The organism is Neptunicoccus sediminis (assembly GCF_001719615.1).
Lineage (GTDB): Bacteria > Pseudomonadota > Alphaproteobacteria > Rhodobacterales > Rhodobacteraceae > Amylibacter > Amylibacter sediminis.
Window position 1 is genome coordinate 287,779 of sequence record NZ_MDVX01000002.1, and the last position, 115,343, is coordinate 403,121.

Below are 115,343 nucleotides of genomic sequence, written 5' to 3' on the forward strand. Positions count from 1 at the left end.
GGGGCAGCCTGTCCGAACGCTGTGCGCCGCGCGGTGAAAACCCTGTGGTGTTGCTGCTCGATCGGGTGAGCGATCCCCACAATATCGGTGCGATCCTGCGCTCTGCCGAAGTGTTCGGCGCCCGCGCTGTCATCGCCCCCCACCGCCACTCTGCGCCGGAAACCGGTGCGCTTGCGAAAACCGCATCCGGTGCGCTGGAGCGGCAACCCTATCTGCGGGTGCAAAATCTGGCGACATCCATGAAAGCCCTGAAAGAAATGGGATATTTCATCATCGGGCTGGACGGTCTGGGGGAAAGCGATCTGGCTGAAGAGCTGACGAAATCGGCCCGGATGCCTGTTGCTCTGGCCCTTGGAGCCGAGGGTCCGGGATTGCGGCAACTGACCCGTGAAAGCTGTGACATCATCGCGAAAATCCGGTTTGCCGGCGGATTCGGCTCTCTCAACGTGTCCAATGCTGCGGCGGTTGGACTGTATGAGGCCGCGCGCCTGCGCTAGCGGCGGCTCTGCTCACGCCCGCTCACATCAACGTGTGCCCCGTAGAGCGGAGCGAAATCATCGGCTAGCGTTATCTCCAGAATACTGTCCGGAGACCGCCATGAACCTTAACCGCCGCGCCCTCCTCGCGCTTTACGCCGCTTCTGCTGTGACGCTGGTGGCACCGATGGCAGCCGCCAAAACCCCGCCAGTCTATACCGAAGGGGCTGTCGCAATTGATGGCAGCGATGCAGTTGCCTATTTCAGCGCAGGCAAGCCGGTCGCCGGTTCCCCCGATCACGCAGTAGAATGGAACGGCGCCACATGGCTGTTCTCCTCTGCACAGAACGCAGCGATCTTCGCAGATGCTCCGGAGCGTTACGCGCCGCAATACGGTGGTTATTGTGCCTTTGCTATGGCCAACGGCTATATCGCGCCCACCGTGCCTGAAGCGTGGAGCATTGTGGACGGGAAACTCTACCTCAACTACAGCCTGAGCGTGCGTGAGCGTTGGCAGTCCGACACCGCAGGCCATATCGAAAAGGGCGACCGCAACTGGCCGGATGTGCTTAATCAATAGAATTTTGGGGTCACACAGGCAGCAGCAGCCCTGAAAGATCACTGCGCGGCATTGAACGCAGCACCTTCAAACACGCCGTGATCACGTTTTTATTACAAAGCCTTAACTCTGCGACAGAGTGTCCTAAATATCATTGCACTGGACGGGTCGATTGGAACTCCCCGTCTCTGACTACTGTCCCTCGTTCCACACCTTGCGCCTGAAACCTAACCGTTTCGGGCGCTTTTTTGTTTACCCTCCCCCCTTCGTTCTGTCGCTTTTCGGCTAGAGCCATAGCCCGCCCCCCGCTACACTCCGGTTATGAGCGAGACTTATTCAGACGATCTGATGCGTGATGTCCTTAAACGCACAAAAACCATTGCCTGCATCGGGGTGTCTACCAATCCGGTGCGCCCCTCCCATTATGTTGCCCGTTATCTGGGACTGCGCGGGTATCGGGTGATTCCGGTCAACCCCGCCTATGCCGGACAGGAACTGCTGGGGGAAACCGTGCGGGGCGACCTGTCGGATCTCAAGGACGAGCCAATCGACATGGTGGATATTTTCCGCCGCTCCGAAGCGGTGCCCCCGATTGTCGAGGACAGTCTTGCGTTGTTCCTGCCCCAACTTCAAACCATCTGGATGCAAATTGGCGTGCGCCATGCACAAGCCGCGGCGCAGGCCGAAGCTGCGGGCGTGACCGTGATCCAGAACCGCTGCCCCAAAATAGAATATCAACGGCTTTTCGGTGAATTGCGCAAAGGCGGTTTTAACACGGGAATCATTTCTTCACGGTTGTGAAGGGGCGTGGATTGGGCATACTCTGCGCAAAACCGATCTACGAGGAGACAACCATGACAGACGAACCCAACTACGGCTTTGACACGTTGCAAGTGCACGCAGGCGCCCGCCCCGATCCCGCAACAGGGGCGCGGCAGACTCCGATTTATCAAAGCACCTCTTATGTGTTCCGCGATGCAGATCACGCAGCGGCGCTGTTTAACCTGCAAGAAGTGGGTTACATCTATTCCCGCCTGACCAACCCGACCGTAGCGGTGCTTCAGGAACGCATTGCGACCCTTGAAGGCGGTGCCGGGGCTGTCTGTTGTTCCTCTGGTCATGCGGCGCAGATCATGTCCCTGTTTCCCTTGATGGGACCGGGCTGTAACGTTGTCGTCTCCACACGTCTTTATGGCGGGTCGATCACCCAGTTCAGCCAGACCATCAAGCGTTTTGGCTGGTCCGCGAAATTCGTGGATCTGGATGACACGGATGCCGTTGCAGCGGCCATTGATGAAAACACCCGCGCGGTCTTTTGTGAAAGTGTGTCCAATCCGGGCGGTTACGTGACCGACATTCCAGCCATTGCTGCGATTGCGGATAAAGCGGGATTGCCCCTGATCGTCGATAACACCTCGGCCACGCCCTACCTGTGCCGTCCGATCGAAATGGGCGCGACACTGGTGGTCCATTCCACGACCAAATACCTGACCGGCTCTGGCACGGTAACAGGTGGTTGTGTTGTGGACAGCGGCAAGTTCGACTGGTCCAAAAGCGATAAATTTCCCTCGCTCAGCCAGCCGGAGCCTGCCTATCACGGCCTGAAATTCCACGAGACCTTTGGCGCACTGGCCTTTACCTTCCACGGCATCGCAATTGGCCTGCGTGATCTGGGCATGACGATGAACCCGCAAGGGGCGCATTACACTCTACTCGGGATCGAAACCCTGTCGCTGCGCATGGACCGTCACGTGGAAAACGCCAAAAAGGTTGCCGCTTGGCTGGAGAAGGACGATCGCGTCGAAACCGTCACCTATGCCGGACTGGACTCCTCCCCCTATGCAGAACGTGCAAGCAAGCTTTACCCCAAAGGCGCAGGTGCCCTGTTCACCTTCGCGGTGAAGGGCGGCTATGACGCCTGTATCAAGCTGGTGGACAGTCTGGAGATCTTCAGCCATGTGGCGAATCTCGGGGATACACGGTCGCTTATCATCCATCCGGCCTCTACCACCCACCGCCAGTTGACGCCTGAACAACAAGAAGCCGCCGGCGCTGCACCGGACACCGTGCGCCTGTCCATCGGGATTGAAACCGTCGAAGATCTGATCGCTGATCTGGATCAGGCGCTGAACAAGGCTACCGCAGCCTAAAAGATGCTCTGGCGTCCGCACCACGCGGGCGCCAGCCCTCCTTGCAGCAGATTTTAGCTGCTTTTGAGGCAAAACGCCGGACGAAATCTCTGCGCGACTTGAAATTTAATCCTTTTGATACGAAGTGCTTTTACACAGGACACCACCGCCGCTTGCGGGACCGTGATTCACACGACCAAACCGAAAACGGAAGACGACCAACACGGAAATCCTCCGCCTGATCCGGCGGAGCGTTCCAATTCCGGCAAAAATCTGCTACACTAAGGGCTTAGCCCAGCAAAACTGTAGCAATGAACGCCGGTGATGGTATATCCGCGCTGTGGATAGAGAGAATTTTATGATGATGGGTGAAACCAAACCGAATTTCGCACTCGATCTGTCGAACGAGGGCGTCGCTCTGTGGCATCGTGCTGGTGGAGGCGCTTGGACTGTGCTCGGTCATGTGCCGCTTGACGCGCCTGACCTGTCGGCACAGGTCAGCGCACTGCGGGATCAGGCGGTCAGCAACGGCGCAGGCAAGGTCCGCCAGTGCCGAACAGTGGTACGGGTGCCCCGCTCCGAGGTGCTGTTGTCCAAGGTCAGTCTGGGCGTATTCGAGGATGAAGCCGCGGAACGTCACGGGCTGCGCCAGATCGAAAAAATCTCGCCCCTGCCGATGGATGAAATCGTCTATGACATGGGCGAAAAGGGCTTTGGCAATATGGCCCCCATCGGGATTGTCGCCCGTCAAACCCTGCGGGAAGCGGAAGATTTCGCCAAGACCCACGGCTTTGACACGCTCTATTTCACCACTGAATACACCGAACGCGAATTCCACCGCGAACCACGTTTTTATCTTACAGAACAGTCTGTTGCGCCTAAGGCGTCCCGTTTTGTGCCGTGGCTGGCTGCCGCCTCTGTCGGTCTGGCGATCGGCTATTTCGGCTATTCGCAGTTTTCCTCGGATGCCAGCGACTATGACGCAGCCCCTGCTGTGGCCGCAGTTGAGCAAACGACCGGACAAACCGCCAACGACCAACAGACTGCGGCTTTGTCCGATCAGGCTGGCACGGCCAATCTGACAGGGTCCGTCGCAGCGCCTGAACCACAGGAAGACACCGCGCTGGCCGCGCCTGAAACCGACTCCGCCGCCAATGCGGAACCGGAACCAGCAGAGCCAACGCAGCGGGCCGTCTTGCAGGATATTGCACCGAACCTACCACTTGTCCGGATTGCGCTTAATGCACCAGCGCAAAGCTCATATCCCGAGCTTGCTACCAAGGCTGTCCCGCGCAATTCGGCCACGGACCGCCCCTTTATCATCCGCCTGCAACCCGAAGAATCAGTATCCCCCTTTGTGGCCGGAGAATCCGAACTGGTGAAAACCAGCAGCCTGCAAATTGCCGAAGCGCGTCGCGATCTGCCGGAAGTTGCGGTAAATGACGAAATTGTCGAGATCATCCAGAGCGATATGGCCCTTGCGGTCTATGCGCCCACAGAACCGGAAACGCCGGTTCGCCTTGCAGCGCTGACCCTGCCAAGCCAGTCTTTCGATCCGATCCTTCTGGGCAATTTGCCCGCAACGGATCGGGACGCAGCACCTGTGCCCCAAACCGCACAGGAACCTGCTGCCCGTCCGGTGCGCCCGCCGTCACCCATTACCGCCGAACCCGGTACTTTGACACCAACCAAAGAAGGCACCCCCGGGCCGGAATACATCATGATTTTCGCCGGCAAACCGCCGCAGCCGCCACGGGACCGTCCCGGCTCGGCCCTGCCAGCCGACCCGCTGGCCGGATTTAACCCCCGTCTGCGCCCCGACGATCTGGACGTTCCGGCAGATGCAATCGAAGACCCAGCCTCCGCAGCATTACTAGCTGGAAACACGACAGCAGTTGAAACCGGGGAAGAAACCGCGGCCCGAACAATTCTGGACTTGGCAGACCCCGCGCTCCGCCCCTATAGGGCACGGGTCCGCCCCGCCGATCTGGAGGTGCCAGCCCCGTCAGGTCCGGCGTTTGGACCGCCGACCATTGCGCAACTGGCTGATCCGGCCCTGCGGCCTTTACGTGCAAAGCTGCGCCCTGCCACATTGGATGTTCCCGAACAACTGGCAACACCTGTGTCAGAACCGGCCCCCGCCGCACACGAGGCGGCCACAACCGTTACGCAAGCTGACAGCGACGAACCAACACTGGAAACCACCGTTGCGGAAATCGCCAGCGAAGCGGATGTGGACGCCGAAACAGCCGCCATAGCCCAAACCGAAGCGCAAGAAGCCATCGAAAGCGCAACCTCACTGGCGCTGGCCAATCCCGCCCTGCGCCCGCAAGTCCGCCCGAGCGATCTGGCCGAAGACCTAGAGGTTGCAAGCCCTGATACGACCGGAACGCTGGCAGAAACCGAAGCGGCAACCGAGACCGCACAGGAACCCGAAGCCCCGACGTTGACTGCGCTGGCTGATCCGGCACTGGCAGGCCTTAAGGCCCGCAACCGCCCGACGAACCTGCGGGTTCTGACCCCGTTTGAAATGGAAGGGCTAGTCGCACTGGCCGATCCTGCGCTGGCGGGAAAGAAATCCCGTGCGCGCCCTGATGCGCTGCGGATTATTGCCCCCGAACCGGAACCTGAACCAGAGATCGTTGTTGCCTCTACCCAGCCGCAAAATACAATCGCCAGCGCCTCGCGGTTTGCCATCGACCAAAGCCCCCAGCCCAAGGCACGCCCTGCCCGTCTGGATCGTGTGGTCAAGCGTGTCGCAGCGACAGAACCCCGTGAAACCGGCGGACGCACGCGGGCCACAGCACAAACGCCCAAGGCCGCAGTTGGCACCGTAAAGGCACCCCCAACCCCCACCCGCACCAGTGTGGCCAATGCCGCCACGGAGCGGTCCAAATTCAGGCGCTCCCGTCTTAGTCTTGTGGGCGTCTTTGGCACCCCGAGCGCGCGTCGCGCCCTCGTGCGGACCTCGACAGGTCGCTATGTGAAGGTGAAAGCCGGTGACAGTCTGGGCGGCTGGCGCGTCTCTGCCATTGGCGAGGATAGCCTGCGGATCAAAAAAGGCAGCCGCGATCAGGTGTTGAAGATCCCGTAGGGCCACCCCTTCACCAAAAAAAGAAAAGCCGCCGGCAACACATGTTCCGGCGGCTTTTTCAATGGGCGAGCACCCGTTTACAGGTCAGGTCAGCATCACCGCAGCCAACCCGAGGAAGGCGAAAAAGCCGACCACATCCGTCACCGTTGTCACAAAAGCCCCCGATGCCAGCGCGGGGTCGATCTTCAGCTTGGTCAGGGTAATCGGGATCAGGATGCCCGCCATACCCGCAATCAACAGGTTGGCAATCATCGCCAGCCCCAGCACCACGCCCAGCATGGCAGAACCGAACCACGCCACGCCGACACCGCCGATGATCACAGCGAACATCAGACCGTTCAACAGGCCGACCATGACTTCGCGCCGGATCACTCGCATCGCGTTTGACGCCGTCAAATCCTTCGTCGCCAGCGCACGCACCGCAACCGTAAGGGTCTGCGTCCCCGCATTTCCCCCCATCGACGCCACAATCGGCATCAATACCGCCAAGGCGACGATGGCTTCAATCGTGTCGGAAAACTGCGAAATCACCACAGAGGCCAGAATTGCTGTGATCAAGTTGACGCCCAGCCACGGAAACCGCTGGCGGGTGGTGTCCAGAACACTGTCGGTCAGGCTTTCGTCACCGACACCGGCCAGCAAGCGAAGGTCTTCTTCGGTTTCCTCGTCCAGAACCAACATGGCATCGTCAATGGTGATCACGCCAACCAGACGGCCCATTTCGTCTACCACAGGAGCGGATACCATATGATACTGGTTAAAGGCATAAGCCACGTCTTCCTGACTTTGGGTGACAGGAATGACATGGAAATGTTCGTCCATGATCGTGGCGAGCATGGTGTCCCGCGGGCTCGACAACAGGTCGGACAGGGCCACCTTGCCGATGGGTTGCATCTTGGGATCGACGATTACCACCACATAGAAACGGTAGGGCAAATCGGTTTCGCCGCGCAGATGGTCAATGGCATCGCCCACAGTCCAATGGGCCGGTGCCATTACCAGCTCTCGCTGCATCAGACGGCCCGCACTCTCCTCGGGGTATTGCAAGGATTGCTCGACGACGACACGGTCCGCCTGCTCCAGCGCATCCAGGACGCGGGTTTGCTGGGGGTGTTCCAGATCTTCTACCAGATCCACCACATCATCGGATTCCAGATCCCTGAGCGCCGAGCTCATCACATCGGCCGGCAGGGTTTCGATCAGATCGGCCCGCAGGTTTTCATCCAGCTCCGACAGCACATCGCCGTCAAACTCTGTTCCCCAAAGCGCCAGCAAGCTTTCCCGCTCCGCGCCGGAAATCTGTTCCAGAACATCCGCAATATCGGCAGAATGCAGCGGCGCCAGAAGCTCTATCAGACGGGACTGGTCGCCCGCTTCCACTGCATCCAGAATGGCGTCAATCGCAACCGTATCAAGCGCATAGGCCCCGTCGCCGGTGTCAGGGTCCACATAGGCGTCGTCCGGTGTGATCTCTTCCTGCATATTTTTCCCCTGCTTTTGGTTTTCTTCTACCCGCTCGCCCCATTTGCAACAACACCAATTCCGGTAAAACCTGTGGTTTGCCTGATCAGAAAATCCCGTCTACTGTGAAGGTTGCTTGCAAACGATTTTATTGGCGTAACACAGAATTATGACAGACCAGAAACCCCAACAACTTCAGTTTAAAACCCTGTCCGACCTGCGCGAAGGTGCGGTGCTTCATCACCGAAAAGGTGATCTTGCTACGGCGCGGGATCTGTACCGCGCCTATCTTGCCCGCAGACCCAAGGACGGCCCGATCTGGTCCAATCTGGGCGCCCTGTTCCGCAGCGAGAAAAACTATCCGCTGGCGGTGGTCTGCCAGCAAAAGGCGCTCCAGATCGGCCCCGAGAGCGACACCGTGCTGAACAACGCGGCCAATGCGCTTTTTGATGCGGGTGAGCCGGAGAAGGCGCTCGCGTTACGGCGCAAGGCGCTGGCGCGGAACCCTTCAAACCCCGAGAACTGGTCTTCGCTTGGCAAATACCTGCGCGCCCTCGGCCGTTATGCAGAGGCCAAGGCGGAACTGGAAAAGGCGCTTAGGGTGCACCCTGACGAACCGGAATTGCATATCCAGCTGTCTTTTGCGCTGTTGGCGCTTGGGGATTATCCTGCGGGATTTGCCGAATTTGACTGGCGCTGGAAGGGGGATGAAATTTCGCTGCCTGAAATGCCGATGCCCAAATGGGCCGGAGAGGACCTGTCAGGAAAGACGCTTCTGGTCACACCGGAGCAAGGGTTTGGCGATACGATCCTGATGGCGCGATTCCTGAAGGGGGTTGCGGATATGGGTGCCGAAGTGCGTCTGTCGGTCAAACCACCGCTGCACCGCGTGTTTAAGGGGCTGGCGGGTGTGTCCAGCTTTGCGCTCAGCACCGCAGACCTTGAGGGGTGTGATTACTGGGTGCCGATGATGGACCTGCCCCGTTATCTGGGCACCACGCTTCAGACGCTGCCTGCCCCGACCACGTTAACCATACCGCAGGATTCACAGGATCGGGCCAGCGCCCTGCTTGCGCCGTTCAAGGACCAGTTCAAGGTTGGTGTGCTCTGGTCCGGTTCCGTAACCTATCGCGCCAACCATAAACGATCCTTCAGCCACCAGCAGTTCCTGCAACTGGCCGATGTTCCAAACCTGCAAATGTTCTCGCTTTATAAAGGTCCGCTGACACCAGCCTATCACGGGGATGGCACCTCTTGCGTGATCCTTGATGCTGCCGGAAACGACCGTGACTTTGCCGACAGTGCCGCGCTGATCCAGCAGCTTGACCTTGTGATCACGATGGACAGCGCCATCGCCCATGTCGCGGGTTCTTTGGGGGCGAAGGTCTGGAACCTGTTGCATTCAGAAGCCTACTGGCTTTATGAACCATTTCAGGATCACACCCCGTGGTATCCGTCTATGCGCCTGATCCGACAGGAAAAATCCGGTGACTGGGACCGCGTTTTTGTTAATCTCCGTAAGGAACTGGAAGAATTGGTAGACCGACATGGATGAAATTCTGACCCCCATTTCACCGGGTGAGCTGCTGGACAAGCTGACCATTCTGGCAATCAAGCTGGACCGGATCGAAGACCCCGAAAAGCTCGCCAATGTGAAAGTCGAACATGCAGCCTTGTTTGCGGTTGCCGACGAACATATTCCCAAGACCGAGGAAATCACCGTTCTCAACCACCGACTGCTGAACGTCAACCGCGAGCTGTGGGACATCGAAGACGCCATCCGCGACTGCGAGCGTGCGGGCGATTTCGGAGAGGAATTTATCCGGCTGGCCCGCGCGGTTTATGTCACCAATGACAAGCGAGCCGATTACAAAAAGCAGATAAATCAGGCGCTTGGCTCACATATTGTCGAAGAAAAATCCTATGCCGAATACTGAACTGATCCTCGGCCAAACCCTGTGTTTTGCCGGAGATCCCTTTCAGGACGGACCGGAAGCCGCCCGCCACACCGCCCGTGGAGCCGTGGCAATCCGTGAGGGTAAAATCCTTGCCACCGGAACCGCAGACAGCCTACGTGCCAGCTATCCGCAGGCGCGGGTGACGGATACGGGCGAAGCCCTGCTGATGGCAGGCTTTGTGGACAGTCATGTGCATTACCCGCAGACAGGTATCGTTGCCAGTTGGGGCAAGCGATTGATCGACTGGCTGAACACCTATACCTTTCCGGAAGAAATACGCTTTAATAATGCCGAATATGCCGATGAAATCGCATCTCTTTACTGCGATCTGGCGCTTAGCAACGGCACCACAACCGCTGCCAGTTACTGCACCATCCATCCTGAAAGCGTGGACGCCTATTTCACTGCGGCGCAGGAACGCGGGATGCGGATGCTCGGCGGGAAAACCTGCATGGACCGCAACGCGCCGGACGGTTTGCGCGACACGGTGCAATCCGCCTATGACGACAGCAAGGCGTTGCTGGAGCGCTGGCACGGGGTGGATCGCCTCGGCTATGTCATCACACCGCGGTTCGCGCCGACATCGACCGCTGACCAGCTTTCCGCATTAGGTACGCTCTGGGCGGAACACCCCGATTGCCTGATGCAAACCCATCTGTCTGAACAACACGAAGAAATCGCTTGGGTCAAAGACCTGTTTCCCGATGCGCGGGATTATCTTGATGTATACGAACAGCACGGGTTGGTGGGCAAAGGCGCGGTTATGGGTCATGCGATCCACCTCACCCCGCGGGAAATTGACCGGATGGCGGAACAGGGTGTCAGCATCGGCCATTGTCCCACCTCCAACACCTTTATCGGGTCCGGCCTGTGTGATGTAAGCGGCTTGCACCAGCGGGGGATTCCGGTGGGGCTGGCAACGGACACGGGGGGCGGTTCGTCCTTTTCCATGCTGCGCACCATGGCCTCTGCCTATGAGGTGGGCCAGTTGCGCGGTACGCCGTTGCATCCTGCACAATTGCTTTATCTCGCCACAGTCGGATCTAGCAAAGCCTTGGGGCTGCAGGATAAAATCGGCAACCTTGCTCAAGGTATGGAGGCTGATTTGATCGCGATTGATCTGGCCTCCACCCCTGCGATTGCGCAGCGCAGCAAACGGGCGGAGGACATCTGGGAAGCCGTTTTCCCCACCATTATGATGGGCGACGACCGCGCCATCGCCGGTGTTTGGGTCAATGGCAAGGAAGTTCGCTCAGGTTAACCCGCCAGACGTGCCGCAAGGCGGTTTTGGCGGGTGATCACCTCGCGCAGGTCCACGTTAACCATCTGCCCGCCCTGCACCACAGCGCGTCCCTCAACGTAAAGGTCGCGCACGTTATGGGGACCGGTCAGCACCAAAGCCGCCACCGGATCCCAGTTCCCCGCAGCCGCAAGGCCCGACATATCCCAAATGGCGAAATCTGCCCGTTTGCCCACTTCAAGCGATCCACAATCGGCGCGCCCCAGAACCTGCGCCCCGCCCAGCGTGGCAATCTCCAAAGCCTCCCGCGCGGCCATAGCGTCAGCGCCGTTCTGCACCCGCTGCAACAGCATCGCCTGCCGCGCCTCATCCAAAAGATGCCCCGCGTCATTAGAGGCCGATCCATCCACGCCAAGCCCGACACGTACCCCCGCATCCCGCATCTGGCGCACCGGCGCAATACCGGAGCCAAGACGGCAGTTTGAACAGGGACAATGGGCAACACCGGTTCCGGTTCTTGCAAACAAATCAATCTCTTGCGCGTCCAACCTCACGCAATGGGCGTGCCACACATCCGTTCCGGTCCACCCCATATCCTGCGCATATTGCCCCGGACGGCAGCCGAATTTTTCTTGGCTATAGGCAATATCCTCGTCGTTTTCCGCCAGATGGGTGTGCAGCATCACCCCCTTGTCCCGCGCCAGTGCCGCGCTGTCTTTCATCAGGCCGGTGCTGACCGAAAACGGTGAACACGGGGCCATGACAATGCGCAACATCGCACCCTCTTCGGCGTCGTGATAGCGGTCGGCCACGCGGATACAATCGTTCAGAATATCCGCCTCCCGTTCCACCAGATGATCGGGGGGTAGGCCGCCATCGCTCTCCCCGATGCTCATCGAACCACGGGCTGCGTGAAACCGCACACCAATGCTGCGGGCCGCCTCTATCGCGTCGTCGAGACTGGAGCCGTTGGGGAAAATATACTGGTGGTCGGAACTGAGCGTACAGCCCGAAAGTGCCAGTTCGGCCAGCCCCACCTGCGCCGACGTGAACATCTCTTCCGGCCCCATCCGTGCCCAGATCGGATAGAGCGTTTGCAACCAGCCGAACAACAGCGCGTCCTGTCCACCGGGCACCGCCCGTGTCAATGTCTGGAACAGATGGTGATGGGTGTTCACCAGACCGGGGGTGACAACGCAGCCCTGCGCGTTCACAGTTTGCGGGCCAGTCAGATCCTTGCCGATTTCGGCAACGACCCCGTTTTCCACCGCCATATCAACGCCCGAAAGTTCGGACCTTTCAGCATTCATCGTGACCAGATGGCCGATATTTTTGATAACAAGACGTGTCATGTCTAACTCTCCAATCCAAAGTAAAACCAGCGGCTGGTGCCGCTGGCATGATTGAAAAGTCGGGAAATTGGGGTTATCGACGCTTTGGCTCAGTTCGCGTAGAACGCATCCCCGAAACCGGCACCCCGTGCAGAGCGCAGCGCGGATTGCATCTGTGCTTCGCTGCTGAACGGCCCCAACAGAACAACTTTCAAATTCTTCCCATTGCGCGCGATGGTGCGGGTTCCGACCGGCAGACCGCCGGACTGAAACCGCGAAATCGTGCGGCGCGCATTGGTTGCATTCCCGAATGTCCCGACCTGAACATAGCGCTTGCCCGCACTACGCGCCTTTGGTTTCGGCTGCACATAGGACTTCGACGATTTGATCGCCTTGACGGTAGAACCGGCAACAGCCACCTGACGCACGCGGACGCGTTTCTGGATCAGACGGCGGGGGACTGTATTGGTCCAGACCATTTCCATCTGCGCATCGCCGCGGGCTGTGACATCAGGATCAATGATCGTCCCAACGGTTTGCAGACCGTGTATCGGGTCAACCACTTGGGCCTTTGTCACCTTACGCACAGGTTTTGCCGGCTTTTTGTAAACGCTGGCATTGGCCGCTGCCGCCGCTTGCAGGCGGCGTTGCTTTTGCTGGCGTACCAGATCACCCGGATGCACGGTCTGTGCTGCGGGCGGCGTATAAGCTGTTGCAACGCGCCGCGCCGGTACGGTCTTTACCACAGTCGTTTGCAGCGGACGGGCGGGGGTGCGGCTGTCTAGGCCGGCATTTTCCGCCTGATCGCGGCCAGAGCGCACCAGATCGCCGGGATGGACCGCTTGCGGCCCCCGTTGAACCAGATTGGTCCGCGTCATTGCAGGTGCAGCGGTCGCAACTGTCACCGGACGGGCCTTTACCGTCCGTTTAGGTGCGGTTTTAACCCGTACCTTTGGCGCAGGTTTGGCCACTGCAACCTTTTTCGGGGGGATTTTCACGACCTGACGCGCAGGTTCCGCAGCAGCAATTTCCGGCAATGAAAGGTCCACAACCTGATTGCTGGATTGCACGGGTTTCGCCTGCTTCAGCGCAGCAAGCTGGCTGCCGGACAGCGAAGGCCGATTGCTTGGCGAACAATACACCTTGCGCTTGCGGTTGACGCGGGGCACCCAAGTGACCCGTCCGCCAAATCCGGCGCGAATGAAGACGCAGCCGCGGCTGTCGACATATTGTTTGCCAGTGTAGGATTGGGGGGGATTTTCGGCCGGTGCCGTGATCTTGCGCAGGGACTGTGCCTCTGCGGGATCAGATAGTGTGAAGACAACCGCAAATCCTGTTGCCATGCCTGCCGCCATTTTGATTATATCACGCATCTCAAGCCCTTTTGGATACATTTTTTACCTGCCTTTTTTGCAGTAAACCTGCCTTTTTTAAGACACAATGTAAAGTAATTTAGGCCTATTGTCGCTATATTTCGTGGTGATTCCGCGCCCGACCCCATAGTTTGGGGGTGTCACCTATGGCTGCTTACTTGAACAAAAGCGCCCAACCCCCTCTGTCCCCAGCCTTTTACCAGCCCGTGGTCGCGTTTAAGGATCGCGGTGACTCTGACGGATTAGTCCTAGCCTTTGGCCCAGTTTTCCAGCTTGCGATAAAGCGTTGAGGGCGACACATCAAGGTGGACTGCGGCCCGCGGGATTGAGCCTTGATAGTGCCGGATGGTCAGTTCAACCACGGCCTTTTCAATCTCTGAAAGGGTCAGCCCGTCCCGGATCAGCGTGCGCAAGGCGGCCTCGTAAACGTCACTCTGGCTTTGCCCGCCACTACCTCCGTCCAACCTGTTGCGGGTGGTGGCGGTCTGGTCTTCGCGAAATGCCTTGATAAAGCTGCGGGGCAGATGGGCCGGTGTCACCACCCCTGCCGGAGCCGCGTCGGCCACGCTGCGCAACAGCTTCAGCAGCTCTGCCTGTTGACCGGGCCAGCTGTAATGCTCGAACATGTCACGGACCTCGGCGCCAAGCTCAAGATCTCCGCGCCCGATTGCACGGCTATAAGCGCCAAACAGCTCTTGTGCGATAACGCTTACCGAAAACCGCCCGCCATTCAGCCCCGGCACCGCGAGCGTTGCGACGGACAGGCGGTAATACAGGTCTTCGCGCAAACGCCCTGCCTCCATCGCGGCTTGGGGTCGTAAAGACGTGCCGCAAATGACGCGAATATCCGCTCTGTGCGTCTCGCCCTGCCCGTCTTTGATCAGTCCGGTTTGCAGATACCACAAAAGCTGGGTCTGGATTTTGAAGGGTAGATCACAAATATCGTTAAGAAAAACCGTGCCGCCTGTTTTCACCAGATCAATGGGCAACCGATCGTAAAATTCGCCAGCCCTGCCCTTTTTACAGTCCAGCGCAACAAAAATGCGGTCTCGCAGGGTGGATTTCACATGGATGAGACGAGCAACGGATTCTTTCATCACCCCCTTGGGTCCAGTAATCAGCACCGGCGCCAGAGACGGGGCAAACTGCGCCACCGTACGATGCACCGCTGCATCCAGTGCGAGATACCCGCGAAAGGACTCCTCGGGGGGATTACCCTTAGGATCGTCATCCAGCACCAAGGCGGCGTTGTTCACGATATGTAAAATTCGATGGCTGTCATACGGCTTTACGATGAAATCAAACGCGCCAATCTTCATCGCATCGGACGCCTGTTTCATTGAACCGCTGGCGGTGGTGACAATGATCCGCGTTCGGGGTTTTGCCCCCAACATACCGCCGATCACCGCTTTAACCTCTTGCTCTGCCATCAGCAGATCAATGATTACAATGGCATGGCCACTGGTTGTAAAAAGCTCCGCTGCTTTGGGCAAACTAGAGGCCAGATCGACTTCATAGCCGTGCTCCTCAAGTTGACGGGCGCAAGAGCTGAGAAGTTGCTCGCTCCCCTCAACAATGAGTATCCGGCCAACCACGGGTTACTCCGGCCCGGGTTGCGACAAATTAAAAGGAGGGCTTGGGCAAGTCTGTAACACGGCGCTTTTCTTGTTTGTCTAAGAAACCGCACCCTGATCCGGATGCGGAATGTTTATAAAACATATTAACCTGTTAAGACCAGCCCGCAAGCTACCTAGGGTAGCCCAAATTTTTAAATGACGCTGCGATCTCGTCAACGATAGCGGGATCGTCGATTGTGGCGGGGGTTTTGAATGTTTCCCCGTCGGCAATCTTGGCCATCGTCGCCCGCAGGATCTTACCGGATCGGGTTTTGGGCAGACGGTCCACCACACAGGCCAGTTTGAATGCAGCCACAGGACCGATCTTGTCGCGCACCATTTGCACGCATTCCGCCACGATGTCCCCGTGCGGACGGTCCACTCCGGCGGTCAGGCACAGGACTCCCAACGGCAACTGCCCTTTCAGCGGGTCAGCCACGCCGATCACCGCGCATTCGGCCACATCGGGATGACCGGCGAGGATTTCCTCCATCGCGCCAGTGGACAGCCGGTGGCCCGCCACGTTGATCACATCATCGGTCCGCGCCATGATGTAAAGATAGCCGTCCGCATCCTTCATCCCCGCATCGCCGGTTTCGTAATACCCCTCAAAAGTCTGGAGATAGGCAGAGCGGTAGCGGTCCTCGGCGTTCCATAGTGTCGGCAAAGTGCCCGGTGGCAGCGGCAGTTTCACCGCAATCGCGCCCAACTCCCCTGCGGGCATTTCCTCGCCCTCGTCGCTGAGGATGCGCACATCATAACCCGGCATCGGCACAGTCGGAGAACCGACCTTTACCGGCAGGGCCTCTATCCCCATCGGGTTGCCCACCATCGGGAATCCGGTTTCGGTCTGCCACCAGTGGTCGATTACCGGAATCCCCAGTTGATCCTGCGCCCACAGAATTGTGTCAGGATCGGCCCGTTCGCCTGCCAGAAACAGGGTTTCAAGGTTCGATAGGTCATATTTCTTCCGGTACTCCCCCTTGGGGTCTTCCCGTTTTATTGCACGGAATGCGGTTGGGGCGGTGAACATGGCGCGCACCTTATAATCCTGCATCACCCGCCAGAACGTGCCCGCATCCGGCGTGCCGACAGGCTTGCCCTCAAACACCACGGTCGTGTTGCCGTGGATCAGCGGCGCGTAACAAATATAGGAATGCCCCACGACCCAGCCCACATCCGATGCGGCCCAGAACACATCACCCGGATCGACGCCGTAGACGTTTTTCATGGTCCAGTTCAGCGCCACCAGATGCCCGCCTGTGTGACGCACAACGCCCTTGGGCTGGCCAGTGGTGCCAGAGGTATAAAGCACATAAACCGGATCATTGCCCTTTACCGGAACACAGGGCGCCGGCGTGACATCGGCCTGAATCTCTTCCCAGTCGTGATCACGCCCCGGTTCCAAAGTCGCCTCGGCCTGTTCGCGCTGGAAGATGATGCAGGTTTCCGGCTTGTGGCTGGCCATCGCTATCGCTTCGTCAAGCAGCGGCTTATAGGCGATGACGCGCCCCGGTTCGATGCCGCAACTGCTGGCGATGACGGCTTTGGGGGTGGCATCGTCAATCCGCGTGGCCAATTCGCTGGCGGCAAATCCGCCGAACACGACCGAGTGGATCGCACCGATCCGCGCACAGGCGAGCATGGCAATAATCGCCTCCGGGGTCATCGACATATAGATGATCACCCGATCGCCCTTGCTGATCCCCTGCTCCAGCAAGGCGCCGCCCAGACGGGCAACGCGTGTTTGTAGCTCGCCGTAGGTGATCCGACATTTCGCGCCGGTAATCGGGCTGTCGTAGATGATCGCATCCTGATCGCCGCGCCCGTTTTCCACATGCCGGTCCACAGCATTATAGCAGGTGTTCACCACACCGTCGGAGAACCATTCATAGAGGGGGGCATTATCGTCGTGCAGCGCCTTGGTCGGTTCTACAATCCAGTCGATGGCTTTGGCAGCCTCCATCCAGAATGCCTCTGGATCGGCCTGCCAGTCTGCGTAGACCTCTTTGTACCCCATGGTTTCTCCTCCAGTTCGTCATATTAATCGTAAGAATGCACCGACGTTCCGGCCAGTGCGGCAATATTCAACAATCCCCGCGGCGTGATCGACGGGGTGACAATATGGGCCTTGTTGCCCATTCCCATCAGGATGGGGCCAACCTCCAGCCCTCCAGCACGGGTCTTTAACACGTTACGCACCGCACTGGCCGCGTCGGTATTGGCAAAGACCAGCGTGTTGGCTGCCCCCTCCAGACGGCTGTCGGGCATGATCCGTGCACGGACCTCCGGATCGAGCGCGCTGTCCGCGTGCATTTCGCCTTCGTATTGGAAATCCAGATCCAGCCCGTCGAGAATTTCCAGCGCACCGCGCATCCGGCGGCCGCTTTCCGTGTCCAGATTGCCGAACTGGGAATGGGACAACAGCGCCACTTTGGGCGCGACGCCAAAGCGTTTTACATGGCGGGCAGCGGCAATCACCGTCTGAGCAATCTGGTCGGTAGTGGGTTCGGGATTAACTTGCGTATCGGCGACGAACAAAGCGCCGCTCTGCTGGATCATCACCGAAAGCGCACCAACAGGGTGCAAATTTCCCCGACCCAGAATTTCGCTGACGTATTTCAGGTGCCACAGGTACTGGCCGAAGGTGCCGCAGATCAGGCTGTCGGCCTCTCCACGGTGCACGGCCACGGCGCCAATAGCGGTGGTATTGGTGCGCATGATCGCCTTGGCAAGATCGGGCGTCACGCCGCGCCGCTTCATCAGATCATAATAGGTCTGCCAGTAATCACGGTAGCGGCTGTCGCTTTCCGGATTGATTACGTCAAAATCCATCTCCGGCTGGATGCGCAGCCCCGCGCGGGCAATCCGCGCCTTGATCACTTCGGGACGCCCGATCAGGATTGGACGGTCCACGCCCTCTTCCATCATGGCGCCAACGGTGCGCAACACCCGTTCACTTTCTCCTTCGGCAAAGATCAGGCGGCGGACAGTGTTGCGGGCCAGCTCGAACACGGGGCGCATGATGAAGGCAGACTTAAAGACCGACCGATCCAGATCGGCCTTATAATCCTCGATGCTTTCGACAGGACGTTTGGCAACGCCGCTTTCCATCGCGGCCTTGGCAACGGCACTGGCGACAATTCCCATCAGGCGCGGATCGAAAGGTTTCGGGATCAGGTAATCCGGCCCGAAGGCCATTTTCTCGCCCTGATAGGCGGCAGCGGCCTCAGCACTGCTGGTGGCACGGGCCAGTTCGGCAATACCGTTGACGCAGCCGATTTGCATGGCGTCGTTAATCTCGGTCGCGCCCACGTCCAGTGCGCCGCGAAAGATAAAGGGAAAGCACAGAACATTGTTCACCTGATTGGGATAGTCCGAACGCCCTGTCGCAATAATCGCATCCGGTGCCACCGCCTTGGCCGCATCCGGCATGATTTCAGGCGTGGGATTGGCCAGCGCAAAGATGATTGGCTGCGATGTCATCCGTTTGACCATCTCAGGCTTCAGCACACCCGGACCGGACAGACCGAGGAACAGATCCGCGCCGTCAATGACCTGATCCAGCGTCCGCAAGTCGCTGGCTTGGGCAAAGGCAGCTTTCTGCGGGTTCATATCCTTGGTGCGGCCCTCATAAACCAGCCCGTGAATATCGCAGAGCCATATATTCTCGCGCCTTACACCCAGTTTGACCAGCATGTTCAGACAGGCGATCCCCGCAGCACCGCCCCCTGTGGAGACGATTTTAATATCCTCGAACCGTTTGCCTGCGACCTCTATCGCGTTGGTGGCCGCGGCGCCTACAACAATGGCGGTGCCGTGCTGATCATCGTGGAACACCGGAATGCTCATCCGCTCGCGGCAGATTTTTTCCACGATAAAACAATCCGGTGCCTTAATGTCCTCAAGGTTGATCGCCCCGAAGGTCGGCTCCATCGCGCAGACAATTTCCGCCAGTTTTTCAGGATCGCTTTCGTCCAGTTCAATATCGAAACAGTCGATGTTGGCGAATTTCTTGAACAGGACGGCCTTGCCCTCCATAACCGGCTTTGAGGCCAGCGCCCCGATATTCCCGAGACCCAGCACAGCCGTGCCGTTACTGACCACACCGACCAGATTGCCCCGTGTGGTGTAACGTTCGGCTGCGCTGCGGTCCTCTTTGATTTCGAGACACGCCTCTGCCACGCCCGGACTATAGGCCAGCGACAGATCCCGCTGGTTGCCCATAGGCTTGGTGGCCCTGATCTCCAGCTTTCCGGGCTTGGGGTGCTGGTGGTAATTCAGGGCGCGGGATTTAGGCGTGTCGACCATGGTGTTTCCTTAACTGGATTTTATCAGTTCAAGGATGTTGCGTGCTGCGGAAGGAATGTTCGTTCCCGGCCCAAAGATCGCCTTCACCCCTGATTTGTAAAGGAAATCATAGTCCTGTTGCGGAATGACGCCGCCACAGATCACGATGATGTCCTCTGCTTTCTGGTCTTTTAGCGCCTGAACCAACTGGGGGGCCAGCGTTTTATGCCCCGCCGCCTGAGAAGAAATACCGATCACATGCACATCGTTGTCAATGGCATCCCGTGCGGCCTCTTCCGGTGTCTGGAACAGCGGCCCGACGTCCACATCAAAGCCGATGTCAGCAAAGGCGGTCGCGATGACTTTGGCGCCGCGGTCGTGACCGTCCTGCCCCATTTTCACCACCAGCATGCGCGGACGGCGGCCCTCTTCCTTGGCGAAGGCATCCACATCTGCCTGAATTTGTGCAAAGCCTTCGTCGCCTTCATAGGCGGCACCGTATACCCCTGCCAATGTCTTTACCTCTGCTCTATGACGCCCGAAGGCGGCTTCCATTGCGTCCGAAATCTCGCCCACCGTAGCGCGCGCGCGCGCCGCCTCAACCGCCAGCGCCAGCAGGTTGCCTTCACCCGTGCGTGCGCCCTGCTCCAGCAGCATTAACGCCTGTGCGCAGGCATCCGCATCCCGTGTGGCGCGGATTTTCTCAAGCCGTGCAATCTGGCTGTCGCGCACGGCGGAATTGTCGATGTCGCGGATGTTGATTTCGGGCTGTTTATCAAGGGTGAACTTGTTCAACCCGACCACAACCTCATCACCCCGATCCACTGCGGCCTGACGGCGGGCGGCGGCCTCTTCAATGCGGAGTTTGGGCATGCCAGAGGCCACGGCCTTGGTCATGCCGCCCATATCATCCACTTCCTGAATGATCTTGCGCGCCTCATTCGCCAACTCGTTGGTCAGGTTTTCGATGTAGTAAGAGCCTGCCAGCGGATCGACCACATTGGTCACGCCGGTTTCGTTTTGCAGGATCAACTGGGTGTTGCGGGCCAACCGCGAGGATTCTTCGGTTGGCAGGGCAATTGCCTCGTCAAAGGAGTTGGTATGCAGGCTTTGCGTGCCGCCCAGCACCGCGCTCATCGCTTCATAGGCAGTTCGTACCACATTGTTGTATGGGTCTTGTTCCTGCAAGGAGACGCCGGATGTCTGGCAGTGGGTGCGCAGCATAGAGGAACCCGGCTTCTTGGGATTGAACTCTGCCATTATTTCCGCCCAAAGCAGACGCGCCGCCCGCAGTTTGGCGATTTCCATGAAGAAATTCATGCCGATCGCAAAGAAGAATGACAGGCGCCCCGCAAAAGCATCTACATCCATGCCCTTGGCAATCGCCGTTTTGACGTATTCCTTACCGTCAGCCAGCGTAAAGGCCAGTTCCTGCACCAGATTGGCGCCTGCCTCCTGCATGTGATAGCCGGAAATCGAGATCGAGTTGAACTTCGGCATGTCAGTCGCGGTAAACTCGATAATATCCGCAACGATCCGCATGGAAGGCTCTGGCGGGTAGATATAGGTGTTGCGCACCATGAACTCTTTGAGGATGTCGTTCTGGATCGTGCCGGACAGAACCTTGCGGTCGTGGCCCTGCTCTTCGCCCGCAACGATAAAGGAGGCCAGCACAGGGATCACCGCGCCGTTCATGGTCATCGACACAGAAATCTGGTCCAGCGGGATGCCGTCGAACAGAATTTTCATATCCTCAACGGAATCAATGGCAACACCGGCCTTACCGACATCGCCGACAACCCGTTCGTGATCACTATCATAACCGCGATGGGTCGCCAGATCGAAGGCAACAGAGACCCCCTGCTGCCCGCCTTTCAGCGCCTGACGGTAAAACTCGTTGGATTCCTCAGCCGTCGAAAAGCCTGCATACTGGCGGATGGTCCAGGGACGGCCTGTGTACATGGTGGCCCTTGGACCGCGCGTGTAAGGGTTCACCCCCGGCACACCGCCCAGATGATCCAAACCTTCAAGGTCATCCTCGGTATAGACCGGCTTCACTGTAATACCCTCGGGGGTTTCCCAGTTCAGACTGTCCAGCGGTTTGCCGCGCAGTTCTTTTTCTGCCAGCGTTTCCCAGTTCTTTTTATCCTCTGCGCTCATGTTCTGCGCTCCCTTTCGTTGACTGTCGCGGTTTGCCCGCGGGGTGTTCGGTGTTCGTCCTGTATTACAGGAATTCGAGTGTGGCGGAGGCTGGCAGCGTCGGGGCAAAGGCCCGCAGCGCGTCTTCCAACGGTTTCAGGCTTTCGGGGCGGGTCGCGTAGATAGTGACGATATTGCCGCCCAATGTGCCGATTGGCACGGTCAGTTTCAGTCGCGCCACCGGCTCCCAGCTTGGCGGAATGTGATGAGCCAGCCAGTGACGATAGATCATCGCCGCGCCCACATCGTATTCCTGTGCCAGCTTGTCCGCCCAAAGTGGATCGGTGCGGCTGGTGCGGGCCTCTAGCGCGCGGGCCGAGGCCAGCCCCCAGAGGTCCAGCACGTAATGGGGGTTACGATAGGCCACATGCCCCAGATCGTTCACCGCTACGGGCGCCTGCCAGTAATCATCCACAAACCGCCCCATCTGGCGCTGCTGCGCATGGATCGCGGCACTTCCTGTGGGCAGTTTTTCAAGGGTCGTCACCGGATAATGCACCCCGCCAATCACCAGTGCCACCACGGGGAAGATAGCACGTAACTGCCGTCCTGTCGGTGTCAGAGGCTGCAGTTGCGCCAGCAGATAAACCGTGACCGCCGCACCATATGCCCAGATGTAGATTTCATAGCGATAGAACGGAAGGACGGACCCCAACAGCAAATGTGCCAGCGCCGCAAGCATCGCTGTCACACCAAGCGCAATTTGCAGGCGCGAAAAGGAATTACGCTGCGCGAGCACCAGAAAGAACAGGCACAGGATCAGCCCGACCAGCATTCGCCCCGAAGGAGAAATCAGCGAAAGCTTCAGGCTGTTTTTAAACGCGACCAAGCGGTCGCTTCCTGCACCGTCCACAACATCGGCACCGCCCCCGACCACCACCGCTTTGGCATTGACCGAGTTTGGCAGCATATCCAGCCCGAGCGCATTCATATTCACAAAATGCGCCGTCAGCGGCAAGGCTGTTGCCAGGATGGCCAGCAGGGCGATGCGGCCCCGCCCCCCGACCACAAGCACCGCACAAGCCAATAGCGCCAGCGCCATTCCTTCAAACCGCAGCAGGGGATTCAGCACAATCGCCGCCAACAGATACCAACGCACCCGCCCGTCCTGCGCAAAGCGGATCAGCCCCAGCGCCACCAACAAAGCTGTGCAAATATGCAGCATATGCTCCATCCCGATCAGGGACATCGCCGGAAAGTGTAAAAACACCGGACCCAGCAGCGCCAATGCCAGCAGCGCCTTGTCCCAGACCGGATCGGTCCAGATTTCTGACGCCGCCAGCACCCGCGACCAGAGCACCGCCGCGCCAAACAAAGCCAAAAGGCCGATCGCCAAGGGCACATAGGCGTGCCAGTGGAAACCCGCAAAAGGCGCAAGTACATAAGAGTAAAGAATAGACGAGGACGCAGAGGCGGATTCACCGGCGTTTACCCCATAAGCGCCCTTGGCCACCTGTTCGGACATGGCGAGGTGGATGTAAACATCATCCAGTGCATATTCCCAGACGCCGCCGGTTTTGATCAGGGTCAGAACCACCAACAAAACCACAGGCGCAACCGCGCCGAGCAGCGACAATAGGGTCAAACGGCGGACTTGCGTCATACTGCCCCCCTGAGAGGACGCGATTGGCCCTCGTAATTGGCGGGAAAACCCTTACATAATAGTCCGATAGGAGACCCCATGAACAAAACCCGTCTTGTGTTGGCCCTGTGCCTGAGCATTGCCGCTGCCGCCCTGCCCGCTTCGGCCAATCCACTGGAAGAATACCTCTGGGTCAAACGGCCACTGGTGATCTTTGCCGATACCCCCGAAGACCCCCGTTTCGTGCGCCAGATGGAATTGCTGGCGGAAAATCCCGAAGACCTCGAGGAACGGGATGTAGTCGTGTTGATTGACACGGATGCCGCCAATCCGTCAGACCTGCGCAAGCTGCTGCGACCACGCGGGTTCCAACTGACGATTGTGGGCAAGGACGGGCAGGTCAAACTGCGCAAGCCCCGTCCATGGACGATACGGGAACTCAACCGCTCCATCGACAAAATGCCGCTCCGCCAACAGGAAATCCGCCAGCGCTGGGAACGGTAGGCAGCGGTTAACAGGCTATCGTTATTGAATTCTTTACCGCCAATCCTTATATTAAGGCTACGGCACAGTTTCTGGATGAAAAGGACAGGCCATGACAGACGGACGTGAAAAACCAAAGCCGATTGCAGGTCAAACCGGACCCCGCCCCGGCTATTAACCACATTCAAGAGGCGCGTGTTCACAGGCGCCTCCCCAGTTGCGCTTCGATCGCAGCAACTGCATTTTGCCCCAACTTCAGGGCTTGAACCTTCATACTGATATAATCCGTATACATGGCCTCTCGCGCGTCGCCGTCCAGATTACGCACACCCTGCCCGCGCAGGTCTTCGATCAAAGCCTCAATCGCAAACAACTGGCTGTAGTACCGCACAACCGGCTTGATCACCGGCTCTGGCAGAACGTGGATTTCCGACAGCACAGCGCGGAAAACGGTGTCATTGCGTTCGGTGGGCACCAAGGGAAAATACTCCGGCTGGCGGCGCATCTTATCGACCACCTGCTCCAGATGGTCGGTCAGATCGAATAGCTGCAACGCTTCCAGATAGGGGAGGATTTCCGCAACCAGCGCCGTTTGCACATCACGCACCCGCTCCTGCCGGCGGCTCTGGTCTTGGGCTTTGTCCAGCCAAGCCTTGAACACCCACCCGGCAGAGGCGACCCCCGCCCCGATCAGGGCGGCGATCAATCTGGGGTCTATGCTCACAGGCTCGGCCAAAGCGTTTATTCGAACTCCATGATCACATCGTCCACCATCAGGCTTTCGCCCACGGCAGCATTGACCTTGCTCACGATGCCCTTCTTTTCAGCGCGCAGAACGTTTTCCATTTTCATGGCCTCAACAGTGCAGAGCGGTTGGCCTTCCTGAACCTCGTCGCCCTCTTTCACATCCAACGCCACGATCAGGCCCGGCATCGGGCAGAGCAGCATTTTGGAGGTATCAGGCGGCAGTTTTTCCGGCATCAGTTTGGCCAGTTCCGCATTGCGCGGGCTGCGCACACGCACCTTCAGTTCCGCCCCGCGAGAGCGGATACGATACCCCGCCGAGATCGGGTCCACCTTCAGCACAACGGTTTCGCCGTTGATTTTCATCTTGGCGAGGCTTTGCCCCGGCAACCAGTCGGAGGTCACGCGCAGTTTTTCGCCATCTTCAAACTTGACGGTCGATCCCTTGTCATCCGCCTTCACCTTTACCGCAAAGCTTTCGCCTTGCAGGGTTACGACCCATTTCTTACCAACCTTGCGTTTGTGGTTGCTGATCCGGCCCGACACCCGTGCGCGACGAATTTCGGCAACGCGGAACATGGCCGCACAGCCCGCCGCGATCTGGCGCAGGGCCGCCGCATCCAGCGTCGCGCCTTCAAACCCTTCGGGATATTCTTCTTCGATAAAGGCGGTGGTGATATTGCCGGAGATAAACCGCTCGTGATCCATAACCGCTGACAGGAACGGCAGGTTGTGACCGATGCCCTCCACCTCAAAGCTGTCGAGCGCAACGCGCATCCGGTCAATCGCCTCTTCGCGGGTCGGCGCCCAAGTACACAGTTTTGCGATCATCGGATCGTAATACATGCTGATCTCGCCGCCTTCATAAACGCCGGTATCGTTGCGCACCACGTAATCGGATTTCGCCTTTTCCGCAGGCGGACGGTAGCGGGTCAGACGGCCGATCGAGGGCAGGAAGTTGCGATACGGGTCTTCCGCATAGAGCCGGTTTTCGATGGCCCAGCCGTTGATGCCGATGTCTTCCTGCTTCATGGCCAGCTTTTCGCCCCACGCCACGCGGATCATCTGTTCCACCAGATCAATGCCGGTGATCAATTCGGTCACAGGGTGTTCCACCTGCAAACGTGTATTCATTTCAAGGAAGTAGAAATTCCGGTCGCCATCAACGATAAATTCCACAGTACCGGCAGAGCAGTAATCCACCGCCTTGGCCAGCGCGACCGATTGCTCACCCATTGCCTTGCGGGTGGCTTCATCCAGAAACGGGCTTGGGGCTTCTTCCACAACTTTCTGGTTGCGGCGCTGGATCGAACATTCCCGCTCGTTCAGGTAAATGCAGTTACCGTGTTTGTCGCCCAGCACCTGAATTTCGATGTGACGCGGCTGGGTGACGAATTTCTCAATGAAAATCCGGTCATCGCCAAAGGAACTGGCCGCCTCGTTCTTGGAGGATTGGAACCCGTCGCGGGCTTCCTGATCGTTCCATGCAATGCGCATCCCTTTACCGCCACCACCAGCAGAGGCCTTCAGCATCACCGGATAGCCGATTTCATTGGAAATCTTGACGGCTTCATCCGCGTCTTCGATCAAACCCATGTAACCCGGAACGGTCGAAACTCCTGCTTCCTGCGCCAGTTTCTTGGACGTGATCTTGTCGCCCATAGATTCAATCGCACCGGCTGGCGGCCCGATGAAGGCAACGCCTTCTGCTTCAAGAGCTTCTGCGAATAGCTTGTTTTCGCTAAGAAAACCATAGCCCGGATGCACAGCTTCCGCGCCGGTTTTGCGAATCGCATCCATCACTTTTTCAATGACGATATAAGACTGGTTTGCCGGCGACGGTCCGATATGCACCGCCTCATCCGCCATCTGCACATGTAACGCCTGCGCATCCGCATCAGAGTAAATCGCGACTGTTTGGATGCCCATCTTGCGGGCGGTCTTGATAACACGGCAGGCGATTTCGCCACGGTTGGCGATCAGGATTTTCTTAAACATATGCTGTACCTTCGATTGGGCAATTGCGGAATTTCGTGCGGGTTTCCATGCCGTTCAGACACGAAAAAAGGCCCCGTCCGAACAAACGGAGGGGGCCAAGTAGAGGGGAAATGAAAGAGTTTAACCGCTCGACAGAGCTGTTATTCCCAAACGTGCCGGTCTTTGCTGGTGATGCCACCAACAACGCCACCGACAATAGCGCCCTTGACCGGATCGCCGTCCAGCAAAGCCGTGCCAACCGCCCCGACAACTGCACCTGTACCGATGCGTTGCGCGGTGCGCTGGTCCAGCGTGCTGTTGCAGGCCGACAAACCGAATACCGCAGCGAGTGCTGCAAAAACTGTGAGGTTACGCATGTTATTACCCTTTTTATCTGCGTCCCGAGCCTGCTCGAAAGGTCTCGTGCAGAACTTTGGTAACGCGACAGAGGGGTAAAACAAACTGCTGTTTTATCGGCAGTCGCTTTATCGGCACAATGGTGCCAAATCACGGTTTTCATAGGCAAATTCATGCCGAATCCCCGTAATCTTCCTCAAAAATGTCAGGAAAATTGGCCATTGCCTTACCCTTGTTGATGCGCAGCAAGGCTTCGTAGCTTTCAGGATCAAAGGGATCTTCGGCGGCCACGACCTCGCGGCCGAACAGCCAGTTAAGACGACCTGCATCCAGATTGCCCCGCTCGAACGGCTCTTCGCCAAAGAACTCCCAAAGCGCTTCGAGGAAGGCTTCATCGGCGCGCCGGTCGGCAAAACGGCGGTCCGCATAGCGTTCGCGCGCCTTGATCGGCGTGGCGCCTTTTTTGTTGGGGCGGCGGATGGTGAACTGGAATTCGGACCCGGGCAAACGGCTGGGGAAGCCACGATGCTTAATCATTTTGTCCCCCGCTGGTCCGTGTTCAGGGGAATCAGTGCGCGGGCGGCGGCAGGCCGCCGCCCGGCGAGTGGTTTAGTATTTAGAAGAAACCGGCTCTGGCTGTACGTCCAGTACAACCACAGGCTCTTCTTGTTGTGCGCAGGCTGCAACGCCCATAGCAACGACAACCAATGCGATTTTAAGTTTTGTGGACATTGTGTCCTCCTGTGACAGTCATAGTCTATTCGAAACCGGCCACGACAGGCGACCGCGGCCACGTAAACGCAGCCTGTCAGCACGCTAGCAAAGATTCGCAGCGGCGCATACCAAATATGTGAATTTATGCAGAAAAACTGCAAATTTCTGCCATTTTGTGACGCAATAGCCGCGCTGTTCCCGCTTGGGACTGTCAAAACCATTCGCATGTTCCACCACTTATATCGTAAGCGTTCAAAAATTGGGCGGCGGTTTCGTCTACCGCGCCATAGTCGATGGGCCGTTCCATAAGGCGCACCACGATTTCGTCGATCCGGGTCCCGTCCCCGATCAGTTTCCCTGCCATCGGGATGCCGATTTCCTCGCAGACCTTGTCCATATCCAGACTGGCCCGATCAAATGTCACCCCGTATTCGCCTCCCAGTGCCTCAGCCAGAAAGCCGAGGTAGAGGATTTTATTCTCCGGCGCCACGATCCGGCTTTCATAAAGGGTCAGCGGCTGTCCCGAAGGCACAGAGATTTCGGTTACATCCTGTTGCGAGTTCGCAGCGCGCAGCAGCGTCGCCAGCAAAAGCCCCGTCCCCAGCACGCCTGCGCTGATTCGGGTTATGCGCGGATCAACCACCGGAACCGTCCCTTACAGCGGAATGTTGTCGTGTTTCTTCCACGGGTTCTCCAGCTTTTTACCCCGCAGGGAGGCAAAGGCCCGGCAAACCCGTTTGCGGGTGTTATGGGGTTTGATCACCTCGTCGATGAAGCCTTTTTCTGCCGCCACGAACGGGTTGGCAAATCTGTCTTCGTAATCCGCTACCCGCGCGGCGATCTTTTCGGGATCCCCCAACTCGGACCGGTAGAGGATTTCAACAGCCCCTTTCGCCCCCATCACAGCGATTTCCGCTGTCGGCCAGGCGTAGTTGTAATCGCCCCGCAGATGTTTGGAGGCCATCACGTCATAGGCCCCGCCATAGGCTTTGCGGGTGATAACAGTCACTTTGGGCACTGTGGCCTCGCCATAGGCGAACAGCAGTTTCGCACCGTGCTTGATCACACCGCCATATTCCTGACCCGTACCGGGCAGGAAGCCCGGCACATCCACCAGTGTCAGGATCGGAATTTCAAACGCATCGCAGAAGCGCACGAAACGGGCCGCCTTGCGGGAACTGTCAATATCAAGACAGCCCGCCAGAACCATCGGCTGGTTGGCCACAACCCCGACAGTCTGGCCTTCCATGCGGACAAAGCCGGTCAGAATGTTCTTGGCGAAATCTTCCTGAATTTCGTAGAAATCCCCCTCATCGGCAATCTTGGTAATCAGCTCTTTCATGTCGTAAGGCTTGTTCGGATTGTCAGGGATCAGCGTATCGAGCGAGACTTCATCGCGCGCCACATCATCAAAGAAGGGGCGCACAGGGGCTTTTTCGCGATTGTTTAGCGGCAGAAAATCAAACAGGCGGCGCACTTCCATCAGGGCCTCCATGTCGTCTTCAAAAGACCCGTCTGCCACAGAGGATTTAGAGGTATGGGTTTTTGCCCCGCCCAGTTCTTCGGCTGTTACCACCTCATTCGTGACGGTTTTCACCACGTCAGGGCCGGTGACAAACATATAAGAGCTGTCCCGCACCATAAAGATAAAGTCGGTCATCGCCGGGGAGTAAACCGCACCACCCGCGCAAGGCCCCATGATCACGCTGATCTGTGGCACCACACCAGAGGCCAGCACATTGTTCTGGAACACATCCGCATATCCTGCGAGCGAGGCCACGCCTTCCTGAATCCGCGCACCACCGGAATCGTTCAGACCAATGACCGGCGCACCGTTGCGCAGGGCCATTTCCTGTATCTTGCAGATTTTTTCAGCGTGGGTTTCAGACAGCGACCCGCCAAAGACGGTGAAATCCTGAGAGAACACATAGACCATCCGGCCATTGATCGTGCCCCATCCGGTGATCACACCATCGCCCGGAATGGTGGTTTCCTCCATACCAAATTCGGTGCAGCGGTGGGCCTTGAACATATCAAATTCTTCAAAGGACCCTTCGTCCAGCAGCACGTCGATCCGTTCCCGCGCGGTCAGCTTGCCCTTGGCGTGTTGTGCATCAATGCGGCGCTGGCCTCCGCCCATACGGGCTTCTTCGCGGCGGTCTTCTAGTTGTTGCAGGATCGTATTCACGGCGGTTCCTCCGAATGGTGCGCAATTTGCTTTGGAATACGCGAATAAGAACGGCGCGGGAAGGAAAACCTCGCATATTTGCAAACTATTCTGCAAGGCCATCTGTCAAATTGCAAATCAGCAAAGCCCAGTCCGCAGGCAAACCTACGCCGATACCGGCCCCGCTGAAATTTTTACTCCGGCAATCGGGAATTCTCCTATAGTAGAACCATTCCTAATTCCGCAGGCTCTTAATCAACAGGTAACACATGGTCACAAAAACCGAAATCATCGACGGGATGCAATTTTCCTTTCTGAATGACAAAAACCCAATCAACACCACAGGCGCAGCAGCCTATACGATGACATATCAATTTGCCGGCACGTCAGCCCCCGCCGATCTGCCAACCTCGGCCACCTATGACGGCTGGACCGATTTCACCGCCGCACAAGAAGCCTTCTTCCGCGCGGCACTTAATCATGTGGAAAGCCTGATCAACGTGGAATTTGTCGAGGTTTCAGGCAGTGCCGATCCGGACATAAACGTAGGTTCCGTGACGATTCCGGGCAGCACAGCCGGTGTTGGCGGATATTCCGCGTCAAGCTCGGGGGACGACATCACCCGATATGACAGCTACGTAGTCTACGACAACACCATAGACATCACTACATCAATGGATCTGGTGCTACATGAAATCGGCCATGCGATGGGGCTGAAACATTCGTTCTCAGCACCTACTGTCCCGAGCGGCTTTGACAGCAACAAATACACACTGATGTCCTACACCGAAAATCCAGACAACGGGTTGGACAGCGATGCGATGATGTTGTTCGACATTCTGGCCTTGCAGGATTTGTGGGGGGCCAATGACGCCACTGCCACAGGCAATTCCACCTACACGGGGTCGCGCACAGATACGATTGATGCGATCTGGGATGCGGGCGGCATTGACACATTCGACGCCTCCGCCCAGTCCGGCGGTGTGCGGCTTGACCTGCGCGAAGCGCGGTTTTCCAGCTTTGAGACCACCGACGATGTGGTGATTGCCTATGATACCGTGATCGAAAACGCCACTGGCGGGGCCGGTTCGGACAAGCTGATCGGCAATGGTGCGGATAATCTGCTTGCGGGTGGCGACAGCAGGGACAAGCTTAAGGGCGGCAACGGCAATGATACGCTGGATGGCAATGCAGGCCGCGATAACCTTTTGGGCGGGCGGGGCCGCGATGCGCTGAACGGCGGCGCAGGCAACGACAAACTGTCCGGCGACAAGGGCAAAGACCTTCTGACAGGAAACGGCGGCAAGGATACTTTCATCTTTGCGGATAAGGGCGGCAAAGACAGGGTTCTGGATTTTCAGGATGATGTGGATCGCCTGAAATTCGACCATGTTGAGGCATCAAGCGTTGAAGACGTGCTTGCCCTTGGCGCAGACAAGAACGGCAATGCGGTGTTCAGCTTCACCGACGGGCTGGTGGTGATTGTAAACGACATGACAGTTTCACAACTCAACGACGACATCCTCATCGCCTGACCACGCAACCAACCGAAATTCTCCCGTCCCTGCCGATTTGGTTGGGGGCGGCAGACCCATCGCGCCGGAAACACAATCTGACGCGCCGTAGCGGAACCTTGTAAAAGGTTTGGCATGGACAGTTCCAATTCAGAGACATACTCAGGAATCAACCGCCGGTTTCGGGCCTTTTTTGCTGCCCCTTCGCTCCGGTGTTTTCCCGTTTTCCAAAGGATACCCCCTTTGCATGTCCGTATTGCCCAAGTCCCGTTTTCTAGACCCCAAGACCCCGCCCACAATGGTTACTCTGGTTATTTTCGCCTCTCTGGGCGCGATTTCCATGAATATCTTCCTGCCCTCCATGCCCGCAATTGCCGCCCATTTCGACGCGAGCTATCTGGCCGTGCAGTTCATGCTGTCCGGCTTTTTGTTGATGAACGGCATTTTGCAACTGTTCATTGGTCCGATCTCTGACAGGTTCGGGCGTCGTCCGGTCGCGCTTTGGACGTTGGCGGCTTTTGTGCTGGCCTCGCTGGTTTGTGCCAATGCGCCGAACACGACAATCCTGCTGACCGCGCGTACCTTTCAGGCGCTGGTGGTGAGCAGCTTTGTCCTGTCCCGCGCGGCCGCCCGTGACATTGCAGGCAGCAAGGACGCGGTGTCCCTGCTTGGCTATATCGCAATGGGGATGTCGGTTGCGCCGATGATGGGACCGACCATTGGCGGATTCCTTCAGGAAGCCTTTGGCTGGCGTGCGCCCTTCTGGACGCTGACGTTTCTGGGCCTTGCGGTGCTGGGACTGGTCTGGCGGGATATGGGGGAAACCAACCTTACGCCGTCCACCAGCATGGCAGCACAGGTGCGTACCTATCCCGAACTGCTGACCTCGCGCCGGTTCTGGGGCTATTCCCTGTCTACCACATTTGCTTCGGGCTGCTTTTTCTCGCTGCTGGGTGGTGCACCTTTTGTGGGCACGGTGGTTTACGGCCTCAGCCCCGGAGAGCTTGGCCTTTATTTCATCTTTGCGCCTGCGGGTTATTTCACCGGCAGCCTGATTTCGGGCCGGTTTGCAAGCGTTGTGGGTCTGTATCGCATGATCACCATTGGCGCAGGCATCACTGTTTTGGGCATGCTGCTGGCGTTGGTTCTGGTGAACATCGGCTTTGATCATCCGGTGGCTTTCTTTGGCTGCACGATCTTCATCGGCCTTGGCAACGGCATGGTCCTGCCCAGTGCGTCTGCGGGGATGATGTCGGTCAACCCGCGTCTGGCAGGTACGGCGGCGGGGCTTGGCGGCGCGATGATGACGCTGGGGGGCGGTGCGCTTTCTGCCATCGTAGTCCCGTTCCTGAGCAAAGAAGCCGGTGCAACACCGTTGATCCTCTTTACCCTCGGGTCTGCGACGCTTGCACTTCTGGCGGCGCTTTATTCGATCCGTGTGGAGTATCAAGTGCGTAACGCCGGTTGATGCGGCTTGCACGCAAACTTTGCAAAGCATACCCTGCGCCCTAGCTAATTCGCAAAGCGAGGGGCCGAGATGCGCGCGCAAAAACTCTATGCAGGGGTGACCCTGCGCGAAACCCGTCAGAAACAGGGGCTGACGCAAAAGGATTTTGCCGCCAAGCTCGGGGTGTCCCTGCCCTATCTGAACCAGATGGAGAACAACCACCGCCCTGTCAGCACCACCGTTGTACTGGCACTGGCGCAAGAGTTCGGCTTTGACGTGACACAACTGTCTGTCGGGGAATCCGAACGGATCGTGGCCGACATGCGCGAGGCGCTGGCCGATCCGGTGTTCAGCACCGCGCAGCCACCACTGGCCGATATGCAACTGACAGCCTCCAACGCACCCGCCCTTGCGCGGGCCTTTCTGGACCTGCACCGCGCCTACCGTCAGGGACAAGAGCGGCTCGCCTCTCTGGATGAGGCTTTGGGCCGCGAGGACAGCGCCATTTCCCCTTCCCCGTGGGAGCAGGTGCGCGATTTCTTCCACTATTGCGATAACTACATCGACAGCATTGACCGCGTGGCCGAAAACTATGCGACACAGGCGAAACTCTCCGGTCCGAACGCCCTTGGCGCGGCCCATGACTGGCTGGCGGAAAAGCACAATATCCACCTGCGCACAAAAAGCACCGACGTGTTGCGCCAATACGATCCGGCCAGCCGCACCCTGACCCTGTCAGCGCAGGCGCCGACCTCTTCCAAGCTGTTCCAGATCGCCCATCAGACGGCCCTGCTGGAACATGATGACCTGCTGGAAGCCACGCTCGACTTTGCCAATTTCAGCACGCCCGAGGCCCGTGCCATCTGCAAAATCGGGCTGGCCAATTATTTTGCCGGCGCAGCAACCCTGCCCTACGGACGGTTTTTGCAGGTGGCGCAGGAAACGCGGCACGATCTGGAGCTGCTGGCGAATTATTTCGACGCCAGCATCGAACAGGTAGCCCACCGATTGTCCACCATGCAGCGGCCCGGCGTGAAGGGCATTCCCTTTTTCTTTGTGCGCGTCGATCAGGCAGGCACCATTACAAAGCGCCACTCTGCTACGCGGTTGCAGTTTGCCCGTTTCGGGGGCGCCTGCCCCTTGTGGAACGTCCACCGCGCCTTTGAAACGCCCGGACAGTTCCTGCGCCAGTTGGCGGAAACGCCGGACGGGTTGCAATACCTCAGCCTTGCGCGGGATGTATCCAAAACCGGCGGCAGCTTTCACGCGCCGATCCGCCGCTATGCTATCGGGCTGGGCTGTGAAATCCGGCACGCCGGCGCAATGGTCTATGCGGATGATCTGGACATCACCAACCGGCAGGCGTTTGAGCCGATCGGCATTTCCTGCCGGATCTGCGAGCGGCACAACTGTCACCAGCGCTCTGTGCCGCCGCTGGAGCGCCACCTGAAAGTGGACCCCAACAGTCGCGCCACCCTGCCCTATAGCATCGCAGAGAGTTAAACCTTCCCCGGTGCATCACCGCCATCGTCACTGACGGAATCGTCCTCGGTATCCTTGGCCGCAGAGGAATGCTGGCGCTGATCTTGATCCGTCGTGTCCCCATCCCCGGTTTCATCGGGCGTTTCGGACTCCTCGGGCTGCTTTTTCTTGTCATCCTCATCGGTGGCGTTTTTAACTTTGGCCAGTTCGTCCAGATTTTTAATATAGACATCCCGCTGTGCAAACGGAATTTCGATACCTTCTTCACTGAAGCGTTTGAATATCTCAAAGTTCATGTCGGATTTCGCGGATAACATCCAGTTCACATCCCGCAGGATTGCGCGGATTTCAAAGTCCAGACTGTCCGCACCAAACCCCATGAACATGATCGCCGGACCCGGATCAAGCAGCACCATCGGATGGGACTCTGCCACATCAAGCAGGATTTTCTCCACGTGACGCGGATCGCTGTCATAGGCCACGCCCACAGGCACACGCACCCGTCCGGCCATGCTGGAATGGGTCCAGTTCGTCACCGTGCCGGAAATCAGATCGGCGTTCGGAATAACCACAGAGGCACGATCAAAGGTTTCCACCTCGGTTGAGCGCACCGAGATTTTGCGCACATACCCCGAATAGGTGCCCACTTCGATCCAATCGCCTGCCTTGATCGGGCGTTCGATCAGCAGGATAATACCGGAGACAAAGTTCGACACGATGGTTTGCAGGCCAAAACCGATACCAACCGACAGGGCACCAGCCACAATAGCAAGATTGGACAGGTCCAGCCCGGTTGCGGTGATCGCGGCCAGTGCTGCAAAGAAGATACCGACATAACCCGTGCCGGTGACAATGGCATTCTGCCCGCCGCTATCAAGCCGCGTGTTGGGCAGCACCGTGGTGCGCAAGGCGGATTGCAGGATGCGGGTGATGGTGTAACCGATGGAAAACACCAGAACGAAAGTCAGGAAATCCGTCAGCGAAATCCGGTTATCACCAAAAGAGATCCCGTCCCGCGCCATCAGCCAGACTTCTTGCAGATCCACCAGCCGCGCGCCCCAGATCAGGGCCAGCAACGGCAGCGCAATACAGATCATGATGAAACCGACGGCCACACGGAACAGCGCCCCGTAACGCTGGGTTTCGTCCTCGTCCCCTGCGGAGGTTGCCGTGTTGCCGGTATAACCGGTCAGCGAACCGATCAGGCGAAAGAAGATGTAGAGCCCTGTAATCAGCAACAGCGACGCTGCGGTGGAAAACACCAGCCGGTTGCCCGCGCTGTCAAACCCGAAGGCGGCCAGCACCGGCCCAGCCACACCTGCGGCAACACAGATATTGCCCATGATTGTGGCAACGCGCCCCAAAAACGGATTGCCGTTTTCCTGCTTGCCCGCCACTTGCGCCTCATTCGCAAGCACGCGTCCGATCCGGAACAGGGCGATCCCGCCTACCACAATCAGCGGAAAGGTCAGCGTGGGAATCGCGGCGAGCAAATCGGGGTTTTGCCCCGATCCGACTGCGGCTGCATCCAGCATGGCGCGCAGGGCGAACATCAGGCCAAGCGCAAGGAAAGAGCGTTTCATCGGTCCGGTAAGAGACTCGTCAATCTCGATCAGCGGCCCCTGATTGGAGGTGGCGACAAACAAAGAGCGGGCCAGCCAACTGGCGAAATATAGCGAGAACCCCGCCACTCCAAGGCTGCGCAGGATGAAGTAGCCGCGCAGATCGAACAGGTCGAGCAGCAGCAGCGCCTGCACCAGCACGGCCAGCCCGATGGCCGGCAGGATCAACTGGGACAGCGATCCGATAAAGCCGTAAAGCGCTGCGGTCCGCGAGGAGGCATTGCGGCTGAAAAACGCTTGCACACGGCGCGACCACACCCGCGAACGCACAAGCAGGACCAGCGCAACCGCCAGCAGAACCGCGACCATCAGCAGGTTGCCAATACGCTTGGAGGCGCGGTTGTCGTTGGACAGGTTATTCGTGACTTCGGCCCAGAGGTTGGCGTTGAACGTAATTAGCGCCGTGACAGCCGCACTGATCTGGCGCGGATCAAGCGGGGAGTCATTCTGGGCAACCAGACGGGCGGTGCTGCGGTGACGCATCAGATCGTCGATCCGGCTGATCAGCCCGTCTGCCTGTTTATAAAGGTCTTCTGCGGCTTTTACCGGCGCTTTGGCCTTTTCCAGTTCCTTGTTCAACTGTTCCCGCAGGGCGGCGACATCTTCAGCTTCGGTTTCCCCTTCGGCCGGCGGTGCGCCAAGGGCGTCTATCCGGTCCTGCACAGGCTCGGTCTTGGTCAGCGCCTGCTCTTTCAGCTCTGTCGCGCTGCTGCGGAAATTCACAAGCTGTTTGCGCAACTGGGCCAGCGCCTCATCCGAGGCGGTTGCCTTTTCCAGCACTTCTTCCGCACGTTCTACCGTGTTTTCAAAGGCAGGTTTGTCAAAAGCTGTTTCAACAGTCTGTGCGAAAGCTGCCAGCGGCATCGCCACCAGCAGCACCAAAGTCCAAAGTAGTCGGGTCATTGTGGTCCTATTCGAATACCGTCGGAATGTCGGTTCTCTTCTTTTCCAGCCAGTGAGGGACCGGCAGGCCCTTTTCCCGCAGGAAGGCAGGGTTAAACAGTTTAGCCTGATAGCGCGTGCCGTAATCACACAGCACGGTCACAATCGTGTGGCCCGGTCCCATGTCCTTGGCCATGCGGATCGCCCCTGCGATGTTGATGCCGGTGGACAGCCCCATGCAAAGGCCCTCTTGCTGCAACAGATCGAAGACGATCTGGATGCCTTCCGCGTCAGGAATGTTATAGGCGTGATCCACCTGCAACCCTTCAAGGTTTTTGGTGATCCGCACCTGACCGATACCTTCCGCGATAGAGCCGCCCTCGGCGGTCAGTTCACCATGCACGAAATAGTTGTAAAGCGCCGCGCCATCCGGATCGGCGATGCCGATTTTGATGTCCTTGTTTCTGGCACGCAAACCGTCGGCCATGCCGCTCAGGGTGCCGCCAGAACCGCAGGCACAGATAAAACCGTCAACCTTGCCGTTGGTCTGTTCCCAGACTTCCGGTGCTGTGGTGTCGATATGGGCCTGTTTGTTTGCCACATTGTCAAACTGGTTCGCCCAGATCGCGCCATTGGGTTCGGTTTTAGCCAGTTCTTCGGCAAGACGGGCGGAATATTTTACAAAGTTATTCGGGTCGCGGTAGGGTTTGGCAGGAACCTGCACCAGTTCCGCCCCCGCCAGACGGATCATATCCTTTTTTTCCTGACTTTGGGTTTCAGGGATGACGATCACGGTCTTGAACCCCAGCGCGGACCCCACCAGCGCCAGCCCGATCCCGGTATTGCCCGCTGTGCCCTCTACAATTGTGCCGCCCGGACGCAATTCGCCCCGCGCCACCGCGTCCTGAATGATGCTGAGCGCGGCGCGATCCTTCACCGACTGGCCCGGATTCATAAACTCCGCTTTGCCCAGAATCTCACAGCCCGTCAGTTCCGACGCTTTGTTCAGGCGGATCAGGGGGGTGTTGCCAACGGCATGGGGAAGGTCTTGGTAAATGGTCATCAGAGTATCCTTAAGACTGCTTCGTTCCTTGATACGCGCCGCCCCATGCGGTTTCAAGCGGCGCTTGCCTCGCGGCGCAATCGTTCGCGGTTTGCCGCAAGCCAGTACAGCGAAAGCAATAAGGGTCCGTCATCTGCCTCTCCACTGGCCACCAGCGCCATCGCAGCCTCAAAGCTCAGGATGTGGGTCTGGATGTCCTCATCCTCGCTGGCCACACCATGTACGCCGCTTTGCGCATCTGACAAATCCACCAGCCCTAAAAATGTGTAAAGATATTCGGACAGGCATCCGGGGGACGGGTAGTAATTGGCGATTTTTTCCAGTCCCAACAGGGTCAGACCGGCCTCTTCGATCATTTCGCGGCGGGCGACTTCTTCAACAGGTTCATTGCCATCGCACCGCCCTGCAACGGGTTCAAGCACCCAAGGATGGCAATCCCCCCGCACATAGGCGGCGGGGCGGAATTGTTCGATCACAACCACCTGATCGCGCAGCGGATCATAGGGCAGCACCGTCACCGCATCCGCAGACCGAAGGACCGTGCGCTCGATCAGCGGCGACAGACCGCCGTCAAAGCGGGGATGGCGCAGATAGACATCTTCAACATCAAAGTAACGGGCGTAGGGCAGCTCGCGTTTTTCTTCCTGCACTGCCCCCCGCCGGAAACCACGCCGCACAGAGGATGGCACCCGCGCGTCAGATGACTCTGCCCGCACAAAAGAGCGCGCCCGCATCAGCAGACCGGACCGATTCACAGGCGTGTTATAAGCGGTCGGATTTTCAAGGATCTGCGCAGTATCCCGCGCCACGCAGGTTTCTACACGACGGTCGTAAGCGGTAAATTCCGCAGGCTCTGTATGGGCTGACATTGCTGCAAAAACCGGACCAAACACGCCTGAAACAGATTTCACGTCTCCCCCCAAGCCCTTGAAATAGCTTGCAAAGGGTTCGGTTAACGCATCATCGCAAGGGGCAGACACACCATCACACGCACCGCCCTGATCAGCGACCAGCGCGCCGCAGCTATCAAGACTGTAACCGGACAGGCGATCTGCCTGCCAGTCGGCATCCGGACGCAGCGCAAGGGCAACATCCCGGTCGGAAAGAAATACACGCATTTTGATTTTATTCGTTCCCTATTAGCTCCAGCGGTAGCTGGCCTGATAGGTGGCAATGCCAGACAACAGCCCGCCGATCAACAGGGTAATACCCACACTCGGCGTCAGGGCAAGCACGACATATTCAAAGGTTGTCTCGATCCAAAGCAGCGGAATCTCTACCGGATCACGGGACCGGAACTGCCCGAGATTGGAAAAAACGAACCGCCCGCCAAAGACGATTCCTGCCCCTACCAGCAACATCACCAAAGAGCGCAGACCGCTCATCGCGCCGGCCATGTTGCTGTGGCCGGGGCTGCGGCCCAGCGCGTACCAGCCGGCAAAAAAGCCGACCAGCCCGTTGCCAAGCATGAAGCGTATACCAAGGGGCATTTCGGGATGTTCCTGTATGAACACAAAAGCCGCTACCATTGCGGTGATCGCCAAAGCCAATCCCGCAATAATTTTTGCTGCTGTCGGCATCGCTATCCCTCTTTAATTATTTTGGCCGTTGAATGGTCACCTGAGTAACGTCGGTTGTGCCATAGTGAAAGCCGGAAGCACAGCTTGTCAGATAAAAATCCCACATATTCTTGAACCGCTGGTCAAAACCCATTTGCTGGATGTCCGGCCATGCCGCGTTAAATGTCTCATACCAGCGGCGCAGGGTGATGGAATAGCTCTCTCCGAACTCGACAGATTTCAGATAGGACAGACCCGCCCGCTCCACCTCTGCACGCAGGGCGTTCGGGCTGGGCAGCATACCGCCCGGAAACACGTGTTTCTGAATAAAATCAACGGTCTTGCGGTATTTCGGAAACAGCTCGTTCGCGATTGTGATGATTTGCAAACTGGCGTTCGCGCCGGGTTTCAGACGGTCATGCACCGCGTTGAAATAGGTAGGCCAGTATTTCTCGCCCACAGCCTCAAACATCTCGATAGAGGCGATCCCGTCATAGCTGCCGGTTTCGTCACGGTAATCGCGCATGACCACATCGACCCGATCCGCCAGACCCGCCTCAAACATGCGTTTTTTGGCGAAATCATGTTGCTCCTGCGAGATCGTCAGACAGGTCATCCGCGCCCCGCGCGTGCCCGCAGCATATTCGGCAAATCCGCCCCAGCCGCAGCCGATTTCCAGAAGGTGATCACCTTCCTTCATACCCATTTCATCACAAAGCGAGGCGTATTTCTGGGTCTGCGCCTTGGCCGTATCCTCTTGTCCTGTCAGAAACAGGGCCGAGGAATAGGTCATGGTTTCGTCCAGCCATTTGGAATAGAAATCATTGCCCAGATCGTAATGGTAAGAGATATTCTTGCGGGCCTGTGCCTTGGTATTGCCGCGCAGCCAGTGGCGCAGGCGTTCGTAATACTGGACCAGAAAACCGCCCGGAAATCCGTGGCCGACCTCTTCGTTATTGGCAAAGACCAGATCCAGAAACGCCTGCAAATCCGGCGAGGTCCACCAGCCTTCAAGATAGGCATCGCTAAAGCCCATGTCCCCCTCCCGCGCCAGACGGGTAAAGACATCGTCGTTGTGAATTTCAACCCGCGCATAGGGGCCGGGATTGGGCGCATTGATCGCAAAAACCCGACCGTCCGGCAGCACCATTTCCAGACTGCCGTTGCGGATTTTCTTCAACTGGGAAAACGCCGCGCCGAAATATCGCGGCAAGTTCTGTTGCCCGTCTGTGGATGTAAAAACCTGCATCCAACTCTCCCTGTTCTTTGCCAGAGCCTAGCCCAAGGTTTTTTGTCTGCCAAGCCTCTTGTTAACCAAGGGTTTACCCTTGTTCTTTTGCGCCTTTATAGACGGCCAGCGCACGGTCGCGCCCCTCTTTCAGAGAGATCATCCTGTCCGGTCTGGGTGTGTCGGCGGTGATGCCCCAGGAACGCGGGATTGCTTTGTAAAAATCCTCTGCGGGTGTGCGGCCCTCTTCGTCCTCCCCCCCTTTGAGGTAGAGATCACGGTAGCTTTGCTTGCCGTCGAATTTTTCGCCCTGCGTTTCGGGGTTGAACACCCGAAAAAACGGCGAGGCATCCGGCCCGCTGCCCGCCACCCACTGCCAGCCCATCGCGTTAGAGGCGGGATCCCAGTCAATCAGGGTTTCTTCAAACCACGCCTGCCCCACACGCCAGTCAGTCAGCAGGTGTTTGGTCAGATAGGACCCTGCAATCATGCGCAGGCGGTTGTGCATTGTGCCGGTGGTGTAAAGCTCGCGCATGGCGGCATCCACCATCGGTTCGCCAGTCATGCCACGGCGCCATTTTTCGGCGTCGTCATTGTCACCGCGCCAGTTGAAATCGTCCCATTCCTCGCGCCAGTTGCGGGTCAGCATGCGCGGCGTGTGATAGGCCAGATGATAGGCAAATTCGCGCCAGACCAGTTCTTTGAGGAAATGTTCTGCCCCAGCCGCCCCCTGTTCCAGCGCCTGTCGCCCCGCGTGCCACAGGCGGCGCGACGCAATTTCCCCGTAGGTGAGGTTTTCGGACAGACCAGAGGTCACATGGCGATCGGGGTAATCCCGCCCCTCCTTGTAATCCTCAACCGGACCGTCGAGGAAATCTTCCAGCCGCTGCAAGGCGGCCGCCTCTCCGACACAGGCGTAGGCCCGCACCACATCCGCGCCACGGTTCATTGCAGCGCCCATCTGCCACTCCGAAAGCCTGTCACTGCGGGGCCATTCTTGCGGCGCGGCGATCTGTTTGGGGGCTGGCAGGCAGGCAGCAACAGGGTCATCCCGCACGGCACGCCAGTACGGGGTATAGACCTTGTAATAGCCCCCTGCTTTGGTCTCTACTTGCCACGGTTCAAACAGCAGATGTCCGGCACAGCTTTCGACCGCGACTCCCTGATCCTTCAGAGCGGATTTTACGTCGGTGTCCCGCGCAATCGCATCCGGATCATAAGCACGGGACCACACCACCGCCGTGGCGCCGGTCTCTTCGATCAGCTCTTGCAGCACCTCCAGCGCATCGCCGCGGCGCAGGATCAGACGGCTGCCTGCCCCCTCTAATGTCTTGCCAAACACCTCCAGCCCAAGGCCCAGCCGCCATTTCGGCGCAGCGCCAAGGCCCGACACAGTGTCGTCATGGATAAACACAGGAATAACCGGCCCGCCCGATGCAATCGCATGGGTCAGCGCGGGATTGTCGGCCAGACGCAAATCGCGCCGGACCCACCAAAGAACGGGAGCAGGTTTTGTCATAGCTTCAACTATACGCCAACTACTGCCCTGCGGATCATAAAACCTGTTCTAAAGCCTCAATTAATTTGTCTACTTCCCCCTTGGAGGTGTAATGGACAAAACTGACCCGCAAGACGCCGTGATCGGGATCAATGCCCAGCCCTTGCAAACAGCGCACACCGTAGAAATCCCCGCCCCCTGCGTTCACCCCCAAAGACGCCAGTTCCGTTGCCAGTTGCAGGCCCGGTTTTTGCGAGAGCACCGCCACAGTGGGTGCCTTGGTCGAAGCCTTGCGCGGGCCGATCAAACGGACCGAGTTCTTGTCTCCCAGATAATCCAGCAAGGGTTGCAGCAGTTCGGTTTCATAGGTGCGCATCATATCGTGCACCGCTTCACCCCGCGTTGCTGCACGGGCATCTACCCCGCCGTGATGGGTGTACACTGCATCGATATAATCCGCGATACCGGCACAAGCGGCGACCTGTGCGTGATCCGGCCCTGCCGGGGTAAAGCGTTTGTAAAGCGTATCTGCGTTAAAGTAATGGGCCTGATTGGGCAGTTCCCGCCCCAGCCCTTCGCGCATCACCATAATCCCCTGATGGGGACCGTAGGTTTTATAACTGGAAAACAGATAGACATCCGGCCCGAGCGCACCCACATTGGGCAACCCGTGGGGCGCATAGCTGACCCCGTCTACGCAGGTGTAACCCCCTGCATCCCGTGCAATGGCGCAAATTTCGCGCACCGGATTGATCTCTCCGACCACGTTTGAACAATGGGGAAAGCACAGCAGCTTGACCTTGTCGTCGAGAAGCGCGCCCAGATCGTCCAGCGACAGAGAACCGGTTTCGCTATCCACGCACCACTCGCGCACCTCGATGCCCCGATCCGCCAGACGCCGCCACGGTCCGGTGTTGGCCTCATGGTCCTGATTGGTCACAATGATCGCATCGCCTTCGTTCAGCCACTGCCCGAAAGCCTGCGCCAGAACATAGGTGTTCTGGGTTGTGGAGGGGCCAAAAGACAATTCCGGCGTAGCCACCCCGAGAATAGCTGCAAGGCGTTTTCGGGCCTCGTCCATCTCGGCACCGCCAAGTTCGGAGGCCTCGAACGGACCATAGGGCTGGACCTTGCGTTCTGTGTAGAAACGGGTCAGCCGGTCAATGACCTGTTTACAGGTATAAGACCCGCCTGCGTTTTCAAAGAAAGCCTGCCCCTGCAGCGCCGGTGTCGAAAACGCCGGAAACTGGCTGCGGATAAATTCATTGTCCAAGGTCATCTTTTTGCTCCCAAATTCCTTTGGCATAGCAGTGACGCAGAGCAGCCCAAGCGTCAAGCGCAGGTGGTTGCCATTTCCCGCGCACAGGATGAAAGGACAGCAACGAAAAACGGCCCCGCCCGTAAAGGCAGAGCCGTCAATCCAAAAGCGGTGTAATCCGCCCGACAGATCAGGCGTTCACGTCCACCAGAACACGCCCCTTTACCTGACCTTTCAGGATGTCCGCGCCCAGTTGGGGCAGATCGGACAGGGTTGCCGGCTGGATCATCGCTTCAAGCTTGTCCATCGGCAGGTCTTTGGCCACCCGCTCCCATGCGCGAAGGCGGTTGTCATAGGGCTGCATTACGCTGTCGATGCCAAGCAGGTTCACACCACGCAGCAGGAACGGAATCACAGTGGCGGGCAGTTTCGCCCCGCCAGCCAGACCCACAGCCGCAACAGAGGCGCCGTATTTCATCTGGCCAAGCACACGGGCCAGCATCTCGCCGCCAACCGCGTCAACACAACCGGACCATGTTTCGCCTTCCAGCGGACGTTTGGTAGTCTCGTTCAGCTCGCCCCGTGGAACGATTTGCGTCGCACCAAGGGATTTCAGGTAGTCTTCGGTTTCAGGACGCCCCGTCACGGCGGCAACCTCGTAGCCGAGATTGGCAAGGATAGCCGTTGCAACAGAGCCCACGCCACCGGCAGCGCCTGTGACCAGCACCGGACCATTGCCCGGCTTCAGACCGTGATCTTCCAGCGCCATAACAGACAGCATTGCAGTGAAGCCTGCGGTTCCGACCGCCATCGCCTGTTTCGCATCCAGACCCTGAGGCAATGGCACCAGCCAGTCCGCCTTGACGCGGGCTTTCTGGGAATAGCCGCCCCAATGGGCCTCACCCACGCGCCAGCCGGTCAAAACAACCTTGTCCCCAGCCTTGTAGCGCGGGTCATCCGAAGATTCCACGGTACCGGCAAAGTCGATGCCCGGCACGTGGGGGTAGTTGCGCACAAGTCCACCGCCCGGCCCGATGCACAAACCATCCTTGTAGTTCACGGTGGAGTATTCCACCGCAACGGTGACTTCACCTTCGGGCAGACGGTCTTCGCCAATCTGCTGTACAGAGGCAGAGGTTTTCCCCTCGTCGTCTTTTTCCACGATCAGTGCGTTAAACATATTATTCTCTCCTTTAATTCCAGAAACTTTCCAGAACGGTTGCATCACGCATCCCGTCCGGTGTTTGGACGCGCAGCGCAGTGCCCGCGTCCCAATGGGTCATCCGCACCATTGCGATGGCCACGTTCGTATCAAAATCGGGCGACCACGCCGCAGAGGACACCCGCCCGACGCGCTTTTCCCCTGCCAGCAGCGGCCACCAGCGGTCACACCCCGGAACGGCGGCGCCTTCAATCGCCACGGGGCGGATTTGCTGCACCGGCCCCTCTTTGGCCACCCGCAGCAGCGCATCACGACCAATACAGCCAATGGCGTCATGGGTGTCGCAGAACCGCCCCAACCCGCATTCGTGGGGTGTGTTGTCATCTGTCATGTCATTGCCATAGGACAACAGGCCGCTTTCGATCCGCTCTATCAGGTTGGGGCATCCTGCATGCACATCCAGATCCCGCCCCGCCTCCATCAGCGCATTCCAGAGCGGCATCCCGATGTCGCTGCCTTCCACGTAAATCTCGTAGCCGCCCTGTTTGGAATAACCCGAGCGCGCCACGACCAGCTTGCGTCCCTGAAAGTCGAACAGGCCATAGCGGAAGAAGCGCACGTCTTTGACGCTGTCCCCGAAAACCCGCGCCATCAGTTCATCCGCCTTTGGTCCCTGAATGGCCAGTGGTGATACATCCGGCTCATCCACCAGAACATCCAGCCGCCAGCCGTTGGCAATGCCCTTGACCCAATACAAAAGATCGCTGTCGGCAATGGAAATCCACCAGCGGTCCTCGGCCAGTTTCACCGCCACCGGATCATTCAGCATGCCGCCGGTTTCATCCACGATCGGCACATAAAAACACTGGCCTTCCTTCATGGTGCGCAGGTCGCGGGGCGTCAGCATTTGCATCAGCCGCGCCGCATCCGGCCCGCGCAACTCCACCTGCCGTTCACAGGCCACATCCCAAATCTGCACTGCGGATTTCAGGTGGTGGTAGTCTTCTGTGACCGAGCGGAACACCGTGGGCAACAGCATGTGGTTGTAGATTGTGTAGGCTTTGACGCCAGCGGCTTCGACACCTTCGGCAAACGGGGTACGGCGCAAACGGCGGGACGGGGAAAGTAATGCCATCAGGGTAACTCCATAAAGACCAGATCCGTGTCAGACGTTTTCACACCGGCACCTGTCAGCATGGCATGAACCTGTCCCCGATGGTGGGTCTGGTGGTTGAAGAAATGGGCGTAGATTTTGGTTTTCGGTTGGGACAGTTCCGATTGTTTCAAACCGGAATACCATGTGATGTCGCCGGACATATCACTGTCGGACTGGCGGGTAGCCCAGTTTTCGATCCGCCGGTCCATCTGTTTGCGCGTTTCACAGAAATCTTCCCAATCGCTGTGATAGTCCGTGCTTTGTTTGCCCGAAACTGTCGGGGCTGCCCCGCCGTCAAAGCGGGACATCCAGTATGTGTCGGCCCAGAGCAGGTGACACAATGTGCCGCTGACCGAGCCGAAAAACGCGCCCCGATCCTGCCGGCGGGCATCGTCTGACAGGGTTGCAGCCGCCGACAGCATCCAGTCATTCTGCCAGCTATTGTAGCGCGCCATCATGCGCAGCCAGTCTGCGGTCAAAGTCATATCGCCCTCCCCGTGCGTTCTGCCCTGTTCCGGTGGATCTGTGTCGCTTACGGACCGGTCCATTCAATCGGGCAGATTTCAGCGGATTTGCCGCCAAAGTCCCACGCCCGACCGTGATCCCGCACGCGCGAGCGCAGGCCCACCGCGGCGATGATGTCCGGTCCCATCCAGTATTTGGAGTTCTTGATCACAACGCCCTCGTCGGGGTTGGCGCCGCCGATTTCCTCGATCTCGCCGTTGATCTTCTTGCCGATGTTGATCCGGCGACGACGACCGTCGGTTTCGATTTCAACCTTGGTGCGCTCGGCATGGATGATGGTGCTGACAAGCATGGTGAACAGGCCCGTAGTGCCCCCCGCAGCGCCCGAGAAGATCTTGAGCAGCCCCTCATAGGCTTTGTCGGTGGCGCGGTCGTCCACATAGGCGGCAACCTTCCAGTCGCCTTCCGCCATCCGGCCCGGAATATCCGCCAGCAAACCGACATTCAGACCGCCGATGTCCTCGCCCTCAAAATGGCCTTCGTCGATGCGAATGGCCATCCATGCGTGGCAGTATCCCTCGGTCGGCTTGTATTTGCCAAGCGAGACCACACAGGGGCAGAACACATCGCAAGAGCAGTTCAGGAACAGCTCGCCCTTGATTTTCCAATCTGTCGGCACTTTCGCACGCCGTGTCGGCGGCGCAGCTTGCTCAGCCGGGTTCGTTGTCTCAGTCGCCATGTTCTGGCCTCCCATTTTAGTACAATCCGGCAGCACGACCGGCCAAAGCCAGCCCTGCCACAATCAACAATGCTCCGGCAGGACGCATTACGTAATGCGCAACCTGCGGTAATTTCTCCAGAACCATCAGAAGGGTCGCAAGGCCCATCCACAACAGGTTCATCGCCCCGCCTGCAAAGCCAAGCGCCATGTAGCCCCAACAGCACACCACGCAGTAAGCCCCAAGGCCAAGCCCCATGCGCAAGCCGCCTGCCCCGCCCGGACGCCAGTTGCCCAGAAAATACTGCATCGGCGCGTGGCAGACGCCGTGGCAGACTTCTTTAAGCCATGTGAACTGGAACCAGCCGACCACAACCAACAGTGCAGATGTCGCCCAAAGCATGGTGGACTGACCGAACATGTCCAGCCACCCCAGACGCATCAAGCCTGATTGCAACAGCGCGATTGCCACGGCAAAGGCGACCCAGACCGCAAAATATCCCGCGACAACACCGAACCATCCGGCCCAACTGCCGTTGGCGGATTTGATCAAGGCTTCATAGGTTGTTAACGTGTGAATAAAGGTCGGCCCCATCATGGCCACCATCATTACCGCCCACATAGGCACCAGCATCCGCAGACTATCCATCGGCGGCATACCGGCCATATCCATCATACCGACCCGCGCACCGTACCAGTTCAGCCCCATCTGCATCGCCATCGCATACATCATCCACCACGCCAGCAGGATCGCTGCAAAAAAGGACAGCCAGAGAAGCGAGCGGATCAGATGATGGGGAAGGTTCAGCACATTGCACCTGTTTTAATGGTCTTTGCGGGTTCGACGCTTGTGCAAACGCCGCTATCGGGTACATTGGGTCTACGGGAAAACCAATTGTCTGACAATTAGATTTTGCAAATGTCAGACAATTAATTTTCCCGCTTGGATCAAAGCAGATAACAGGCGGACGATGAAATACAAACTGGATCAGGCACAGGAACTCTCTGCGCAGATTGCGCAGGCCATTCGCGATGGCATTATGGAGGGTAGTCTTATCGTTGACCAGCGCCTGCCCTCGGAAAGCGACCTGTGCGAACAGTTTCAGGTCTCGCGCCCGACTGTCCGTGAAGCGCTGAAACGGCTGGCAGCCCAGAACCTGATCCGCACACAGCGCGGCGCATCCGGCGGGGCTTTTGTGAACCGGCTCAGCTTTGAGGATGCTTACGGGCAGCAGATCACCACCTCTACCCTGTTGTTGTCCATGAATGCAGTCAGTTTTGAAACGGCTTGCGAAGCGCGTTTTGCGCTGGAACGGGCCTGTGTCGCGCTCGCCGCCCAGCGCCGCACACCTGACCAACTGGCGGCGATGCGGGCCGAGATCCACCGCCAGTCCCAACCGGGGCTGAGTGACGAAAGTTTCTGCGCCTCGGATGTGGCGTTCCACCGTGCGCTGGTAGATGCGGCGGGCAATCCGGTGATGTCCTACCAACTGGCCGGCGCGGTTGAGGCGATTGAGCCGTTGATGAACATGATCACCTTTACTGCGCGCAAACGGGAAAAGATTGTCGAGTTGCATACGCTGATCGCAGATGCGTTGGAGGCGCAGGACGCCGAAACGACCGAGGCAGTGCTGGCGCAGCTTGCCGCACACACGCTGGAGCTTGCCCGTGAAGTGGCTCGCATGCGCAGCAAGTCCGGTTGAGGGGGAAGCGTTGCAATCCGCCGAGGTGCGATTTCGATTTGCAGTCTTATCAAGGGGTTGGCTTTTTATCACCCTGCAAATATGAAGCGTCATACAAGACGCGTCATATATCAAGCGTCATATATGAAGCTTCTGAATTAACGGACTGTTTACCTTTTCCGTTCTACCACTGACCTTGTCGCGCCACCCCACCACCAGAAAGCCCCCCAATCACATGACCGGAGGGCTATTGAAATGTAATATCTGCTAGTGTGCTTCCGGCCGGTTCAGAGGATGAAATCACCGCTGTTCAGACCGGAATACCCCCCTAAAACGAGCTTCATATCCGCCACTCCGTCCCCGTCCGTATCAATCTGGACAATCGTATCACCATCCCGCTTCACGAAGTTCACCTCCTGCCCTGTGCCGGTAAACTCCGCCTTGCGCAGGAAATCGAAGCTGCCGTCCAGACCGGAGAGGTCAATCACATCGCGCCCGCGCCCGAAGTCCGTGATCTTGTCCAATGCAGACGTCGTCGTATCCCCTGTGTCCTTGAACGCAAAGACATCAGCCCCTTTGCCGCCGCTCATCACATCGCGGCCCAGCCCGCCGATCAGGACGTCATTGCCCACGCCGCCTTTCAGCTTGTCGCCGCCCTTCCCGCCGGCCAGCACATCGGAACCGCCCTTGCCGGTCAGCACATCGCGGCCCTTGTCACCGCGCAGCATATCCGCGCCTTTGCCACCGTTTAGCGCATCGCGTCCGCCGCCGCCGCTCAGCCGGTCATTGCCGCCGCCGCCTTTCAGACTGTCATTGCCGCCCTGACCGAACAGCGCATCCTTGCCATTGCGCCCGAACAGCACATCCGCGCCGCCCCGTCCATAGATGTCATTTCCTTTAACATCACCCATGAACCGGTCCGCAAAACCACTGCCGTCAATCCGGTCGATGCCGCTGATCATATCTCCGTCGAGATAGCTGCTATCCGTGGCGCCATCGCGCATGTCGTAGAATAAACCCGTCTCAAACGCGCCGAAGTCCAGCACATCCTTGCGCCCGGCACTACCGTCATAGGACTGCACGCCCTCTGCCAGCCACAGGTCCAGAACGACCTTGCCGGTCCCTCCTCTGACAGTTTCAATGCTCTCGAATACGCCGCCCACCACAGGGCCAAGCGTGCTGTCCACCCTGATCTGAAAGGCACTCGACTCCGGATCGTCCAGATCGGGCAGCACCCGCGTCAGATCACCCGGATCATTCGCAAAAGTATGGTCGGTTTCCAGAATATCCTGCGGCGTCAATGAGATACCTTCATAGACGCGCATCTCTACGGTGCCGGTGTCCTGCCAGACCGGAATATCCGAACGCAGGGTCGCGTCATAACTTTCCGTCCCAAAGTGCAGCCGAATGGTGCCGGTATTTGCGCCCAACGCCAAACTATCCTCGCCCGCGCCGCCATAAAAGCTGTTGTTGCCGCCATCGAGCGTGAAAATATCGTCCCCCGCACCGCCATAGGCCGTATCATCACCCAGTCCAACGTTCAGAACATCATTGCCCGCCGCACCGTACAACAGATCGTCGCCAGCGCCGCCAGTCAGCCCGTCATCGCCAGCCGATCCGGTGATCCGGTCCGCCTGATTGGTCCCGATCACATTTTCAATATCGAACAGTCGATCCGTGCCGTGGGCACCTGTCACTGTCCCTGCGCCAAGATCGGCTGTTATTCCGCCAAAACTGGCCGCCCGCAACGCTCCGGTTGTCGTATCCGGTGCCGCCGTATCATAGGACGCGGTATCCCGCCCTGCGCCGCCATAAAGCGAGTCATTGCCGCCGCCCCCGTGCAGCAGGTCATCCCCGTCGCCACCGAATAACTGGTCATTACCAGACCCGCCGAACAACTGATCATCACCGCCGCGTCCATCCAGCGTGTCCACACCGGCCAGACCGATAAAGCGTTCCGAACCATCGGTGCCATAAAACCTGTCACTGCGCGTGGAAATATCATTGCCGATCAACTCCTCAATGCCCGAAACTGTCGCGATAATCTCGTTGCTACCGCCTTCAGCCAGCGCCGTTCCCGCATCAAGATCGACGTGCATCACGCGGGGGGCCGAAAGATGGGAGCTCAGTTCCAAAAACAGCCGGTCATAACCTGCGCCGCCTTCGATCTCTCCTTTAAACCGTTTCACATGCAGGAAATCGTCGTCCGCGCCACCGTCGATGGTCAGGTCCCGTCCGCCGACCTGTGCAACCAGCGTGTCCTTGCCCCCGCCGCCATACAGTAGGCCGGTGTCGCGCAAGCGCATGTAATCGTCATCCGCCCCACCATAGAGCACACCATAGGTGGAACCATCCGTGGACGGGTCGCGGATCAGTATATCATTGCCGCCGCCGCCATAGATCGTCATACGTTCGTTGCCAAGCAGTTGCACCTCATCCGCGAGATCCCCGAGGAAAAGTTCCTCAATCCCGTTCAGGTTGCCGCTGAACAATTGCGAGGCATAGGTTTCGGACAGATCGTCCTCTACCCCGAGTTCGCTGCTTTCCGAGGCATCAAACCCGCGGAAACTGGAGCCGATGGCACCCACTTTGCGCAGATAAAAGCGCACATCGTCAAGCATCCGGGTATCCAGCGTGTCATACCCGCCGCCGCCATCGAAATTCGTATTGTTGTATATGGCATCGGGCAAGGTCAGATGGATCATGTCATCCCCATCCCCACCCGCAACCAGCGGCGCACCGTTTGAGAATAGCACGTCATCACCATCCCCACCATCAATGGACACGCTCATATTGTCAGCATTGGAGGTCCCGTATAGCGTATCGGACTGCGCCCCGCCGATCACCTGAGAGATCCCGACGAACTCATCAGTCGCCAGTACGCCACCCGATCCGTCCAGATGTTCAACACGCCCATCCCCGCCGTAAATCCGCAAGCTGCCGGTGTCAGGCTGTGGGTCAACCCGATCAAACGAACCAAAGCGCACATCTTCGGGAGAGTAGGTCAGCCAGTCGCCGCCGTCACCGCCGTCAAAGAAATCACCCGCGCCGGAAACCGGCGTGCCGCCACCGATCAGCTTGTCAAAGCCGTCACCGCCATAAAGACTGTCACTGCCCAAACCACCGACAATTACATCACGGCCCTCACCCCCGAACAGCAGGTCATTGCCCTCGCGACCGTCGATGTAATCATCGCCGTCATTGCCCACCAGTTTGTTGGCCCGCGCATCACCGCGCAGCTCTACCTCGCGGGAATCACGTACAAAGATATTCTCAATCCCGTCGAGCGTATCACGGGCGCGACCATCCCATGCGGTGCCTTCCGCCAGATCGACAATAATTGTCGAACTGCCCGCAGGATCGACCGGAAACAACCATGTGTCATTGCCCGCTCCGCCAAAGACGTGATCCGCCCCCACAGAGGCGATCATCACATCATTTCCGGTGCCCCCGTATAGCGTATCCACAAAGCGCGAACCCGTGATGCGGTCATCATTCGCATACCCGTAAATCGTGGTGGAAAAGTTGCCAGCATAAAGAAAATCGTTCTTTTCTGTCCCTTCCAGCACCGGCGATTCTGCGACTTTCACGTTTTCAACCAGTTCGGTGTAGGTAAAGTGGTCAAACCCGAAGTAGAAATCCTCCACACCGTAAACGATTTCATATCCGGTGGTGTGATAGGCATTGGCCGGCGTCTGGTGAAAGAACACGATTCCGGTGCCATCTTCCGTTTGGAAAAAGGAATATTCCGACAGGCCGCCAAGGAACCGCATACTGTCCGCGTCCCCTGCTCCGCCGTAGATCGTGTCGTTGCCCTGACTGGCAAAGATCAGATCATTGCCGTCACCGGCTGTCACCGTATCATTCCCCGCTCGCGGACTGATTACATCGGCCAGATCGGTGCCCTGCAATTCGTCCGGGCCAACCGTTCCGAGAATAAGACGGTCTGAAGGATCATTGCCAAATTCATCGAAGATCCGCGTTACGAAATCGTCTAGAAAATTGTCCAGATCCAGATCCCATCCGTCCAACGTGACCAGATCACCCAACTCCCCGAACTTTGAAAAGATTTCGTCCAGTTTCTCTTCCAGCCCGTTCAGTACATCCACATCCGGCAGCGCCGAGGTAATTTTACCTGCAAGTTTGTCCAGCAAATCGTCGATGCCGGTTTTCTCCAGAATCCAATCCAGAACCGGTTTTACTGTTACGTTGTAAACGGCCTCAACCGCATCTAGGACCGGCTCGATCGGTTTCAGCTTTGAATAGATAATCGACAGCGGCTTTTTCAGGAACGACAGGCTGTCCGCAATCTTCTGGAATTCGCCTGCAACCCTGACCAGCGCGTTTAGTGCGCCGGTTTGGAAAGCGTCAGTTAAACTATCCAGTTCTTCCTTCAGGGTGTCATAGCTGCCGTTCAGCGCTTCAAGCACCTCGTTCATCGGTTCGGTAAAGACCTCGGCGGTATCCGAGAGCGGTTTCAGCGTGTCAAAATCCGGTCCGTCAATTTCGTCTACCGTGTCGAACGTCTCGATCATCTCTTCTGTGGATTCCTCCACTTCGTAGACCTTGATCGCCACGTTCAGCATCTTTTTCTCAAGCGCAGACAGCTTCTTTTCCGCATTCTTGAGCTTCTCGATGTATTTGCCCTCTTCGATTTTTATCCGCAGGTCATGGGCTTTTTCCTCGATCTTTTCAGAGACATTTTTGACCTTTTCCAAAATCAGCTTGGCCACTTTGGCAACCGACTTCAGGGCACCTGCATTGCCCATAATCTTGACGGTCAGCAGCATGGAATCCACCTGCTTGCCAAAATCATCCGCCTGTTTCTCGATCTTGCCGACGTATTCCAGCGCCTGACGGGCAAATTTCACGTCCTCACGGACCGAACGCACTTCAGCACGGGCCTCAATCACGTTTCTGCGGGTTTCATTCAGGTTGTCGTCAAAGGCATTAAGTTCGGTACCGGCCCCCATAATTCATCTCCCAATAAGTTTTCGGGCCAACACCCGATTAAAAACAGATCAAATCCGGCGCTAAAATTGCGCACCTTCCCCTAGGTTAACCCGAGCAGGGGGTTTTGGGTATCAGGTGATCACCCCATTTTTGAGAGATTGTTAACGGGGCGCAGGGTCCAACAGAACCGAAACGCAGCTCCCGCCTGCGGGCAGCAAACGGGCCTGAAGGCGCAGCCCGTGTTTATCGACCAGCGATTGCACGATGGACAATCCCAGACCGTGACCTTCGGTTCCTGCTGTTGCATCGCCGCGCACATTGCGCAGTCGCATCTGTTCCAGTGCGTACTGTGACAGACCGCTGCCCCTGTCATAAACGTCGAGCCACAGCGCACCGTTGCGCCGCCGCATCCCGAAAAGCACCTTGCCGTTTTGCGTGTATTTGATCCCGTTGGACACGAGATTTGTCACAATGCGCATCACGTCAAGCGGCGGCAGCGCAACCACCGCATGACTGGCAACCGAGCGCAAGGTCACACCTTTGGCAGCAGCTTCCGGTGCAAACATTTCCTGCACGTTGCGAAGGACCTCCTCCATCGCGACCCTGTCCGGCACCTCACTGGTGTCGCGCACCTCTACATCCTCCACACTCAGGTCCAGCTTCTGTGACACGAGGTTTTCAAGGTAAGTAAACGTCTCCTCAATCTGTCCGGACGTTTTCGCCTGTGACCCACTGCTCTGACCATCCATCATATGTTGGATATTCAAACGAAGCGCATGCAGCGGCTGCCTGAGGTCGTGCACCGTATCCGCGATCCGCTGGTTGGAGCTTTCGGCAAATTTCCGCGCCAAAGCATATCGTGCTTCTAGATCCCGAAGGCGACGGGTAATCCTGAGATTGCGTTCGGCTTCACTCAGGCTCGATTGAAGCGCGTCCGCACGGGCCTGCCTTAGCTGGTTGAAACGGTCCAGAATGGCCGCGCCCATAAGGGCAGCATCCAGAACAAAGACGATCCGCATACTGTCAAACTGGACCTCCTCTGAAATTTCAATCCCAAGCCAGTGGCGCGATGTCATAATGCCACTGGAAATTACCGCCCCTGTCCAGGCGACAACAAAAAAGCGAACCTCCTTAAAGCGGGTGCGCGCCGCGATTAAACCGGACACCGTGAACAGGATCGTCCCGGTCAGCGCCAGCAGCACCAGTATTTTCTTAACGAACTGCGTATCCACAGCCACGGTTGACACAACCAGCGCAATCTCCCCAAAGATCAGCGCAAGCAATATCTTGTCGAGCCAAGGATGGTATTTCCGCGTGGCCAGAAACAACCGCGTAAAATTCGCCCCCGAAGCAATCAACCCCGATCCAAGCAGAATAGAGGCGTAGCCGTTAAATAAAGGTAAACCCGGCCAGAGATACTGGAACGTATTACCATCTGCATGCATGATAAACAGCAGCCCGAAACCCGCATAGGCGCTATAGGCCGCGAAAATCACCTGCTGCGTTGCAATAAAAGCCGCAAAAGCGATCAGGATCAGCAGCAACAGCATGCCGTAATAGATAAAATTCTTTGCAGTTTTCCGCGCCGCGAGATCAATAAATTCCTGCGCAGAGCGGATCGAAAAGGCAAGCTGGCTTGATCCGCCGGAACGATATTTTAAGAAAAATTGATGCGTTTCTCCTTTCGGAAGGGTGAAGGCGACCACCAGTTCCGGATAGCGGATCGACCGTGCAGAAAACGGCGAATCCGGTTGGTGTTGTTCCAGCAGCACCGGCGCTCCCTGCGGCGAAATTTGATACAATTCAAGCACTTGCAGAAAATTTTCACGAAAATGCAGCCGCCAGTCCTCTTCGGCATCCGCTAGGGATTGAACGCTAAATCGCAACCATATCGCAGCTTTGGTATAGCCGAACTCCGCTGTTTTGGTCGCCAACGGTTTGAAGTTTTTTTGGAACGCGGCGCCAGAAACTTCAGCGATCCCAAACACACGTTCATGATCCAGAAAATAGTCTACATGCCCGCGCATCTCGGCCGTAGAGGGGGCTTTTGAAAGCAGGAAAGGCTTGCTAGGCTGGGCCGTAGCAACGGGACCTGCAAGCCAGCAGATCAGGAAATAGCAAAGAGTAATTAAAATTCGGCATATTTTATCGGCCATAATGGGCCCAGATTAGGGAAACCGTAAGATTATAGCCAGTAGAGTTCTCATTGTTGACGATCATGCAATCACCGTGGGTGGTTTGACACAGTTATTGCGCGATCATCAAGCGTTTGACGTTGTGGGCACCAGCACCAGCGGGCTAGAGGCTGTTGGGCTGGCGCGAAAATTGTCTCCGGACCTTTTGGTCCTAGACTACGCAATGCCGGACATTAACGGGCTGGAGGTTTTTCTGGAGGTGTCCCGTTGGTCGCCTGACACGCGAACTGCGCTTGTGACAGGTTCATCAAGCGGTGACTTGTTACACCGTCTGCGCGACGCCGGTGTGCATGGTTTGTTCCAAAAGGCCACCGATCCCGCCATCCTCTGCGCCGGATTTCAGCGGATACTGGCCGGAGAATTCGTCACCTGCCCCGCGACCGAGGAGCAGTTACAAGGGACCAACCCTGCGCCAAACCTGTCCAATCGGGAATTGGAGGTCCTGAAATGCATTGCCGAGGGTCTGACAAACCCCAAAACTGCCCAACGTCTGAATATCAGCCCCAAAACGGTAGACAGCCACCGAACCGCCCTGATGCGCAAACTCGGGGTCAATTCCACCGCTAGCCTGCTAATCCGCGCCGTCCGCGAAGGGCTGATCGACGTCTAAGCCCCCCGCCCCGGCCTGTTCGCCCCTTGATAAAAAAACCGGCAAACCCCGAAAAACCCAATTGAACCTGCGCCAAGAACCCCCTATACCCCGACCTCAGGCACCCGTAGCTCAGCTGGATAGAGCGCTGCCCTCCGAAGGCAGAGGCCACACGTTCGAATCGTGTCGGGTGCACCAAATCAAACCTGTTCTGAACGCTATTTTTCCCGACCCGTCCGCATGGCGTGGGCATAGGTAAGGCCCCAAGGTCCGGCGGGTTGCCGGTCGGTTGGAACCTCCTTTTACACTTGCGTCCTAAATGAACGAGAAATCGTCCTCGGTAATATCCGCATTACGCAATCCGAGCAGTTTTATTGTGCCACCGTCATGTTCGATCACCTTATGGCGGCCGACTTTCGCGATGGACAGGGTGTCAAACCCACCCTCATGGCCGTAGATCAACATCAGGTCGTCGCCCTGTTTGAACGCCCTCAGCCGGTCGTTGCCGCTATCTTGCGAGAACAGGAAGACGTCATTACCGCCACCGCCTTTCATCAGGTCGTTGCCGGAACCGCCGATCACAAAATCATCCGCTTTGCCGCCAAAAAATTTGTCATTGCCCGCGCCAAGCCGGATAGTCCCAGTGTCACCGTTCAATGTAACCTTATCGCGCCCGTCGCCGGTGCGGATCAAATCCACATAGCCGCTGCCGGTTACAACCACATCTTTGCCGCCACGGGTATGGATCAGGTCAATTTCCCCGCTTCCGCCAAAAACCTTGTCGTTGCCATTGCCTGTCCGCAGCGCGCCCGCACCGCCATCGCCCAAACTCAACCGCACGGCGTCATCGCCAAAAACATCAAGACTGCCCATATTTCCCTGCGTGTTTATCACATGGGACATGCCAGAGCCGGAGCCGATCTGCACCGCGCCAATTCCGCCGCTGCCAATATTGATGTCGGCCGGGGAGTCATAGACCAGAAGGCTTAGGACCTGACGCTCGTCCGTTGTCATTTTCAAACTGCCCTCAAAGGCTTCGATGGTGCGAATGCGGCCCGAACCCTCCATGTTAATTTCTACGTCGCCACCGTTAGCGGTGAGCACCCGCATATCTCCTCCGTCTTTAATGTTGAATGTTGAAAGACCGGTTTCCGTGTAGGTCCGTGCAGCGTTGACATCTGCGCCACTATTCACAGTAACTGTGTTGTCGTTTCCGCCTAAATCAAGGAACTTGATCTTCTCACTTTCGACAGTGATGGTATGATCGCCGTTATTGATCTGCATCGCTTCAATGCGTCCATTTGTGGTGATGGTAGCATCTCCGTTCAACCCGATCCGCTCAACTCGGCCAGTGCCGGTGTTCAACGTGATATGTTCGCCCCCAAGGGAAATATACTTAGTATCCTGCGCCCCCAGAGTGATGTCATGGACCCCGCCCCAGCCCTCGATGTAGTTGACTTGCGTCCCGTTCAATACGATGTCCGAGCTTTCGCCCAGTGCAAGAACACCGATGTGCGTATCGGTTCCGCCATCGGAAATGGTCGCCTTACTGCCACCTTTGGCATGAAACGCCATATAGGCCACGGTCCAGTTTGCGCCGGTAAAACTGGCGTTTACGTTGTAAAACCGATCGTCTGTATCATCGTAAACGGAATAAAATGGAAGATAGCCCGACCACATGAGATCCGGGTTGTCATTTTCGCCAACCGGCTCGTTTTCAATATCTGTGCTGCCATCAAAAAGGGAGTTAATTTTAACCATAGACTTTCCTTACCTAGAAACAAATTGCTCTTATTTAATTGGAATTGCCTTGGGGTAAACCTGACTCCATTCTGCCTTCATTGCAAGCCTGATGCCGCGCGGGACACGTTCTGCCCCGCGCGTATTCATTCAAAAATGCTAGCCGTCAATGCTCTTGGCTGAGGCCATGCCCGGAGCTTTGGATTTGCCGCCAAGCTTGTCGCGAACAGCTTTTTCAATCTTGTCGCCAGTGTCCCCGTCGATGTTGCGCCAGTATTCAAATGCCCGCACGAGCACTTTTTCACTGACACCATCACATAGATGGCCTGTCACGTTCTGCACCAGACGATCCCGTTGCTCTGCATCCATCACATCACGAATAAGCGTGCCGGGTTGTGACCAGTCGTCATCATCTTTGCGCAAAGTATAAGCGGCGCGGACCATTTCACCGTCGGAATACCAGATACCGGCTTCTTCGCCCGCTTCGGGTTGTGCGGACGGACCGCCATAGGAGTTGGGCGCATAGACCGGATCCTGCACCTTAACGGTACGTCCGGCACCATCCTTGGAATAGTTGTGCACCGGCGCTTTGGGCGCGTTTACGGGGATATGTTTGTAGTTCACCCCAAGCCGCGCACGATGGGCATCCGAGTAGGAAAAACCACGGGCCAACAGCATCTTATCAGGCGACAAACCGACACCGGGGACCATATTGCTTGGCTCGAAAGCGGCCTGTTCGATCTCTGTGTGGAAGTCCGTCGGGTTCCGGTTCAGGGTCAGCTTGCCTACTTCAATCAGCGGATAATCCGCATGAGGCCAGATTTTCGTCAGATCGAACGGGTTGATCCGGTAGGTTTTGGCATCCTCAAAGGGCATCACCTGCCATTTAAGGGTCCAGCTTGGGAAGTCGCCATCCGCGATGTGGTTGAACAGGTCGCGTCGGTGATAATCCCCGTCCTTGCCCGCCATTTTATCCGCCTCGTCCTGACTGAAATAGGCGTTTCCATCACCCTGATCGGTGTGGAAGTGGAATTTGACCCAGAATTTTTCCCCATCTGCGTTAACCAGCGAGTAGGTATGGCTGGAATAGCCGTTCATTTCACGCCACGTGCGCGGGATGCCGCGATCCCCCATGAGATAGGCGACCTGATGGGCGCTCTCGGGTGAAAGGGTCCAGAAATCCCACTGCATGTCGTGATCCCGCAGGCCGTTATCGGCACGGCGTTTCTGGCTGCGGATAAAGTGCTGGAATTTCAGTGGGTCGCGGACGAAGAAGATTGGCGTGTTGTTCCCGACCATATCAAAATTGCCGTCTTCGGTATACATTTTCACCGAAAATCCGCGCGGGTCGCGCCATGTGTCCGGACTGCCTCTTTCCCCTGCAACGGTAGAAAACCGCATCACCACATCGCAATTCGCACCGGGCTGAAAGATCTTTGCCTTCGTGTAGCGTGATACATCCTGTGTTGTTTCAAATGTGCCAAACGCGCCAGAGCCTTTGGCGTGGGGCTGACGCTCGGGGATGCGCTCACGGTTGAAATTCGCCATTTGCTCAAGGAGGTAATGATCGTTCAACACGATCGGACCGTCCGGCCCGACGGTCAGAGAATGCTCGTCGCTGCGAACGCGAATACCTGCATCTGTGGTTGTCGGGGGGGATTTCTTATCGGTCATATCGGACCCTTCCATGTTGGTTTCTGCGCAGTTTCTTACCCTACCCAACGCGCCGGATGGCAATTGGTTCCATGCCCGCGCCAAAGCCTGCACGATCCGGGGCCAGAAGGGTGGCGTTGGCCTGTGATTTCATCAGCATCAGCAGCTTGCGGGCGCGCCCCTCAATAGCCAGCGAAGTGACCGCGGGCAGGCAGCCCAGCGCCTTGAGCCTTTGGGGTACGTTATGATTGGTGCGCGGCATCACATAATGGCGCAGATTTGGCGGTCGGGGGAAACGGTCCCGCTGGGGGGCTTCGCGGCCATGGCGCCCGTGTATCACGCAATAGGCTGTTTCGCGGTTCAGATGATCCGCGGCGGACCGGATCGCAAAGCGGTCGATCCCCGCACGCCAGTTGGCCCAACGGTGATCATCGGGCACCACCTCGGGATGGACCGAGAGTTGGGGCGCAAAGGCAAGAACCTGATCCACAGCGGTCAGACTCGGGGCAACCAGCGCAGAGAACCCGCCCATGGAATGCCCCATCGCAACGACGCGGCGGGGCGTGCATAACTGCCGGAAGCTGTCAATTTCATCCCGCATACGATCCAGCAAGTCCGGCGCATTCAGCCAGCTTCGCTGCGGATCGGACAGGAACAGCACGTTATGCGCACCATTTGCTGTGGCGCTGCGGGCGAATTCCGGCGGCGGGCAGTCCTGATCAGCGCGACCAATGCCCGAGAAGCACAGAACCAGCCTGTCCGAACTGCCTCGATGCGCCCAAGTGCGCAGCCCCCCGCTATCATGGCGCAGTCGTATATCCAGTTGATCCGATGCCACTCTGCCCCCCCGCATTTCGTCAGAGTGCAACCAAGCAAGCGCTATGTCCAGCCGTAACGCGCGGGAGACTCGCCAGTCAGACGAAAGCTGTATCATCAATAAGGATGCGTCGCTTGCGCAGTTCAGGGGCAATATATCCGCTGCGCTAAAGGCCACCTTTCAGCACCGAAGGATCTTCTTCGGCTGCTAGATCGGTGGATTTGTCCCTGCTTTGGGCAATCAGGCACAACGCCCCGAAGTCACCCCGTCCGGCATGACCGGAAAGGGTGTGTATCATTCGCAATTACCACTCGCCGGTGTTTTCCATGCTGGCCCAAGGTTCGGCCGGTGCAAGGCTGTCGCCCTCTTGCAGCAGCTCGATCGACACATTGTCAGGGGATTTCACAAAGGCCATGCGCCCGTCGCGCGGCGGGCGGTTAATTACAACACCCTTGTCCATCAGTGCCTGACAGGTTTCATAGATGTTATCCACCTTATAGGCCAGATGACCCCAGCTGCGGCCTGTCTCAAGCTTTTCATCGCTGTCCCAGTTGTAGGTCAGTTCCAGTTCCGGTGCGTTATGCTCTTTGGCGTGGGCTTCATCCTTGGGGGCGGCAAGGAAGATCAGGGTAAACTTGCCCTCGGGAACTTCGGTGCGGCGGGTTTCCACCAGCCCCATTTTATTGCACCAGAAATCCATGGATTCATCCAGATTGGCCACGCGGACCATTGTGTGAAGATAGCGCATTGTCGTTCTCCGTAAGACTGTTGATTGCCTGCAACCTATCGTGAAACAGATTGAATTCCACCGCAAAATCGCCCTTGGGATACCTTGATCACCATCCGGTTGCATACTATGGTGCACAGTAGATCGAGTCGGGAGAAGCCAGCATAGCTGGTGCCGAAGGAGCAACCGCCCCGGAAACTCTCAGGCAAAAGGACCGCCGATTAAACAGACTCTGGAGAGAGGCACAATTGTGTCCGCCGAAGGGATAGCGATCTCAGGCAAAAGGTACAGAGGGGGCATCGCGGTTGCGCAATTGCGCAGCTAGACCGATGCCGGAAATCCGACCGGCTGATACATTTGGGAGGCCGGATTGTCCGATCTGAAACAGACACCGCTGTATGATCTACACGTGGAACTTGACGCCAAAATGGTGCCGTTTGCCGGCTATGAAATGCCCGTGCAATTCCCTCTTGGCGTGATGAAGGAACACAACCACACCCGCAATGCCGCAGGCCTGTTTGATGTCAGCCACATGGGTCAGGTGATTATCCGTCCCAAATCCGGCAATATCGAAGATGCAGCGCTTGCACTTGAAAGCCTGATCCCGATGGATGTGCTCGGGCTGCCAGAGGATCGGCAGCGCTACGGGATGCTGACAAACGATCAAGGCGGTATCCGCGACGACCTGATGTTCGCCAATCGGGGTGATCACCTTTATGTGGTGGTGAACGGAGCCTGTAAGGACGACGATTTTGCCCATATGCAGGCGCATATCTCTGACAGTTGCGATTTGCATATACACGATGATCGCGCGCTTCTGGCGCTCCAGGGACCACAGGCCGAAACCGCCCTTGCCCGCATGATCCCCGAAGTTGCGGAAATGTCCTTTATGGACCTCAAAACCCTATCCTACAAAGGTCAGGATGTGTGGATTTCCCGCTCTGGCTACACCGGCGAGGACGGCTTTGAAATTTCCATTCCGGCGGATCACGCGACAGATTTTGCACGGGAACTTCTGGCAATGGCAGAGGTGGAAATGATCGGCCTTGGCGCACGGGACAGCCTGCGGCTTGAGGGGGGCTTGTGTCTCTATGGCAATGACATCGACACGCAAACCACTCCGATCGAGGCCGCGCTGAATTGGTCCATCCAGAAAGTTCGGCGCAGTGGCGGAGACCGTGAAGGCGGCTTTCCCGGCGCAGAGGTGATCCTGACCCAGATGGCTGATGGAGTATCACGCAAACGGGTTGGCATTGCACCGGAGGGCCGCGCCCCGATGCGCGGTGGCACCCCGCTTTTTGCCGAGAGCGACAGCGACACACAGATCGGCACCATTACCTCGGGCGGCTTTGGCCCCACTGTCGGGCGGCCCGTCGCTATGGGCTATGTGGACACTGATCTGTCTGCCAAAGACACCACCCTTTTTGCAGAACTGCGCGGCAAACGTCTTCCCGTTCGCATTGCAGCGCTGCCTTTTACACCCGCAAACTTCAAACGATAACCTAACCAGACGCAGGGAAAAGACCTATGAAATTTACCGAAGAACACGAATGGCTGCTGGCCGAAGATGACATCGTGACTGTGGGCATCACGAAACACGCCGCTGACGCGCTTGGCGAGCTGGTCTTTGTGGAACTGCCCGAAGTGGGCACCGAAGTCAGCAAGGACGACGACATCGTTGTCATCGAGAGCGTAAAAGCCGCCTCTGACATCATGGCACCGATTGACGGCGAAATCGTCGAAGTGAACGAAGAGCTGCTGGAAAACCCGACACTCGTGAACGAAGACCCGCTGGGCAAGGCGTGGTTCTTCAAGATGAAGCCGGACAATATGGCCGATCTGGACGATCTGATGGACGAAGCCGCCTATAGCGCGCTGATCGCCTGATCCGATGGCGGTGTTGCGGATCATGCCGGATATTGCCTGTAGCGACCCTGCCAAGGCGCAGGCGTTCTATGGCGATATACTGGGCATGGACCTGTTGATGGATATGGGCTGGATCAGGACTTTTGGCGGCGCAGAACCGGTCAAACCCCAGATCAGCTTTATGACGCAAGGGGGCAATGATACCCCTGTTCCGTCCCTCTCCGTTGAAGTGGACAATCTGGACATCGTGCTGGACCGCTGCACCGCCGCCGGACATCAGCCCGTCTACGGGCCGGTCACGGAAGACTGGGGCGTGCGCCGCTTTTTCGTGCAGGACCCGTTCGGAACGCTGATCAACATTCTGCAACACAACCCGCCGGCCTGACGCCACAGTTTCCTCCGGCCCCAAGAAACCGATCCCGCGCCCGTCTTCTTCGAACCGGACGCGCCCCCCTGTCTGAACCGCCTGTCTGAACATAGCTGCAAGGAGCTCCCTATGCCGTTCAAAGCCACCGACTATCTGCCTTATGATTTTGCGAACCGTCGCCATATCGGTCCCTCCCCCGAGGAAATGGGCGATATGCTGAAACTGTTGGGGAAAGAGTCGCTCGACGCGCTGATCGACGAGACCGTTCCCGCCGAAATCCGCCGCAAAGAGCCACTGGTCTGGGAGCGGGCCAAATCCGAACGGGAGGTGCTGTTCCACATGCGCCGCACTGCAGAAAAGAACAAGGTTCTGCACTCGCTCATCGGTCAGGGATATCATGGCACGGTGACGCCCCCTGCGATCCAGCGCAACATTCTGGAAAATCCCGCTTGGTACACGGCCTATACGCCGTACCAGCCGGAAATCTCGCAGGGGCGGCTTGAGGCGCTCTTGAACTTTCAGACGATGGTTTCGGACCTGACCGGACTTGAAATCGCCAATGCCTCTTTGCTGGATGAATCCACCGCCTGTGCCGAGGCTATGACCATGGCGCAGCGGGTGGCCAAATCCAAAGCCAAAGCGTTTTTCATCGACGAGAACTGTCACCCCCAAAACATCGCAGTGATGCGCACGCGGGCCGAACCGCTGGGTATCGAGTTGATCATCGGTGATCCCGAAACCGATCTGGATGCCTCAGCCGTCTTTGGTGCGATTTTCCAGTATCCCGGCACCTATGGTCATCTGCGCGACTTTACCGACCAGATTGCAGCACTGCACGATGCCAAGGCCATAGGCGTCATCGCCGCCGACCCGCTGTCCCTGACCCTGCTGAAAGAGCCGGGTGCAATGGGAGCGGACATCGCTGTTGGCTCCACCCAGCGCTTTGGCGTGCCCGAAGGCTACGGCGGCCCGCATGCGGCTTATATGGCCACGAAAGAGGCTTACAAACGGGCGATGCCGGGCCGTCTTGTCGGTGTGTCTATTGATGCACGGGGCAACCGCGCCTATCGTCTTGCCCTGCAAACCCGCGAGCAGCATATCCGCCGCGAGAAAGCCACATCGAACGTTTGCACCGCACAGGCGCTGCTGGCGGTCATGGCGTCCATGTATGCGGTGTTCCACGGACCGGACGGGCTGCGGGCCATCGCCCAGCGCATCCACCGCAAGACCGTGCGTATGGCCGAAGGGCTGGAAAGCATGGGGCTGAAGGTAGAACCTGAGGTGTTCTTTGACACGATCACGGTTGAGGTAGGCCACCTGCAATCCGTCATCATGCAATCAGGCGTGCAACACGGTCTGAACTTCCGCAAGGTGGGTGACACGCGGATCGGCATCACGCTGGATGAACGGGTGCGCCCTGAAACCATCGAAGCGGTCTGGCAGTCCTTCGGGCTGACCCGCACGGACGAGGATTTCACCCCGCGCTATCGCGTGCCACAGGAAATGGTGCGCACGTCGGATTTCCTGACCCATCCGGTGTTCCATATGAACCGCGCCGAACAGGAAATGACCCGCTACATGCGCCGTCTGGCGGACCGCGACCTTGCACTTGACCGGGCGATGATCCCGCTTGGCTCTTGTACGATGAAGCTGAACTCCGCGGCAGAAATGATGCCGGTCACGTGGTCCGAATTCTCGCTGATCCACCCCTTTGCCCCTGCGGACCAGACCGAAGGCTATAAGGAACTGATCGACGACCTGTCAGACAAGCTCTGCCAGATTACCGGCTATGACGCGATTTCCATGCAGCCGAACTCCGGCGCGCAAGGGGAATACGCGGGTCTCCTGACCATTCGCTCCTATCACAAGGCCAATGGCGAAGATCATCGCAATATCTGCCTGATCCCTACCTCCGCCCACGGCACCAACCCAGCCTCTGCCCAGATGGTGGGTTATAAGGTGGTTGTGGTGAATTCGGCCGAAAACGGCGATATTGATGTAGAGGATTTCCGCAAGAAAGCCGAAGCCGCCGGTGACAATCTGGCTGCCTGCATGATCACCTACCCCTCTACCCACGGCGTGTTTGAAGCCACCGTGACCGAGGTTTGCCAGATCACCCATGAATTTGGCGGTCAGGTCTATATGGACGGTGCCAATATGAATGCGATGGTGGGTGTCTCCCAACCGGGTAAAATCGGCGGCGATGTCTCCCACCTGAACCTGCACAAGACCTTTTGCATTCCGCACGGCGGCGGTGGTCCGGGCATGGGGCCAATCGGTGTGAAAACCCACCTGATCCCCCATCTTTCGGGCCATCTGGACAGTGAAGGTGGTGCCGGTCCGGTGTCGGCTGCGCCTTTCGGCTCGCCCTCGCTGCTGCCGATCAGCTGGGCCTACTGTCTGATGATGGGCGGCGAGGGTCTGACACAGGCGACCAAGGTTGCGATCCTGTCGGCCAACTACATCGCCAAGCGGCTCGAAGGGGCGTTTGACGTGCTGTACAAAGGTCCAAACGGTCGTGTCGCCCATGAATGTATCATCGACACACGCCCCCTTAAGGACAGTGCCGGTGTGTCCGTGGATGATGTGGCCAAACGACTGATCGACTGTGGCTTTCACGCGCCGACCATGTCCTTCCCTGTGCCCGGCACGCTGATGATCGAACCGACAGAGTCCGAGACCAAAGCCGAGCTGGACCGGTTCTGCGATGCCATGCTCGCCATTTATGCCGAGGCCAAGGACATCGAAGAAGGCCGCATCGACCGCGAAAACAACCCGCTGAAAAATGCGCCTCACACGGTAGAGGATCTGGTGGGCAACTGGGATCGCCCCTACACCCGCGAACAGGCCTGTTACCCCCCCGGTGCGTTCCGTGTGGATAAATACTGGTCCCCTGTGAACCGCGTTGACAACGCCTATGGCGACCGCAACCTGACCTGTTCCTGCCCGCCGATGGAAAGCTATCAGGAAGCGGCAGAATAAACCCGGTTCGGAAAAAGGCAGGCGCGGCAATCCGCGCCTGTTTTACATTTAGAAGATAAAGTTCGATGCATCGAACGTGTCCACTTCAAAGGTCACACTGGAATAATCCCGCACCAGAATTATGTCCCCGTTGACCACAATCATCACCCCGTCACACCAGTCCATCACGTCAATGTCTGAAAAACGGTTGACGCCCGCGTAATTCGACAGGTCGATCAAATCGTTGTTGGGTCGCAAATCCGCCAGCTCATCCGGCGTGTTATCCTCAACAAAGCGGAACACATCCGCGCCGCCACCGCCCATCAGCACGTCATGCCCAGTGCCGTCAATGATCACATCAGCGCCACTGTGCCCCTCGATGAAATCATCCCCAGCTAACCCGTCGATGTAATCTGCCTCTCGCGTTCCCTTGATCCGGTCCGCCCCTGCACTGCCCCGCATCGCTTCCTCCAGCGCGCTCATGTCTATTGTTATCTGGGTAAATCCGTGATCCGTATCGGAACTGACCAGCAAAACCACTTCTCCGTCGATCACCTCCACCGCCAGCCCAGACACATTATCAAGGGTTGTCTCGTAAGTATCCGCCAGCGATCCCATATGGTTCAGCGTTCCGGACGCCGAAAGCTCCAGCACCGAAATCCCGTCATCCGAACCGGCCACCACCAGAAAACTGCGGCTGTCATACTCAAAGCTCTCAATATGGCTGGCATTCTGGAAACGGGTGTCGAGCGTGTCGAGAAGATGCTCCACCTCCCGCAAAGTCCCATCATTTGATACAGAAAACACCGTCAGGCTCGACGTGCCGGCAGAGGCCATCACGAGATATTCAGCATCGCCAACCGTCACCGCCGCCAGCGCCTGCGGTTTGGAAAACCCCGAACCGTCCGCAGGCGCGACATCCTCGATAAATTGCAAGGTGCCATTGCTTTTGATCCGGAAACTGCTCAGCCCTGCATCAAATGCCGAAGCCGCAAAGAGGTAATCCGTACCCGCAACCGACAGATGCGCCAATGCGCTGACATCGCCCAGAAACCGCTTTGCCGTATCCTTGAAATACCCGCTCTGATCCATCGCAAACCCGTCCCCAAGCCGATAGCTGGTGATCCCGTCCCCGCCGCTAAAAACATAATCGCCGCCCGCGGTTGTCACCGCCAATGTCAGCCCGAACCCCGCCAGAGCACCCGCGCCGGTTGCAGGCGCGAAATCGCCGCCGCCCGTGACATTATAGATCACCGCCTGATCCTCATAGCGGGTGGCCGGGATCAAACCGACCACACCGTTCACAGTGGCAAAGGTCATGTCCCAGACCGTCCGCGTTCCGGAGCTGTCGGTAAATTTTTGCGAGTCGACCACCTCCCCGATCTGACCGCCCGAGAAATCGAAGCTGGTCAGCGCACTATCCGCAGTGCTGGCGGCAACCACGCTCCACCCGTGATCAAGGGCAACCAGTTTTATATCCGACACCCCCTGCAAAAGCAGTTTCTTGGTATCTGTCACTGTCGCTTCAACTTGGAAAGTTAACATTCCGGCACCGTTTCTGTGGCGCTGGGTTCCCCGATCGGACGGGTTGAACGGTCGCGCGTTTCATCAGGTGTCTGAAGTGCGCGACAGTTTTTAACAGAATCTTACTAGATCAATTTGTAACTTCTACAACTCTTCGAAAACATAAAGTTAACGCGGCTTCAGTGAAGCGGATTATTGTTAAACCCAACAAAATGAGTGCTTTAACAAATTCGCGAAATTAAAAATCTATTAAATTTCGCGGTATGGCAATCGGACATACCGCAAATATTCCAGACACAACCGGCGCCGGTTATTCACACATTTAACGTGATCGCCGCCTTCACCAGCCCGCACTAAACTAAAAAACCCCCACCGCCTTTCACATTCGGGCAACGGAGGTCTGAAACTGTTTTTAACGTTTGGGGTCTTGTGTCAGGTATTAAACAGGAAGTGCAGCACATCCCCGTCAGACACGATGTAAGCCTTGCCTTCCGCACGCATTTTGCCTTTTTCCTTGGCTCCCTGCTCACCGCCGTTGGCAACAAAATCGTCATAGGCGATGGTTTCGGCGCGAATGAACCCGCGCTCGAAATCCCCGTGGATCACACCTGCCGCTTGCGGTGCTGCCGTACCCACCGGAATCGTCCATGCACGGGCCTCTTTCGGGCCAACCGTGAAATAGGTTTGCAGATCGAGCAATCCGTAACCCGCCTTGATCAGCCGCGCGAGCCCTGCCTCTTCCAGACCCATTTCCTCAAGGAACATTTCAGCCTCTTCGCCCTCAAGCTGGCTGATTTCCTCTTCGATCGCTGCCGAAATCACAACGCTCGCCGCGCCTTCGGCTTCGGCCATTTTCGCCACTGCCGCAGAATACTCATTCCCTTCGGCGGCGTTTTCTTCTTCAACGTTGCAAACATACAAAACCGGCTTGCTGGTCAAAAGTTGCAACATATCCCAGGCCTTACGCTCATCCTCGGCCACGTCCACGGTGCGCGCAGGACGCCCCTCTTCCAGCGCCGCCTTGGCACGGCGCAGCAGCGTATCCGCAAGAACCGCATCCTTATCGCCGCCCTTCAGCTTGCGCACCAGCCCCGTCAGACGCTTTTCGATGCTCTCCAGATCAGCCAGCATCAGTTCCGTTTCGATGGTCTGTGCGTCCTCGACAGGGTTCACACGGCCATCCACATGGGTGATGTCGTCGTTTTCAAAGCAACGCAGTACATGGGCAATCGCATCACATTCGCGGATATTGGCCAGAAACTGGTTCCCCAGCCCCTCCCCCTTGCTCGCCCCTTTCACAAGGCCCGCAATATCCACGAACGTCATCCGTGCCGGAATGATCTGTTTGGACTTGGCGATGTCTGCCAGCGTGTCCAACCGTTTGTCCGGTACAGAAACCTCCCCCACATTGGGTTCGATTGTACAGAACGGAAAGTTCGCCGCCTGCGCCGCCGCCGTCTTGGTGAGCGCGTTAAACAATGTGGATTTCCCCACATTCGGCATACCCACGATCCCAGTCTTAAAGCCCATTTCAGCCTCCGAAAATTGTTGTCGCCTTCTATGCCGCAACGGGGCATTTCGCAAGCCACAAGACGCAGAGCCGCATTTGTGCCCCTCGCGCAGCGCCAAAATCCCCCCGCAACCGTTCAAACCCGCCCTGCCCGCAGAAAAAAACCTGCGAAAGCGGTGCTTCTCCGGTTTGCCCCATTGAATTTAACGCGCGGCACGGGCATTCATCATCCAAACGAAAGAGGTATCACCATGTCACGTATCGACGCAAAATTCGCTGAACTGAAAGCTGCGGGCAAATCCGCGTTTGTTTCCTACATCATGGCCGGCGATCCGAACATGGAAGCCTCGCTCGAAGTGATGAAAGGTCTGCCCGCCGCTGGCGTGGACATTATCGAACTAGGCGTGCCCTTTACCGATCCGATGGCAGATGGCGCAACCATCCAGCTTGCAGGCCAACGCGCCCTTGATGGCAAGATGACGCTGAAAAAAACCCTCGCATTGGCAACAGAGTTCCGCAAGGATGACGACACAACCCCGATCGTGCTGATGGGCTATTACAACCCGATCTATCACCACGGCGTAGACCAATTCGTCACGGACGCCAAAGCCGCCGGCATCGACGGGCTGATCGTTGTGGACCTGCCACCTGAAGAGGACGATGAACTCTGCTTGCCTGCCAATGCCGCCGGTCTGAACTTCATCCGTCTGGCAACCCCCACAACAGATGCCAAACGCCTGCCCAAAGTGCTGCAAAACACATCCGGCTTTATCTATTACGTTGCGATCAACGGCATCACCGGCTCCGGCTCTGCCAATGCGCAGACTGTGGGTGCAGAAGTCGCCCGCATCAAGGAAAGCACCGACATTCCGGTTTGCATCGGCTTCGGGATTAAAACACCGCAGGATGCCAAGGAGATGGCAGCCGTTGCAGACGGCGCGGTTGTCGGTTCCGCCATTGTCGAAAAACTCGGCGCGGGCGAACCTGCGGCGGATGTTCTGGCCTTTGTCAAATCCCTCGCAGACGGTGTTCACGCCGCCTGATTTCCATTTTCCACCAATATCCCGGGGTCAAAGGGGCAGCGCCCCTTTGATTCCTCTCTGGCTTGGCGGTAAGTCTTCCGCTAAACCACGCAGCTAAACCACGCAGCACGCTCCCAAGCATACTTATCCAAGGCATAAAACCATGGCCCGCATCCTGATCACCTCCGCCATTCCCTATATCAACGGGATCAAACACCTCGGCAATCTCGTCGGCTCGCAGCTTCCGGCCGATCTTTACGCCCGCTACAATCGCGCACGGGGCAATGAGGTGATGTTCATCTGCGCGACCGACGAACACGGCACGCCCGCAGAACTGGCGGCGGCCAAAGCGGGCAAGCCGGTTGAAGACTACTGTCGTGAGATGCACGCGATCCAGTCCGAACTGGCCGGCGGGTTCCGCCTGTCATTCGATCACTACGGCCGCTCCTCTTCCGAACGGAATCACAAGCTGACCCAGCATTTTGCCGGAAAACTGGCGGATGCAGGGCTGATTGAGGAAGTGCTTGAAACACAGGTCTATTCCAACGCCGACGGACGCTTCCTGCCGGACCGCTATATTGAGGGCACCTGTCCGAACTGCGGCTCTGAAGATGCACGGGGCGACCAATGCGAGGTCTGCACCAAGCAGCTTGATCCGACAGACCTGATCAACCCGCGCTCTGCGATTTCCGGCTCGACCGATCTGGAGGTACGCGAAACCAAACACCTCTACCTGCGCCAGTCCACCCTGCGCGACCAACTGGACCAGTGGATCGACAGCCAGACCGACTGGCCGGTGCTGACCACCTCAATCGCCAAAAAATGGCTGCATGACGGGGACGGACTGCGGGATCGCGGCATCACGCGGGATCTCGACTGGGGCATTCCGGTCAAACGGGGAACCGAGGACTGGCCCGGCATGGAAGGGAAGGTTTTCTACGTCTGGTTCGATGCGCCCATCGAATATATTGCGGGCACCGCTGAATGGGCCGATGCCAACGGCAAGACGGATGCCGATTGGGAACGCTGGTGGCGCACCGACAAAGGGGCGAATGATGTGAAATACGTCCAGTTCATGGGCAAGGACAATGTGCCGTTTCACACCCTCTCCTTCCCTGCCACGATCATGGGATCGGGGGAGCCGTGGAAACTGGTGGATTACATCAAATCCTTCAACTACCTGAACTATGACGGCGGCCAGTTCTCTACTTCCAAAGGGCGCGGTGTCTTCATGGATCAGGCGCTCGACATTTTGCCCAGCGACTACTGGCGCTGGTGGCTGTTGTCCCACGTTCCCGAATCCTCGGATTCAGAATTTACATGGGAAAACTTCCAATCCTCTGTGAACAAGGATCTGGCGGATGTTCTGGGGAATTTCGTCTCCCGCGTGACAAAATTCTGCCGCTCCAAATTCGGTGAGGTTGTTCCCGAAGGCCCCGCCTACGGCGCTGCGGAACAGGCGGTGATCGACGCATTGCAGGCCCGTCTGACAACCTATCAAACCTATATGGATGCGATGGAAATCCGCAAGGCTTCGAGTGAATTGCGGGCGATCTGGACCTTGGGCAATGAATACCTGCAAGACGCCGCCCCCTGGTCCAAGTTCAAGGAAGACCCCGAGGCCGCAGCAACCTCTGTGCGTTTCGCTCTCAACCTGATCCCGTTCTATGCCGCCCTGTCCGAACCCTTCATTCCGGACGCGGCAGAGACCATGCTGAGCGCGATGAATGCCACAGCCGACTGGCCTGCAAGCGCAGCCGATGCCCTGAACGCCCTGCCAGCCGGACATGCCTTCACGGTGCCCGAAGTGATGTTCGCCAAAATTACGGACGATGCACGGGACGACATGCAAACCCGCTTTGCCGGAAAATCCTGACGCCCCGACGAGAACCCTAACGGCTTCAATGTTCTAAAAATACTCATAAGAAAAAGGGGGCCGCGGCCCCCTTTTCCTTTACCGATCCAACCGGAACCAAGGCTACGCCCATTCCCAAGGATTAATGAAGCCGCCCAAAACATCCGACACTTGCGCATCCGTCACCGACGGATCGGTTTTCTTCAGCTGTGCAACCAACCCGCGTTTCTTATCCTCGATCACCTCGGCAACCGAGGCGCCAACACCTGCATCGGCAAGGGCCGCATCATAGACCCGTGTGATGGCCTTGCGCCGCAGGTCCGGTTTAAAGATCTTGCCCACAGCCGTTTTCGGCAGTTCGTCCAGAATTTCGATATATTTCGGATGCGCGGCCCGTTCCGGCACATGTTCCTTGGCAAATTCCATCAGTTCATTGACCGAGGTCGTCGCCCCTTCGACCAGTTCCACATAGGCACAGGGCAGTTCGCCGGAATGAGCGTCCGGCTGACCGATAGCCCCCGCAAAGGCCACGTCCTTATGCCCGGCCAGCGCCTCTTCGATCAGGGCGGGATCAATGTTGTGTCCGCCGCGGATAATCAGGTCTTTGGCCCGTCCGGTGATCCAGAGATAGCCATCACTGTCAAACCGCCCGAGATCTCCCGTGCGCAGGTGGGTGCCGCCTGCAAACAGGCCTACGTTCTTGGACGCATCCGTATAGGTTTCGCCCACCATCACGCCGGGGTTGTTGACGCAGATCTCGCCAACCTCATCGACGCCACATTCCTTGTTGATGGTGCCGTCTTCGGAACAATCAAGAATTTTCACATCTGTATATGGATAACGCAGACCCACAGAGCCGATTTTCTTTTCGCCGTATTTCGGGTTGCCGGACACCAGACAGGTAGCCTCGGTCATGCCGTAACCTTCAAGGATTTCAACGCCGGTCACATCCTGAAAGCGACGGAACAATTCTACCGGCAGCGGGGACGAGCCGCACATGGCCCCTTCAAGTGTGGAAATATCCGCATCCACAGGGCGCTGCATCAGTGCGGCTGCCGCAGTGGGAACGGTGACCATATAGGTCGCCTTATAGCGCTCTACGAGTTTCCAGAAGTTGTCAAACACCCCGTCGCCGCGATACCCCGCAGGGGTCGGGAAGACGATATGCGCGCCGGATGTGATCATTGCAGCCCAGAATACATGGGCAGCCATGACGTGAAACATGGGCAGCGGACAGATCACGATGTCGGTTTCTTTCAGCAGCATCAGGCTACCCAGCATCCCGTTATAGAGAATACCGGAATGGCGGTGCTGCGCGATTTTTGGCATGCCCGTGGTGCCGCCGGTGTGGAAATAGGCGCAGAAAGGATCGTTCATATCCTCTTCAAAAGTCAGCTTGTCACCGGGCTGGGACGCCAGCGCCTTGTTAAAGTCGAGCACCTTGGCATTGTGTTTCGCCTCTACCTTCGGGCGTACCATTGGAACGATGAATTTCTTCAAACCTGTCAGATGGGTCAGCAAATCCACCTCAACGATGGTTTCCACATTGGGGGCCTGCGCCACCGCCTGTGCTGCCAGTTGCGCCACCTCGGTTTTCGGAAAGGCTTTGAGCGTCACCAGAACCTTGGCGCCGGTTTCGCGCAGCAGGGCTGCGATCTGGTCGGGCTTCAGGGTCGGGTTGATAGGCGCCACGATCCCTGCAGTCATCCCCCCCATCATGGTGATGGCGGTTTCATGGGTGGTTGGCAGCAGATAGGCCACAACATCCTTTGGCCCCACCCCGAGAGAGCGGAACAGGTTGGCGGCTTGCGTAATCTTGTGTTTGGTCTCGTTCCAGGTCAGCGTGACCTTAGGATCGTTCGGCCCCGAAAGCAGTTGAAAGCTGACCGCCGCACGGTTGCCATTGGCTTCGCAGGTCTGCTCCAAGCGCTCATAGACAGTGCGCGCGGTCCAGCGGTCTTCAACCGGCATTTCGGATTCGATTTCGATAACGGATGCCAGATCACGTAAGATAGCCATGAATTTATCCTCCCAGAAAGGCGTTCGGGCGCCTGCATTTTATGCGCACAGAATGGGGGTAAAAAACCTTTAGGGCAAGGTTTACGCTGGGGAAAAAACAAAACTCCGCTTGCTAGGATTGCCGGTTGCGCGGGGACTGTTGTGACGTCGCCTCGTTTCTACCGTTCTGGCGGCGGGAAAACCCATGATCCGACATCAATCGTGACCGGCGCAGGGGGCAGGCACGGCGCGGGGCGGTGACAGGACTCGCGGGGATCACCCTGCAATTATGAAGCTTCATTTAACAAGCGTCTTGCATGAAGCGTCTTATATGAAGCTTCATATATGACGCTTCATATTTGCAGGGTGATAAACCGGAAAACCTTAACTAACCTATCGCGTTACAGTTCATACTTTCAGCCCGCAGCAAAGGAAAAACCCCGCCTTTCCAGACGGGGTTTCACAAGCATCACCCGTTGCACCACACAATTGCGCAGCGCCGCGTGCTGAAGCTATCCGTTGGTTGGAATCCGAAGAACCTGTCCTGGATAAATCTTGTCGGGGTCGCTCAACATCGGCTTGTTGGCCTCAAAAATCTCGTTGTAGCGGCTTCCGTCCCCCAACGCTTTCTGGGAAATCGCCCAAAGCGTGTCGCCCTTTTCAACCGTGTGGAACACCGGATCATCGCCGCCGGCACTGTCGTCCACCGCGGCCACACCTTCCACGTTGCCCACGGCAAGGATAACCTTCTCTTTCATTTCCTGACTGACCGCAGTGCCACCGACCGACACCGTGTCGCCGTCCACCTTGATGTCCAGCCCCGAGGCATCCAGACCGAGATCGGATATTTCTTTTTTCAGCGCATCTTCTGCCGGAGCCGCCTCTGCAGCGCCACCGAACAGTGATTTGCCAGCGTCCTTAACAAAATTCCAAAGTCCCATAAATCTCTCCCGTAAAGTTGTTTGGCAAAATGCCCGTTGCCACAATTGGCCAGCCGGCAGGGGCATAAGTGGCGCCCTACCGGCTAAATTCTAATACAAACCGCCCGATGACAGCGACCCGAAAGAGGCTTTGGGCGGAATAACTTTTTGTTCGCCGGTTGAGGTGGTGATCACCGTTTCTGTATCATCCTCGCCGCGGCCATAAAGCTGCAAGTCCTCTCCCATAGCGAACCCCCCGTCGATGACGCTGAACATGCCATATTCCGGCTCTTCGCCCATGCGGAACAGTTCGGAAACAACATTGGGGCCGGTGGCGTCCGGTGGCAAACGTGCGCCGGAATACCGGTCAAACTTGATGAAACGGGTGTTCGGCGGCACTTCAAAATCAGACGATCCGTACAATTTAATCGCTTTTTTCATGAAGCTGTTGAACACAGGTCCGCACATGCCCCCACCCGAGGCACCCCGCCCCAGTGCGCGGGGCCGGTCATAACCCAGATAACAGCCCGCAACGATGTTGGGGGTAAAGCCGACAAACCAAACGTCTTTCGCATCATTGGTGGTGCCGGTTTTCCCAGCAACCGGCACGCCAAGCTTTACCGTGCCGCTCGCGGTGCCCCGTTCTACCACGCCGCGCATCATAGAGGTCAGCTGATAGGCTGTGACAGCATCCATCACCCGTTCGCGGTTGGACACGATACGGGGCGAAACGCCATCTTCCAGCGCCGCCAGCTCGCAGCCTTCACAGTTGCGTTTGTCATGGCGGTAGATCGTCTTGCCCCAGCGATCTTGCACCCGATCCACGAGCGTTGGTTCAACCCGCTCCCCGCCATTGGCGAACATGGCGTAGGCCGCGACCATTTTGAACAACGTCGTTTCTTGCGAGCCGAGCGCATTGGCAAGATACTCGCCCATATCATCGTATACACCAAAGCGTTCCGCGTAATCCGCGACGACATTCATGCCCACATCCTGCGCCAGCCGGATGGTCATCAGGTTACGGGACCGTTCAATGCCAACCCGCAATGGGGCCGGACCGTAAAATTTATTCGACGCGTTCTTGGGCCGCCACAGACCCTGCGGCGTTTGCACTTCGATCGGGGCGTCCACCACGATGGTGGACGGGCTGTACCCACTGTCTAGCGCGGAAGCGTAAACAAATGGTTTAAAGGATGAACCGGGCTGGCGGGTGGCTTGGGTCGCACGGTTAAACACCGACGCCTGATACGAAAATCCGCCCTGCATCGCCAGCACGCGGCCCGTGTTGGTGTCCATTGCCATGAAACCGCCCTGAATGCGGGGAATCTGGCGCAGGCTCCAGCGGATGAACGATCCGTCACTGTCCTTGGTGACAGCCCGCACATAGATCACATCGCCCACAGACAGCAGATCGGCGGGTTTGCTGGCCCGTTTGCCCGCCCGTCCGTTTTCCAGCAGCGGACGCCAGTTAAATTCCTGCTTGGGCAGGAAGTGGCCGTCCTCGTCCTCCTCTACACCTTCAATCCCGATACGCGCAGAGCTGTCGCCAAGCTCCAGCACCACCGCCGGATGCCAGCCTTCAATATCCCGCGGCATGTTCACATCGCGCAACGCTTCGCGCCAGTCTGCTTCTGAGCCGAGCTTCTCAGCCTCGATTGTGCCTTCAGGTCCGCGATATATACCCAGATTGCGGTCATATTTTTCCAGCCCCGCCCGCAGCGATCTGGCCGCCTCTTTCTGAAGTTCAGGATCCATTGTGGCGCGGATCGTCAGACCACCACCAAAGAACTCTTCCTCGCCAAAATCACCCGAAAGCTGTCGGCGGATTTCGTCGGTGAAATAGTCCCGTGGCGGTCGTTCCGCGCGCGAAGAGGTATAATCACCTGATTGCACTGTCAGCAGATCACTGGCCTTTGCTGCCGTGTAAGCCGCCTCGTTGATATAGCCGTTGTCATACATCTGGCCGAGCACATAGTCCCGCCGCACGATTGCCCGCTCTTTCTGGCGCACCGGATGGTAATCACTGGGCGCTTTGGGCAATGCCGCAAGGTAGGCTGCCTCTGCCACGGTCACTTCTTCGAGGTTCTTGCCAAAGTAGGTATCTGCCGCCGCTGTCACCCCGTAGGAGTTCTGCCCGAGGAAGATTTCGTTCAGGTAAAGCTCGAGGATCTTGTCCTTGTCGAGCGTCTCTTCCAGCCGTGTCGCAAGAATGATCTCCTTGATTTTCCGTTCAAAAGACCGTGACCCGTCCAGCAGGAAATTCTTCATAACCTGCTGCGTAATAGTAGAGGCCCCCCGCAGCCGCCCGCCCTGCGCCGCATCCAGCGCCGCCTTGACGATCCCTTGCAGGTCATAGCCCTTATGCTCGTAGAAATGTTTGTCCTCAGCGCTCACAAACGCCTGTTTTATCACGTCGGGAACTTCGTCCGCAGGCGTAAACATGCGCCGTTCATGGGCAAATTCGTCCATGACCTTGCCCTCGCCGGAGTACACGCGGCTGATGGTGGCGGGTTCATAGCTGGCCAGCGCCTGATGGTCCGGCAGATCGCGGCCGTACATCCAGAAGACCGCCCCGACAGCCACGACAACCATGACTGCACCAATGGTCAGGCCGCTGAAAATCCAGCCGAAAATATTCAGTATAAAACGCAGCACCCGCGCGACTCCCCAACTCTTGCAAGGTATCTTACCAACCCGCACATCACGGGTCAAAGCAGCGCAGCGGCTGATTTGGCTCAAACTCGCCCATACTTGCTTGTCAGAGCTGATTTAGGGGTTTCTATAGAAAATTAAAGGGATTCTTTTCCGCGCCCGCGTCGAGCCTGCCTGTGCCGCCGCTACTGGCGCAACAGCCGGGCCTGTGCCGCGTCTTCGACGGTCCATTCATCCAGCGCATTGATAACCCCTGAAATAACCTGCGTGCGCCAGCGTTTGGTCAGCAGATTGTTCAGATCGCTTTTGTTGGACATAAAGCCAAGCTCCACAAGAACGGATGGAATATCGGGGGCTTTCAACACGGTGAAACCGGCGCTCAGATGGGGGCGCTTGCGAATACGGCCGACGGATTTTGCAATGCCATTCACCAGCATCTCTGCCAGCATATCGCTGCGCACGCCGGTTTCCCGCTGGGCCATATCCATCAGCACGGCTGCAATCTGGTCGTCCTGATTGCTCAGGTCTACACCGGCCAGCAGGTCAGAGCGGTCGTGCTGCTCTGCCAGTTGTGCCGCCATCGTTGAGGATGCTTTAGAAGACAGGGTGTAAACCGTTGTTCCTGTTGCACTTCCCTCTGCCAGCGCATCGGCGTGAATGGATAGAAACACATCCGCATCCAGCGCCCGCGCGACAGAAATCCGGTCCGGCAGCGAGAGGAAAACATCCTCTGTGCGGGTCAGTTTTGCCTGAAACCGTCCGGTGCGGATCAGCGCTTCTTGCAATTCCCGTGCGAATTGCAGCACGAGGTCCTTTTCCTCATAGCCGTCCCGTTCGGCCCCGCCGTCTACGCCACCGTGACCGGGATCAATCACCACAACCACCGGCCTGTCACCCAACTGGCGTTGCTTGGATTTTCCGGCCTCGGTCGGCTTGGGCAAGGCCCAGCCATCCTCTTCCCGTTCGGCGGATTTCAGGGCAAATTCTTCTTGACCGGCAGAGGCCATGCTGACCTCAAGCACGGCAGTTCCGCGCACATCATTCACCCGCATCTCGGCCTTTTGTGGCAGAATCGGATAGGCCAGATCAAGCACCAGCCGCGACCAGCCGGGGCGGAAGATGCCAAACCGCAGTCCTTTGACCACGTCACTTTGATCCACTTTTCCGGCCTCAAAGCCGCTCCAGTCGATTTCCTTAAAATCCATCACAATGCGCGGCGGATTATCCAGCGCAAAAATACGGTAGGGTACGGGCTGGGATAGATGCAATCTCAGATTGACCGTATCGCCCGAGGCGTCCTCTATGGTGGAACGGGCTCCGTCCACCCGTGCAAGCGCTTGTAATTCCTGCGCCAAAACAGGGCGAACCCCTGCCAGAACAACACCTGCAACAAGCGCCGCGCCAAGGACGGCCCGTCTGATAATTCCACTGCTCATAATACCGCCTCGCCTCTTTTCCAGAGATCACTTTAACGGGAGTTTCCCGTGCCCGCACACCATAGCCCAGCTAAAAACCGATTGTAATTCCCCAATCCACCCCATAAGACTAATTTGTAACAGCGGTTCACAGAACCCCTGCTTAAACAGTTTCGCTGATGAAACGCGATGATGGTCTGGGCCCCAAGCGGCGCCCGCTGTCAGATCGCCTTCACCGGCAGGGCCAACCGGCCACCCGAATTGCGCAGGCCGCGCCGTAACAGCAGAGCCCGCGCCAGAGCTTGGCATCCGACCATAAGGATGCTGGAGATAACCGCGATGAAACGCGTTGACTATGTTGACTACACGCAGGGAGCAGGCAAACCGCCTGCCCCGTTTTTGCGTCTGGACGACAGCGACGCCCTCCCACTCGCCCCAATTTACCACGCAAACTCTACATCGGCCCCCCCTGGAAACAGCGGGGTCCGCCCCTGTGCGGACGTGCGTGCGAAAGATACACTATGGCTAAAAAGATGCTTATTGATGCCACCCACCCGGAAGAGACCCGGGTCGTGGTGGTCGATGGAAACAAGGTAGAAGAATTCGACTTTGAATCCGAAAACAAACGCCAGTTGGCTGGCAACATATACCTTGCAAAAGTAACTCGGGTCGAACCCTCGCTTCAGGCGGCATTTGTAGATTACGGCGGAAACCGGCACGGGTTCCTCGCATTTTCCGAAATCCATCCGGATTATTACCAGATCCCCGTTGCCGACCGCGAAAAGCTGCTGGCCGAGGAAGCCGAATACGCCAAAGCTATGGCCGAGGAAGAAAACCGCGAGAAGCCCAAACGCTCTCGCCGGACCTCTCGCTCCAAAAAGAGCGAAGCCGCCAGCGATGGTGCGGCAACCACCAAGGATGAGGTCATCTCGTCTGACGTAATTGATCTGGACGGCGATGACTCCGGTCTGGTGGACGTGCCTGAATCCGGTGAAAAAGCGCCCGAGGCAAAGTCTCAAGAGACTGAAGCGACAGAACAGACAGCGGCCGAACAGACAGAAACAGAGCAGACGCAAGCAGAGGGCGGCGAAACCGCTGACAGCGAAGCAGATGCAACAACAGACGCCGCACCAGCAGAGTCGCACGACGACACAAACGCCGACGACAACTCAGACGAGACTGCAGAGCCGGTTGAGGGCCAGGAAGCCTCTGATGCCAGCCCGATCGTTGAGCCTCAGGTCGAAGCGGTAGAATCAGACAACGCCACAGAAGAAGTCGAAACCGACGACGCCGAAGCCGAAGCAGACGATGTGCGCGCCGAATTCCGTCCCCGCAAACCACGGGCACGGCGCTATAAAATTCAGGAAGTCGTCAAGGTCCGCCAAATCCTGTTGGTACAGGTTGTTAAGGAAGAACGGGGCAACAAGGGTGCCGCGCTGACGACCTATCTGTCGCTGGCCGGTCGCTATTGCGTGCTGATGCCAAACACCGCCCGTGGCGGCGGCATTTCCCGCAAGATCACCAATGCCACCGACCGCAAAAAGCTTAAGGATATTGCGAACGAGATCGAGGTGCCCGAAGGCGCAGGTCTGATCATTCGCACCGCCGGTGCCAAACGCACCAAGACCGAGATCAAGCGCGACTATGAATATCTGATGCGCCAGTGGGAACAGGTCCGCGACCTGACCCTGAAATCCATCGCCCCTGCCGGTATCTATGAAGAAGGCGACCTGATCAAACGCTCGATCCGTGACCTCTACAACCGCGACATCGACGAAATCTTTGTCGAAGGCGAAGCAGGTTATCGCGTGGCCAAGGAATACATGAAGATGCTGATGCCAAGCCACGCCTCCCGCGTGCGGCACTATGCAGAACCCCTGCCCCTCTTCGCCCGCTATCAGGTGGAAACCTATCTGGACGGCATGTTCAATCCGACCGTCCAGCTGAAATCCGGCGGATATATTGTTATCGGCATCACCGAGGCGCTGGTTGCCATTGACGTGAACTCGGGCAAATCCACCAAGGAAGGCTCGATCGAGGATACCGCCCTGCGCACCAACCTCGAAGCTGCCGAAGAGGTTGCCCGCCAGTTGAAACTGCGCGATCTTGCCGGTCTGATCGTGATCGACTTCATCGACATGGAAGAACGCCGCAATAACTCTGCCGTTGAAAAACGCATGAAAGACCGGTTGAAAAACGACCGCGCCCGTATCCAGGTGGGCCGGATTTCCGGTTTCGGCCTGATGGAGATGTCCCGCCAGCGTCTGCGCCCCGGCATGTTGGAGGCAACCACACAGCCCTGTGCGGCCTGTCACGGCACCGGTCTGACCCGCTCGGACGACAGCATGGCGCTGCTGATCCTGCGCGAGCTGGAGGATGAAGGCACCCGCAAACGCACGCGCGAGGTTCTGGTGACAGCGCCCGTGGCCATTGCCAACTACCTGCTGAACGAAAAGCGCGAACATATCGCCATGATCGAGGCCCGCTACGGTATGGCCGTGCGCATCGAGGCCGACATGCACTTGATCAGCCCCGACCACAAAATCGAGAAGTTCAAAACCTCCACACGCCGCATCGCCAAAGCGCCAGCACCGACGGCTGTCACCATCGACAGCGTGGAACCTTTCGAGGTAGAGGAAGAGGAACCGACCCAAACCGCCAAGGGGAACAACGCACCGGAAACGGATGTGGAGACCTCTGACGATCAACCCAAGAAAAAACGCCGCCGGCGGCGGCGGCGCGGTGGCAAGGATCGCAATGATGCCCAAAACGGTGACAATGGCGATAATGGCAATCAGAACACCGGACAGGACGCCTCCGACACATCGGACGCGCCTGCGAAAGCGGATGACAAAGCGGGTGATTCTGCGCCTCAACAGCGCGAAGAGTCCAAATCCGGCGGGTCTGACGCCGGCACGCCGGACACTCCGGCGAAGAAATCTCGCACCACATCCCGCCGCCGGTCTTCCGCAAAATCCAAGGATGCACCGGAAGAAACTGCCGCGACCGAAGAGGCCGCTAAATCCGATCAATCTCAGGCGCCAGTAGCAGAGCAAACCGCCGCGCCAACCGCGCAAGAGTCCGCCGCGAAAGAGACCGAAGCCGCGCCAGAGACCGCCGAGGAAAAACCGGCGAAACCGGCACGCAAACCCCGCGCCCGCAAACCGGCGGCGGCGAAGACGGAGAAAGCTGACAAAGTTAAAGCGGATACAGCGGCAGAGGATACAAAACCGGCAGAAGCAGCGGTACAAACCCCCGATCCGGCCGAACCCGAAACAGCGGCTCCAGAGGACATTGCCGCAGCCCCTGCCCCTGTCGCCGCTCCGGAAGTGATCGATATTCCGATCACCAAAGCCCCTGCCGAAGCCAAAGCGGAAAACGCCCCCGAGCCTGAGGCAAAAGCCGAAGAGACCGAGGCGCCTCCGGCCAAGCCCAAGCCAAAACGCTCTGGTTGGTGGTCCCGCGCAACCGGCAAGTAAACCACTGAACACCCATTAGAAAAAGGGGCCCCTGCGGCCCCTTTTTTACGTCCGGTCGGCACGGCAAACACGTGTTGTACCCCTCCGGCTTCTCCGCTACCCATTGTGCAACAATTCCGTGTAATTCCAGATCAAAAGCATTCCAGATGAACGACGAGCAATCCCAACCGTTAAAAGCCGCAATGTTCATGACAGGCGCCATGTTCAGTTTCACCCTGATGGCGGTTTCGGGACGGGAACTCTCTGCATCGCTCGACACTTTTGAAATCATGACCTACCGCTCTGCAATAGGGCTGGTGGTGGTGCTGTGCCTTGCCTTGATGAACGGACGAATGGACGAAATTTCGACCAACCGGCTGGGCCTTCATACGGTGCGCAACCTGTTCCATTTCACCGGACAGAACCTCTGGCTTTATGCGCTGATCTATATTCCGCTGTCCCAGCTCTTTGCCTTTGAATTCACCAGCCCGCTGTGGATCGCCCTGCTCGCCCCGCTGTTTCTGGGCGAAAAGATGAGCCGGACGCGAATCCTATCCTTCATCCTCGGGTTTGTTGGCATCCTGATCGTCGCCCGCCCCGAATCCGCACCCATCACACTGGCCACAGGGGCCGCGGCCGCCTGCGCTGTGATGTTCGCATTCACCACCATCGCTACCAAAAGCCTGAGCCGCACAGAACCCACCACCTCTATCATGTTCTGGCTGACCGCCATTCAGGGCGTGCTCGGGCTGGTCTGTGCGGGATATGACATGGACATCACACTGCCCACGCTAGCCGATCTGCCTTGGGTGGTCTTTGTCGGTCTCGGCGGGTTGGTTGCGCATTACTGTATCACCACCGCCCTGAAGCTCGCCCCTGCGACAATCGTGGCACCGCTGGAGTTCCTGCGCCTGCCACTTGTGGCCGTGGTCGCTTTCTTCCTCTACGGCGAACCACTGGTCGCGGCGATCTTCATCGGCGCAGCCCTCGTCTTCGGTGCAAACTACCTCAACATCCGTGCGGAAAACAAAGCCAACCTCGCCCGCTCCCAAGCCACCGCCCATTAAAGCCAGACAGACCCAAGCTTCAATGTTCCGAAAAATACTCCCGCCGGAGGGGTATATCCTTCGTATCAAGCGCTCTCACAAACGCTCTGAGATTTAAATCGTGTTTAATAAGAGTGCGGTAGCGTCTCAGCGCGGTCCGGAATTTCCCGGGCAGTGCCATCTGCGTTTGTAGATATTTCGGAGGTACACATATGGCAAAATCCAATTTCTTTACAGTTGCTAAACTGAAGTCCCTGCCGCCCGGCAAGCATTGCGACGGACAGGGGTTATGGTTGTTTAAGAGGAAAGACGGCGGGGCACAATGGACCTTCCGGTTTTCCCTGTTCGGTCGTCAACGCGAGATGGGGCTTGGCTCCTATCCCCTGCTTTCTCTCGCAGAGGCCCGGAAAGCAGCTCATGATGTGCGGCGGATTGTGGCGAACGGCGATGATCCAATCAAAATCAAGCGGCGGCAGAGAAACCATGCAAGCGCACAGGAAGGTCGGTTCCATGTTTTGGCCTATGCTGCTTTTGAAGCCCATCGCTCCACGCTGAAGCATGAGGGGTCGGACGGGATGTGGTTCAGCCCGATCAAGAACCATCTTCTGCCGCATCTGGGAATGATGCCGGTCGTCAAGATCGACCAGCATGACATTAAACAGGCCCTTTCCCGTGGCTGGGAGACGTCTCCTGTTACAGCAAAGAAGGCTCTTTCCCGACTGAAGGTGATCCTGAGCTACGCCATCGCAGAAGGCTTTGACGTGAACCTCGGCATCATTGACCAAGCACGCATCCTGCTTGGAGCACCAAGGCACACGGTTACCCATATCGCAGCGCTCGACTGGGCTGAGGCGTCTGCCTTTTATCAATCCCTTGGAGAGCTCGCACCCGCAGAACTGGCGCTTCGCATGCTGATGCTGACAGGTGTGCGTTCGGATGCGGTCAACAATATGCGGCTTGAGCAGATCACCAAGGACATCTGGACGGTGCCTGTAGAGCATGTCAAAGGCCGCAAAGGTTTCACCAAGCCCTTCCGCGTACCTCTGTCCAATGAGGTCCTGCGGGTGATCGATCTCGCCCGAGCGATTGAGCAGAACGGTCATCTCTTTCCCAACAGCCGCGGCGGTCCACTGAACAAAATGTCCATGCGCAACTACATGGTCGAGCGCGGCCTAGAAGCCCGACCACACGGTTTCCGCTCTACATTGCGCACATGGCTGTCCGAACGGACAGAATGCGCACGGGAGGTGGCTGAGGCCTGCCTCGGGCACTTTGCCGTCAATGATGTGGAGGATGCGTACAACCGTGCTGATTATCTGGAACGCCGCAAACCATACTTGGCGGATTGGGCGAGTTATTTGATTGGGGGTGGTTGCAAGAATGCAACAGATTAAGTTGGTGCTTTGTATTCGAAGTTCGAAGCAAAACGGCTTGGCTCGCATCTTCGTAGAAGACATAAGGTTTTATTCAACTCACGCGATTGCCTTTGACAACTAAACGATGGAAAAGATTGAGACAAGTTCTGACAGTTAATAGGAGCGGATTAAAGTTGAGAAAAGTTTTCGAACCTGTGATTTTTTACGGTGATCCACATGGAGACTGGCAACCCTTGTTGGATGAAATCGATGAAAAGACAGATACTGTTTTCATCATGGGCGATCTAGCAGAAGCAAAACGGCATCCCGAACATTTGGATAGCGCACGTGAAGCTCTTCGAATGCTAATTTCTAAAGGCATCAGAGTGCGCTTCATCGTAGGCAATCATGATACCGACACTGACGCAATTCATGCGCTCGTCTTCGAGGAGTTTCGTGAAATGCTATTGGAGTGCCAAGTTTTAACCATTGGCCAATCGCAGTTTAGGGTAGCCGGACTGGGCGGAGTCATTAGGGGTAAAGTTTGGACAGGGGATGACGAACCTACCTTTTATTCTCCCGCCGATCTGATGGCAGTGACACCGAAGCATGAACGCTTTCGAGGAGGACTCCCGCGGAAACAACAAGGTACAATTTTCCCGTCCTCAGTAGCCACTCTTGCACAGAGGGGCACTGATATCTTGCTTACGCATGAGGCGCCGAGTTGCCATCCTCGTGGTTTCGGATTCATCGATGATTTAAGTCAGAGTATGGGAGCCAGCCTTATTGTCCATGGCCATCATCATGTTGCCTATTCCGACAGGCTTAATAACGGTGTACTGGTCCGGGGCCTAGGACGGGCTGAAGTTTGGAAGCCCAATCTCACTGACATGCTGAGCCAACAAAAAATGATTATGGCTGGCCGGGACAGCCTGAGCCAGCGTTGGGAAGTCTACGACAAGCTCAAAGACTGCTGAAAAAGAGCAGATGATCTAAACTCGGCCGTGATAAATATGGTATATTGAAGGAATTCGCGGAATGTGACGCCGAGACACCAACATTCCTAATGACCTGCTCCCCATTGAGTCCGCTAGTTTAGGTTAGCTCTTTTCAGGTTTTGGTCCTTCATTGACCGGTTAGCATTTTCCGCCGGCGTCCGGCCAGTGAGGCTTGTGTGTGGCCGGTGGTGGTTGAAGTCCTTCCGTCAAGCAGCAATTAGATCACGGGCATGGCGCAGCGGTTCAAAAGTTTTCTGTTTGGTTTTTAAGATTTTAAATTGTCAAGTAAGAACAAAAAGCGTGACGAGTTTATATTTTCCCAACCCACACTTTACTTTTGGTAGAGCTTTAGTCTAGTGCAATCGCTCCAAAAAGCTTAAAAATACAATGACTTCAAGGCAATGAATTGAAATATGAAAAGTTTCCTGTTTAGCCCATTTGCAGCATTTTTATTATTTTCCACCTTCGTCGTGACATGGTTCTTATATGGAATATTGCCTGAAGAATGTGGGAGCAATATAGCTTACTGCCCTTTCAATGGTCCTGCAGCCCGATGGGTTTCAAGAGTTGCAAATTTCAAAGCTCAGGAATTCGGGCCGTTCGAAGCGTTGATGGGGGCTCTAGCGTTTGCTGGTCTAGTTTTGACCCTCATTATGCAACAACATGAACTTCGACTAGCCCGCAAACAATCAGAAGCACAGACAGAGATATTCTATCAGCAGAGGTTTGAAACAAGCTTTTACCAATCGATCGATCAGTTCCGAACCTTTCACGCAGACTTTAATACGAAAGTTGATACTACCACGCAAATGCTTGCGCAGTTTTATGGGATCGGTGCCCTGCAAGCTAGTAAGCAGCGGCCAATCGACCTAGGAAGCGGTATCGAGGTATTGAATGGAGTTGCCCGAGCTGTTCTACAAGCCTACCTTGTTTATAATTGGGATAATGAAGAGTTGACGGATTTGCCTCACGACCCAGTACCAACTTCATCTATTGAAATAGGGAAGCATTCTCACCTTCGGGGGCAAAGCAAAGAAGCTCTTATGACAACGCTCGAAAAGATGGAGCAGGAAAATAGCGGTAGCCTGGCAGCCCATTTCGATGACATTGGCAAAATAGTCATTTGGCTCGGCGGAAGCCTTTATCCGCTTGTGAAAAGAGTGAGAGGGATATTAAAAATTTTGTATGCGGAAGCACCGTCTAAAAGGCTTCAGTATATTGATTTCCTGCAAGTTGAGCTAAAACCTGCCGAACTTGCGATTATAGCAATCTGCGCTCTTGAAGAAGCCCCCTACGGTAGATCGACGGACCGCGACTCGCCTAGTTTTCGCGAGCTGGTCAAAGGTAGTGGGCTCTTGAACGACTTTCCAATTGTTATGGCGGAGTTGTTTCGTTCTCTACTTACACAGCACCAATGGGTGACGTTGGTTGATGAATGTGGGTTGCGAGTAGCCACAGCTCGGAGCGCCAACCAAAGCAGATGATTTTAAACCATATATGATGGAAGTATTACAAGGCAAAGTGCTTCCTCAGTAGCTAAAACGAATAAGTGACTTTCAGCTCCGCGAGAATCGGACACTGACTTAAGCTGAAATTTATAATCTGCTGATCTTCAACTCGGAGGAGATTAGGGATGTCAACACGGAAGCAGTGTCATCCAGAATGCAGCGCTAAGGTAGCTTGGTAAGCTTAAAAAGGTGAAGAGCCGCCCGGTCGATTAGGACTACGTCATGTTACCGGCAAGTGTTTGGGTATTCCCCCTCTAATTTTGAGGCTCAGGTCAGCAAGAAACACACACCTAATTTTAAAATTAATCTTGCTACTTCTCTCCATATACGCCCCCTTAACTCTGCCTAACCACCTGTTTTCCCAGAGACGTTGTTCTGGGGATAGCGAGCCATGTTTTTGCACTGCAAAAACGCTCGCCTTCCCTCGCGGCGCTCGAGTCGGATGCGGTGCGCGCTGTGCTTGCACCTGGTCTGCCAACTGGTGGGAATGGATATGGGAACCAAGGGCAAAGGCGGGAGGCCGCGTGTAAGGAACAAGCGGGATCATCAGATCACCGTGCGGTTGACCGAGCGCGAATATCGCAAGCTTCAAAAAGCGGCCTCAGGGTGCAGTGTCGCGGCTCTGGTGCGGGATCGGTTGCTTGGCCTACGCAAAGAGACTTCACCGCAGGTTCCTTTGATGAATCGGCAGGCGTGGATTGATCTCAGCCGGACGGCCTCGAACCTCAACCAGATGAGCTATCACCTGAACACCGGCGGTCGTCCCGAGGTCGACCGCATTCTGCCCCTTCTGTCTTTGTTGCAGCGGGATCTCGAACAGGTCCGCGCCAGGCTGATCGGGGGCGGTCATGGCCATCGGTAACCTGACCAAAGGTGGAAGTGCAGCCGGACTGGTGGAATATCTGCTGGCAGAACACGACCACAAAGGCGAGGTCCGGCACCGCGCTGATATTGTCGGGGGAACGCTCGGCTTTGAAGAGGACGCCGCCAAGACCCACCTGGACGCTTTCAAGACCCTGCGCCCCAGCCTGAACCGGAACATGGTCCATCTGTCAATCTCTCTGACGCAAGAGGATCGGGAACTCAGTGACCAAGAATGGGCACAGATTGGCGACCTCTGGGCCGAACGGATGGGCTTTGAAGGCTATATGACCGTCTGCCACGGGGATCACATCCACATCGCAGCCAGCCGCATTCGGCTCGACGGCAGTGTGGTCAGCGACTCCCATGATTACCGCCGCAGCGAAGCCGTCATCCGTGAGATTGAAGAGCGCTTTGATCTGGTCCGCGTGGAACCGTCCCATCTGCTGGATCCGAACAAGGCGCGGGATCATATCGCAGCACCGAAACGCGGTGAGTTCGAGATGGCCCATCGGGGTGTGATCTCCACCAAGGCCCAGTTGCAAAGTCTGCTGAAGGATCTCACCTCTGCACCGATCACCGCCACCGACTTCGTAGAAGCGTTAGAGGCCTGCGGCGTGGATGTACGCCCGAATGTCTCCGAGACGACCGGCAGGCTGTCCGGCTTCTCCTTTGGCCTTGAGGGGCATCACATATCCGCCTCCAAGCTCGGCCGCAGTTTCACCTTAAAGAATTTAACAGAAAGAGGATTTTCCTATGAGCCAGACAGAGACTTTCCGGCAGTTGTCGCAGCAAAAGAGCGCAGCCTTGGCCGCGCCACTACAGGAGGCATTAGCACAGACCCGCGCATCGAACACACAGACGCAGGCGCGGATCGCCGAGATGCCGGCGCTGATGGAGCGCGCGTTGCACCCGACATTCAAGTCACTGCATCGGGTAGAGAAGACCTTCCCAACACAAAGGGAGAGCGCGGACCGGATCAGGCAGGACTTAAAAGCACTGGCGAACCGCCAATCGGAAACACAAAAACAGCAGAAATCCCTGGGCAGCCTGATCAACAAACGGGCAAAGGAAATGCAATCGGCTCAGCGCAGGCTGCTGATAGTGCAGATCGCCCTCGGGATACCCCAGCTGGGGATGCTGGGCACGCTCATAGCGTTCTGGATTGGAGCTTTCTAGACGGGGATGGCTGGGAGGCCTTGTTCCGGTTCTTCAAGAACTGGAGCCGCAGCATCAAGGCCTTACTGGGACGCCCGCAGAAACCGCTCCCTGTTCCGCCACCCCTGACGCCTGCAAAGAGGTCTCAGTGGACAACACAAGGCGCACCTGACCATCGAAAACGCTCAGATGGCAGAACGGACCAAGAGTTCGACCTGCCTGCGCAGGAAGCACCCTCCGCTTATGAAGTTGACGAAGGAGAGGTGATCGACGAGTCGGAAGTTCTTTTCGAGCCGGAAGAGCCAATGCCCGACGATGAAAATGAAACAGGGCCCGCGTTCGGGCCCTGAAACTAAAGTGTATAGACTTGCTGGTTGGGTACCTGCGGTTCAACCGAACTACACGCCGTCAGACGTCCTCTCTCGTGTCCAGCCAGCGCTGCAGGTCACTCTGCCGCCAACCCACAAGGCGGGCGGTCAGTTTGACCTGAGAAGGAAACTCCCCGCTCTGTATCCGGCGGTAAATCGTAGACCGGCTCAAACCCGTCAGGTGCATCACTTCCTTCTGCCTCAAAATGCGATCAATCGTCATGTATTTTCCTTTCTAAACGATTTATCACAACCTAGCAGGACATGTTTAAAATCAGGTTCAAAGGTGGGGTGGAAATGCGGACAGGGTAAAATTTTTGGGCTGAAATTGGATTTTTGCTGCGCTCCATAACAACAGCAGCTTTGCGCAGGATGGCGACCTTTGCAAAGTCTGCGCTGTTTCCCGACAGCAGACGTTCATGCCGATTGAGGCGAACGGCGTCTCAGCACGCGGAGGCGACCTTTATTCGGCGGGATCTGGCGTTGTTTGCATCCAAAAACAGCGCTAAGCTCGCCTATCTTCGGGCGATTCGAAATTGAGATTGTCCCAGAACTCAGCTGCGTTCCGACGCTGCATTTTTTCGAGGCCCTCCCAGTCGAAACTTGTGCCATTCAATGCAAGGTGAAGCTGATCAACTGCACATTTCGCGTGTTGGATCGCGCGATTTTCCATTCCAAGCATGAAGCTGACCTGTCTGCCATTTCGTGCGTTGTCCGAGAGGTTGTGAGCAATAAAATTATCTCTAAATGGTCGAAGTTGATCCTTGATGAGCAGACGTTCGGCACGATCTACAATCTTCTGCGCGACGCACACTCTGCGATACACAAGCTGCTCTTCTTTCCGACCGCACTCCTCGTTGTAATTCGTCCAGTGATCCGCAAGCAACTTTCTTATCTCGGGGTCATCTTCCGAAGTCGATCTGCGCGGCTCGCCCTGAGTTGCATGGTAAAGGTGTGTTTCGCGTGCGACTTTCCGAACTGTCTCCTTGTTTGAAATCGCGTTAATAACTGTATGCAGGCTGACACGATCGTTCGCTGCTTTGTCAAACAAGGAACACACACGGACAACTGAGAAATATAGCAAGGTATTTTGCAACTCTTTAAACGCATGCGCAGCATAGGAACGGGATATTTGACCAACAAGGCGCGACGAGTAGACTGCATGCCGCGTGTTCTCGTTTGCAGCTTTAGCCCCAATCACCAGATCAATCAGTTTGTTCGTGTATTGTTTCGCCCGTTCAATCTGATCGTCGTCCGCCATCGCTCTCCTCATGCATCGCCATTCATGCCCTTGCGTCCATCCCCAGTTCAGAGTTTTGCCAAATCTAAATGGGATGAGCTACCATATCAGTATCGACGAAAGCACCCAATCGTTCCTACCACTTGAAAGCCTATAACTCGAAGGAATTTTCCACAATTGGATTTGACCGATCTGTCCGCACATACGCCACTCGACTGACCTTGCGCGACGGTCCGGTCTCACAAGCCCCAGAGCTTCGCGCCATGGATCGCTTTGGGCTGGAAGCAGTCATCCGGTGTGATCGCTCAAACCGATGGCGGGGCATTTTGCGCAAAAACCACACGCTGCATTGCCGCAAGTCAGCTTGGAGCCCGAAGTAACCAATGCTGCGAATTGCATGCTGGCTGCTTTTCATTGGCATGCCGAAAATGTGTCAAAGTCAAAAACAGTTCGGCCACAGGATTGAGAAAATGACTATAGACTTCTTGTTGGACGTCGGACGTTGACAAAAAACGACAGTGTCTGAAAAACATGCGGCTGCGCAATGAAACCGTGGCGTTCCGCATCCTCAAAATAACGCTTGCCCGTGGTCTGATGCAGGGAAAACCGCCAGAATGTGTTAAAATCCTCAGTAGCGAGGCAATCGTACATCCGAGAGCCGCGACAGCAGGAGGAAATATAAATGATAATCCGCATATTTCAGGTCGTCACTAGGTCCGGCAAAGAAGCCGAGTTTGGACGCTTCTTCCACGAAACCGCAATCCCGTTGATGAGGGGAACAAAGGGCATCGTGCAGGTGCTTCCTGGTGCGCCGCGTGCGGACTCGCCAAGAGAATTCAGCTTTGTGATGGTATGGGAGAGCCTGGAGGCGCTGAAGGCCTTTGTTGGTGACGATTTCCAGACCCCGCACATCGACCCGGCTGAGGCGGAATTGGTCGAGTCCCGGACAATCAAGCATTATGACCTAGTGGAAGAATGACGCTTGGACATCACACACCCGGATTACTCTGTTTTAACGGGACGGAGCGTGCCGGAACAGCAATGTCGCCGACGCCAGCTTTGAGAAAAGCCGCGCATGCCTTAGCCTTTGTTTCCAAATTGATCGGGAGGCCGAAGTGCTGGAGATAGATGAACAGATCGAGACGGTCGAACGTCTAAGAGAACTTTTACCCACGGAGGGATTTACGAATACCTTCCTTAAGGTTGGTGATCGGTTGAACGATGTCGCGCGCAAATTCATTGCACATGCGCCATTCGTGATCGTCGGAACAAAAGCATCTAAGGGGCTGATCGACGTCTCGCCAAAAGGCGATCCAGCGGGCTTTGTCGAGGTCTATGATGACAACACACTGATAATCCCTGACCGGCTTGGCAATCATCGGGTAGACGGATTTCAGAACCTTCTGGAAGACTCAAACATAGCGCTTTTGTTCATTGTGCCTGGCCATGGCGATACCCTGCGCATTGCAGGTAAGGCACGTATTGTGCGGGATGCGGTAATCAGCAAGCGTCATGCGATCAACGGGAAAGAACCGTTGCTGGCGCTTGTGATCGATGTCGAGGAAGCGTTCATGCACTGCTCAAAGTCGCTCATAAGGTCGCGTTTATGGCATCCGGATCACTGGCCACAACGCAAGTCAGCCCCAACGCTCGCAGAATGGGTGATCGCGACAGTCGACAGGGACCAGACGCTTGGCGAGGTCGAAGAGGACCACAGCGCCGATGAAAGCGCGCGCCTTTACTAAGCGAATGACAGCGCGTTCCACAGAACTTGGCATAGACGGCGCCTGAAAGCGGACCTCAAGCTGCGACTGCGGCGGTCACAATAGCGGGGATCGGCACAGTCCATTGAGGTCCAGACCCATGTTTCTCCAACACCTTGGAAACAACCGCCGACCGGATTGCCTCAGCATGTTCCGGTGGCTGAGAGCGCAATAGCGCGCCGCCTCTGGCCGTTCCCTCCAAGAAAAAGTCATAAGGCGCACCGGGGTCATCGACCCGCCACTCTGACGCAACCAAGGACTGGCGACAGTCGGTAAATCCGGCGGCTTTTAGCACCGGAAATGCCAATGCAGGATCAGCATAGTCATTCGCGCCGGGTCCCGGAGGCAGGGCAACGTCCGGGTCTCCAAACAGCTCAATTGCGCCAAATACATAGCCAAGGGCAGTATCAACTTCTGGGCCACACCAGACGGAAAATGCCAAACGACCGCCAGGGCGAAGGACGCGGCGAGCCTCGGCAACAACTTTAGGTGGGTCTGGAACATGCGGCATACCAAAGCCAATAGTGACAGCATCAAAGGACGCGTCGTCAAAATCCAAGTCCATCGCGTCGCCTTCTATGAACATTGCCTCTGGTACATTGGCGCGCGCCATGTCCAGCATTGCAGGCGAGAAATCGAGACCTGTTACTCGAGCGCCTGCTCTTGCAAGCCCAGCGGCCACATTTCCGTGCCCACAACACAGGTCGAGCGCTTTGGTGCCGGTCTCAGTTTCGACGGCTTTAACCAGATGAGGTACAACCATATCCGCTGCTTTTGCAAAAACGTGCGCATAAGATTGCGCCAAATTCTCATCTGCCCATTCTCGTTTTTCTAGTGCGGCGAAGGTGTCATGCTCTATGAAATTTGCCATATGCGCCTCCTTTATTTGGTGTGTTATCGCACCCCACGTACGGCCCACGCGCGCGCCGCGAGTAAAATCCTTCCGTCCGGGTCTGTCGGCAACGTCTCTTTTATTCGCGTCCTCAGCCGTTCTCGCTCGGACTCACCCAATGAAGCACAATACCCGGGGGCAGGTGCGACCCCGGACAGGAATGGGGTCCAGTAGTCATCGAAATTCTCAAACGGTGTCACGATATCGATAGGTGCAGTGACAACGTCGCAAAGGCCGGCGCTCGTGAACAACGCGGCCAGCGCATCTGGGCGGCAAATTGGAAACCGGACCCCTTCATCTTTCTCACGCGCTGCAGGGTCGAGGGCAACTGCTGCGTCCCAGAAATGTCTCATGAACTGAACATGCCCAGAATAGTCCCAAACATAAGCCGCGACAGTTCCGCCTTCATCGACACAGCGGAGCAACTGCGCCATTGCGTGCTCTTTGTCTGGAATGAAGTTCATCACGAGGCCCGAAACAGCCACATCAATTGTGCCATCACCGACAGGAATAACGTCGCCGGACCCTTGCATAAATTGCGCCCGTTCGTCTGTGATACCGTCGCGAGCTAGCGCCAAAAACCGGTCTGAGGGTTCGACACCGATTACCGATCTTGGTGCACAGTTTCGCAGTACCCGGGATGTCAGAGCTCCGGTTCCGCATCCAAGGTCCAGCCAGCGCTGTCCCTGTGGCATATCCAGCCAAGACAGGAACTTCTCGCCGGTCTTGCGGCTCCACCGACCGACATACATCTCATAGGCGTCGCCATCGTTCCATTTGTCCTGCATGGCATTGCTCCAATTTCTGATCAGCGTTTTCAGGGCAAATCGTGAAAACGCAGCCCGGTCTTTTCTGGGCTTCTGAGGGGTTTTCGTCGCGCAAAGCGTGCCTCAAAATGCAAACGTTTTGGGTCGAACAGGATTGCCCAATCGGTATCCTTATCAGGTTGCAGCGTAGCAAATTTATTGTATTTGGGCTAGTTTGATAACGAATAGGAGCCGTGTCGCATGCGACAGCTGATATCGAATGGGAACCCGATGGAGGAGATTGTAGGCTTTAGCCGTGCTGTCCGCGTTGGCTCTTTCATCGCCATCGGCGGCACTGCACCGGTCGATGCAAGTGGCAAAACAGTTGGTGTCGGAGATGTTTTCGCCCAAACGACACAATGCTTCGAGATCATTAAAGCGGCGCTAGAGCAGGCCGGTTCCGGGCTTGATGACATTGTTCGAACGCGAGTCATCTTGACAGATATTGGCACATGGAAAGAGGCCATCGAGGCCTGAAAGAAGTACTGCGTTCATAGCCGTCCAGTTGACACAATCATGGCTGTTACCCGGTTTGTGAACCCGGAATGGATCGTCGAAATCGAAGTGGATGCAGTTGTTGCTGAATAGCAAAATGTGACAATGCTCGTAGGTTTTTGACACGCGAGAATTGGCTACGGTTTTTGTCAGCTCCACCTCGCATCAAAGTGGTAGGGGGCGAACTAGCGGCTTCTTTGAATTCAGGATAAAGTCGAGTTATGCATGTATTTCGAAACGCACTTCCAGCAGATGCCAATCGTTGCTTCGAAATCGAGAACTCAGCTTACGAGGGGGACGAGGCGGCCACTCATGAGAAGATTGCGAAACGTATTGAAACCTATCCCGATGGGTTTCTGATCCTTGAGGTGAAAGGGCATGTGGTCGGGTTCATCAACTGCGGGTGTGCATACGAAGTCGAAATATCTGACGAAGATTTCAAGGAGCTGGTGGGACATGACCCAGACGCGCCGAATGTTGTCATCATGTCAGTAGTCGTCGATTCCTTGCATCAGGGACAAGGTCTATCAAAGGCGCTGATGTATGAGTTCGAGAAGCGAATGAGACGCATGGGAAAGGCCACTATTCACCTCATGTGCAGGGAGCATCATGTGCCGCTATATGAGAAGTTCGGATACCGCTATCTACAGCCCTCGGCCTCGGAACATGGTGGGATGATCTGGCATGAAATGTTGATGACACTGTAAGACCCAATCGGTCAGGCTACGTGAATTTGTTGGAACCCATGCTTTTTGGCGTAATGCTGCGAAGCGGCCTTCGGTGCTGACGCAACGAAAGTCGGTTCTCCGCCAAATGGTGTCGGACTACACGGTAAGGCACTTAAAAAAGTACTTTCCGCCAGTGCATGAGGAAGGGCGTCCGAGAAACGTAGTGAATGAGTTTCCGACTCCAATGCGAAGCAATTCTTCAGTCGCGAATAGTAAGATAAAATTGTAGATGCTTTTTGTATCTGATGCACTCCGACTAACTAATATTATGCATTATGGCCTTGACGATATGACCGCCGGAGGCACAGGCCAGCAACGGGCCCTTCACCAGTTTGTGACGCGCAAGCCTCCCTGCTGCCAGCTTGCTCAAACTGTCTATTCGCGCTAACACCTGCCCCACACCGTTTCAGGTGATGACCACCAACAGGCAACAGGCGACCATATGCTTTATAATTCCGCACAAGACTGGCGTGAGGCACCGCAAAAGCGGGTGATGCTCTTTGGCATGTCGGGCCTTGGGAAAACCTTTGTCTCGAATACCCTGCGGGATGCGGGCTGGTTCCATTACTCGGTCGATTACCGCATCGGCACCCGTTACATGGGCGAACATATTGTCGATAACTTCAAAGCCGAGGCGATGAAAAATCCGTTTCTGGCGGATTTGCTGCGCAATGACAGCATCTATATCGGCTCCAATATCACGTTTGAGAATCTCTCGCCCCTGTCCACCTATCTGGGTAAACCGGGCAATCCGGATCTGGGCGGCATTGCGTTTCGTGAATATACCCGCCGTCAGGCGCTCCACGCCGAGGCGGAAACCCGTGCGCTGCATGATACGGTGCATTTCATCAACCGCGCCAAGAACATCTATGGTTATGACAATTTCGTCTGCGACACCTCCGGTTCGATGGTGGAAGTGATCAACGCCGAGAGCCCTGCCGATCCGGTTATGTCCGAATTGTGCGAACATGTGCTGCCGGTCTGGATCGAAGGCGCGGAGAGCCATATCGAAGAACTGGTGCGCCGTTTTGCCAAAGCGCCCAAACCGATGTATTACAAACCGGATTTTCTGGAACAGCTCTGGTCCGAATATCTCGCCAATAACGCGCTGAGCGAGCCGGAAGTGAACCCCGATGATTTCATCCGCTGGGGCTATCGAATGTTGTTGGACCATCGCCTGCCACGGTACCGCCAGATTGCGGAGCGCTGGGGCGTCACGGTCAAGGCCGATGACATGGCGATGGTCCGTTCCGCCGGTGATTTCAATGAACTCATCGCCCGCACGCTCGCCTGAGTTACACAATAATTACGTTGGACGCATAAAATGCCTATAACGATCCCCTCCACCCTGCCCGCCTTTGATGTTCTCCAAAGCGAAGGCGTCATGGTGATGACAGATGATGACGCCGCCCGTCAGGATATCCGCCCGTTGCAAATCGGTCTTTTGAACCTGATGCCCAAGAAAATCGCGACAGAGACCCAGTTTGCGCGTCTGATCGGTGCGACGCCGCTGCAAATCGACCTGACCCTGATCCGCATGACCGAACACCAGTCCAGAAACACCTCACAAGATCATATGGAGGCGTTCTACCAGTCGTTTCAGGACGTAAAACACCGCAAGTTTGACGGGCTGGTGATCACGGGTGCGCCGATCGAGCACATGCCTTTTCCGGATGTCAGCTACTGGGACGAGATGGTTGAGGTGATGGAGTGGACACAGACCAACGTGCTGTCCACTTTTGGCGTCTGCTGGGGCGGCATGGCGATGGTGAACCATTTCCACGGTGTGAAAAAGCATATGCTGGATCACAAGGCGTTCGGTTGTTTCCGCCACAAACGGGTGGCCAGCGGCTCGCCCTATCTGCGCGGCTTTTCCGACGATCTGGTGATCCCTGTATCCCGCTGGACAGAGGTGCGTCAGGACGAACTGGATAATGCCGGTCTGAAAACCCTGATTACCTCGGATCAGTCCGGCCCCTGTCTGGTGCAGGACGATGCCCACCGTGCGCTTTATGTGTTCAACCATTTTGAATACGACCGTGACACGCTCAAGCAGGAATATGACCGCGACGTTGCTAATGGCACGCCGATCAATGTGCCGATGAACTACTACCCAGAGGATGATCCTGCGCAGCCGCCGTTGAACCGCTGGCGCAGCCACGGGCATCTGCTTTACGGCAACTGGATCAACGAGATCTATCAGACCACGCCGTTTGATATTTCCAAAATCGGCACGGCTGAATGATCCGCAAACTGGCCACAACCGCCGGAGTCGCCCTTGCGCTCGGCTCCGGTGTGGCCAGTTTCAAAAGTGCACGCAATGATGCCCGCGCAGAGCGGGACTACCCGCCGCAAGGCCGGTTTGTCACGATCAACGGCACCCGCGTGCACTACGTAATAGAGGGCGCAGGCCCGCCGCTGGTGTTGATCCACGGCGCGGGGGGAAACCTGCGGGATTTCACCTTTGGCCTGTCAGGAAAACTGGCGCAAGATCATACGGTTATCACCTTTGATCGTCCCGGCCACGGGTTTACCGATATTCTGCATGAACGGGGCGAGACCCTTGCAGAACAGGCCGCATTGTTAAAGGCGGCGACCGATGCGCTTGGCTACCCAAAGGCGATTGTCGGGGGGTATTCTTTTGGTGGTGCTGTGGCGCTGCGGTGGGCGCTTGATTACCCGACAGCAACCCAAGGTCTGTTGTTGATGAACGGGGTTTCAAATCCGTGGGTTTCGCCCCCGTCAAAGCTGTATGCGCTGGCCGCCGGTCCTGTCACCGGTCCGCTGCTCGGGACGACCCTTTCGGCTTTTGCGCCCCGTGCTATGGTAGAGGAAACCCTGACCTCTATTTTTGCGCCCAACCCCGCGCCCGAAGGTTATCTGGAACACATCGGCGCCCCCCTGACCCTGCGCAAGATCACCCTGCGGGCCAATGGCCGTCAGGTGCATGGTCTGTTGCCCCAGATAGAGAGCCAATCCCTGCGCTATCACGAATTACACATGCCGGTTGAAATCATTCACGGCGCAGAGGATGTGACCGTGCCGCCCTCGATCCATGCCGACGTACTGGCCACGCAATTGGAAAACGTGACCTATACCAAGGTTAAGGGCGTCGGCCATTCGGTCCACCACTACGCGCAGGATGACATCCTTGCCGCTGTAAAACGACTGTCCCGTTCGCCCGCCTGACCACCGGCCAAGCGTTGCACTTCCTAAACGGCAGCGCCATAGTCGGTCCAAAACGAGTGAGGACAAGATGGCCCAGACAGACAAACCTTTCGACGGCGCGATTACCAAGTTTTTTGAACAAGACGCGCCCCAATCCATCCGCGATGCCATCAGAGACGGCAAGAAGAACGAAATCCTCAACCCCGATTATGCCTATGACAGACGTATGAACAAAGGCGACTATGAGGAAACGCTGGAGGATCTTCAGGTTGAACTGGTCAAGATGCAGGCTTGGGCTGCGGATACCGGCGCACGGGTTGCTGTGGTTTTTGAAGGGCGCGATGCGGCTGGCAAGGGCGGCACAATCAAACGGTTCCGCGAAAATCTGAACCCGCGGATTGCCAAAGTCATCGCCCTGCCCAAACCCTCGGACGAGGAACGCAGCCAGTGGTATTTCCAGCGCTACGTCAAACACCTGCCCTCTGCCGGACAGATCGTGCTGTTTGATCGAAGCTGGTATAACCGCGGTGTGGTGGAAAAGGTCTTTGGCTTTTGCACCGATGCCCAGCGGGACCATTTTTTCGCGCAGGTGAATGATTTTGAGTCCATGCTTGTGGATGACGGGGTGATCCTCGTGAAAATCTGGCTGACCGTGGGCCGCGCCGAACAATTGCGCCGGTTTCTGGATCGCGAAAGCGACCGGCTGAAACAGTGGAAACTGTCGGGCATAGATGTGACCGGCCTTTATAAATGGGACGAATACACCAAGGCGATTGTCGAAACCTTTGAGCGCTCCCACAGCGAGCATGCGCCCTGGACCGTGATCCGCTCGGACGACAAACGCCGCACCCGTCTGGCGGCGATCCGGCGTGTATTGTCCGAAATTCCTTATGACGGGCGGGACGACAGTATTGTGCAATCGCCTGATCCCAAAATCACCGGCGGGCCGGATATGTTGTTGTAATCGCTCAAATGTTCGCGCCGTTGATCTCGACCATTTCACGGCGGTGCACCTTGCTGCACCGCTATCCCCGCTTGAACCGGCGCAATCTAGTCGCTATCTCCCTTCGGAACTTCACAAAAAGGCAGCGCAGGATTTGGCCCGCAAAGGATACCATCACGGCAATCTGAAAGAGGCTTTGGTCGAGGCGGCAATTGCCCTGATCGAAGAAAAAGGCCCGACCGGATTTACGATGGCAGAGGCGGCAAAACAGGCCAATGTCTCTGCCGCCGCCCCCTATCGGCATTTTTCCGGCCGAGAGGAGATCATCGCGGAAATCGCGCGGCAAGGGTTCGGGATCTTTGCCGATCTGATGGCGTTTGCCTATCAAAAAGGCCAACCCTCCGCCCTCTCCGCGTTTGAATCGACGGGCCGCGCCTATCTTGCCTTTGCCCGTAAATATCCCGGCTATTATATTGCCATGTTCGAAAGCGGCGTTCAGATCAACGCCAATGCGGAACTGGCTACCGTGGCCAACCGCGCAATGAACGTGCTGACACAGGCGGCGGAAGACCTCTGCGCGCACCTGCCTGCCGACAAACGCCCGCCCGCAAGTATGATCAGCCACCACGTCTGGGCGCTGTGTCACGGGATGGTGGAACTGTTCGCACGGGGCGAGCCGGGCACCCGGTCCCCGTTTTCCGCCGAAGACCTGCTGGAAAGCAGCATGGGCATATACCTGCGCGGTCTGGGTGTGTTGGACAAGGATTAGCCTCGCCCCTTGCTGCCCAAAGGCTTAGGGAGCGCTTTTTTGCAAAAAATTTCGCCCCGCCCTTGAAAATCCGCTCCGAGCTCCAAAATATGTAAATGTAATTAACATTCACATTACACAACTCGAAAGGACACTCCTTATGGCAACGCCCTTAAACTGGTTTTCCACCACCGAAAGCTGGCTCGATGATCGGGGCAGAGGGGCATGGCTGGCCGCTATGATTCTCGGCTTTATCATTTTCTGGCCCCTCGGGCTGGCAATCCTCTTTTACATGATGTGGAGCAATCGTATGTCAGGTTCATTCTTCTGTAGCCGTTCAACCAAACCCGCCACCCGCCGCATGACCAACACGCAGTCGTCCGGTAACGCAGCCTTCGACGCCTACCGCGACGATACGTTGAAGCGGTTGGAGGATGAACAAAACGCTTTCCAAAGCTTTCTGCAACGTCTGCGGGATGCCAAAGACAAGACAGAGTTCGACCAGTTCATGAACGAACGGGCCCGCGATGTGGCTGCACCGGCTTCACCCGAACCCAAAACCGTGTAAACCTGCGCGGGAACCGAGACTCCTTGACACTGCGTTGCTCTTGCAAAAGAGCAGCGCACCCCACATATGAGCGATCATGCACACGACCCATCATCCCGACCCCCGACTCGATACACAGTTTTACGACGGCGTTCCGGCCAAACGGCTTGTAGCCTGGGTGCTGGACCTGATCGTTGTGATCGGCATCTGTCTGGCCTGCATTATTGCAAGCCTCGGGCTGATGGCGTTTTTCATCCCCCTTCTCGCTCTGGCGGCGAACTTTTGCTACCGCAGCTTCTGCCTGCACAAATGGTCGGCAACCCTTGGCATGCGGGCCTTGGGGATTGAGGTGCGCAACACAAACGGCGACCGTCTGACCACGACGCAGGCCCTGTTCCATACCGGCCTGTTTATCTTCATTTTTATGTCGGTTCTGGGCATTTTCGCCAATATCCTGTCGATCCTGTTGAACGACAAAGGACAGGCGCTACATGATTTGCTGCTTGGAACAGTTGTTATAAATTGTCCGGCAGATTGACACCGACCCCGTCAGAATAGCGGGTTGCAAAATTATGCGGTCCCGCGCTAGGCTCTGTTTTGGACCGCTGCCCAAGGAACTGTTATGCGCCATACGCTGCCACTGGCACCCCAGTTTTACGTGACCGCACCACAGCCCTGTCCCTATCTGGACGGCAGGGTTGAACGCAAACTCTTTACAGCTCTGCAAGGGGATCACGCCTCGGTGCTGAACGACGCCCTGTCCAAACAGGGGTTCCGCCGGTCGCAAAACGTGCTCTACCGCCCGTCCTGTGCGGAATGTAACGCCTGCCTGTCTGCCCGTATCCGCGTGGAGGATTTCAAACCGCGCCGCAGTCACCGCCGGATTTTGAATCGCAACAGGGATCTGTCCCGCCAGGCCACCAGCCCGTGGGCCACAGAGGAACAGTTTGACCTGTTCCGCACCTATCTTGGCGCGCGTCACGCGGATGGCGGAATGGCGGATATGGATGTGTTTGAATTTGCCTCCATGATTGAAGAAACGCCCGTGCGCAGCCGTGTTGTGGAATACCACAGCCCGCCCACCGGACGGCAAAACCGGCGGGAACTGACAGCGGTTTGTCTGACCGATGTGCTGGAGGATGGCCTGTCGCTGGTCTACAGCTTCTTTGACCCCGATCTGCATGCCCGTTCGCTTGGCACTTATATGATCCTCGATCACATCGAAATCGCACGGGAAGCCGGCCTGCCCTATATTTATCTCGGCTATTGGGTGCCGGGCAGCCCGAAGATGCAATACAAAGCCAGTTTCGGCGCGCTTGAGATTTTCATGAACGGCGAGTGGCAGACTCTCGACAAGCCGGAAGAGTTTGAACTCGACACTCATCCGCTTGCTCAAGACCCCATCCCCGAGCAAGTGGCCGGAATCGATCTGCCGGATGCGCTGACAAAATCCTGAGCACAGATGCTTCGGACCGTCTATCCTGTGATTCAGTGATAAACGGCTATGCGCCAGACTCTGCGCAAAGCCACATCAGTTGTGCTCCGTAACCCTGTGAAAACATTGCCAATGCCCTGAAACAAGAAAAGCGGCCCCGAAGGACCGCTTTATCTGTATCAGACCGTTTGGGGTGGCGCGGTTGACGGGGCTCGAACCCGCGACCTCCGGCGTGACAGGCCGGCACTCTAACCAACTGAGCTACAACCGCACGAGGTACATACATACCGAGGCGTTTGCCTTCCCAAGCGTTTCAGTGGCGCGGTTGACGGGGCTCGAACCCGCGACCTCCGGCGTGACAGGCCGGCACTCTAACCAGCTGAGCTACAACCGCGTACTGAATCTGCGCCCTACAGCGTAAGGCGTGAGCGGGGTTTTAGGGGGCTATGTTTACCCCGTCAAGCGCTTCTGCACCCAAGTTTGATATATTCTTCGAGAAAGATTTTCGCGCGCCCGTTTTCCCCTTGTTTTGTGCCTTTTCGATCTGCCCCTTTCCCCGCACGAAGGGTCGTTAATCCCCTAGACACAGATGTCCGGCCCTGCTTTGAGGGTGGCACGCCGTAATTCAAGGGCCACCCAATGCCAAAATCCCGCGCCACCCTGTTGATCCTGCTCGGAGCCACCGCCATGAGCCTTGCCGCCCTGTGTGTGCGGTTGATTGAACAGGCGGACGGGTTTCAGATTCTCGCCTACCGTTCGGTAACACTGGCGGGGATGATTGCTGTCATGGCGTGTTTGCGACGACGAATCGGCCCGCTGCGGTTTCTGGCGACGCTGGATCGCAAGGATTGGGCGCTGGGGGCGATTCTGTCGCTTGCCTTTACCTTTTATATTTTTGCACTGCTGAACACCTCTGTCGCCTCTGCCTTGTTCATCCTTGCATCATCCCCGTTGTTTGCCACCCTGCTCGCTTGGGGGTGGTTGGGGGAGCGCCCGCGCCCGCTGGTGTGTGGCATCATTGTGGTCGCGGTGTTGGGAATCGCGCTGATGGCCGGAGAGGGACTCGCCCTCGGGCAGACGCTCGGCAATCTTTTCGCCCTCAGCTCTGCCGCATTCTTTGCCTTGATGCTGGTCACGGCGCGGGCGGGCGGCAAAGAGGATGTGCTGGGGGGGACATTTCTGGGCGGCGTGCTGGCGGGTCTGCTCGCCGCTGGATGCGCATTCCTGCTTGGCGACGGGTTGTCCATCCCGCTCCGCGATCTGGTGATCTGCGCGATCATGGGGGCGTTTACCATTGGCGTTGGCATCGGGCTTGTCACATGGGGCGCACCCTATGCCCCCGCCTCCGAAGTGTCCCTGCTGGTGCTGCTGGAATCCGTTCTGTCGCCTCTCTGGGTCTGGGGGCTTCTGGGGGAGGCGATGACCGCGCGGGAGATCCTCGGGGGGGCTGTGGTCATGGCCGCTGTCGCCACGCTTGCGGTATTATCGGCGCGATCGGGAACACAGGCCTGACTGTTGTGCCAATGCGCCAAAAAAATTGTTATCTTTCATTTGTGTTAAAATGAATTCCCTTTCGTTTGGTTAACCGTGTAAAGCTCGGCCCAACCCGCAGATCTATTCTAGTATTTCTAAGTAACTTGTGCCGAGACCGACCATGACGACCCTGCTTTCCCAATGCCTGCGTATAGATCTTGGTATTCCCGCCGTACAATTCATCCTCGCAACCTCGCTTGTTGTAGCAGCGCTGGCCTTTTGGATCCGTGGCCATCGCAGTTTGCCGGGCAGTAAGTGGTTCATCCTCGGGATTGTATTTATGTTGTGGTGGCTCGCGACGGTCGGGTTTGAAATTTCCAGCGCAGGAAAATCCTGCAAGCTCTTTTGGGCCAAGGCCGCATGGCCCGGTATCGTCTTGTTACCGACCTTCTGGTCATTCTTCCTGTTCGAATACACCCTGTCGCGCCCGGTCCCCCGGCGCATCGTCGTCTTATGCAGCTTTGTCATGCCGGCATTTGTCTTTGCGCTGGCGGCCACCAATCCACTGCACGGGCTGTTCTATAGTGCGGGAACAACCCTGCGCACCGATGCAATATTTCCTTATGTTTACTATGAACACGGGCCGTATTTTTACTTTTCCATTGCCTATCTTTACGTCCTGACGATGGGCTGCACGCTGATTGCGGGGCGGGCCGCGCTTCGCGCTGATCCCTCGGTGCGCAGCTTTTTTGTCAAATTGTTTCTCACTACGATTATCCCGATCGTCAGCAATGTTCTGCACGTGGGTTTTGATTTTAAGATATTCGATGTGGACCCGACGCCGTTTTCCTTTGCGGTTTCGGTGATCCTGATTTTCTGGCTGATTACAGACCGACGCTGGATCGATATGAATGCCATCGCGCGGGATCTGTTTTTCTACAACTCCCGCGATCTGGTCTTTGTGCTGGATCGTGACGGCACTTTGCACAATACCAATCAATCGGCGCGGGATTTCATCACCCGTTATGACCAGACCCTGAAAACCCCGCCTCAGGACTTGCCCGCTTTTGGTCCGGTGTTCCGCCAGTTGATCGACCGGACCACCCTGCCGGAGAACGTGGATATTCCCCATGATGGCAAGCATTTCGTCGCGCGGGCCTATCCGATTGCCTTGGGACAGGGACAGCCGCTGCTGGGCTGGGCAGTGGCCTTTGTTGACATCACCACCCAGAAACAGACCGCAGATCGGGCCATTGCCGCGGAGCGTTCTCAGGCACAGTTTCTGGCCACTGTCAGCCATGAATTGCGCACCCCGCTGACCGCGATTAACGGTTCCTTGTCGCTGCTGACCAACAGCAAGGCTAAAATCTCGGACACGCAAGCGGATAGCCTGATGCGGTTGATGACCAAAAACGCGGCATCGCTGGCCGCCTTGGTGAATGATTTGCTCGACACGCAGGCGCTGGCCAGTTCGGACTTCAATCTCAACAGAGAAGCTGGCGACCTTCAGGAAATCCTCGGGGACGCGATTGCAAGCATGGCGACCTTTCTGCCCGAGAAGAACGTCACGCTGGCCTATAGCCCGCTTGATCCGCCGGTGCCGGTTTTTGCCGATAGCGTCCGCATCCGGCAAGTGATTGTTAACGTGTTATCCAACGCAATGAAATTCTCGGACAGTGGCACAGAAGTAGGGATTTCCCTGAAAACCACAGCTGACACGGCGACGATTTTCATCAAAGACAATGGCCGTGGCATTCCCCCGAACTCTGAAGATAAAGTGTTCGGCCGTTTCTCGCAGATTGCCGAGGGCGATGAGCGCAAGATCACCGGAAGCGGTCTGGGGATGCACATCTCCCGTCAGATCATGCTGCAACATGGCGGTACGATCACCTACGAAAGCACGCTTGGCGCAGGCACGACCTTTGCGATTTCCATACCGCTTGATCAGGCTGCCTGATCCGCAAACGGCTGGTCCATCCGCTTAGCCAACGGGTTTGGCGCAATATAGCCCATGCAGGGTTTCGAGCACCGCCGCAGCCTCTGCGCTGGTCAGACTGTAGTAAATCGTCTGCCCGCTGCGGCGTCCTTCCACCAGCCCCGCCTCTTTCAACCGCTTGAGTTGTTGGGACATTTTGGGCTGTGACACATCACAGGCCTGCGCCAGATCCCCGACCGACCGCTCCCCTTCTACCAGACGGCAGAGAATTTGCAGACGCGCCTCTGACGCCAACATCGCCATCAGATTTGCCGCGCCTTGAATGTCACCGTCCAGAAAGTCGTCAGGAATATTCATATGCACCTCATTGAATATACGTTAGGATGAATATATAGAATCAACAGAATCGGACAAGCCCAAAAGCTATGTGTCCCGAAAAAGGAGTTTGACTATGGAAACGGAATTCACCCCATGGCTGTCATTGGGCGGCGGTATGATGATCGGGGCCTCTGCGGTTTTGCTGATGGCTACGAATGGCCGGATCGCCGGGATCAGTGGATTGACCTCAAGCATTTTTGCCCGCTCCACCGACGGAGAAGCACGCGGCGTCTCGGCGTTATTCGTGCTGGGTCTGCTGCTGGCAGCGCCGATCTGGGTGCTGGTTTCGGGCAGTTGGCCCGAGCAATGGGTGCCATCCAGCCCGCTGTTAATGACCGTGGCCGGCCTGCTGGTCGGCTTTGGCGCGGCCTATGGCAACGGGTGCACCTCGGGTCATGGGGTATGTGGCATCAGCCGCGGGTCTGCCCGTTCCATTCTTGCCACCCTCACCTTCATGGCCACAGCCTTCCTGACCGTTCTGGTTTCACGTCACATCATAGGGGGCTGATATGAAACAGATATTTGCATTACTGTCCGGCCTGATCTTTGGCTTTGGCCTGATTGTTTCAGGCATGTCCGATCCTGCCAAAGTCCTGAACTTTCTGGACCTCTTCGGCACGTGGGACCCCAGCCTAGCCTTTGTGATGGGGGGCGCCATTGCGGTGACAACACCGGGATTTTACTGGCTCACCCGTCAGCGCAACCAGCCGTTGTTTCACACCAAATTTCACATCCCGACCCGATCCGACATCGACGCCAAACTGCTTGGCGGTGCGGCGATCTTTGGTGTTGGCTGGGGATTGGGCGGCTTTTGCCCCGGCCCTGCCCTGACCTCTCTGCCGATTATGGCAAGCGGCACCCTGATTTTTGTCCCTTTCATGCTGATCGGTATGTGGCTGGCGCGGAATACGCCCGATCTGGGCCGCGCCAAACAGCAAGGGGCGCGCTCATGACCGACCCGCTCAACACCCCCGTGGTGCGCCACGCGCCATCAAACGGGCCAACCAGTCCGGACGTTTGGGGCATTTACGAACCCGATACCGGATCCATCCAGTATATTTGCGCCGACCCGAAAACGCGCAAGGCTGCGCTGATTGATGTGGTGTGGAACTTTGACCCCAAGAACTATCGGTTTAGCACGCAGAGCATGGATCAAGTGCTTGATATTGTGAAAGAAAACGGCCTGAGTGTGGAGTGGGTGCTCGACACCCATCCCCATGCGGATCACGTCATGGCCTCGGCCCAGTTAAAGGCGCGGACCGGTGCCCCCAACGCCATTGGCGCATTGGTGCCGGATATTGCGGCGATTTGGGCGGATCTTTACAACCTGCCGGATGCGTTTGAACCAACGCGGGATTTCGACCGGCTGTTTGCCGAAGGGGAACGGTTTTCCATTGGCGAACTGGAGGTCGAGGTTATGCTGTCGCCCGGCCACACACTCGGGTCCGTCAGTTATGTCTGCGGCGATGCAGCCTTTGTACATGACACGCTGATGCAACCGGATGCGGGAACCTCGCGCTCTGACTTTCCGGGCGGTGACACGGCTGCTTTATGGGATTCAATCCAGAGCATTCTGGCCCTGCCCGCCGAAACGCGGCTTTTTATCGGCCATGATTACGGCACGAAAGAGCGCAAAGAACCCATGTGGGAAGCAACCGTTGCACAGCATAAGGCGCAGAACATCCATGTGAAAGACGGCACCAAGCGTGAGGATTATATCGAACGCCGCCAGACCCGAGATGCCACGCTGTCCTTGCCGATGCGTATCCTTGCGGCCTTGCAGATAAACCTGCGGGGCGGACGGTTGCCGCCGGTTGAAAACGACGGCAATGCCTATCTGAAATTGCCGGTAAACCGCTTCGATTAAGCCCGCCAACCCCGTGATGCGGTGCGGCTGCAGGCCGCCCGCCCCTCCCCGTGAACCGGACACAGTATGATGACCCAGAATTTATTTTCCCGATACCTGCCGATCCTTGACTGGGGTCGGCGTTATGACCGCGATCGGTTTGTCGGGGACATCGTGGCGGCTGTTATTGTGACGGTCATGCTGATCCCCCAGTCGCTGGCCTATGCGCTGCTGGCCGGTTTACCACCAGAGGCGGGGCTATATGCCTCTATCGCGCCAATCCTGCTTTATGCGGTCTTTGGCACCTCGCGGGTGCTTGCGGTCGGGCCGGTCGCTGTGGTCTCGCTCATGACGGCGGCGGCGGTGGGAAACATCGTGGACAGCGGCACGGCGGGGTATATCGCTGCAGCGCTGACGCTGGCGTTTCTGTCTGGCCTGATGCTTCTGACGCTGGGGGTGTTGCGGCTGGGATTTCTGGCGAATTTCCTGTCCCATCCGGTGATCGCAGGGTTTATCACTGCCAGCGGCATCCTGATCGCTGCCAGCCAGTTGCGTCATATTCTGGGGGTCGAGGCCAAAGGCCACACATTGATCGACATTTCGACAAGCCTGTGGTCCAATCTTTACGCCGCCAATCCGATCACCATACTTCTAGGCATAAGCGCCACCGCCTTTCTGTTCTGGGTGCGTAGCGGCTTGAAACCCCTGCTGGAGAAAACCGGCCTGCCGCCGCTGCTGGTGGACATCGGGGTAAAAACCGGTCCGGTGCTTGCCATTGTTGCCACAACCCTGTCGGTTTGGGGATTTGAACTGGCCGATCGGGGCGTGGCCATTGTCGGGGTTGTGCCCCAAAGCCTGCCGCCGCTGACCCTACCCTCGTTTTCGCCGGATCTGATCTCGCAACTGCTGGTTCCCGCCCTGCTGATCTCGATCATCGGCTTTGTCGAGAGCATCTCTGTCGCCCAAACCCTTGCGGCCAAGAAACGCCAGCGGATTGATCCGGATCAGGAACTTATCGGCCTTGGCGCAGCGAATATCGGGGCCTCTTTGACGGGCGGCTTTCCGGTGACGGGCGGATTTTCCCGCTCTGTTGTGAATTACGATGCAGGGGCGAAAACGCCGGCTGCGGGGGCATTCACCGCAATCGGTCTGATGCTGGCAGCGCTGTTTCTTACGCCGCTGATCCACTATCTGCCCAAAGCCACCCTTGCCGCGACCATCATCGTCGCAGTGCTGAGCCTTGTGGATTTCTCGATCCTCAAACGGGCATGGGCCTTTAGCCGCGCGGATTTTGCCGCTGTTGCTGCAACGATCCTGCTGACCCTTTTGCTGGGCGTAGAGGTCGGCGTCACCGCCGGTGTCCTGACGTCAATCCTGATCCACCTTTACAAGACCTCGCGTCCGCACATGGCGGTTGTAGGCCGCGTTCCCGGCACCGAGCATTTTCGCAACGTCCGTCGGCACACCGTAGAAACCCAGCCCCATGTGCTCTCGCTTCGGGTGGATGAGAGCCTCTACTTCCCGAACGCGCGGTTTCTGGAAGACCAGCTCTCCCGCTATGCGGCTGACGTAGAGGAACTCACCGATGTTGTCCTGCTGTTTACGGCTGTGAACGAAGTGGACCTATCCGCGTTGGAATCGCTTGAGGCAATCAACACCCGACTGCGGGAATCCGGCATCCGCCTGCATCTGAGCGAAGTCAAAGGTCCGGTGATGGATCGTCTGAAACGCAGCCATTTTCTAGATGAGTTAACCGGCGAGATTTTCCTCAGCCCGCACGAAGCGGTTCAAACCCTAGACAAATCATCGGCCACAACCGCCTGAGGTATTTCGTCAAAGGGGGCAAGCAGATGCGCTACCTCGTCGCGCAACCAGATATGGGCGGGGCTGGCAGAATGACGGCGGTGCCAGACCATGATGATCTGCGTAATATCAATCGGCATCGGGGGGCGGTAGACCGCTAGATTTGCCGCCGGAGCAATGCGTCTGGCAAAGGCCGTTGGCAATAGCGCGATCAGATCAGAGCCAGCCACCGCGCGGTAAACCCCTGAAAACACGGGCATTGTCATGACCACACGGCGCGTCCGTCCAATTTTCGCCAAAGCCGCATCGCCCATCCCCCGGATATTTCCCTGCGTGGAAAACAACACATGCCCGAGGTCGCAATAGAGGTCGATTGGAACCACCGCGCCCGGCTGCACCCCTGCCTGTTCAAACTGCGGATGCCCGTTGCGGGCAATGACCGAAAAACCGGATCGGAACATCTCGCGGCTTTCGGCCCAGTCCGGCAAGGCAATGCGGGGCAGAAGTGCGACGTCAATCTCGTGTTCCTCTATCATGTTGATGTCACTGTCCTGCACAAAGTCCACCAGATGTACGCGCATGGCAGAGGCAACGGATTGCAGCCGCTCTGCAAGGCTTGGCATCAGCATCTCAGCGAAAAAATCACTCCCCGATATTTTGAAATTGCGTTCCGAGCGGGTGGGATCAAAGCGCGCCCCTCCCTGTAGCAGGGTTTCCATCTCGTCCAGCAGGTTGCGCAGCGGGGTCTCCAGTGATTTGGCGAACTGGGTCGGTGCCAGCCCCTGCCCCTGCCGGAAAAACAACTTATCCCCCAAGGCGAGCCGCAGCCGGCCAAGCGCTGCGGAAACAGCCGGTTGAGACAACCCCACCAGTCGGGCCGCCCGCACGGTGGAATTTGTGCGCAGCAGCGCGTCGAGCACCCGCAGCAGGTTCAGGTCGAAGTTGGATAAATTCACCATGTAAATAATATATATATTATTAAACGATTTTTCATATGCCGTGATTTTTACTAGATTATAGTCGATAAAAGCATTTTTTTCGGTCTGACGGTATTTTCCCATCATTTTACCCCCGTCAGAACCTCAGTCAATTTTCAACGCCCTGTGGACAGCCAGCGCGACCGCGGGGCCCGTCAAAGGAGATTTATCATGCGCGGCGTTTCTCTTGGGTTTCTGGTTCTTGCCATTCTTTCGGCGGTTTGCGGGATGGTTTGGGGCATTGTAATGTCTGCTACGGCGGATCATTCGCTTGCGCCCGCCCATGCTCATCTCAACCTGCTTGGTTGGGTGACGATGGCGATTTTCGCGTTTTACTACCACCTTGTCCCCAGCGCGGCTGAAGGCGTGTTGCCCCGTGTCCACCTTGGCCTTGCTGCGGCCGGATTGGTCGGCATTGTACCGGGCATTGTCATGGCATTGCAGGGACAGGGCGACGGATTGGCCAAGATCGGTTCAATCCTGACCTTGCTGTCGATGGTGGTGTTTCTTGTGGCCGTGCTGCGCGACAGGCGCCAAGGCTATTCGCAACCGGCACAATAACGCGGGACAACGGGTCGGACAAACTGCGGCTTAGCCTGTCGCTAATCAGGTGTTTGGAAAAGACAGCTTCAAAAGCGGGATAATCTGCCCCATGCTCGGGGCGCAACCCCAATCAAGGACGTTCGCCGTGAAAGATGCAGCCCGCGAGTTGAAGGAAAATGTTTCTCTGGCCTTTGAAAAGGCCCGTGCCATGCCGCCATCGGTTTACACCTCCGAAGCGTTTCTGGAGCAGGAACTCTCGGCCATTTTTGCCAAGGACTGGTTTTGTGTCGGGCGGGCCGATGCCCTGTCAAACCGTGGCGATTACACCACGCTAGAGCTTGCCGGGCAGCCCATCATTGTTTTGCGCGACCGTGAGGGTGCATTAAAGGCCATGTCCAACGTCTGCCGCCACCGTATGTCCACCTTGCTAGAGGGCAGCGGCAACACCCGCAGCATTGTCTGCCCCTATCACGCATGGACCTACAATCTTGACGGTTCCCTGCGCGGTGCACCCGCGATGACGCGAAACGAGGATTTTTGCAAATCGGATTATAAACTGCCCGAAGTGCGCTGTCAGGAATGGCTCGGCTGGGTGTTTGTCACCCTGAACCCCGACGCACCGGATGTGGCCGTGCAACTGGCCCCGGTGCAAGAACTGATCAGGGATTACAATATGACCGGCTACACCCAGACCTTCTTTGAAACCCATCGCTGGAACACCAACTGGAAGGTGCTGGCCGAGAATTTCATGGAAAGCTATCACCTGCCGGTCTGTCACGCGGGGACCATTGGTGGCCTGTCAAAACTGGATGAAATGATCTGCCCGCCCGGTGAAGAGACATTTAATTACCACACAATACTGAAGGATGACTCGCTGCGCATCGCTATGGCCCATCCATCGAACACCCGGATGACCGGAGAGCGGCGGCGCACGACCTTTTTGCTGGCGATCTACCCCAGCCTGCTGATCACCCTGACGCCCGGATATTTCTGGTATCTCTCCCTGCATCCCGACGGGGTCGATCACGTCCGCATCAGCTTTGGCGGTGGCATGTCCGATGATTATGCCAATGATCCGGACGCGCAGGAGAATTTCGTCGCGTTGAAAAAACTGCTTGATGACGTGAATACAGAGGACAAGGGCTGTACCGAAAAAGTCTACAAAGGGCTATCGTCCCACGGGGCAACCCCGGGACATCTGTCCCATCTGGAACGGCCGAATTACGAATTCGCTCAGTACATCAATCGCCGGATAGAGGCCGCAGCAGGCTGAGCCTTTGGCGCTAAACGCCAAGAGATCAGGCAGCTTGCGCCTTGTACGGCATCCGGAAGGTAAAGGTAGTTGTCCCGTCTGCACATTGCAGGTCGATCAGCCCGTCATGGGCCGCCGCAATCGTAGACGCGATATAGAGCCCAAGCCCGAGCCCCTCTCCCCGTGCGTGACTGCCACGGCGGAAGGGGTGGAACAGATCCTGTCGCAAATCCTCGGGCACGGGTTCTCCCTGATTGGAGACGCTGATCGCAATCCCCGACGCATCGCACACGCCATGCAGCTTTATCGGCGTTCCGGGTGTTCCGTGGCGCACTGCATTGGACAACAGATTTGAAATCGCCTGCGCAACACGTGGGGCATCGCAGAACAAAGGCCGGTCAAAAGACAACACAAGCTCTACGTCTTGCGTGGTCGCCGCGCGGATTTCCTCAACGATTTGGGTCAGGGATTGGGCCAGCGGCGCATCCGCGGTCGCTTCGATCTGGATACCGCCCCCCAGACGGGCCTTCGCGTGCATCATGATATTGTCGATCAGATCGCCCATACGCAGCAGCGATGCTTCCATCACCGGCACCAGTTTGCGCGCATCATCAGGCAGCGGCTGTTTGGCAAGCAGGCGGAAACCGGACTGCAACGCCGCCACCGGATTGCGCAGGTCATGGCCAAGCACCGCAACGAATTCATCCTGAATCCGCGCCAATTCCCGTTCCTGTTCCACCAGCTTTTCCTGCGTCTCCAGACGTTCTTCGGTTTCAAGGCTCTTGCCGATGGCGTCTGCAAACATTTCCAGCATCGCAACCACACGCGGGTGTTTGACATTGCGCGGCACCGTATCAATCGCACAGAGCGTGCCAAAGAAACTGCCGTCACTGCGGTGAATGGGAATCGAGGCGTAGCTGACGATGCCGAATTGGGCGGCAATCGGATGGTTGAGATAGACCGCATCCGTGGCCACATCGTTAAACAGAACCATCTCGGAGGTGTCCCGCACCGTCTGGCAAAAGGTTGACTGGATCTCGATCTCGTCCCCCGCGGCCAGCCCGAAGTTCACCTCGTCCACCGTGCGACAGGCCACCCAGCGTTCATTGGTGACGCGGGCAACCGCGGCAAAGCGCATATTTGTGGCCAGCATCACGGTTTCGAGAATCGTGCCCACAAGATCACTTCCGGCGAGCTTCAGGATGTCTTCCTGAAAGTCATGTTCACCATCCAGAAAGGCTGCATGGTCCTGTATGACGGCCTGTCGCAGTTTAGCGTCACTCATGATGCCCTCCGGCAATGATCAATTGTCGAATTTGACCCAAGCGCGTGGCGTAATCGGACCAATTCCCGCGAAGGTTGCCGAGCCAATATGGCAAAGGACTAACAATGTGCAAGACTTTCGCAACGACAATTCGCAAAAACCCGCAACTGGGGCGGCTTTAACAAGCCCGCAGGATTAAACAACCACCCCCAAAGCGCAATCGGCGGAAATATGTCATAGACTGCCCCCAAACGCACAAAGCCCCCGCGATGCAGGGGCTTTTGTTGGTAGTGCTAAAGGTAAATGGTGGGTCGTGAGAGGCTCGAACTCCCGACATCTTCGGTGTAAACGAAGCGCTCTACCAACTGAGCTAACGACCCGATAGCGGCCTTTTAATCGGCGTTTCCGGGGTCTGCAAGAGAAGAATTACCTTCTTCGTCATCTTTTTTGTCAGACTTCGGATTTTGCAGCATAACCTTATGAATTAGCTTGGCATTTTCACCCTCGCCCCGTGCGATACTGCGGATTTTCCCCAGTGGCGGCACTTGCAGGTCGTGGCCTTCGCTCAGGCATTTGTGGAAATAGGCCAGAGTCGCATCAACCGCTTCGCGCACTTCGCGTTTGCGCAGGCCGGTGGTAACGGTCACGTGGTTGTAAATATCCTTCTTGCGAATCTTTCCATCAAATTCCGCGGCCTCTGCCACCGTCTCTACCACGGTTTCTGAATCGCCGGTTTCGATCATCTCTGCGTCCGTCAGGTCTTGGGTCGATGTCTTCGGAGTTGCCACGCTGTTGCCTCGTTTATTTGCAAAATGGGTATTGGATTGCTTTGGGGAAGTATTGGGCCAAATCACCAGCGCCACAACCATTAATACGGTTGTGGCGCCAGAATGTTTTCAAATCGTCGTGCCGCTTAATGGGCGACGGTCGGTTTGTCCCCGTCCGATGCCCCTTTCAGGGCTGCGGCTGCGGCGGCTTCTTCCGCGGCCTCGTCCCATTCGATGGCCTCAGGCTCGCGTACGAGGGCGTGTTTAATCACCTCGCGCACTGTGCCCACCGGAATGATCTCCAGCCCTGCCTTCACGTTGTCAGGGATTTCCGGCA

Annotated in this window: 96 protein-coding genes, 4 tRNA genes, 1 pseudogene and 1 riboswitch (2 of these 102 only partly in view); of the genes and pseudogenes, 48 read left to right on the forward strand and 53 right to left on the reverse strand. The window is 57.1% G+C overall.

Going from position 1 to position 115,343, the window contains the following annotated elements; all coding sequences use genetic code 11:
* The 5 genes from rlmB to BFV97_RS05335 all read left to right on the forward strand — a co-directional run.
* Nucleotides 1-497: the 3' portion of a 23S rRNA (guanosine(2251)-2'-O)-methyltransferase RlmB gene (gene rlmB, locus BFV97_RS05315; RefSeq protein ID WP_069299303.1), read on the forward strand. 295 nt of this gene lie to the left of the window's left edge; the window shows 497 of its 792 coding nt (coding positions 296-792); its start codon lies beyond the left edge, outside the window; it ends in the stop codon at nt 495-497.
* Between the two features lie 100 nt (nt 498-597).
* Entirely contained in the window at nt 598-1,056 is a 459-nt protein-coding gene (locus BFV97_RS05320) for a YHS domain-containing (seleno)protein (RefSeq protein WP_069299304.1), read from the forward strand.
* 327 nt (nt 1,057-1,383) lie between these two features.
* Complete coding sequence (locus tag BFV97_RS05325; RefSeq protein ID WP_245667590.1) at nt 1,384-1,836, forward strand: CoA-binding protein; 453 nt, start codon at nt 1,384-1,386, stop codon at nt 1,834-1,836.
* A gap of 53 nt (nt 1,837-1,889) precedes the next feature.
* A complete protein-coding gene (locus BFV97_RS05330; RefSeq protein WP_069299521.1) occupies nt 1,890-3,185 on the forward strand; it encodes an O-acetylhomoserine aminocarboxypropyltransferase/cysteine synthase family protein in 1,296 nt (431 codons plus the stop codon).
* Nucleotides 3,186-3,522: 337 nt separating this feature from the next.
* Nucleotides 3,523-6,258 carry a hypothetical protein gene (locus tag BFV97_RS05335; RefSeq protein WP_157888267.1) on the forward strand — a complete coding sequence of 912 codons (2,736 nt, stop codon included), beginning with the start codon at nt 3,523-3,525 and terminating at the stop codon, nt 6,256-6,258.
* Nucleotides 6,259-6,342: 84 nt separating this feature from the next.
* On the opposite strand, the gene mgtE is transcribed toward BFV97_RS05335, so the two are convergent.
* Complete coding sequence (gene mgtE / locus BFV97_RS05340) at nt 6,343-7,740, reverse strand: magnesium transporter (protein WP_069299307.1); 1,398 nt, start codon at nt 7,738-7,740, stop codon at nt 6,343-6,345.
* Nucleotides 7,741-7,888: 148 nt separating this feature from the next.
* Here mgtE and BFV97_RS05345 point away from each other — a divergent pair, with 148 nt between their 5' ends.
* The 3 genes from BFV97_RS05345 to guaD are packed head-to-tail and all read left to right on the forward strand — an operon-like array spanning nt 7,889 to nt 10,938.
* Complete coding sequence (locus BFV97_RS05345) at nt 7,889-9,274, forward strand: tetratricopeptide repeat protein (RefSeq protein ID WP_069299308.1); 1,386 nt, start codon at nt 7,889-7,891, stop codon at nt 9,272-9,274.
* Nucleotides 9,267-9,656 (forward strand): DUF6165 family protein, encoded by a 390-nt coding sequence (locus BFV97_RS05350; protein ID WP_069299309.1) that lies wholly within the window; start codon nt 9,267-9,269, stop codon nt 9,654-9,656. The genes BFV97_RS05345 and BFV97_RS05350 overlap by 8 nt, the downstream gene beginning before the upstream one ends.
* On the forward strand, nt 9,643-10,938 hold the full coding sequence (gene guaD / locus BFV97_RS05355; RefSeq protein ID WP_069299310.1) for a guanine deaminase: 1,296 nt from the start codon (nt 9,643-9,645) through the stop codon (nt 10,936-10,938). The genes BFV97_RS05350 and guaD overlap by 14 nt, the downstream gene beginning before the upstream one ends.
* Here the strand turns inward: guaD and BFV97_RS05360 are convergent.
* The 7 genes from BFV97_RS05360 to BFV97_RS05390 form a co-directional block, all read right to left on the reverse strand.
* Nucleotides 10,935-12,269: an 8-oxoguanine deaminase gene (locus BFV97_RS05360; RefSeq protein ID WP_069299311.1), complete on the reverse strand. Its 1,335-nt coding sequence runs from the start codon at nt 12,267-12,269 to the stop codon at nt 10,935-10,937. The two genes, guaD and BFV97_RS05360, sit on opposite strands and share 4 nt — an antisense overlap.
* Nucleotides 12,270-12,358: 89 nt before the next feature.
* A complete protein-coding gene (locus BFV97_RS05365) occupies nt 12,359-13,621 on the reverse strand; it encodes an SPOR domain-containing protein (protein ID WP_157888268.1) in 1,263 nt (420 codons plus the stop codon).
* Nucleotides 13,622-13,869: 248 nt separating this feature from the next.
* Nucleotides 13,870-15,216, reverse strand: a complete 1,347-nt coding sequence (locus BFV97_RS05370; protein ID WP_083225525.1) for a sigma-54-dependent transcriptional regulator — start codon at nt 15,214-15,216, stop codon at nt 13,870-13,872.
* Between the two features lie 151 nt (nt 15,217-15,367).
* Complete coding sequence (locus tag BFV97_RS05375) at nt 15,368-17,257, reverse strand: propionyl-CoA synthetase (protein ID WP_069299314.1); 1,890 nt, start codon at nt 17,255-17,257, stop codon at nt 15,368-15,370.
* Nucleotides 17,258-17,280: 23 nt separating this feature from the next.
* Nucleotides 17,281-19,548 carry an NADP-dependent malic enzyme gene (locus tag BFV97_RS05380; RefSeq protein ID WP_069299315.1) on the reverse strand — a complete coding sequence of 756 codons (2,268 nt, stop codon included), beginning with the start codon at nt 19,546-19,548 and terminating at the stop codon, nt 17,281-17,283.
* Nucleotides 19,549-19,557: 9 nt separating this feature from the next.
* Nucleotides 19,558-21,687: a methylmalonyl-CoA mutase gene (gene scpA, locus BFV97_RS05385; protein WP_069299316.1), complete on the reverse strand. Its 2,130-nt coding sequence runs from the start codon at nt 21,685-21,687 to the stop codon at nt 19,558-19,560.
* A 64-nt stretch (nt 21,688-21,751) separates the two neighbouring features.
* Complete coding sequence (locus BFV97_RS05390) at nt 21,752-23,329, reverse strand: hypothetical protein (RefSeq protein ID WP_069299317.1); 1,578 nt, start codon at nt 23,327-23,329, stop codon at nt 21,752-21,754.
* Nucleotides 23,330-23,407: 78 nt separating this feature from the next.
* Between BFV97_RS05390 and BFV97_RS05395 the strand changes: the two genes are divergently transcribed.
* Nucleotides 23,408-23,812 (forward strand): DUF4174 domain-containing protein, encoded by a 405-nt coding sequence (locus tag BFV97_RS05395; RefSeq protein WP_069299318.1) that lies wholly within the window; start codon nt 23,408-23,410, stop codon nt 23,810-23,812.
* Between the two features lie 178 nt (nt 23,813-23,990).
* On the opposite strand, the gene BFV97_RS05400 is transcribed toward BFV97_RS05395, so the two are convergent.
* From BFV97_RS05400 to BFV97_RS05425, 7 genes are all read right to left on the reverse strand, one after another.
* Nucleotides 23,991-24,515 (reverse strand): hypothetical protein, encoded by a 525-nt coding sequence (locus BFV97_RS05400; RefSeq protein ID WP_157888269.1) that lies wholly within the window; start codon nt 24,513-24,515, stop codon nt 23,991-23,993.
* Between the two features lie 17 nt (nt 24,516-24,532).
* Entirely contained in the window at nt 24,533-26,533 is a 2,001-nt protein-coding gene (locus BFV97_RS05405; RefSeq protein ID WP_069299320.1) for an acetyl-CoA carboxylase biotin carboxylase subunit, read from the reverse strand.
* A 140-nt stretch (nt 26,534-26,673) separates the two neighbouring features.
* The gene (locus tag BFV97_RS05410) at nt 26,674-26,889 is read right to left on the reverse strand and encodes a hypothetical protein (protein WP_069299321.1); all 216 of its coding nucleotides are present in this window, start codon (nt 26,887-26,889) and stop codon (nt 26,674-26,676) included.
* A 151-nt stretch (nt 26,890-27,040) separates the two neighbouring features.
* On the reverse strand, nt 27,041-27,406 hold the full coding sequence (locus BFV97_RS05415; RefSeq protein ID WP_069299322.1) for a hypothetical protein: 366 nt from the start codon (nt 27,404-27,406) through the stop codon (nt 27,041-27,043).
* Nucleotides 27,407-27,478: 72 nt separating this feature from the next.
* A complete protein-coding gene (locus BFV97_RS19150) occupies nt 27,479-27,601 on the reverse strand; it encodes a hypothetical protein (protein ID WP_268237025.1) in 123 nt (40 codons plus the stop codon).
* 193 nt (nt 27,602-27,794) lie between these two features.
* Nucleotides 27,795-28,226 (reverse strand): DUF6497 family protein, encoded by a 432-nt coding sequence (locus tag BFV97_RS05420; protein WP_069299323.1) that lies wholly within the window; start codon nt 28,224-28,226, stop codon nt 27,795-27,797.
* Between the two features lie 12 nt (nt 28,227-28,238).
* Nucleotides 28,239-29,723 (reverse strand): acyl-CoA carboxylase subunit beta, encoded by a 1,485-nt coding sequence (locus BFV97_RS05425; protein ID WP_069299522.1) that lies wholly within the window; start codon nt 29,721-29,723, stop codon nt 28,239-28,241.
* Nucleotides 29,724-30,019: 296 nt separating this feature from the next.
* Between BFV97_RS05425 and BFV97_RS05430 the strand changes: the two genes are divergently transcribed.
* From BFV97_RS05430 to BFV97_RS05440, 3 genes are all read left to right on the forward strand, one after another.
* A complete protein-coding gene (locus BFV97_RS05430; protein ID WP_069299324.1) occupies nt 30,020-31,285 on the forward strand; it encodes a M10 family metallopeptidase in 1,266 nt (421 codons plus the stop codon).
* Between the two features lie 226 nt (nt 31,286-31,511).
* Nucleotides 31,512-32,732, forward strand: coding sequence for a multidrug effflux MFS transporter (locus BFV97_RS05435; protein WP_069299325.1), 1,221 nt, complete (start codon nt 31,512-31,514; stop codon nt 32,730-32,732).
* A 69-nt stretch (nt 32,733-32,801) separates the two neighbouring features.
* Nucleotides 32,802-34,214 carry a helix-turn-helix domain-containing protein gene (locus tag BFV97_RS05440; RefSeq protein WP_069299326.1) on the forward strand — a complete coding sequence of 471 codons (1,413 nt, stop codon included), beginning with the start codon at nt 32,802-32,804 and terminating at the stop codon, nt 34,212-34,214.
* On the opposite strand, the gene BFV97_RS05445 is transcribed toward BFV97_RS05440, so the two are convergent.
* The 12 genes from BFV97_RS05445 to BFV97_RS05500 all read right to left on the reverse strand — a co-directional run bounded on the left by BFV97_RS05445 (nt 34,211) and on the right by BFV97_RS05500 (nt 47,615).
* Nucleotides 34,211-36,718 carry a DUF3772 domain-containing protein gene (locus tag BFV97_RS05445; RefSeq protein WP_069299327.1) on the reverse strand — a complete coding sequence of 836 codons (2,508 nt, stop codon included), beginning with the start codon at nt 36,716-36,718 and terminating at the stop codon, nt 34,211-34,213. The genes BFV97_RS05440 and BFV97_RS05445 overlap by 4 nt on opposite strands.
* Nucleotides 36,719-36,725: 7 nt before the next feature.
* Nucleotides 36,726-37,760, reverse strand: coding sequence for a cysteine synthase A (locus BFV97_RS05450; RefSeq protein ID WP_069299328.1), 1,035 nt, complete (start codon nt 37,758-37,760; stop codon nt 36,726-36,728).
* A gap of 53 nt (nt 37,761-37,813) precedes the next feature.
* Nucleotides 37,814-38,878: an NUDIX domain-containing protein gene (locus tag BFV97_RS05455; RefSeq protein WP_069299329.1), complete on the reverse strand. Its 1,065-nt coding sequence runs from the start codon at nt 38,876-38,878 to the stop codon at nt 37,814-37,816.
* A 21-nt stretch (nt 38,879-38,899) separates the two neighbouring features.
* Nucleotides 38,900-39,340, reverse strand: a complete 441-nt coding sequence (locus BFV97_RS05460) for a TrgA family protein (protein ID WP_069299330.1) — start codon at nt 39,338-39,340, stop codon at nt 38,900-38,902.
* A 16-nt stretch (nt 39,341-39,356) separates the two neighbouring features.
* Nucleotides 39,357-40,568 carry an SAM-dependent methyltransferase gene (locus tag BFV97_RS05465; protein WP_069299331.1) on the reverse strand — a complete coding sequence of 404 codons (1,212 nt, stop codon included), beginning with the start codon at nt 40,566-40,568 and terminating at the stop codon, nt 39,357-39,359.
* Nucleotides 40,569-40,641: 73 nt separating this feature from the next.
* The gene (locus BFV97_RS05470; RefSeq protein ID WP_069299332.1) at nt 40,642-42,066 is read right to left on the reverse strand and encodes a cryptochrome/photolyase family protein; all 1,425 of its coding nucleotides are present in this window, start codon (nt 42,064-42,066) and stop codon (nt 40,642-40,644) included.
* 34 nt (nt 42,067-42,100) lie between these two features.
* On the reverse strand, nt 42,101-43,324 hold the full coding sequence (locus tag BFV97_RS05475) for an aminotransferase class V-fold PLP-dependent enzyme (RefSeq protein ID WP_069299333.1): 1,224 nt from the start codon (nt 43,322-43,324) through the stop codon (nt 42,101-42,103).
* Between the two features lie 169 nt (nt 43,325-43,493).
* Complete coding sequence (gene acuI, locus BFV97_RS05480; protein ID WP_069299334.1) at nt 43,494-44,483, reverse strand: acrylyl-CoA reductase (NADPH); 990 nt, start codon at nt 44,481-44,483, stop codon at nt 43,494-43,496.
* A 13-nt stretch (nt 44,484-44,496) separates the two neighbouring features.
* A complete protein-coding gene (locus BFV97_RS05485) occupies nt 44,497-45,600 on the reverse strand; it encodes a dimethylsulfoniopropionate demethylase (RefSeq protein WP_069299335.1) in 1,104 nt (367 codons plus the stop codon).
* Nucleotides 45,600-46,106 carry a DinB family protein gene (locus BFV97_RS05490; protein ID WP_069299336.1) on the reverse strand — a complete coding sequence of 169 codons (507 nt, stop codon included), beginning with the start codon at nt 46,104-46,106 and terminating at the stop codon, nt 45,600-45,602. The genes BFV97_RS05485 and BFV97_RS05490 overlap by 1 nt, the downstream gene beginning before the upstream one ends.
* A 47-nt stretch (nt 46,107-46,153) precedes the next feature.
* Nucleotides 46,154-46,825 carry a DUF1326 domain-containing protein gene (locus BFV97_RS05495; protein ID WP_245667591.1) on the reverse strand — a complete coding sequence of 224 codons (672 nt, stop codon included), beginning with the start codon at nt 46,823-46,825 and terminating at the stop codon, nt 46,154-46,156.
* 16 nt (nt 46,826-46,841) lie between these two features.
* Nucleotides 46,842-47,615: a DUF2182 domain-containing protein gene (locus tag BFV97_RS05500; protein WP_245667592.1), complete on the reverse strand. Its 774-nt coding sequence runs from the start codon at nt 47,613-47,615 to the stop codon at nt 46,842-46,844.
* 160 nt (nt 47,616-47,775) lie between these two features.
* Between BFV97_RS05500 and BFV97_RS05505 the strand changes: the two genes are divergently transcribed.
* The gene (locus BFV97_RS05505) at nt 47,776-48,507 is read left to right on the forward strand and encodes a FadR/GntR family transcriptional regulator (protein ID WP_069299338.1); all 732 of its coding nucleotides are present in this window, start codon (nt 47,776-47,778) and stop codon (nt 48,505-48,507) included.
* Nucleotides 48,508-48,773: 266 nt separating this feature from the next.
* Here BFV97_RS05505 and BFV97_RS19155 read toward each other — a convergent pair whose 3' ends face one another.
* Entirely contained in the window at nt 48,774-53,459 is a 4,686-nt protein-coding gene (locus tag BFV97_RS19155; RefSeq protein ID WP_069299339.1) for a M10 family metallopeptidase C-terminal domain-containing protein, read from the reverse strand.
* Nucleotides 53,460-53,600: 141 nt separating this feature from the next.
* Complete coding sequence (locus BFV97_RS05515) at nt 53,601-55,595, reverse strand: 7TM diverse intracellular signaling domain-containing protein (protein ID WP_083225526.1); 1,995 nt, start codon at nt 55,593-55,595, stop codon at nt 53,601-53,603.
* A gap of 49 nt (nt 55,596-55,644) precedes the next feature.
* Here BFV97_RS05515 and BFV97_RS05520 point away from each other — a divergent pair, with 49 nt between their 5' ends.
* Both BFV97_RS05520 and BFV97_RS05525 read left to right on the forward strand, forming a co-directional pair.
* Nucleotides 55,645-56,244 (forward strand): LuxR C-terminal-related transcriptional regulator, encoded by a 600-nt coding sequence (locus BFV97_RS05520; protein WP_281200939.1) that lies wholly within the window; start codon nt 55,645-55,647, stop codon nt 56,242-56,244.
* Nucleotides 56,245-56,344: 100 nt separating this feature from the next.
* Nucleotides 56,345-56,421, forward strand: a tRNA-Arg gene (locus BFV97_RS05525).
* 117 nt (nt 56,422-56,538) lie between these two features.
* Here the strand turns inward: BFV97_RS05525 and BFV97_RS05530 are convergent.
* From BFV97_RS05530 to BFV97_RS05545, 5 genes are all read right to left on the reverse strand, one after another.
* A complete protein-coding gene (locus BFV97_RS05530) occupies nt 56,539-57,984 on the reverse strand; it encodes a calcium-binding protein (RefSeq protein WP_069299342.1) in 1,446 nt (481 codons plus the stop codon).
* A 138-nt stretch (nt 57,985-58,122) separates the two neighbouring features.
* On the reverse strand, nt 58,123-59,637 hold the full coding sequence (locus tag BFV97_RS05535) for a catalase (protein ID WP_069299524.1): 1,515 nt from the start codon (nt 59,635-59,637) through the stop codon (nt 58,123-58,125).
* Between the two features lie 40 nt (nt 59,638-59,677).
* Complete coding sequence (locus BFV97_RS05540; protein WP_069299343.1) at nt 59,678-60,454, reverse strand: acetylxylan esterase family protein; 777 nt, start codon at nt 60,452-60,454, stop codon at nt 59,678-59,680.
* A 145-nt stretch (nt 60,455-60,599) separates the two neighbouring features.
* On the reverse strand, nt 60,600-60,731 hold the full coding sequence (locus tag BFV97_RS19160; protein WP_281200937.1) for a hypothetical protein: 132 nt from the start codon (nt 60,729-60,731) through the stop codon (nt 60,600-60,602).
* Between the two features lie 6 nt (nt 60,732-60,737).
* Nucleotides 60,738-61,181, reverse strand: coding sequence for a VOC family protein (locus tag BFV97_RS05545; RefSeq protein ID WP_069299344.1), 444 nt, complete (start codon nt 61,179-61,181; stop codon nt 60,738-60,740).
* Between the two features lie 119 nt (nt 61,182-61,300).
* Nucleotides 61,301-61,387: riboswitch (glycine riboswitch) on the forward strand.
* A gap of 143 nt (nt 61,388-61,530) precedes the next feature.
* Between BFV97_RS05545 and gcvT the strand changes: the two genes are divergently transcribed.
* The 4 genes from gcvT to gcvP all read left to right on the forward strand — a co-directional run bounded on the left by gcvT (nt 61,531) and on the right by gcvP (nt 66,375).
* Nucleotides 61,531-62,661: a glycine cleavage system aminomethyltransferase GcvT gene (gcvT, locus tag BFV97_RS05550; protein WP_069299345.1), complete on the forward strand. Its 1,131-nt coding sequence runs from the start codon at nt 61,531-61,533 to the stop codon at nt 62,659-62,661.
* 26 nt (nt 62,662-62,687) lie between these two features.
* Entirely contained in the window at nt 62,688-63,047 is a 360-nt protein-coding gene (gene gcvH / locus BFV97_RS05555) for a glycine cleavage system protein GcvH (protein ID WP_069299346.1), read from the forward strand.
* 22 nt (nt 63,048-63,069) lie between these two features.
* The gene (locus BFV97_RS05560; protein ID WP_245667593.1) at nt 63,070-63,411 is read left to right on the forward strand and encodes a VOC family protein; all 342 of its coding nucleotides are present in this window, start codon (nt 63,070-63,072) and stop codon (nt 63,409-63,411) included.
* A 111-nt stretch (nt 63,412-63,522) separates the two neighbouring features.
* Entirely contained in the window at nt 63,523-66,375 is a 2,853-nt protein-coding gene (gene gcvP, locus BFV97_RS05565) for an aminomethyl-transferring glycine dehydrogenase (RefSeq protein ID WP_069299348.1), read from the forward strand.
* A 48-nt stretch (nt 66,376-66,423) separates the two neighbouring features.
* Here gcvP and BFV97_RS05570 read toward each other — a convergent pair whose 3' ends face one another.
* Nucleotides 66,424-67,899, reverse strand: coding sequence for a beta-propeller fold lactonase family protein (locus BFV97_RS05570; protein ID WP_069299349.1), 1,476 nt, complete (start codon nt 67,897-67,899; stop codon nt 66,424-66,426).
* Nucleotides 67,900-68,310: 411 nt separating this feature from the next.
* Complete coding sequence (gene ychF / locus BFV97_RS05575; RefSeq protein WP_069299350.1) at nt 68,311-69,408, reverse strand: redox-regulated ATPase YchF; 1,098 nt, start codon at nt 69,406-69,408, stop codon at nt 68,311-68,313.
* Between the two features lie 231 nt (nt 69,409-69,639).
* Between ychF and trpA the strand changes: the two genes are divergently transcribed.
* Both trpA and metG read left to right on the forward strand, forming a co-directional pair.
* A complete protein-coding gene (gene trpA / locus BFV97_RS05580; protein ID WP_069299351.1) occupies nt 69,640-70,431 on the forward strand; it encodes a tryptophan synthase subunit alpha in 792 nt (263 codons plus the stop codon).
* A gap of 142 nt (nt 70,432-70,573) precedes the next feature.
* Entirely contained in the window at nt 70,574-72,286 is a 1,713-nt protein-coding gene (gene metG / locus BFV97_RS05585) for a methionine--tRNA ligase (RefSeq protein WP_069299352.1), read from the forward strand.
* Nucleotides 72,287-72,388: 102 nt separating this feature from the next.
* Here metG and BFV97_RS05590 read toward each other — a convergent pair whose 3' ends face one another.
* The 4 genes from BFV97_RS05590 to BFV97_RS05605 all read right to left on the reverse strand — a co-directional run bounded on the left by BFV97_RS05590 (nt 72,389) and on the right by BFV97_RS05605 (nt 79,271).
* Entirely contained in the window at nt 72,389-74,284 is a 1,896-nt protein-coding gene (locus tag BFV97_RS05590) for an acyl-CoA synthetase (RefSeq protein WP_069299353.1), read from the reverse strand.
* Nucleotides 74,285-74,775: 491 nt separating this feature from the next.
* Complete coding sequence (lysM, locus tag BFV97_RS05595; RefSeq protein ID WP_069299354.1) at nt 74,776-75,204, reverse strand: peptidoglycan-binding protein LysM; 429 nt, start codon at nt 75,202-75,204, stop codon at nt 74,776-74,778.
* A 90-nt stretch (nt 75,205-75,294) separates the two neighbouring features.
* Nucleotides 75,295-77,838, reverse strand: coding sequence for a penicillin-binding protein 1A (locus BFV97_RS05600; protein ID WP_069299355.1), 2,544 nt, complete (start codon nt 77,836-77,838; stop codon nt 75,295-75,297).
* Between the two features lie 182 nt (nt 77,839-78,020).
* Nucleotides 78,021-79,271, reverse strand: a complete 1,251-nt coding sequence (locus BFV97_RS05605; RefSeq protein ID WP_069299356.1) for an N-acetylmuramoyl-L-alanine amidase — start codon at nt 79,269-79,271, stop codon at nt 78,021-78,023.
* A gap of 500 nt (nt 79,272-79,771) precedes the next feature.
* Here BFV97_RS05605 and BFV97_RS05610 point away from each other — a divergent pair, with 500 nt between their 5' ends.
* From BFV97_RS05610 to BFV97_RS05625, 4 genes are all read left to right on the forward strand, one after another.
* Complete coding sequence (locus tag BFV97_RS05610) at nt 79,772-82,729, forward strand: Rne/Rng family ribonuclease (RefSeq protein ID WP_069299357.1); 2,958 nt, start codon at nt 79,772-79,774, stop codon at nt 82,727-82,729.
* A 146-nt stretch (nt 82,730-82,875) separates the two neighbouring features.
* Complete coding sequence (locus BFV97_RS05615; RefSeq protein WP_069299358.1) at nt 82,876-83,775, forward strand: DMT family transporter; 900 nt, start codon at nt 82,876-82,878, stop codon at nt 83,773-83,775.
* Between the two features lie 191 nt (nt 83,776-83,966).
* Nucleotides 83,967-85,148 carry a tyrosine-type recombinase/integrase gene (locus tag BFV97_RS05620; RefSeq protein WP_069299359.1) on the forward strand — a complete coding sequence of 394 codons (1,182 nt, stop codon included), beginning with the start codon at nt 83,967-83,969 and terminating at the stop codon, nt 85,146-85,148.
* Between the two features lie 155 nt (nt 85,149-85,303).
* Nucleotides 85,304-86,086 (forward strand): metallophosphoesterase family protein, encoded by a 783-nt coding sequence (locus tag BFV97_RS05625; protein WP_069299360.1) that lies wholly within the window; start codon nt 85,304-85,306, stop codon nt 86,084-86,086.
* A 113-nt stretch (nt 86,087-86,199) separates the two neighbouring features.
* On the opposite strand, the pseudogene BFV97_RS19015 reads toward BFV97_RS05625, so the two are convergent.
* Nucleotides 86,200-86,355: pseudogene (locus BFV97_RS19015) on the reverse strand (integrase core domain-containing protein); the annotation flags it as partial.
* A gap of 165 nt (nt 86,356-86,520) precedes the next feature.
* On the opposite strand from BFV97_RS19015, the gene BFV97_RS05630 reads away from it, so the two are divergent.
* The 3 genes from BFV97_RS05630 (at nt 86,521) to BFV97_RS05640 (ending at nt 89,984) form a co-directional block, all read left to right on the forward strand.
* Nucleotides 86,521-87,591, forward strand: coding sequence for a hypothetical protein (locus BFV97_RS05630; RefSeq protein ID WP_157888271.1), 1,071 nt, complete (start codon nt 86,521-86,523; stop codon nt 87,589-87,591).
* A 517-nt stretch (nt 87,592-88,108) separates the two neighbouring features.
* Entirely contained in the window at nt 88,109-88,477 is a 369-nt protein-coding gene (locus BFV97_RS05635; protein WP_069299362.1) for a plasmid mobilization protein, read from the forward strand.
* On the forward strand, nt 88,464-89,984 hold the full coding sequence (locus tag BFV97_RS05640) for a relaxase/mobilization nuclease domain-containing protein (protein WP_069299363.1): 1,521 nt from the start codon (nt 88,464-88,466) through the stop codon (nt 89,982-89,984). The genes BFV97_RS05635 and BFV97_RS05640 overlap by 14 nt, the downstream gene beginning before the upstream one ends.
* A 58-nt stretch (nt 89,985-90,042) precedes the next feature.
* Here BFV97_RS05640 and BFV97_RS05645 read toward each other — a convergent pair whose 3' ends face one another.
* Nucleotides 90,043-90,225, reverse strand: a complete 183-nt coding sequence (locus tag BFV97_RS05645; protein WP_069299364.1) for a helix-turn-helix transcriptional regulator — start codon at nt 90,223-90,225, stop codon at nt 90,043-90,045.
* Between the two features lie 282 nt (nt 90,226-90,507).
* The gene (locus tag BFV97_RS05650) at nt 90,508-91,263 is read right to left on the reverse strand and encodes an AbiU2 domain-containing protein (protein ID WP_069299365.1); all 756 of its coding nucleotides are present in this window, start codon (nt 91,261-91,263) and stop codon (nt 90,508-90,510) included.
* A 661-nt stretch (nt 91,264-91,924) separates the two neighbouring features.
* Here BFV97_RS05650 and BFV97_RS05655 point away from each other — a divergent pair.
* A complete protein-coding gene (locus BFV97_RS05655; RefSeq protein ID WP_069299366.1) occupies nt 91,925-92,221 on the forward strand; it encodes an antibiotic biosynthesis monooxygenase family protein in 297 nt (98 codons plus the stop codon).
* A 136-nt stretch (nt 92,222-92,357) separates the two neighbouring features.
* Nucleotides 92,358-92,987: an MSMEG_1061 family FMN-dependent PPOX-type flavoprotein gene (locus tag BFV97_RS05660; protein WP_157888272.1), complete on the forward strand. Its 630-nt coding sequence runs from the start codon at nt 92,358-92,360 to the stop codon at nt 92,985-92,987.
* Between the two features lie 55 nt (nt 92,988-93,042).
* Here BFV97_RS05660 and BFV97_RS05665 read toward each other — a convergent pair whose 3' ends face one another.
* Both BFV97_RS05665 and BFV97_RS05670 read right to left on the reverse strand, forming a co-directional pair.
* On the reverse strand, nt 93,043-93,876 hold the full coding sequence (locus BFV97_RS05665; RefSeq protein WP_069299367.1) for a class I SAM-dependent methyltransferase: 834 nt from the start codon (nt 93,874-93,876) through the stop codon (nt 93,043-93,045).
* 23 nt (nt 93,877-93,899) lie between these two features.
* Entirely contained in the window at nt 93,900-94,685 is a 786-nt protein-coding gene (locus tag BFV97_RS05670; protein ID WP_069299368.1) for a class I SAM-dependent methyltransferase, read from the reverse strand.
* A 249-nt stretch (nt 94,686-94,934) separates the two neighbouring features.
* Here BFV97_RS05670 and BFV97_RS05675 point away from each other — a divergent pair, with 249 nt between their 5' ends.
* The 10 genes from BFV97_RS05675 (at nt 94,935) to BFV97_RS05720 (ending at nt 102,788) form a co-directional block, all read left to right on the forward strand.
* Nucleotides 94,935-95,180: a Rid family hydrolase gene (locus BFV97_RS05675; protein ID WP_245667596.1), complete on the forward strand. Its 246-nt coding sequence runs from the start codon at nt 94,935-94,937 to the stop codon at nt 95,178-95,180.
* A gap of 239 nt (nt 95,181-95,419) precedes the next feature.
* Nucleotides 95,420-95,905, forward strand: coding sequence for a GNAT family N-acetyltransferase (locus BFV97_RS05680; RefSeq protein ID WP_069299369.1), 486 nt, complete (start codon nt 95,420-95,422; stop codon nt 95,903-95,905).
* A 463-nt stretch (nt 95,906-96,368) separates the two neighbouring features.
* The gene (locus BFV97_RS05685) at nt 96,369-97,220 is read left to right on the forward strand and encodes an ATPase (protein WP_069299370.1); all 852 of its coding nucleotides are present in this window, start codon (nt 96,369-96,371) and stop codon (nt 97,218-97,220) included.
* Between the two features lie 30 nt (nt 97,221-97,250).
* Nucleotides 97,251-98,171: a homoserine O-acetyltransferase MetA gene (gene metA, locus BFV97_RS05690; RefSeq protein WP_069299371.1), complete on the forward strand. Its 921-nt coding sequence runs from the start codon at nt 97,251-97,253 to the stop codon at nt 98,169-98,171.
* On the forward strand, nt 98,168-99,115 hold the full coding sequence (locus BFV97_RS05695) for an alpha/beta fold hydrolase (RefSeq protein ID WP_069299372.1): 948 nt from the start codon (nt 98,168-98,170) through the stop codon (nt 99,113-99,115). The genes metA and BFV97_RS05695 overlap by 4 nt, the downstream gene beginning before the upstream one ends.
* 67 nt (nt 99,116-99,182) lie before the next feature.
* Complete coding sequence (gene ppk2, locus BFV97_RS05700) at nt 99,183-100,058, forward strand: polyphosphate kinase 2 (RefSeq protein ID WP_069299373.1); 876 nt, start codon at nt 99,183-99,185, stop codon at nt 100,056-100,058.
* Nucleotides 100,059-100,191: 133 nt separating this feature from the next.
* Nucleotides 100,192-100,806 carry a TetR/AcrR family transcriptional regulator gene (locus BFV97_RS05705; RefSeq protein ID WP_069299374.1) on the forward strand — a complete coding sequence of 205 codons (615 nt, stop codon included), beginning with the start codon at nt 100,192-100,194 and terminating at the stop codon, nt 100,804-100,806.
* A 139-nt stretch (nt 100,807-100,945) separates the two neighbouring features.
* Nucleotides 100,946-101,353 carry a DUF2852 domain-containing protein gene (locus BFV97_RS05710; RefSeq protein WP_069299375.1) on the forward strand — a complete coding sequence of 136 codons (408 nt, stop codon included), beginning with the start codon at nt 100,946-100,948 and terminating at the stop codon, nt 101,351-101,353.
* 76 nt (nt 101,354-101,429) lie between these two features.
* Complete coding sequence (locus tag BFV97_RS05715) at nt 101,430-101,870, forward strand: RDD family protein (protein WP_069299376.1); 441 nt, start codon at nt 101,430-101,432, stop codon at nt 101,868-101,870.
* Between the two features lie 84 nt (nt 101,871-101,954).
* The gene (locus BFV97_RS05720; RefSeq protein ID WP_069299377.1) at nt 101,955-102,788 is read left to right on the forward strand and encodes an arginyltransferase; all 834 of its coding nucleotides are present in this window, start codon (nt 101,955-101,957) and stop codon (nt 102,786-102,788) included.
* A 173-nt stretch (nt 102,789-102,961) separates the two neighbouring features.
* On the opposite strand, the gene BFV97_RS05725 is transcribed toward BFV97_RS05720, so the two are convergent.
* Both BFV97_RS05725 and BFV97_RS05730 read right to left on the reverse strand, forming a co-directional pair.
* A tRNA-Asp gene (locus BFV97_RS05725) sits at nt 102,962-103,038 on the reverse strand.
* Nucleotides 103,039-103,084: 46 nt separating this feature from the next.
* Nucleotides 103,085-103,161: transfer RNA gene (locus tag BFV97_RS05730), tRNA-Asp, on the reverse strand.
* Nucleotides 103,162-103,406: 245 nt separating this feature from the next.
* On the opposite strand from BFV97_RS05730, the gene BFV97_RS05735 reads away from it, so the two are divergent.
* Nucleotides 103,407-104,279, forward strand: a complete 873-nt coding sequence (locus BFV97_RS05735) for a DMT family transporter (RefSeq protein WP_069299378.1) — start codon at nt 103,407-103,409, stop codon at nt 104,277-104,279.
* Nucleotides 104,280-104,421: 142 nt separating this feature from the next.
* Entirely contained in the window at nt 104,422-106,197 is a 1,776-nt protein-coding gene (locus BFV97_RS05740; RefSeq protein WP_069299379.1) for a sensor histidine kinase, read from the forward strand.
* 24 nt (nt 106,198-106,221) lie between these two features.
* On the opposite strand, the gene BFV97_RS05745 is transcribed toward BFV97_RS05740, so the two are convergent.
* Nucleotides 106,222-106,533 (reverse strand): ArsR/SmtB family transcription factor, encoded by a 312-nt coding sequence (locus BFV97_RS05745; protein WP_069299380.1) that lies wholly within the window; start codon nt 106,531-106,533, stop codon nt 106,222-106,224.
* 70 nt (nt 106,534-106,603) lie between these two features.
* On the opposite strand from BFV97_RS05745, the gene BFV97_RS05750 reads away from it, so the two are divergent.
* The 4 genes from BFV97_RS05750 (at nt 106,604) to BFV97_RS05765 (ending at nt 110,224) form a co-directional block, all read left to right on the forward strand.
* Nucleotides 106,604-107,062: a YeeE/YedE family protein gene (locus BFV97_RS05750; RefSeq protein ID WP_281200938.1), complete on the forward strand. Its 459-nt coding sequence runs from the start codon at nt 106,604-106,606 to the stop codon at nt 107,060-107,062.
* Between the two features lies 1 nt (nt 107,063).
* Nucleotides 107,064-107,507, forward strand: coding sequence for a YeeE/YedE family protein (locus BFV97_RS05755; RefSeq protein ID WP_069299382.1), 444 nt, complete (start codon nt 107,064-107,066; stop codon nt 107,505-107,507).
* Nucleotides 107,504-108,421, forward strand: a complete 918-nt coding sequence (locus BFV97_RS05760) for an MBL fold metallo-hydrolase (RefSeq protein WP_069299383.1) — start codon at nt 107,504-107,506, stop codon at nt 108,419-108,421. Before BFV97_RS05755 ends, BFV97_RS05760 begins: the two co-directional genes overlap by 4 nt.
* Before the next feature lie 69 nt (nt 108,422-108,490).
* Nucleotides 108,491-110,224 (forward strand): SulP family inorganic anion transporter, encoded by a 1,734-nt coding sequence (locus BFV97_RS05765; protein WP_069299526.1) that lies wholly within the window; start codon nt 108,491-108,493, stop codon nt 110,222-110,224.
* On the opposite strand, the gene BFV97_RS05770 is transcribed toward BFV97_RS05765, so the two are convergent.
* Nucleotides 110,188-111,162: a LysR family transcriptional regulator gene (locus BFV97_RS05770; protein ID WP_245667598.1), complete on the reverse strand. Its 975-nt coding sequence runs from the start codon at nt 111,160-111,162 to the stop codon at nt 110,188-110,190. The two genes, BFV97_RS05765 and BFV97_RS05770, sit on opposite strands and share 37 nt — an antisense overlap.
* A gap of 189 nt (nt 111,163-111,351) precedes the next feature.
* Here BFV97_RS05770 and BFV97_RS05775 point away from each other — a divergent pair, with 189 nt between their 5' ends.
* Together BFV97_RS05775 and BFV97_RS05780 are read left to right on the forward strand one after the other, a co-directional pair.
* The gene (locus tag BFV97_RS05775; RefSeq protein ID WP_069299384.1) at nt 111,352-111,741 is read left to right on the forward strand and encodes a hypothetical protein; all 390 of its coding nucleotides are present in this window, start codon (nt 111,352-111,354) and stop codon (nt 111,739-111,741) included.
* Between the two features lie 190 nt (nt 111,742-111,931).
* On the forward strand, nt 111,932-112,996 hold the full coding sequence (locus BFV97_RS05780; protein WP_245667622.1) for an aromatic ring-hydroxylating oxygenase subunit alpha: 1,065 nt from the start codon (nt 111,932-111,934) through the stop codon (nt 112,994-112,996).
* Between the two features lie 25 nt (nt 112,997-113,021).
* Here BFV97_RS05780 and BFV97_RS05785 read toward each other — a convergent pair whose 3' ends face one another.
* From BFV97_RS05785 to lon, 4 genes are all read right to left on the reverse strand, one after another.
* A complete protein-coding gene (locus BFV97_RS05785) occupies nt 113,022-114,260 on the reverse strand; it encodes a GAF domain-containing sensor histidine kinase (RefSeq protein ID WP_069299386.1) in 1,239 nt (412 codons plus the stop codon).
* A 283-nt stretch (nt 114,261-114,543) separates the two neighbouring features.
* Nucleotides 114,544-114,619, reverse strand: a tRNA-Val gene (locus BFV97_RS05790).
* A 12-nt stretch (nt 114,620-114,631) separates the two neighbouring features.
* Complete coding sequence (locus BFV97_RS05795; protein ID WP_157888273.1) at nt 114,632-115,027, reverse strand: HU family DNA-binding protein; 396 nt, start codon at nt 115,025-115,027, stop codon at nt 114,632-114,634.
* A 125-nt stretch (nt 115,028-115,152) separates the two neighbouring features.
* Nucleotides 115,153-115,343, reverse strand: the final stretch of a protein-coding gene (gene lon, locus BFV97_RS05800; RefSeq protein ID WP_069299388.1) for an endopeptidase La. The gene runs 2,221 nt beyond the window's last position; 191 of the gene's 2,412 nt are visible here — the last part of the coding sequence; its start codon lies off the right edge, out of view; its stop codon occupies nt 115,153-115,155.

Bases quoted from the DNA above. Each gene is read 5' to 3' on its own strand.
- BFV97_RS05460 (WP_069299330.1), bottom strand. From the start codon at position 39,340: ATGCCGACAGCAGCAAAAATTATTGCGGGATTGGCTTTGGCGATCACC.
- BFV97_RS05485 (WP_069299335.1), bottom strand. From the start codon at position 45,600: ATGGCATTACTTTCCCCGTCCCGCCGTTTGCGCCGTACCCCGTTTGCC.
- BFV97_RS05470 (WP_069299332.1), bottom strand. From the start codon at position 42,066: ATGACAAAACCTGCTCCCGTTCTTTGGTGGGTCCGGCGCGATTTGCGT.
- BFV97_RS05745 (WP_069299380.1), bottom strand. From the start codon at position 106,533: ATGAATATTCCTGACGACTTTCTGGACGGTGACATTCAAGGCGCGGCA.
- BFV97_RS05570 (WP_069299349.1), bottom strand. From the start codon at position 67,899: ATGTTAACTTTCCAAGTTGAAGCGACAGTGACAGATACCAAGAAACTG.
- BFV97_RS19160 (WP_281200937.1), bottom strand. From the start codon at position 60,731: ATGATACACACCCTTTCCGGTCATGCCGGACGGGGTGACTTCGGGGCG.
- BFV97_RS05620 (WP_069299359.1), top strand. From the start codon at position 83,967: ATGGCAAAATCCAATTTCTTTACAGTTGCTAAACTGAAGTCCCTGCCG.
- BFV97_RS05775 (WP_069299384.1), top strand. From the start codon at position 111,352: ATGCGCGGCGTTTCTCTTGGGTTTCTGGTTCTTGCCATTCTTTCGGCG.
- BFV97_RS05345 (WP_069299308.1), top strand. From the start codon at position 7,889: ATGACAGACCAGAAACCCCAACAACTTCAGTTTAAAACCCTGTCCGAC.
- metG (WP_069299352.1), top strand. From the start codon at position 70,574: ATGGCCCGCATCCTGATCACCTCCGCCATTCCCTATATCAACGGGATC.
- BFV97_RS05450 (WP_069299328.1), bottom strand. From the start codon at position 37,760: ATGACCATTTACCAAGACCTTCCCCATGCCGTTGGCAACACCCCCCTG.
- guaD (WP_069299310.1), top strand. From the start codon at position 9,643: ATGCCGAATACTGAACTGATCCTCGGCCAAACCCTGTGTTTTGCCGGA.
- BFV97_RS05675 (WP_245667596.1), top strand. From the start codon at position 94,935: ATGGAGGAGATTGTAGGCTTTAGCCGTGCTGTCCGCGTTGGCTCTTTC.
- ychF (WP_069299350.1), bottom strand. From the start codon at position 69,408: ATGGGCTTTAAGACTGGGATCGTGGGTATGCCGAATGTGGGGAAATCC.
- BFV97_RS05435 (WP_069299325.1), top strand. From the start codon at position 31,512: ATGTCCGTATTGCCCAAGTCCCGTTTTCTAGACCCCAAGACCCCGCCC.
- BFV97_RS05430 (WP_069299324.1), top strand. From the start codon at position 30,020: ATGGTCACAAAAACCGAAATCATCGACGGGATGCAATTTTCCTTTCTG.
- BFV97_RS05360 (WP_069299311.1), bottom strand. From the start codon at position 12,269: ATGACACGTCTTGTTATCAAAAATATCGGCCATCTGGTCACGATGAAT.
- BFV97_RS05640 (WP_069299363.1), top strand. From the start codon at position 88,464: ATGGCCATCGGTAACCTGACCAAAGGTGGAAGTGCAGCCGGACTGGTG.
- BFV97_RS05395 (WP_069299318.1), top strand. From the start codon at position 23,408: ATGAACAAAACCCGTCTTGTGTTGGCCCTGTGCCTGAGCATTGCCGCT.
- BFV97_RS05760 (WP_069299383.1), top strand. From the start codon at position 107,504: ATGACCGACCCGCTCAACACCCCCGTGGTGCGCCACGCGCCATCAAAC.
- BFV97_RS05530 (WP_069299342.1), bottom strand. From the start codon at position 57,984: ATGGTTAAAATTAACTCCCTTTTTGATGGCAGCACAGATATTGAAAAC.
- BFV97_RS05505 (WP_069299338.1), top strand. From the start codon at position 47,776: ATGAAATACAAACTGGATCAGGCACAGGAACTCTCTGCGCAGATTGCG.
- mgtE (WP_069299307.1), bottom strand. From the start codon at position 7,740: ATGCAGGAAGAGATCACACCGGACGACGCCTATGTGGACCCTGACACC.
- BFV97_RS05515 (WP_083225526.1), bottom strand. From the start codon at position 55,595: ATGGCCGATAAAATATGCCGAATTTTAATTACTCTTTGCTATTTCCTG.
- BFV97_RS05720 (WP_069299377.1), top strand. From the start codon at position 101,955: ATGCGCCATACGCTGCCACTGGCACCCCAGTTTTACGTGACCGCACCA.
- BFV97_RS05655 (WP_069299366.1), top strand. From the start codon at position 91,925: ATGATAATCCGCATATTTCAGGTCGTCACTAGGTCCGGCAAAGAAGCC.
- gcvH (WP_069299346.1), top strand. From the start codon at position 62,688: ATGAAATTTACCGAAGAACACGAATGGCTGCTGGCCGAAGATGACATC.
- BFV97_RS05325 (WP_245667590.1), top strand. From the start codon at position 1,384: ATGCGTGATGTCCTTAAACGCACAAAAACCATTGCCTGCATCGGGGTG.
- BFV97_RS05330 (WP_069299521.1), top strand. From the start codon at position 1,890: ATGACAGACGAACCCAACTACGGCTTTGACACGTTGCAAGTGCACGCA.
- BFV97_RS05390 (WP_069299317.1), bottom strand. From the start codon at position 23,329: ATGACGCAAGTCCGCCGTTTGACCCTATTGTCGCTGCTCGGCGCGGTT.
- BFV97_RS19155 (WP_069299339.1), bottom strand. From the start codon at position 53,459: ATGGGGGCCGGTACCGAACTTAATGCCTTTGACGACAACCTGAATGAA.
- BFV97_RS05735 (WP_069299378.1), top strand. From the start codon at position 103,407: ATGCCAAAATCCCGCGCCACCCTGTTGATCCTGCTCGGAGCCACCGCC.
- BFV97_RS05425 (WP_069299522.1), bottom strand. From the start codon at position 29,723: ATGGGCGGAGGCCAGCGCCGCATTGATGCACAACACGCCAAGGGCAAG.
- acuI (WP_069299334.1), bottom strand. From the start codon at position 44,483: ATGTTTAACGCACTGATCGTGGAAAAAGACGACGAGGGGAAAACCTCT.
- BFV97_RS05440 (WP_069299326.1), top strand. From the start codon at position 32,802: ATGCGCGCGCAAAAACTCTATGCAGGGGTGACCCTGCGCGAAACCCGT.
- BFV97_RS05710 (WP_069299375.1), top strand. From the start codon at position 100,946: ATGGCAACGCCCTTAAACTGGTTTTCCACCACCGAAAGCTGGCTCGAT.
- BFV97_RS05785 (WP_069299386.1), bottom strand. From the start codon at position 114,260: ATGAGTGACGCTAAACTGCGACAGGCCGTCATACAGGACCATGCAGCC.
- BFV97_RS05490 (WP_069299336.1), bottom strand. From the start codon at position 46,106: ATGACTTTGACCGCAGACTGGCTGCGCATGATGGCGCGCTACAATAGC.
- BFV97_RS05685 (WP_069299370.1), top strand. From the start codon at position 96,369: ATGCTTTATAATTCCGCACAAGACTGGCGTGAGGCACCGCAAAAGCGG.
- BFV97_RS05405 (WP_069299320.1), bottom strand. From the start codon at position 26,533: ATGTTTAAGAAAATCCTGATCGCCAACCGTGGCGAAATCGCCTGCCGT.
- BFV97_RS05445 (WP_069299327.1), bottom strand. From the start codon at position 36,718: ATGACCCGACTACTTTGGACTTTGGTGCTGCTGGTGGCGATGCCGCTG.
- BFV97_RS05375 (WP_069299314.1), bottom strand. From the start codon at position 17,257: ATGGGGTACAAAGAGGTCTACGCAGACTGGCAGGCCGATCCAGAGGCA.
- BFV97_RS05380 (WP_069299315.1), bottom strand. From the start codon at position 19,548: ATGGTCGACACGCCTAAATCCCGCGCCCTGAATTACCACCAGCACCCC.
- BFV97_RS05650 (WP_069299365.1), bottom strand. From the start codon at position 91,263: ATGGCGGACGACGATCAGATTGAACGGGCGAAACAATACACGAACAAA.
- BFV97_RS05320 (WP_069299304.1), top strand. From the start codon at position 598: ATGAACCTTAACCGCCGCGCCCTCCTCGCGCTTTACGCCGCTTCTGCT.
- BFV97_RS05335 (WP_157888267.1), top strand. From the start codon at position 3,523: ATGATGATGGGTGAAACCAAACCGAATTTCGCACTCGATCTGTCGAAC.
- BFV97_RS05610 (WP_069299357.1), top strand. From the start codon at position 79,772: ATGGCTAAAAAGATGCTTATTGATGCCACCCACCCGGAAGAGACCCGG.
- scpA (WP_069299316.1), bottom strand. From the start codon at position 21,687: ATGAGCGCAGAGGATAAAAAGAACTGGGAAACGCTGGCAGAAAAAGAA.
- BFV97_RS05695 (WP_069299372.1), top strand. From the start codon at position 98,168: ATGATCCGCAAACTGGCCACAACCGCCGGAGTCGCCCTTGCGCTCGGC.
- BFV97_RS05535 (WP_069299524.1), bottom strand. From the start codon at position 59,637: ATGACCGATAAGAAATCCCCCCCGACAACCACAGATGCAGGTATTCGC.
- BFV97_RS05455 (WP_069299329.1), bottom strand. From the start codon at position 38,878: ATGCGTGTATTTCTTTCCGACCGGGATGTTGCCCTTGCGCTGCGTCCG.
- trpA (WP_069299351.1), top strand. From the start codon at position 69,640: ATGTCACGTATCGACGCAAAATTCGCTGAACTGAAAGCTGCGGGCAAA.
- BFV97_RS05605 (WP_069299356.1), bottom strand. From the start codon at position 79,271: ATGAGCAGTGGAATTATCAGACGGGCCGTCCTTGGCGCGGCGCTTGTT.
- BFV97_RS05680 (WP_069299369.1), top strand. From the start codon at position 95,420: ATGCATGTATTTCGAAACGCACTTCCAGCAGATGCCAATCGTTGCTTC.
- BFV97_RS05475 (WP_069299333.1), bottom strand. From the start codon at position 43,324: ATGACCTTGGACAATGAATTTATCCGCAGCCAGTTTCCGGCGTTTTCG.
- BFV97_RS05415 (WP_069299322.1), bottom strand. From the start codon at position 27,406: ATGATTAAGCATCGTGGCTTCCCCAGCCGTTTGCCCGGGTCCGAATTC.
- metA (WP_069299371.1), top strand. From the start codon at position 97,251: ATGCCTATAACGATCCCCTCCACCCTGCCCGCCTTTGATGTTCTCCAA.
- gcvP (WP_069299348.1), top strand. From the start codon at position 63,523: ATGCCGTTCAAAGCCACCGACTATCTGCCTTATGATTTTGCGAACCGT.
- BFV97_RS05715 (WP_069299376.1), top strand. From the start codon at position 101,430: ATGCACACGACCCATCATCCCGACCCCCGACTCGATACACAGTTTTAC.
- BFV97_RS05365 (WP_157888268.1), bottom strand. From the start codon at position 13,621: ATGCGTGATATAATCAAAATGGCGGCAGGCATGGCAACAGGATTTGCG.
- BFV97_RS05495 (WP_245667591.1), bottom strand. From the start codon at position 46,825: ATGGCGACTGAGACAACGAACCCGGCTGAGCAAGCTGCGCCGCCGACA.
- ppk2 (WP_069299373.1), top strand. From the start codon at position 99,183: ATGGCCCAGACAGACAAACCTTTCGACGGCGCGATTACCAAGTTTTTT.
- BFV97_RS05545 (WP_069299344.1), bottom strand. From the start codon at position 61,181: ATGCGCTATCTTCACACAATGGTCCGCGTGGCCAATCTGGATGAATCC.
- BFV97_RS05755 (WP_069299382.1), top strand. From the start codon at position 107,064: ATGAAACAGATATTTGCATTACTGTCCGGCCTGATCTTTGGCTTTGGC.
- lysM (WP_069299354.1), bottom strand. From the start codon at position 75,204: ATGGGACTTTGGAATTTTGTTAAGGACGCTGGCAAATCACTGTTCGGT.
- BFV97_RS05740 (WP_069299379.1), top strand. From the start codon at position 104,422: ATGACGACCCTGCTTTCCCAATGCCTGCGTATAGATCTTGGTATTCCC.
- BFV97_RS05410 (WP_069299321.1), bottom strand. From the start codon at position 26,889: ATGCGTAACCTCACAGTTTTTGCAGCACTCGCTGCGGTATTCGGTTTG.
- BFV97_RS05465 (WP_069299331.1), bottom strand. From the start codon at position 40,568: ATGCAGGTTTTTACATCCACAGACGGGCAACAGAACTTGCCGCGATAT.
- BFV97_RS05635 (WP_069299362.1), top strand. From the start codon at position 88,109: ATGGGAACCAAGGGCAAAGGCGGGAGGCCGCGTGTAAGGAACAAGCGG.
- BFV97_RS05350 (WP_069299309.1), top strand. From the start codon at position 9,267: ATGGATGAAATTCTGACCCCCATTTCACCGGGTGAGCTGCTGGACAAG.
- BFV97_RS05670 (WP_069299368.1), bottom strand. From the start codon at position 94,685: ATGCAGGACAAATGGAACGATGGCGACGCCTATGAGATGTATGTCGGT.
- BFV97_RS19150 (WP_268237025.1), bottom strand. From the start codon at position 27,601: ATGTCCACAAAACTTAAAATCGCATTGGTTGTCGTTGCTATGGGCGTT.
- BFV97_RS05770 (WP_245667598.1), bottom strand. From the start codon at position 111,162: ATGGTGAATTTATCCAACTTCGACCTGAACCTGCTGCGGGTGCTCGAC.
- BFV97_RS05765 (WP_069299526.1), top strand. From the start codon at position 108,491: ATGACCCAGAATTTATTTTCCCGATACCTGCCGATCCTTGACTGGGGT.
- BFV97_RS05645 (WP_069299364.1), bottom strand. From the start codon at position 90,225: ATGACGATTGATCGCATTTTGAGGCAGAAGGAAGTGATGCACCTGACG.
- BFV97_RS05630 (WP_157888271.1), top strand. From the start codon at position 86,521: ATGAAAAGTTTCCTGTTTAGCCCATTTGCAGCATTTTTATTATTTTCC.
- BFV97_RS05780 (WP_245667622.1), top strand. From the start codon at position 111,932: ATGCCGCCATCGGTTTACACCTCCGAAGCGTTTCTGGAGCAGGAACTC.
- BFV97_RS05665 (WP_069299367.1), bottom strand. From the start codon at position 93,876: ATGGCAAATTTCATAGAGCATGACACCTTCGCCGCACTAGAAAAACGA.
- BFV97_RS05590 (WP_069299353.1), bottom strand. From the start codon at position 74,284: ATGGCTATCTTACGTGATCTGGCATCCGTTATCGAAATCGAATCCGAA.
- BFV97_RS05615 (WP_069299358.1), top strand. From the start codon at position 82,876: ATGAACGACGAGCAATCCCAACCGTTAAAAGCCGCAATGTTCATGACA.
- BFV97_RS05560 (WP_245667593.1), top strand. From the start codon at position 63,070: ATGCCGGATATTGCCTGTAGCGACCCTGCCAAGGCGCAGGCGTTCTAT.